This is a genomic window from Zobellia barbeyronii, from assembly GCF_018603515.1.
Classification (GTDB): domain Bacteria; phylum Bacteroidota; class Bacteroidia; order Flavobacteriales; family Flavobacteriaceae; genus Zobellia; species Zobellia barbeyronii.
Window position 1 is genome coordinate 1 of sequence record NZ_JACATN010000004.1, and the last position, 115,343, is coordinate 115,343.

Below are 115,343 nucleotides of genomic sequence, written 5' to 3' on the forward strand. Positions count from 1 at the left end.
ATAGTACTTCCGAGGTCGTCGTTTCCGAACAAGCAGCACCGAATGCGGGAACCGATGGAACATTGATTATCTGCACAGGTACAACAGTAACAGAAACTCAGCTTTTTAATGAACTCGGTGGAACACCTGATTCTAGTGGAACTTGGTTACCCGTAATGGCTGGTGCAGGAACATACACTTATACCGTAATCGCTACTTTACCTTGTACCGTTGATAGTACTTCCGAGGTAGTCGTTTCCGAACAAGCAACTCCGAATGCAGGAACCGATGGAGCATTGACCATTTGCGAAGGAACTACGGTAACAGAAATACAACTTTTTAATGAACTCGGTGGCACTCCCGATTCTGGAGGAACTTGGACTCCTACTCTTGCAGGTGCTGGGACCTATACCTATACCATAGCGGCAACTTCGCCTTGTACAACTGACTCGACATCGGAAATAGTCGTTTCCGAACAAGCAGCACCGAATGCGGGAACCGATGGAACATTGACCATATGTCAAGGCGCAACAGTAAACGAAAGTCAACTTTTTGCCGAACTAGGAGCCACACCCGATTCTGGTGGAACTTGGTCTCCGGTAATGGCAGGTGCAGGAACCTACACCTATACCGTAACGGCAACATCGCCATGTACAGGAAATGATACTTCGGAAATTATCGTAACAGAACTCATAAATCCGAATGCAGGTACCGATGGTTCTTTGACCGTTTGTGAAGGCACTATCGTAACGGAAAGTCAACTTTTTAATGAGCTTGGTGGAAGTCCGGACCCTGGCGGAAGTTGGACACCTGCCCTTGCGAGTTCTGGAACATATACCTATACGGTAACTTCCTCGTGTACTGGAGATGACACCTCCCAAGTTATTGTTACAGAGCAAGTATTACCTAATGCTGGTACCGATGGAACATTGACCATATGTGAAGGAACTACCGTAACCGAAACACAACTATTTGATGAACTTGGCGGCTCCCCAAATCCTGGTGGAAACTGGACGCCTACCCTTGCTGGTGCAGGAACATACACGTATACCGTTGTAGCTACTTCTGCATGTACTGTAGATGGTACCTCGGAAGTGGTCGTAACAGAAGAACCGACTGCAAATGCTGGTATTGATGGAACATTGACCATTTGTGAAGGAACTACTGTTACTGAAGCACAACTATTTAATGAACTAGGTGGAACACCCGATTCTGGTGGGACATGGTCACCAACAATGGCTGGAGCAGGAACATACACCTATACCGTAATGGCAACTTCGCCATGTACAGCAAATGATACTTCGGAAGTTGTGGTAACAGAACAAGTAAATCCGAATGCAGGTTCTGATGGTTCTTTGACCATTTGTGAAGGCACAACTGTTACTGAAAGTCAACTTTTCGCAGAACTTGGTAACATTCCCGACTCAGGGGGAACATGGTTACCAGCAATGGCCGGTGCAGGAACATATACCTATACTGTAACTGCAACTTCGCCTTGTACCGTAGATAGTACTTCAGAAGTAATCGTATCTGAACTACCAACTCCGAATGCAGGAACAGACGGTAGTTTGATCATTTGCACGGGCGAGACCGTAAACGAAGCTCAGCTCTTTGCTCAACTAGGCGGAACACCAGATTCAGGAGGGACTTGGTCTCCGGTTATAGCTGGCGCAGGAACGTACACTTATACAATAGCAGCAATTTCGCCATGTACCATTGATAATACTTCAAAAGTATTAGTCACTGAACAGCTATTGCCTAATGCAGGAACCGATGGAACATTAAACATATGCGCAGGCGAAACCGTAAACGAAACACAGCTCTTTGCTCAACTTGGAGGTGCTGATTCAGGTGGAACATGGACGCCTACGATGGCCGGTGCAGGAACGTACACTTATACAATAGCAGCAATTATGCCGTGTGCCATTGATGATACTTCAGAGGTGGTGGTCTCCGAACAAGCATTACCTAACGCAGGAACCGATGGAACATTGACCATATGCGCGGGTGAGACCTTAAATGAAACTCAGCTATTTACTCAACTCGGCGGAACACCAGATTCAGGAGGAACCTGGTCACCTGTTATGGCTGGAGCTGGAACATATACCTATACCGTAACTGCAACTTCACCTTGTGCCATTGATGATATTTCAGAAGTGATTGTTACAGAGCAGGTACTACCAAATGCAGGTACAGACGGAACATTACAACTATGCGAAAGCAATACACTTACAGAAGCGCTACTTTTTGCTGAACTTGGGGGCTCACCAGACCCTAATGGAAGCTGGACTCCTACCCTTGCGGGTGCAGGAACATATACTTATACCGTTTTAGCAACTTCGCCATGTACAGGAAATGATACTTCTGAGGTTGTTGTAACCGAAGAAGCTGCGCCTAATGCTGGCTCGGATGGAACATTGACCATTTGCGAAGGAATCACGGTAACGGAAACTCAACTTTTTGCTCAACTCGGTGGAGCACCAGATTCTGGTGGAAGCTGGACTCCGGCAATGGCAGGCGCAGGGACGTATACATATACCGTAATTGCAACTTCGCCTTGTACTGTAGATAGTACTTCAGAAGTAATCGTATCTGAACAACCAACCCCGAACGCAGGAACAGACGGAAGTTTGATTATTTGCACGGGCGAGACCGTAAACGAAACACAGCTATTTGCCGAACTAGGTGGTACACCAAATTTTGGTGGAGTATGGACACCTACAATGGCTGGAGCAGGAACATATACTTATACCGTATCGGCAATCGCCCCATGTACTTTAGATGATAGCTCCATAGTAATCGTATCTGAACAACCAATTCCAAATGCAGGAACGGACGGAACTTTGACAATTTGCAAAGGAACTATCGTAACAGAAACACAACTCTTTGATGAACTTAACGGAACTCCCGATACTGGCGGCGATTGGACACCTACTTTGGCTGGTGCAGGAACCTACACCTATACCGTAAAAGGTAATGTATGTTCAAACGCAATAGCGACCGTCACCGTTAATGAAGAAATTCAGCCGAATGCCGGAACTGATACAACGCTCACCATATGCCCAGGTTCCACTGTCACAGAAGCAGAACTTTTTTCCCTCTTAGGCACTGATAACACCAGCGGTACGTGGAGTCCAAATCCTGAAGGAGCCAGTGCAGGTATATTTACCTATAGTATTCCTGGAAACCTATGTGGAGGTGATTCAAATGCAACCGTTACGGTGACCGTTTCTAATCTAGATTCTGATGGTGACACCATATTAGACTGTTATGAATTAATAGATGGTACCAATCCTTTTGACGACTGCGATTCCATTGGTGGAAAACCATTACTCAGCAGTGATTGCGACAATGATAAACTCACAGAAGAAGAGGAAGCTTTATTGGGTACAGATCCAATGAATCCGGATTCTGATGGTGATGGCGTAATAGACGGACAAGAAGTAACTGATAGTACAGACCCATTGGACAATTGCGATTTCTTATTGGAAAGCCAAACCCTTGCTCCAAGTAGAATCTGGAATGATGCGGACTGTGATATGGACAACCTGACAAATGAACAAGAAATAGACAGGGGAACCGACCCTACCAATCCTGATACCGACGGTGATACTATTAATGATGGACAAGAAGTGATGGATAATACTGACCCACTTGACCCTTGTGATTCTATTGGTGGCAAAGCACCGAATAATATTTCCTGTGAATTATTTATTGAGTTAGACCTCGTTAAACAAGGAGATATTTTAAACGGAAGTTTTAGGATAATTAATATTGATAGATACCCTGACCATCAGGTAGAGATATTTAATAGATGGGGGGTTCTAGTTTGGGAGTCTTCTAAATATGATAACAACAATAATGCTTTTGAAGGATTATCAAAAGGGAGAATTACTATTATAGAAAACCAAAAATTACCATCTGGAGTTTATTTCTATAAAATAAAATATGTAGCTAAGGGTGAGGATAAAATGAAAGAAGGATACCTCTATCTACAAGATTAAACAGAGTAAATAAACATGAAAAGTACCATACTAAAAATCTTGTTTTTACTTCTGACGATGCAATTAAGCTTCGGGCAGCAGGATGCTCAATTTACCCAATACATGTATAACACATTAACGGTGAATCCTGCCTATGCCGGCTCTAGAGATGTTCTTGGTGTTTCACTACTACACCGGTCTCAATGGGTTGGGATGGACGGAGCTCCTAGTACGCAAACTTTTAACATACAAAGCCCTTACAACGACACAGTTGGATTAGGGTTTTCCATCGTACATGACGAAATTGGAAATAACACCAACCAAAATACCAATTTTGATGTTGCTTTTTCGTACAGTGTACCTACTTCCGAGAATTATGAACTCTCATTTGGTCTCTCTGCTGGTGGGCAATTATTGAATATCGATTTTAATAAATTGAGAAATTATAGCGCTAGTCTAGCTCCATCTGTAGAAAAAGAATTGTATAAAAAATTTACCCCCAATGTGGGAGCCGGAGTATACTTTCACTCCAATAAATTTTATGTTGGTCTTTCGGCACCTAATATTTTAGAAACCGAACATTTTCAAAACCCAGATGACAATGGTTCAGTAATAGCTTCTGAGCGAATGAATCTTTATCTGATTTCCGGATATGTTTTTGACCTAAATCCATCTTTAAAATTCAAGCCCGCATATCTTATAAAAGCTGTTACTGGCGCTCCCCTTCAGGTAGACCTTTCTGCTAACTTCTTAATCAAAGAAAAATTCACCTTGGGCGCTGCCTATAGGTGGGATGCCGCAATGAGTGCGCTATTTGGTTTCCAAATGGGCAAGCAATTCATGCTAGGACTTGCTTATGACCGTGAAATATCTTCATTAGGTGGTTCGCAATTTAATGATGGTTCTTTTGAAATATTCCTTAGGTACGAATTTATCAAGAATAACAAAATTGATTTAACCCCTAGATTCTTTTAGAAATGAGCATAAAGCCCACATATCTGCTAGTTCTGCTCTTTTTGAGCACTTGGGGTTCTAGCTGTTTTTCACAAGGAAAAAAGAAGAAAGCGGAAGCTGATAATTTTGACCATTATGCCTACATGCAGGATATTGAATCCTACCCTTCTCTACTTGAAAAAGGATATGATGAGACTACAATCCATAAAAAATTAGGCAATGCCAATTATCATAGTGCCAACTACGATGTTGCTACATTCTGGTACGAGAAACTTTTAGAAAATGATGAAGTAGCGGTATCTCCCGACTACCTTTACCGGTATGCCCTAGCTCTTAAATCTATAAAAAGATATGATGAGTCTAATCTATGGATGGAAAAGTTTCAGAAAATAAAGAATAACGATACACGCGCCAACCTTTTTACCAGTAACCCAGATTACTTAAAAGAGATACAGATTCCTAAGGAGCAATATATTATTGAGAATCTCAGCGATATCAATTCTCCAGAATCAGATTTTGCTCCTTCGTATTTTGCAGGAAACCTAGTATTCACAACTTCTAGAGATCTTGATTTACAGAAATACAGCAAACTGCCCTACCTCAACCTATATCAATCTGAAATATCAGAAGAAGGCAAAACGGGTAAGTTATCTTTGTTATCAGAGATTTTGAATAGCAAAGCCAATGAATCCTCTACCTCTTTTTCCAAAGATGGAGAAACCGTTTATTTTACAAGAAATAACTTCTCAAAAAAATCATTTAAAAGAGATAAAAATGGGATTAGTAGACTAAAAATTTATAGAGCTTTTAAGAACGGTGATTCTTGGGGGGAACCAGAAGACCTTCCTTTTAATGACACCAATTATTCGGTTGCTCATCCTTCTTTAAGTAGTGATGGCACCAAACTCTATTTTGCGTCAGACATGCCCGGAGGGAAAGGTGCATCTGATATTTATGTAGTTACCGTTTTATCCGACGGAACCTTTGGAGAGCCGGTAAACATGGGAGCTCTTGTTAATACAGAAGGAAAGGAAACCTTTCCTTTTATTGCTAATTCAGACATCTTATATTTTGCTTCTAACGGTCATCCTGGCCTTGGTGGTCTTGATATTTTTAAAGTAGACCTGAATAAAGAAAATAAGCCTACCAATTTGGGAAGTCCAATTAATAGTTCCGATGACGATTTTTCTTTGGTGACGGATGCATCAGAAGAAATTGGTTATTTTGCTTCAAACCGAAAAGGAGGAAAAGGTAGTGACGATATCTACGGATTAAAACGAAGTGATTCTGACTGCTTTACTTTTATTGAGGGTAATGCCTATGATAAGGATTCTGAGAAACCCTTAGCGGAAACCATAGTGGAAGCACTTGATTATGATGGTCAAAAATTAGCAGAAACCGTAACAGCCTCAGATGGTTCTTATACTATCCGAATACCTTGTCAAGAAAAACAATATCAACTGTCAGGCAAAAAAGAAGGTTACGAAGTAGGAACGCTCTATATGCTAACCACCAGCGACAAAAAACAAATTAAGGATACCCGTCTAGAGTTAGAGCAATCTACCAAGGTTGTTGACGTTGGTTCCGACTTGGTCAAAGTTTTAAAACTTACCCCTATCTACTTTGACCTGAATAGCTCTTACATTAATAAAAGTGCATATCCTGAACTAAATAAGGTGGTTGATTACATGAGTAAAAGACCGGATATTAAAATAGCCGTAGGCTCACATACCGATAGCCGAGAAGGAGACCAATACAATGTATGGCTATCCAGAAGACGTGCCATGAGAACGGTACAATACATCACATCCAAAGGTATAGACCCTTCACGAATTTCAGGAAAAGGTTATGGAGAAACTCAATTATTGAACCGATGCGCCAATGGCGTTCGTTGTTCGGAAAGCGAACACCAATTGAATAGACGTTCAGAATTCATCGTGATCGAAAAATAACCTATTTCCCCTCCAAGAAATACTGTATGAAGCACTAAAATTCTTCAAGGAGCCTTATTTTTGCATAAAGGAAATTCAGCTATGCAGAAAAATTTCAGAAAGGTTGCTAAAGTTGCTTTGGTACTCGTATATCTCGTTATTGTTGCCGGTGCCGTAGTGCGTGGCACAGGTAGCGGAATGGGCTGCCCAGATTGGCCTAAATGCTTTGGCCACTATATTCCTCCAACAGAAATTTCTGAACTACAATGGAAGCCTGATACCGATATTAAAAAAGGCCAAATAATCATTGTAGATGAAACCCTTCAAGTTGCTTCCGAAAGTTTTAAAACCAGTACCACCTTTGATAAAGATAAATGGGAAACCTATACCAAGCACGATTATGCGCAATTTAATGCGGCACACACTTGGATAGAATACATTAACCGTCTGTTTGGGGCCCTGGCTGGCTTAGCCACTCTAGTCCTAGCTATCATGTCTATTCGTCTGTTCAAAACAAATAAAAAAATAACCATTCTATCTTGGCTGGTAGTATTTGGCATGGGCTTTCAGGCTTGGTTAGGTGCAACCGTTGTCTATTCCCTTTTAGAGCCTGTAAAGATTACTGTGCATATGGTAATGGCATTGGTTATTGTGGCTTTCCTTCTTTACATCATACATATAACCAAAGCTACAACCGAAAAAGTGAAGACTTATAAGGACATTGTACCGCTTTTATCCTTTGTGCTTTTCATGACCCTAGTACAAGTTATTCTAGGTACTCAGGTTAGGCAATTTGTAGATGACCGAATGGATATTTTAGGCGATGCCGCTAAAAACCTATGGCTATCAGATGCGGATTGGGAATTTTACGTACATCGCTCATTTTCTATAGTCATTGTATTATTGAACATCTTTTTAGCACAGCGTATCTATAAGTATAAGCTCAATTTTCCAAAAATTAACTGGGTTTTGATTTTCTTGTTTATTGAAGCTATGTCCGGTGTTGCTATGTATTACTTTCATTTTCCATTTACTTCGCAGCCTATACATCTGGTATTGGCCAGCTTGCTTTTTGGAGTCCAGTTTTATTTGCTTTTAGAAGCTATAAGTGCCAAAAGAAGCTATAAATCTTTGTAACTTTGTCAACCCTTAAAAATTGCGGTTATGATTTACAAAATACGTATCATCTTAGATGCCAAGGAAGATATATTCAGAGATCTTGAGATAGAGTCAGGCACTTCTATGGAGGAGTTTCACAACGCTATTGCTCAATCTTTTGGATTTCTAGGTAACGAAATGGCTTCTTTTTATACCTGTGATGAAGAGTGGATTCAAGATGAGGAAATCGCACTTTTTGACATGAGTGACAATGGTTCTGATGTTAAGCTGATGAACGAAACTTTTCTAGAAGATGTTATGACCGAGGATAGCCCTAAGCTTATCTATGTCTATGATTTCTTAAGCATGTGGACGTTCTTCGTAGAACTTGCCGATAAGGTTGAACCTGAATCTGGCATAACCTATCCTAACGTATTATTCAGTTTTGGAGAGCTTCCGGAAACACCGCCGGAAAAGAATTTTGAGTCAAAACCAGCTTATGATTTTGACGACACCTTTGACAATTATGACGACCTTGATTTTGACGAAAACTGGAACTAATCCATTCTAGATTCCTGCATTTTTTTAGCAAATCGAACATCAAAATAAATCTATTTAGCATTCTGATTAACAGCAATCTACACGCATCAAGAATTAAAAAAGCTATTGAATTATGATTAACCTATACCCTACCCAAATCGAAACAATTTCCCTTCACCGCGTGGGGAATAAAAACAAAAGCGAAGGTCTTTTTCTTTCTGAAGAGCCCTTTTCTTTGAATGATGAGACCACTGGTCTTTTAAAAGAATATTTCTTTAAGCCTTTTCGTGAAAAGGAAGAGAACTATTTTAAGCTTGTAAATGATGTAGATGTTGAGTTTAATGAACTACACAAAATAGTTTCAGACATTTTTGCGGACCCAGAGAGTATGCATGCCAATTCTAAAAAAATTGCACAGCATCTTTTTGAGCAATCTAATCACCCGCATATTAAAAGCGGAGAGGTTTATGTTGCGCATTTATCTAACGTTATGTTAGATAATGTAAAGACCGATGCAATTGGTATTTTTAAGAGTGAGCTTAAACACGATTTTCTTCAGTTTGAAGAAAAAGGAAGCAACTTAGATATCGTAATTCAACAAGGTATAAACATAAATAAACTAGACAAAGGCTGTCTGATTTTTAATGTAGATAAAGAAGAGGGTTACAAAGTGCTTTCTGTAGATAGTAACCGTTATGACACCAAATACTGGCTTGAAAATTTCTTGGATGTAGATGCCCTTGCAGATGAAAACTTCTACACTAAAAACTATTTAAAGTTTTGTCAGAATTTTGCCAAAGATGTAGTGCTACCAGCTGAAGACAAGCAGCAAGAGGTTCTTTTTATGAACCGTGCGGTTAACCATTTTGCAAAGAACGATGCTTTTGAGGAAACCAGCTTTTTGAACGAAGTAATGGAGAACCCAGAATTAATACCTGAATTCAAACATTACAAAGAGGAAAAAGGTCCTAAATATAGTATTGAAGACGTGTCTAACTTTGATATTGCCAACAAAGCAGTATCCGATGCACGTAAGAAAATAAAGAATGTTATAAACCTTGACACCAACATACAAATTAAGTTGGACTTTATAAACCCAGAATCTGCGGAGAAATTTGTAGAAAAAGGATGGGATGAAGAACGCCAAATGTACTATTACCTAGTATACTTCAATAAAGAGGAGAAAAACTAGTACTTATATTAGTTGGTATTTAAAAGAGAAATCATCTTTTAAATACCAACTATCTTATTTAGTGATCTATTTTTATATTTTGTTCTAGTATTTGTTTCATACTTACATCTTCATAATTACGCCGTACAAAGTTCAAGGCCAAGTCTAATACTTCTCCCATAGTTTTAGCTTTTTTAAACTGCATATCAAGTGTCAGTTCATAAATTGCATCTCGTAACATCTCAATATTTTCCGGAGTAGAGATATGATCCTTTTTGGCAATAGCAATTAAGCGTTTTATTCGAGCTCCCGAACTTAGGATTCGCTTAGCAACAATAGACCTTTCTTCCAATTTATACTGATCTATAGAATCTCTTGTCAATTTTTTTCTAACAAGCTCTACCATTTGGTAGTTTTCCTTAAAAAATTGTGGCCTATATACTTTTAATTTTCCTTCAAAACATTGCTGATCAAAATCTATGGCACGAATACGATAGACCACATGATCAAAATCGTGTACCGGTACTATAACGTAGTTGTAAGACCTCATATCCCCTAACAAACGTATCATACAACGTTCGTTGAATTTAACGAACCCTTTGGCTAATTGCGATTTTTCAGATTCAGTACAGTTGGGTAACATATCTTTTATAAAAACATCACCGGGAATACCTGCAATATGCTCCTCGATCAATGTGTCTTTATACACCAAAAAGTGAAGGTTGTAAGGAGAAAGCATATGCTCTAGTTCCAAACCATAAATACGTGAGGCATCGGTTTTTTTTACGTAGAAATAAGTAAAGTTATCATTCAATATATTTCTAACCTTAATCCGAAAAGGCTTTGAGTTACCAAAAGTGCAAAAGTCTACGGAATCAACATTTAAATACTTATGAATATTCTCATTACCATCAGAGAGAAGTATGGAGTATACTTTTTTAAGACTATTGTCTATTTCTATTCTATCAAACTCAGAGTAATATACACGAACCCATAATGTATCTTGATCATCGGCATCATAAACTACCACTGAGCCTGCAAAGCGCAGCAAATCTTCATAAAAAATAGGAATTTCTGTTTTACGGCTATAATGCCCTAAATATTGATCCAATTTTTTACAAACCGGGTAAGCCGGCTTTTTCTTAGACATTAATCGTTCTTCTGACATACTACAAATTTACTTACAAATTACTCATTTCAATCTAATAACGTAATCGTTCCTAATAGATTTCATGCTTAAAACAACATATTTTGGGCTGTTGGCAACATTTATTTATTTAAGAGTGTAAACCTTAGTTATTTTGAAGCTAGACCCACTTGAAACCAACCCAATGATTAATCTGTTTAAGCCCTACTTTAAAGCGATTCTTTTTTTCCTAATCGCATTTAGCACATTTTCTGGATTTGCACAATTAAGTGACCTGCATTATCTACCCCCGATGAAGCAAGGTCAAAATAACCAAGGTATACAATACCAAGCTGTACATCTATCAACTCCAGAAACCACTGCTTTCACGATAAATGCATACAGAGGTACTAATACCACTCCCATACAGACATTCTCTATTGATAATTTAAACCCAGCTGCTTGGAACTTAGCAAATGGGGACAATAATATTACCCTAGTAGATAACAATAATACCGGAATAGTACTTACTAATAGTGGATTACGTTTTGAAGCTCCTGGTGGTGAAAAATTCTATGTAAACTACAGAGGTAAATCTGCTGCGCAGGCTGCTTCTTTGACTGCTAAGGGTCGGCAGGCTATGGGTACTAATTTTAAATGGGGTGGTGTTCCCAATAAGGGAAGTCAAGTTTCTAAATCCAACACTTTGGGTATCATGGCTACTGAAGATAACACTACGGTTACCCTATCTGGTTATGATCCTGGTTGTGAATTTAGAGTGGGCGCTAATAGAGCGGGTATAACTGCAAATTCATATACGGTAACATTAGATAAGAACGAATCATTTGTTTTTGAAACCTATATAGGTACAGCTCCTACCCAAGCTCATGAAGATGGTTGGATCGGTGCTTCTATTGTAGCTACTAATGATATTGTTATAAGTAATGGTTCTATCAATTTTGGTAGCCAAGATGGCGCTAGTCATAGAGATGCCGGTATTGATCAACCCGTACCCGTAAATAAGTTAGGTAAAGATTATGTCTTTATAAGAGGTAACGGTAATGTTAATGGACTTACTGAATTTCCTTTGGTAATTGCTACGGCAGACAATACACAGGTATTTGTTAATGGTGGCACCACATCTATAGCTACCATAAATAATGGTGAATATTTTAAAGTACCTAGCTCTTACTACTCTTCTAATACAGTAGGTGCAAATATGTTTGTACAAACATCAAAAGATGTTTACGCTTATCAATCCATGGCGGGATCAAGTGCATTGTATACACAAGGATTAAATTTTGTGGCTCCCGTAAACTGTCTTTTACCAGACAAGATGGATAATATTCCTGATATCCGAAACATTGCCGGAAGTATTGTCACTGGTGGGTTAACAATTACGGCATCAGTAAACACTCCTGATAGCAACGTTAAAGTATTTCAAAATGGGGTTGAAATTAGTAAACCTGCATCTGACCCAGTAGCCGGGTCCGCTGATTGGAAAACATTTTTTATACCTAATCTAAACGGAAATATTAGCGTAACATCTACCGGTCCTATGGCCATTGGTTTTTTTGGATATAGCGGAGCGCAAGGTGTTGCAGGCTATTTTTCCGGTTTTGATACCGTACCAGAAGTAAGACTAGAAATCAATGGAGGTACTGTTGGGGATTGCTTTGCAGGATCAAGTATTTTTGAAGCTTCAGATGATAATTTTGATGCGTATCAGTGGTTTTTTGATGGTGTATTAATCCCAGGGGCAAACTCTTTTGATTATGCTGCCACCGTTGCAGGAGACTACTTTGTTAGAGGAACTAAAGGTCCTTGTACGTATGACTCCCAGTCTATTACAGTTTTCTATTGCGAACCAGATGTTTTTATTGAAAAAACCGTAGACAAACCAGAAATAAATGAAGGAGAAACAGCCACTTTTACCATTAGGGCTGAAAATAAATATTTCCGTGACATTACGAATTTACAGATTACCGATAATATCCCTGCTGGGTTAACCTTAGTAAACGCCAATACAATTACAGGAAGTTGGAACGGAACAGTTTGGAACATTGGAACTTTAGAACCAGGAGATATTGTTTTTCTAGAGCTTGAAGTAAGAGCAGATGAAATAGACACCTTACCCTTATTAAGCTTAACGAATACTGCATATAACACACAAGACCAGGTAGATGCGAATACTACAGAAGATAGTTCGTCTTCTCATATTCTAGTTCACAACGATTTTGACAACGATGGGGTAAATGATATTGTTGATTTAGATGATGATAATGATGGTATTTATGATGAAGATGAATGCGATACTCTTTCCGTAAGTATTTCAAACGGAAACTCAGTTACTAGTGACCTATTGAGCGTAAATGACTATTTAATATTGGACTTATATGAGATAGATAATTCATTTACTATAGGTATTAATGGTAGTGATGTTGCTGGAGAAATACAATTAGAAAATGGAGTACCAGGAAATATAGCACGGTTTTTAGACGGAACTATGCCCGGTACAAATGGGAACCCTAGTATTTGGACAATTAGTGGTTCAGTGGGTGATCCTGTTATGCGTGTTATTATAAACCAAAATGGTGCCTTTGAATTATTTGCTAAAAGAACATCTGGTGGTAGTTTAGAACCAATGGTCTTGGACACTCCTGCAAATACAATTCCTTGGAATGCATCCGGAGCCAATACGGTTACAATAGGCCAAGAACTAAGAGGTCCGACCGTATTACGGGGTACACTTCTTACAGCTGGTTGTGATACAGATAATGATGGTTACCCAGATTCTTTAGATTTAGATAGTGATGATGACGGTTGTAGTGATGCAAACGAATTTTATAAAAGTGATACTGCCGATGGTGGCGATGGCGGAGAATACGGTACAGGAGTTCCTGTAGTTGACCCTACTGATGGAACCGTAAACGCAGCGTCTTACAATCAGGTATTTGCTCCGGTTATTGTACTGGGCAATACTACTGAAGAACTAGGTGGTACGGATATTAATGGTCAAGATGTAAGTTTAGGAGATACCTTTAATTATGTAATACGCTTTCAAAATACCGGTGATGATGATGCAACCAATTTCACTATAAGAGATGTTTTACCTAATAATGTTACCTTAGACAATATAAATATTGATGATGCTCCAGGAGTAACAAATACATATGACTTAAGTACACAAACTATTAGTTTTAGTATTCCTGATAATTTGGTACAAGTTGGTGATCCTGAATATAATATTAAGATTACAGTTTCAATTTCTGGGGACTGTTCTGAATTTGTTGCGGCCTGTGCTTCTCAGTTAGAAAATAACGCTTTTGCAACGTACCAAGGTATTATCAATACCAGTACATTTTCAGATGAGGATGGTAGCAACACTGCCGGTTCTTGTACCTCTACCTTAGAAGTAGCAGCAAACAATGTAGCTGATGCACTTACCAATTGTAATGTGGCACGTTCCGTACAACTTTGTGGGGCCGATGCTGAACTTACAGCTGGTTCAGGTTTTGAAACTTACAATTGGGCAATTGACACAAATAATAACGGAACAATTGATTCAGGAGATACTTTATTGAATGATGGAGATCCTGACAGTGACCCAAGTACTTTAACTATAACTACCGTAGGTAATTATATTGTTGAAAAAACAGTGAGTAATGGTTGCTCTAACCATACAGAATTAATTTCCGTAGAACGCTATGGAGCAACTCAGACTAATCCAATTATTGAATACTTTAATCAAGTTAATGGTGATAGTAACCCTGATAACAACATTCAAGGAGAAATCGTTACTTGTTCTATAGATGGAAACTCAATGCCCAATATTTTCCTTTGTGGTACTAGTGATAGCGCATTTATTCAATTAGGTATAACAGATGCACAAAGCATTACTTGGCAGAAATTAGATGAAAGCAGTTGTAATGAAGCAACTTGTGGTGAAGTTAGCGATGACTGTGCCAATACTGATAGTAATTGGACTTGGACTCAAGAGGCTGTTTCAAATAATTTTACCATTACTGAAAGTGGAAAATTCAGAGTGGTTATCGCCTATGAAGGTGGATGTTTTAGCAGATTCTATTTTAACGCATATCAAAACACCCTTAATATTCCTGAGCCAGATTCTTCTGATATTATTTGTGATACAGATGGTTCAATACGGGTTATTGATTTAGGCCCGGGATATGGTTATCAATTATTTGATGTAGCTAACAACACTATTGCTGTTCCTTTTACTGCGGGTCAAGGCCCAAACTTTAATATTACTACTAGCGGTACTTATAAGGTTCAAATTACGCAACTTGATCCATCTACTGGGGCTCCAATAGCCAATAGCTGTGTGTTTGAAACTGAAGATATCGGAATTCAAGAAAGAATTTTTGAAGTAACCCTTAGTAGTACCCCTGAAGATTGTGATGAACTTGGAACCGTAGGTATTCAGGCATTAAACGTTTCTCCAGAGTACAGCTATGAGCTTTTCTTTGATAACGGTAGCGGAAGTGCCGGTGCGTTTGTTAAAAACAATTTGGTTTCTACAGACAACACCCACACTTTTACAGGAGTTGCCGCAGGAGACTACGTAGTTGTAACTACTACAACAGATGGCTGTAGAGATGTTGATACGATTACCGTAGCCGAAATTCCTAAGTTGATATTAACTGCTGCAATCCAAGAAGATATTACCTGTACTCCAGGCGTTATCAACCTAACTCCATCAGGAGGAACAACGAACTATAAATATGCTATTTGGAGTAAAAATGGCGTCCTTAATTATACTGACGAAGCTAGTATTCCTGATACAGATTATACTCCTAACACAACATTTTTATTTGGTTATGAGGGCAGTCCTTCTACCTATGTTCCTAATGCTGACGGCGATTATGTTTTTGTTGTCAAGGATGATAACGGTTGTTTTGGATTCTCAAATAGTGTACATATAGACGATTTAGGTACGGTAAGTATCACTGCTTCTAATTCAGAAATTACTTGTGCAGATTCATCTACTTCTGTATTAACTATTAATGCTACAGGGGGTACCGCACCTTATCAATATAGTTTAGATGGTGGCACAACCTACCAAACTGAAAATTTCTTTAACAATATAGCTGCTGGTAATTACACGATTACCGTTATGGACTCTAGTGGTGTTACCGGAACTGGTTGTGAAGAATCTATACCATATGAGGTTGTTCAACCTTTTAGACTTACAGCATCTCCAGCAATTATTGAAGACGCTTCTTGTGATACTTCTGGTGCTACAATTCCAACCGCTCTAGTAAAGATATTGAATACCACTGGTGGTCAAGCTCCGTATGAGTACAGTTTTGATGGCGGAAGTACTTTTGATATAATTGAAGAAAAACGTTTGGCTTCAGGTACTCACCAATTGGTAGTAAAAGATGCCTTAGGATGTTCTACAGATTTAGAAATTACGGTTCCTAACATCATTGCAGACCCTAGTTTTGGTAATGATGTTACTTATACTTGTGATGGTAATGGCGTCATAACCATTACACCATCTAATACAACAGATTTCTCATACGAATACCAACTAAACGGCACTGATAATACGCCTATAGATAATAATATATTTAATGCTGTAACTCCGGGTACACAAACTGTAACTGTAGGGTATACAAGTACTATAGCAGCCAATCAAAGTACATTGTTTCTTGAAAACTTTGGAACTGGAGTTACTACTCAAATTGCAGAAGTAGGTCCTGGATATTGTTACGAGCCTCAAGATGGTACAGATACCGCTTGTAATTTAGGCCCTGCCGGAATTTTGGTTAATGCTGAGTATGCTGTAACCAATAGAGTAACCAATCCTAATATCACTTGGAGAAGCCCTAATGACCATACTGGTTTGACCGATGGTAGATTTATGGCAATAGGTGTGAGCGTCTCAGCAGGAAACAATAACATTCTGTGGTCTAGAACAGGTTTAGATGTATTGGCAAATCAAGATATTACAATTTCTTTTTACGCGTATAACTTACAAGTAGATGGTACTCCTGGTCGCGAACCTGAAGTACTTGTAGAACTAGTTGATGCCTCTGGAACTGTAATTAACAGTATGGCAACAACTGCTATTGACAAAAACAACAATGCAGATGACTGGCATTTAAGAGAGGTAACTTTTAACCCTGGTGCAAATACAGTTGCCGGTGTTTTATTACGTACCAATCTAGATAGTGATGACGGGAACTTCTTAGTTTTAGATGATATTCAGGCAATCCAAACTCCTGAAATATGTGAAAAAACACAAGATATTACGGTTGTTATAGAATCTGGAAAAACTTTTGAAGTAGCTATTTTAGGAAGTGCAAACCCAACTTGTAACGGTACTGATAATGGAGACATTCGTTTTGAAGTAACTAATTTTGATCCTACTTTTGGATATAGGTATTCTATTGACGGAGGTACTACTTGGACAACAGAAACTACTTCTCCAATAAATACCCCTTCTACCCTTGCCGATGGTACATACAGTGTAATGGTCGAAAAAATAGACGACAATACGTGTACTGCTACCTCAGCTACTACCGTTACCCTAACCTCACCAAACGTATTAACAGCAAGTTTACAACAGACAGCTGAGTTTACATGTTTTAATACTGGTGCTACATTAAAAGCAACGGCAACTGGAGGTACTCCTGGTTATGAATATCAGTTAGAATTAACAGATGGAACTGTAATTAGACCTTCTAATAGTTCATCACAATTCCTAAATGTACCACAAGGGGACTACTATGTAAGAATTAGTGATTTAAATAACTGTGAAACTTTATCTTCTATAGCTGTTACAATTGCCCAACCAAATACGGTAAGTTTTGATTTAACTGCTACGCAATGTTATGACGGACTTAGCAACGGAACAGTAACTGCAACCGTAACTGACGGAAATGGAAATTATTCATTCAGAATAAATAGTGGAGCATGGCAACCCCCTACTCCTATTACAGGTTTAGCATATACTTTCAGTAACTTATCAGAAGGAACTTTTGATATTGAAGTAACTGACCAGTATGGCTGTGTTTCTGCTATACAGTCTATTACCATTGCTCCAACAATTACACTTAGTGTGGTTCCAACAAATGCTAGTGTTTGTGCCGATGGTACTTTAACAGCAACGGCGTCTGGTGGTGACAGCAATTTTGTATACGCCTTTATTCCTTCAGGAAATACAGTTGCAGATAGTGATTTCTCTGCTTCTAACACTACCTCTATTGCTTTAGCTAATATTGGTAATTATGATATTTATGTAAGAGATAAAGCAAATGGTACCGATGCATGCCAAACTATGGTAACTGAGACCATTGCTGCTAATCCAGTTTTAGCAATGACCGCTGTACCAACAGACCCTGAATGTCATGATGGTACTGGTAGTATTGCAGTGAATATTAGTGACGGACTATCACCTTTCGATTATCGTTTGGTAGATATGACCAATGGAACACCTGATCAAGTTCAAACTAATGTTACGGGTAATACCAAAACATATTACAACTTGGCGCCAGGTACCTATGACGTGATTATTACAGATGACGCTGGTTGTTCAGAAAATGAAACTGTGGTTATTAATCAACCTGCCGAGTTAACTGCCGTTATAGTTTTAGCCTACGCTAGTGACTGTACTGGTGGAGCAGCTGATTTTGGTTTCGATTTTACCAGTGTTACAACCGGACTTGCAGGAACAATTGAATATAGTGCTGATGGTGGTACCACTTGGGTATCATCTCCGGTATTCAGAGGATATGCTTCTGGCGATGAGGTTTACCCTTCTCTTCGTACAGTAGATGGTAGCAGCAATTTAATCTGTCAGACGGACCTTCCTAGAGAGATTATACCTTATCCTTTAGATGATTTAGATATAACTACTTCTTCTGTAGTTGAAAACTGCGATGAACTAAAAGTTGAAGTACAAGGTGGTGAGGGAATACCTGGATATGAATATGCATATTCTAATGACCCTTCAAATTTTGATGCTACAACAGCTACATGGCATGTTGGTGGTAGCACTCATCTTGATGGTACTGCCGTAACAGCAGGTCATGGTAGTTATGAATTCACGAACTTGATTCCGGGTAGAACTTATGTGTTCTACGTTAGGGACAGTAATACGCCAAGTTGTACAAGACAAAGTACTGTAAATGTAAATGAGATTGCAGGTGGTTTACCTATGGTCATCACTGCAGATATTACCCCGTCTTGTAGCACTTCAAATAATGGAGCCATTACATATACAATTGTAGACGAAGATGGTATTACCGAACCAAATATGGAATGGTTCTTATATGATGTTAATGGCGTGCTTATTAGAGATAGTGCAGGTACGGTTGTATATAGCAATACCATAACAATCACCAATCTAGCACCAGACGAATATTATATAGAAGTAAGACAAATAGATGGTGGTGGTGCACAACAATGTATCAGCGCCAGTGAAAACGAAATCTTAGATGAGTTAGAAATCATTACAGGAGACACAAGTTCAATTCAAGATATATCTTGTGAGAACCCTGGCTTAATCAAAATAGATAATGTTCAAGGTGGTGGAGGTACTTATTTCTATACCATTACTGGTCCTAGTCCTTTTACTACTATTTCAACTACAAGTGATAATCCAATTGAGATAGCTGCGAATTCTCCTGCTGGCACATATACTGTTACTGTAGAAGATCAATATGGTTGTTCGTACAACCTAATTGATGTTCCAATGAATTTCATGGCCGCACCAAGTATTGATGATGTGGTGATAGCTAATTGTAACACCAATGCATCTGTTACCATTAATGCAACTGGTACAGGTACAATTCTATATTCTTTAGATGGTGGAAGTACATATCAAAACAATGGAGGTGTTTACAATACTGTTCCTGCGGGTAACTATGATGTATTTATAAAAGATGCTTCTGGTTGTACAGACACTTTAAATATAGACGTACACCCTACTCTACAAGCTTCGGCAAGTTTAGATAAACAATTAGGTTGTGATGCTGGTTTTGAAGCAGAAATAGCAATAGAAGGTCTTGCTGGTTCTGGAAATTATGAATTTGAAATCTTAGATAGCGCCTCAGCTGATGTAGTTTCACGTCAAACCCTAACAGGTGGTGCAATGAACGTAGCAGTAGGTGTTCCGGATAATACTACAGATACAGATTACACAGTTAATGTCTATGACATAGGAACCGCTTTACCAAATTGTAGCAGGACCTTTACTGTGAAAATTCCGGCAGCAATAAGACCAGATTTTACTGGCAACCCTACAGGTGTAAGTTGTTCTGGTGCAAATGATGGTAGTATAGAATTGGTTCAAACCAACAATGGTAACAATCCATTAACCTATACATTAACGCCAATGCCTGCAGGTGCATCTTGGGATGCTACCACCCAATCATACATAAACCTACCCGGTGGCACGTATGATGTGGAAGCTAGAGGACCTAACAACTGTCCAATAGTAAAATCTATAACAATAAATGAAAATGCGCTTATTACTTTTGCCTTACCTGTTGTAGACCAATTTGGTTGTACTAGTGATAACTACACTAACAACGCAACTATTACTATTGATTTGAGTAGTATTTCTAACGGAAGTGGTACTTATAATCGTTTTGAATTCATAGATGATGCTACTTCTAATGTACTCCAAAATAGCAGCAGCTTAGTCTATGAGTACACAGATGTTGCGGGTGGCAATGTTATTGTTCGCGTATATGATGATGAAGGTTGTTCTGTAGAACAGACGGTAACGGTAAATGCTTATGATGCTTTAGTTGATGCTACAGTTGTAGTAACACGCGAAATTGACTGTGTTAATAGTGGTGAAGATTTAAGAATAGACGTTACTAGCTCTATTACCAATTCTACTACTGACCTTAGCAATTATGAGTTTAGAATCTTGCCTTCCACTACTTACCAAGCATCTAATGAATTCTTGAATAGGTTAGAAGGTAATTATACTATAGGTATAAGAAATATTACTACGGGTTGTGAAATTACAAGAAGCCACTCCGTAGAAGACCCAAATACATTTAATGTAGTTGTAGATAAATTATCTGATGTTGTTTGTCACGGAACTGATGGAAGTATTCAAATTACTTTTACCGATGCTACTTACACTGGTAATTTTGATTGGGAAGTTTTAAATGCCGATGGCACAGCAACAAGCCGAACGGATGACGAAGGTATTTTTAGTGGTACAGGTACAACCACTTCTGTTCCAGTAGCTGCAGGTAATTATATTGTTAGAGTTGCACAAGTTGGTTTCCCAGAATGTAGCCAAGAACGTGCAATTACTATCACAACGCCAAGCGCACCAGTTACTTTGGCTACTATAGAAACTAAGGATGTTGGTTGTTCCAATGATATGGGTAGTGCCAATATTATACCTAACGGTGGTGAAGCACCTTATGATATTATATTAACCCACACCCCTTCTGGCAAAACTTACCCAGCTAATGCTGTGAACAGTTACTTGTTCAGAGGTTTAAGCGATGGACAGTATTCTGTTGAAGTGACGGATAACTTAGGTTGTACGGTACCTTTTAACAATGCATTTGTATTGTCTCCACCAGAGCCAATAGCTGCTAGTATTCAATCAATCGTAGAATTAGTTTGCGAAGGTGGTACCGATGCAGAAATAACCGCAGAATTTACACTAAGAACTATTAGCAACCCTACACCAAGTTATAGATATATTCTTAAAACTTATGATAGTGATGCTCCAGGTGCTAATCTGTTACAGACTTCAAACTCTCAAACTACAGCTACTTTTAGCAACTTAAGGTCTGGTTTCTATAGCGTTACTATTTTAGACGATTTAAATTGTTCTGACGAAACCAACATTGTAGAGATTGTTGAACCTACCGAAGTAGAAGGATCAATAGTAACCGCACAACGTTTGGGCTGTTTGTCTGATGCAGAGTTATTGTTAACAGCTTCTGGCGGTACAGGGCCATATGCTTGGAACACTACTGGTATTCCTCCGTTCAATAATATGAACGAAACTAGTGGACCTAACACCCATTTGTTTACGGGTATTACTGCGGGTACTTATCAATACTATTTACAAGATAGTGAAGGTTGTATCTCCGTTCTTACGAACAGTATTACTATCAATCCAATTATTCCTTTAACGGTAACATTGGATAATGATAATCCAACAATTAATTGTAATGGTGATAATTCTGGAGTTATTAATGCAGAAGCTGCAGGCGGATTAGGTAATTACCAATACGCGTTGTTCTCAGATTCAGGTTTAACTAACGAAGTAAGTCCGAATCAACCAACAGGTTTATTTACAGATTTATTGGCAGGCACCTATTTTGTTAGAGTACAAAGTGATGATTGTCAAGTAACATCTTCGGCAATAACAATTACACAGCCAGACCCACTTGTTATAGATACGGGTAACACCATTTTCAATAATGTAACCTGTAACGGAGCAGATGATGGTAGCATTACTGTAAATATGCTTGGTGGAACAGGTATTTATCAATATGCCATATCTCCTAACTTAGATAGATTTAGTGATGACAATACTTTTGACGAGCTTGCTCCAGGAGATTACACCATAATTGCTCAAGATTCTAACGGATGTTTTGAACTTTTTGAAGCTACCATAGAAGAACCTGAAGTATTAGAAGTATCCGCTATAGCCACACCAGAAATTTGTGTTGGCGAAGAAGATGGTACTATTGAGTTAACTATTACTGGTGGTACTGCCCCATATAGCACCCGTCTATTAGATGAAACCAATTTTGTTCTAGATAGAACTAGTTTTGCGAACATGGCCAGCGGGTTGTACATCATCTATATTGAAGATGCTCAAGGTTGTGAAGAAACTATTACGGTTACTGTTGATGCTGGGGTTAATCTTGGAGCTCAGGTAGAGCCTGTCTACGGTTGTAATGGAAATACTCCTAACAACTATGTGAATATTGTACTTGAAGATTTAAGTATTGAGAACGATGTACTCTTTGGGTTAGATACAACAGACCCTTCTGAAATGCAATTGAATCCATTCTTCCGTGACATAGCTCCCGGGACACATTACATTGCTATTTCGCATGAAAATGGATGTATGACAACCTACAATTTCGAAATAGCAGCTTTTGACCCATTAACCTTAACTGTGTCAGAAACTAATATTAATGAAATTACAGCAGTAGCAGGTGGCGGTAGAGAAAACTACACCTACTATTTTGGTGATACGAATAATGGTACTGACAATGTATTTTACATCACCAAAACGGATACCTATTTGGTTAGAGTTATTGATGAAAATGGTTGTGAATTCACGGAAAGTATTTTCATGGAATTCATTGATATAGAGATTCCAAATTTCTTTACACCAAATGGTGATGGAGCAAACGACATCTGGAAACCAAAGAATATAGAAATCTATCCAGACATCTTCATCAGCATTTATGACAGGTACGGTCGTACAGTTTATAAGTTCAGAGATAACGAAGACGGTTGGGGTGGATTCTATCAAAAATCAGAATTGCCTTCAGGTGATTACTGGTACGTAATTAAATTGAATGGTGAAGCAGACACAAGAGAGTTTGTTGGACATTTCACCTTATACAGATAAGCAAATTAATAGAGGTAGCTAATTCAGCTACCTCTACTTTACGGACAAAAACAACTTAATACTAGGGTTTTACAACTTATAGTTGTGCTTTTAAGAATGTTTAAGTTTCTTAAGCATCTAATGACCCTTTAAACTTATAATGAACCAAAAGTTAATTTTATTATTTTTAATCATGATGGTTTCCGCTGCTGGGTTTTCCCAGTTGAGCGACCTTCACTATTTGCCGCCATTAAAACAAGGTGGCAACAACCAAGCAGTTACCCAACAAAGTATTTATTTATCCAGTCCAGAAACCACAGCGTTTACTGTAAACATTTATCAAGGTACATCTACCACTCTTTATAGTACAACTACATTATCTAAAACTACACCTCAAGAAATAGCACTACCCAATGGCGACAATGATATTACAATGATGAGTAATGGTAATACTGGTGTTGTTTTAACTATTGGTGGTTTACGTTTAGAAGCTCCTGGTGGAGAAAAATTCTATGCGAATTATAGAGGTAGATCTGGCTCACAAGCAACTTCCTTAACGAGTAAAGGAAGGCAAGCAATGGGAAACCATTTTAAGTGGGGAGGAACTCCTAATAGAGGAACTCAAGCGAGTTTAACGAATTCACTAGGCATAATGGCTACTGAAGATGGCACTACAGTAACGGTTTCAGGATATGATCCAGATTGTGAGTTTAGATTAGGAAATGATAGAGATGGTATAATAGCCGATTCTTATACCATAAATTTAGATGCCAATGAATCTTTTGTATTCGAGGCATATGTTGCAGAAACTCCCGCTAATGCAGATGGTTGGCTGGGGGCGGATGTAATTTCCAATAACCCTATAGTTATAAGTAACGGTGGTCTTAATACTGGAGCCAGGGTTGGTTACAGTGGTAGAGATGCTGCTATTGACCAACCGGTACCTCAGAATAAACTGGGAAAAGAATATGTTTTTATTAGAGGAAATGGAACAAGTGAAACAGAAATACCAATAATAATCGGTACTCAAAACGGTACAAATATTTATGTAAACGGAAGTACCACAGCTATCGCTACTATAAACGATGGTGATTATTTTGAAATACCTGAAAACAATTACTCGGTTTCTTCTGCAGGAGGAAATATGTATGTAACCACTTCTAAAGATGCCTATGCCTATCAATTAATGGCGGGTGCAAGTGCTATTTATACCCAAGGACTAAATTTTATTGCTCCTGTAAATTGCTTATTACCAGATACAGTAGATAATATTACGCATATAGAAGATGCCGCTGGAGTAACTATGACCGGTGGGGTAACTCTAATTGCCTCTACCACTACCCCAGATGCCAACATTACAGTAACGGACGGTAGTGGACCAATAGCCCTACCAGCGCCTTCCGCTGTTGCTGGAACAAGCTTATGGAAAACTTATTATGTTGCAGGATTAACAGGAGATGTAACCATAGAATCAACCGGGCCAATAGCAGTTGGATTTATAGGTTTTAGTGGTGCAAGAGGTATTGCTGGATATTTCTCAGGTTTTGACACCGTACCGGCAGTAGACCTACAAGTTACAGGTGGTGGTTGCTTGCCAACCGCAGAAGTAGAGGTTACTGACCCCAATTTTGATGATTACCAATGGTTTGAAAACGGTGTCCTTATTGCAGGTGCAAATAATTCTACTTATACACCAACCAATGCCGGCGATTATTACGTACGGGTTACAAAAGGAGGTTGTACTTATGATTCACAACCTTTAACCGCTTACTATTGCGATCCAGACATTATTCTAAGCAAAGATGCAGACCAAAATACGGTTACCGAAGGAGATACGGTCACTTTTACAATTACCGTTGAAACTTTAGGAATAGACCCAGTCACCAACCTAGTTTTAACAGATGTTCTACCTCCAGGCCTAGAATTAATTTCCTCTTCCATATCCAAAGGAACATTCACTTATCCTAATTGGAATGTTGGGGGCATGACTTCCGGTGATTTAGAAACTTTGACTTTGGTCACTAGGGCCAGTTTAGACAACATTTATTCTACGACCGCCAACTATACAAATACGGTAACCAACAGCCAAGACCAAATTGACTCAAATATCACTACGGACGACCCTTCCGAAACGGTAACAGTAAACAAGAGTACCCCTACTACTGTAATAACGAATAGAAGAATTACCTATCGCGTAAATAGAAATTAATCTTTTAGTGTAACATTGTAACAAGTTTCTCGTCAAGTAGGTATAATCAATCAAAAAAAACACTTGACGTGAGCACCATTCTAACAGTTAATCATCTCACCAAAAAGTTTGGATATCTAACGGCTGTCAAAGACCTTTCTTTTACCATTGAAAAAGGAAACGTCTACGGCATTCTTGGACCAAACGGAAGCGGTAAATCTACTACTCTAGGTATTGTTTTAAATGTTGTAAATGCCACACAAGGAGATTTTGCTTGGTTTGATGGTACAACAACCACTCACCAAGCCTTAAAGAAAGTGGGCGCCATTATTGAAAGACCCAACTTCTATCCGTACATGACCGCGCTTCAAAACCTGAAATTGGTTTGTAAAATAAAGGAGGTTAGTGAAGAGAAAATTGAAGAAAAACTAGAGCTTGTTGGTTTATTAGACCGAAAAAATAGCAAGTTCAGAACCTATTCTTTGGGTATGAAGCAGCGGTTAGCCATCGCCTCCGCCCTATTGAACGACCCTGAAATTCTAATTTTGGATGAACCTACAAATGGTTTAGACCCACAGGGGATTCATCAAATACGGGAAATCATTAAAAAAATAGCTTCTCAAGGCACGACCATTTTATTGGCATCGCACCTTTTGGACGAAGTTGAAAAAGTCTGTAGCCATGTTATCATCCTAAGAAAAGGAGAAAAATTATACTCCGGCCGTGTAGACGGCTTGTTAGCAAGTCATGGTTTTTTTGAATTAAAAACTGATAACCTAGATAACTTAAAAAGCTATTTAGAAAAACATGCAAGCTTCGGAAAAATAAAGTTGGAAAATGGCTGCATCACTGCCATTTTAAAAGAAGAGATGAATGCCGGCGAACTTAACAAAACGCTGTTTGACCAAGGTATAACACTATCTCACCTAGTTAAAAGAAAAGAAAGCCTAGAAGAGCAATTCCTGACCTTGACCAAAAACCAATCCAACTAAAAGCCATGACACGACTCCTTCAAATAGAATTCATAAAATTGTGGAACAACAGGGCTAGTAAAGTTCTGATTCTGGCGTACTTTGTACTGCTTACCTCTATTGCTTTGGTGGCTGCGGTAAAGTTTGATATTGGTCCAATAAAATTTCACTTAGCCGAGCAGGGAATCTTCAACTTTCCCTACATATGGCACTTCAATGCTTTTATAACAGCATTTTTTAAATTGTTTCTAGCCATTGTTATCGTATCCATGATGGCTAACGAATACAGTAACAAGACTATTAAACAGAATTTAATTGACGGTCTTTCCAAAAAGGAATTTATCCTTTCTAAATTTCTGACCGTTGTTACTTTCGCTTTAATTTCAACAGTTTTTGTTTTTGCAGTTTCGCTCGTTTTAGGTCTTTTTTACTCCAATTTTACTGAAATCAATATCATTTTCTCAGGATTAGAGTTCCTTTTAGCCTTTTTCGTGAAGCTAGTCGGTTTTTTCTCTTTCTGTCTGTTCTTAGGTATTTTAGTAAAAAGGTCGGCTTTTGCATTGGGTTTTCTAATCTTATGGCAAGTATTTGAAACGTTTATTCGCGGAATCATCAGATGGCGATTCTTTGATGCCGAAACTACTGATATAGTTATGGGTTTCTTTCCCTTAAACGCCATGTGGAACCTCATTAAAGAACCTTTTACCAGATTAAGTGCCGTACAAACTGCCGTAAACCAAATGGGCGAAGAAGTTGTACTGAATTATCACGTGCATTGGTATGAAATATTAATTGTCCTAGCTTGGACGGCCATTTTTATTTATGGGTCTTACGCACTTTTGAAAAAACGAGATTTATAGAAGATTCTTTACATAGTTTTCTACTGGTAATCCAGTAGAAATAAGTCGCAGTTTTCTAGTATTTATTAGTTAGAATTATTAGTGCTATAACCTTTCGATTATATTCAGCTTTAGAACATAATTGAACACTATGAAATTCTTCTTTTCACTAACTTTTATTTTGACATGTTTCACGGTTATTTCTCAGCAAGCAAATGATTGTATTGATGCTATTGTTGTTTGTGGTAACAGCAATATTTCTAGTAATGCTTCAGGTTTTGGAACACAAGAATTAGATGCCGCTACAAACCCTTGTGTAAACCAAGAAGTTAATAGCATATGGCTAAGTGTTAGTGTCGCTGTTGGTGGTTCTCTTTCTTTTACAATTCAACCAAAGGACAACGACGCAGAAGTAGATTATGACTTTTTCATTTTTGGCCCTAACAGCAATTGTCAGAATTTAGGAAGCCCCATACGATGTTCAACCACAAACCCTCTTCAAGCCTCTTTAGATTATAATATTACAGGGTTAAGCGAAACCGAAATAGATCAAAACGAAGGTCCTGGACCAAATGGGAATAGTTTTGTTTCTTCCATTACCGTTGCTGCAGGAGAACAGTATTACATTCTGGTTGACAGACCTAATGGCGATGGTGGTTTTAATTTGGAATGGACAGGTACCGCTGGTTTCCTACCCTCTCCTGCTGTTACACAACCAGAAAATATTGAAATCTGCACATCATCTGACAATACTTTAATTGATTTGACAGAAGATGAAGCCTCAATAACCACTAGCACTACTGCAAACATTTTATATTTCACCACATATAGAAATGCTTTTGACGGTACAAACTACATTGCGGACCCTACTCAATTTACCTATACTGGTACTGAAAATGCTATTTTCGTTCGGGTAACGAATCCCAATGGTTGCTTTGAAATTGTTGATTTTGAAATACAATCTACATCATTTGATAACCCTCCAGATTTGAGCTACGCCATTTGTGATACCGATCGTGACGGAAAAGTAGATTTTTCGGTAAATGATATTATTTTAGACGCTGAAAATGCAATAGGCAATAGTTCAGCATATGAGTTGACTTTACATCCTGATGAAAATGCAGCAGTCGCAAACACAGGTCAGATTACTAATCCTATTTTTTCTTCGCCTAGTACAACAATTTATGCACGCGTTACCTCTAATTTATCTAGCGATTGCTATATAACATACCCTATTTCCCTAAACCTTAATTCTTCTGAATTTCCAGCAACCGTTAATCTAGTTCAATGCGATGTAGATCAGGACAATTCAACAGATGGTATTACTAAAATGGATTTAAACCAATCCTTTCCAAATGCAGATCCTACATCTATCTCGTATTATGAAACGGAAGCTGACCGGACAGCAGACAATTCCATTGCAAATCCAAACATCTACACCAATACCACTCCCTTTAACGCAACTATTTTTTATAAAATTGATGATAATAATTGTGATAGTTTAGGTAAAATAGCAATTGAAGTGAACCCAACAACCGTAAGCCTAAATAAAATTAGCCCAGTAGTAGCATGCGCAGAAAATCCTGCAGATGAGTTTCCTGAAAGTACCTTTGATTTAGAAACTATCCGCCTGAATACCTATTCCGGAATGGATGTAGCTTTCTATGAAAGTTTAGAAGATGCTTCTTTAGAACAAAATCCGCTTGACGGAAATTACAGAACAACCTCAACATTTTTATATACGCGTCTAGAGACTAATAATCAATGTAATACTGTGGAGGAAATAGAACTCGTAGTAAATACACCACCCGAACTAACTTTAGAAGAAAGTTATATGGTATGTACGGACGGAGAGCCTTTGGTAATTAATGCTCCGGAAGGTTTTGATGGCTATAGTTGGCTTAAGGTTGATGGAGGATTAGCCCAAGAAATTAGTAATGAGCAGCAAGTACGTATTAACGAAGCCGGAAGCTATAGATTAGAGGTTGAAATTCAATATAAAAATAGCAATCAAACCTCTAGCTGTTTTACCTATACAGATTTTCTAGTTAGCCCTTCAATTCCTGTTATCATTGACGACGTCATCATTCAAGAATCTTTCAACAACAATATTGTGGAGATAAAAGTAAGCGGAGACGGAGATTACGAGTATTCCCTTAACGGCGAAAATTACCAAAGTGAGCCCAGGTTTGATAATGTAGAAGCTGGCTTTTATACAGTTTTTGTACGTGACACAAACGGTTGTGGTGTTACAGAAAAAGAAATTTCAGTCATTGGATTCCCCAAGTTCTTTACCCCTAACGGAGATGGTGCTAACGATATGTGGCAGGTAATTGGGGTAAATGCCAATTTTGGAGACCAAGTAATTAACATCTATAATCGCTACGGAAAACTTGTAAAACAACTTTACTCTAACTCTATTGGCTGGGATGGATTAATGAACGGACAGCCACTCCCTTCATCTGACTATTGGTTTAGAATCAACTTAGAGAATGGCAAAGAGTTTAAAGGGCATTTCTCGCTAAAGCGATAGCTTCACCAAAAATTTCAATCCAGCCGCAATAGGTCGTAGTTCTTTTGTAATTTTAAAGTAGTCTCAAAGTTCAAATATTCAGCTAATCAGCTGGCAGCAATAAAGTAAAACCCAATTTATCCTTTTCATCTATTAAAAGATTGAAAACAACGCATTCTCAAGTAAAGTTTATATATTAATCATTCAGCTATAATAGGTGCATTCGTCCATTAATGCTCTTATTAATCCAAGTAAGAAAATTCTAGTAGAGATTAAATGCCACATATGAATATATTGCATGGTTTTTTCTAGATTAAAAAAATCACAAATAATACCGGAGTCTAACGTGAATAGATTTACAACATTTATCTTAAATTTCTAATGATCTTTTTATGATAAAGTAATTATAAGTCGATGACCAAATTATTAATTCTTTTATTTTTTTCCGGAATGTTCGGAATTATGTCAGCCCAAGTAACTCCTGTGGAAAAAGCGGCACTACTGGCATTTTATAATGCAACTGATGGACCAAATTGGGTAAGTGAAAATGATGCCGACCTTACCAACGACTGGGATTTTACTGGACTGGTTACGGATGACTGGTTTGGCATTACCATTAATGGTGTAAATGTAATCGGTATTGACCTGAATACCATCAACACATCAGCCGGGAACAACAATCTTACAGGTATATTACCTGACGAAATGAAAGATTTAAAAGAATTGGTTTGGTTAGACCTCATGGCTGGAGAACTTACCGGACCATTTCCTGATTTTCTTTTTTCCTTAGACAAACTTCAGGTATTGAATCTTGCTCAAAATAACTTTAATGGTTTTTTGCCCGATAATATTGGTAACCTTAAGGAGTTATCAACCTTACAATTAGAATTCAATCAATTTACTAGCGAAATTCCCCTGTCTTTAACAACCTTGAGTAACTTAAAAACACTAAATCTTAACGCCAACGCGCTTACGGGTGAAATTCCCGTAGAGATAACCCAAATGTCGGCAATTTCATACCTGAGTTTAGGAAGCAATTATTTTACAGGCTTTATTTATCCAGAATACGGAAACCTAACTGAGCTCAAAACACTTATTCTGGATGGAAACGAACTAACAGGCATAATACCTATAGAACTTGGTAACCTTAACGAACTAGAATACCTCCGTATAGGGCGACAAGATTTAATCGGAAATATTCCTACAGAACTTGGAAATCTTTCCAATCTATTTTTCTTATCTATCCGACAAACACAAATAAATGGTCCAATCCCTATTGAAATTAGTAATTTATCTAGTTTACGGTACCTCTATCTAAATGAAAACCAATTAGACGGACAAATTCAACAAGGTTTATCCAATCTTAATTTTTTAGAAATATTAACTTTAAATGGTAACCAATTAGAAAACACTATTCCCAATTTCACGACGAACACAAACCTTTATAGACTGGAATTTGGCGATAACCGTTTTCAATTTGGTGATTTTGAAAATCAATTCGACCAGTATAGTATCAATCTCCCAATATTTAGTGATAATCCTCAGTCAAAAGTTAACGAAATAGAGACTTTATCCCGTAACATAGGCGAGAATATCACCTTAATAACAACAGTTAGCGGCGCTCAAAACCACTATAAATGGTTCAAAGATGGTGTCGCTATTCCGGATGCGCCCGATAGTCCTTCACTAACACTAAACAATGTTCAGGCTACTGATACAGGTGTATATCATGCGGAAATAACAAGTGATATCGTTACAGACCTAACATTGGTGCGAAACGATATTACCTTAAATATTGGTTGTGTTACGCCAATTGTAGATGACCCACAAGATTTTATTGCTTGCGGGAGTTATACATTACCAATACTTTCAAATGACAATTACTATTATACCGATACAAATGCAGGAGGTACGCAATTAAATGAAGGAGATTTAATAACAGCATCCCAAATACTTTATGTGTATGCCGGAGTAAGTGGTTGTTCAAATGAAAACAGCTTCGATATCCAAATAGATAGTCCTACACTAGCGGATAACCCACAAGATGTTACTGCTTGCGAGAGCTATACATTACCAACACTTTCTAATTTCAATTACTACTATACCTATCCAAATGCAGGTGGCACACAATTAAGTGCCGGGGACATAATAACAGCATCACAAATTCTTTACGTGTATGCCGGAACAAGTGGTTGTTCAAACGAGAATGACTTTAATATTCAAATAGATAGTCCTACCCTAATCGATAGCATTTTAGATGTGGAGGTTTGCGAGAATTACGCTCTACCTATTCTCAACAATGGCAATTACTTTACCCAAACCAACGGTACAGGTACCGAGCTTTTTGCAGGTGATATCATAAACGTATCCCTGACCGTTTATATTTACAATGAATCTACATCTTGTTCTAATGAAAACAGTTTTACTATAACGATAGACCCCTTATTATGCGAAGAAACACCAGAACCTGAAATCTCATGTACAATTGATTTTCCTAATTTCTTTACACCAAATAATGATGGAGCGAATGACAATTATGTTCCCATTACAGATGTCTGTTCTCCAGGAGGTACATTAAGTATTTTTGACCGCTATGCAAAATTAGTGTTCCAAACGAACTCACTGGACAACACATGGGACGGGACTTACAATGGCAAACCTTTACCATCTTCAGATTATTGGTATAGATTTGAAAGTGTCGAGAACAAAGAAGTAATAACTGGCCACTTTACATTAAAGCGATAGTTACCCAGAATATTTCAATCCAGTCACTTTAAATCACTCTTCTTTCGTAATTTTAAAGGATGAAATTTAAAGTAGTCTCAGAATTCAAACCAACGGGCGATCAGCCACAAGCTATAAAGCAACTTGTAGAGGGAATGGAAGCCGGCGAAAAGTACCAAACCCTATTGGGCGTTACTGGTTCCGGTAAAACCTTTACCGTAGCCAATGTCATTGAAGAGGTACAACGCCCTACCCTAGTGCTTGCCCATAATAAAACACTTGCTGCGCAGTTGTATTCTGAATTCAAGCAGTTTTTTCCAGAAAATGCGGTTGAGTATTTTGTCTCTTACTATGATTATTACCAACCGGAAGCTTTTATACCCTCATCCGGAATTTATATAGAGAAAGATCTTTCTATAAATGAAGATATTGAAAAGTTACGTTTGAGTGCTACTTCATCTTTACTTTCCGGGCGTCGTGATGTTCTGGTGGTGGCTTCCGTTTCTTGTTTGTACGGTATTGGAAACCCTGTGGAATTTCAAAAGAACGTTATCACAATTAAAAAAGACCAAGTAATTGCACGTACCAAGTTTTTACATCAACTGGTGCAGAGTCTTTACTCGAGAACTACGGCTGATTTTAGAAATGGTAATTTTAGGGTAAAGGGAGACGTAGTTGATGTTTTTCCTAGTTATGCCGATCATGCTTTCCGTATTCACTTTTTTGGTGATGAAGTTGAAGAAATAGAAGCATTTGACCCTTTTAACAATAATGTAATTGAGGTTTACGAAACTTTGAACATCTACCCTGCCAACATGTTCGTTACTTCTCCTGACATTCTCCAAGGCGCTATTCATCAAATTCAAGATGATATGGTAAAGCAGGTAGACTATTTTAAGGAAATAGGGAAACCGCTTGAAGCAAAACGCCTTGAAGAGCGCACCAGTTTTGATTTAGAAATGATTCGTGAACTGGGCTATTGTTCTGGTATTGAAAACTATTCGCGTTATTTGGATGGTCGTCAACCAGGTACTAGACCTTTCTGTCTTTTAGATTATTTTCCAGATGATTATTTAATGGTTATTGATGAAAGTCACGTAACCATACCCCAAGTACACGCCATGTATGGTGGTGACCGTTCTAGAAAAGTGAATTTAGTAGATTACGGATTCCGACTTCCTGCGGCTATGGACAACCGCCCTTTAAAATTCGAAGAATTTGAAGCCCTTCAAAACCAGGCAATCTATGTGAGTGCTACTCCTGCAGATTATGAGTTGGAACTAAGTCAAGGGGTGTTTGTAGAACAGGTAATTAGACCAACAGGGTTATTAGATCCTATTATTGAGGTAAGACCAAGCCAAAACCAAATTGATGACCTTGTAGAAGAAATTCAATTACGGGTAGAGAAAGATGAACGAACCTTGGTTACCACTTTGACCAAAAGAATGGCCGAAGAACTTGCCAAATATCTAACACGAATAAATGTTCGTTGCCGTTATATTCATAGTGATGTTGATACGCTGGAAAGAGTAGAAATCATGCAAGACCTTAGAAAAGGTATTTTTGATGTGTTGATTGGAGTAAACCTACTTCGTGAAGGATTGGATTTACCCGAAGTTTCTTTGGTAGCAATTTTAGATGCGGACAAAGAAGGCTTTCTACGAAGCAATAGATCACTAACACAAACCGTTGGTAGAGCAGCAAGAAATTTAAATGGAAGAGCCATAATGTATGCCGATAAAATTACAGCGAGTATGCAGATGACTATTGACCAAACAAACTACCGTCGCGAAAAGCAAATTGCCTATAATACGAAACATGGTCTCGTGCCAAAAGCACTGAATAAAAGTTTGGATAGTGTACTCTCAAAAAACTCAGTTTCTACATATCATTTCCAAAAAGAAGAGATGAGAGCTGCCGAACCTGACCTCGATTATTTGACAAAAGATCAAGCTGAAAAATTGGTTCGAGAAAAAAGAAAGGCCATGGAAAAAGCCGCTAAAGAACTTGATTTTATGCAAGCCGCTAAACTAAGAGATGAGATAAAATTGCTTCAAGAAAAAGCTTGATTTTGGCCTTTTTTATTGAAAATGACAAATTTCTTACCAGGCTAAATATTAAGTTCACTTATAACGCCTTTAAAATCTGATTAACAATCATATAACACCTATTTTTAGACAAGACTAAAATCAATTTTATAGCGATATTTCATACTCAAAATCACGTTATAGCACTACCTTATCTTTCCTTCAAAATATAACTGTAAAACACATATTATCCACATACCAGCTTCGTGTATTTGATTTTAAAATGACTACCTAAAAAAAGTAAACAATTAGATTTATACACGCAATCCTACCGTTAAAATATTCTTCCTTTAACAGAAAAAAGAAGCCCCTTGAAAATGAATCCAAGGAGCTTCTCCAACTAACCAACCAAACTTAAATCCCCCGATTAAAATCGGGATTATGAAACGTTTTATCTTAACGATAAAACAACCAATCTAACAACTATTTTAACTCAATAAGGCGCTTTGGTTTTGGCAAAGCTTCTTCTTTTTTCGGTAATTCCACCTTTAAAACACCATCTACATAATCAGCTTTTATAGCATCTACATTAATTGATTCTGGAAGCGTAAAAGCCCTTTTAAAAGATGAAAACCTAAACTCGCGACGCGTATAATTTTCTTCTTTTACTTCTTCTTCATTCTTAAATTCAGACGAAATAGTTAAAAGTTCATTATCCACTTCAATATTAAAATCTTCTTTTTTTCTGCCCGGTACAATCAACTCAAGGTCAAAACTCTTTTCATTATCCTTAATGTTAACAGCAGGAGCGTTTCCATTTGTATTCTCCATACCTCCAAACCAATCAGGCTTGAAAATTTCATTCATTAATGCTGGGAACGCTAAATTATTTCTCTTTACTACACTCATGATTTTTATATTTTGAATTAAACTTTAATTTCAGATGGTTAAAGTCAAAATATATACCAATTCCAAAAACATGTCTTTTTGACATATTTAACAATTATTTACGTGACTAAATGTCACTTACAATTGTTTTTATGTGACATTTTAAATTTAATAAGTCATTTTATTGCGTTTAGCTAACACTTAACTAGTTATGATTCTTTTACAAGGTTATGGTTCTAAGTGTTATTTGTAATACCTTGCTAAAAAATTCAAGGCCATGACTAATAATGATGTACTCAAGAAGCTTAGAGTAGCCCTAATGTTCAGGGATGATGATATAATTGATGTTTTGAAACTTGTAGATTTCAAAATTAGCAAAAGTGAATTAGGAGCCTTTTTTAGAAAAGATGACCATCCTAATTATATGGAATGTGGAGACCAAGTATTACGTAACTTTTTAAATGGTTTAGTAATATACCTAAGAGGCACCAAAGAGAGTCCTAAAACTCCTGGAGAAGTTCTTTCTAAGAAAACAGTTAAGCCTGAAGCTAAAGTCAATCATACAAAAAGACCTGATTTCAAGACCCAACAAGAGAGAAGGATTAACAAAGATGTTTCGAACGTAAAATATAAGAACAAAAAAAAATCCTGAGTTCGATGATGAGTCGTAGTCAGGATTAAAGTTCTTGCAACAGGGTTTAGCCTGCTATGCGCACAGGCATGGTATAGGTTCTGCCAACTTTGTATTCCTGCACATTTACTTTCTGGTGATTAAGTTTCTCTTTCACAAAGATTTCCAAAACCTCATTATCTGCATTAACGGTAAGAATTACAATCTCACGCTCTTCATTCAACGTGAACCTTACAAAAGCGGTCATGTCTACATGTGTGGACGTTAAAGAATTGTCACTTAATAACTCTGAAATTTGTACCGCTAAGCTTTTTGAAGGATTTTCATTTTCTCCGTCGTTAGCAAAAGTATTACCAATTGAAAGTAGCATTGCAGCTACCAAGACTAAACTAATTTTTCTCATGATTTATCGTTTTAAATGATTTGATGAATTACCTTAAAGACGACAGGTTCATGAGATCGTTACGAAATGTATTTATTTTAACATATTCTTGTGATTTGAACTATGAACTACATAAGAATACGGGACCTAAGCTACATCAACTCTCAAAATTGATATGCCTACTCATATTTTCTTCTACGGATATAAAAGATTCTATACCTCTAATACCCTCTATAGTTAGTATTGCTTCTTGATATAAACTCCTATAATGCAAACTATCTTTAGCATGTACCTTAATGAATATATCGTACTTACCCGTGCTGTGATGAATTTTGACCACTTCTTGAATTTTTGTCAATTCTTCTATTACCACCTTATATAAAAAGCTCTCTCGTAGATAGATTCCCAAAAAGACAGTCATCTTATAGCCCATTTTACTATAGTCTAAGCTTAAGGTTGAACCTTTAATTACCCCCATATTCTTCATCTTTCGGGTGCGCATATGCACTGTTCCTGGAGATATACCGGCGTTCTTTGCTACTTCCGTATATGGCATCTGCGCATCGCCGGATAGCAGTGTCAATATCTTATGGTCTACTGAATCAAGTTTATCTCTCATTTGTAGTCTTTTTCTTGGTTATTTAGGGTTCCATTTTAATCCTCATCCATCAACAGCCAACCTTACTCAACTGATAATTACTCAATATATTTCATCGTTTGGATGATTTTAGTAAAAATAGTTTAATGATTTCGAAAAAACAGATATAATTCACTAATTAAATCCGTTTTTTTATGAATATAATTAAATTTAGAGCGCTTGTAATTTGTGATGTCATAAAAGTGCTTTTTTAGGTGTAATTCTTCAGATTGATAGGTTTTGGAACCATAAAAAAGAGAAAGCTACCATATTAATTATATAATAAAATAAATCTACCTATTCGATAGATAATCATCTTATAACTACCTAAAACACAGGGTTAACAAAGGTTTACATATTTTTTTTAATCAAAAAGACGCACTAATATTGCCATGTCGTTACGTCATAAATAAATGACTATCGGCAGTAAAGTATCCGGAACTTTTCTTTAGAACTGCATTTGACCACCGTCCCCCCACGAAATGGAGAAGGTGTGGTTGGGCAAATGAACAATGTTTAGTATCAACCAAAACCTTGTACTTATGAAGAACGCTCTAATACTATCACTCTTATTTTTAAACTGTATATACGTATCGTACGGTCAAGAGACAACCATTACCGGATCGGTAATAGATGAAGTCGGTGTCGTGTTGCCTGGCACAGATATTATAATTAAAGGCACAACTAAAGGAACACTAACAGATTTTGATGGTAATTACACTATAGATGCCCCAGCAGATGCTATTCTTGTAGTATCATCATTAGGCTATGCCACCAAAGAGGTCCCTGTAAACGGTCAGACTTCAATTAAGATAACATTGGTCATGGCCGCGGAACAACTACTTGAAACTATTGTAGTGGGCTCAAGGAGACAAGGGAGGACAAAATTAGACACTCCTGTTCCTGTTGATGTAATCAACATTGCTGAAGCAGCTATAAACATGCCACAACAAGACATATCTCAAATGCTAACCGCGGCAGCCCCTTCATTTACTGCATTTACCAGTGGTGGGGGTGATTTATCCTCTTTTGTTAGTCAACCAAGTCTTAGAGGGCTTGCATCTAGTCAAATGCTTGTTCTTGTAAATGGTAAGCGAAGACACTCTTCAGCTATTTTAGCTGGTAATCAAACGGGGACTCCTGGTCCCGGTGTGGATATGAGATTTATACCTTCCGTAGGAGTAGACCGAATTGAAATTCTTAGAGATGGTGCTTCTGCCCAATATGGCTCTGATGCTATAGCAGGGGTAATTAATATGGTTATGAAAAAGGGAACAGGTGAATTTAAAGGTAGTTTAACTGCCGGTGCATACACTAATAAGCCTGGTTACGACGATTCAGAATTGACAGCAGATGAAAGAGCTCTCAACAGATCTTTTGATGGTTGGGATGGTCAAAACTTTCAATTCGATGGTAATTACGGTATTGCATTTGAGAATGATGGCTACTTTAATGCATCCGTTATGTTAGCACAAGCGGAACGTACAGTGAGACCAAGTGTATTGTCTCTGGAGCGCGCTCCCTTATATGACCAATCTTATTTAACAAACAACAGAACGCAAACTAATGGGACACCAATTATTACAAACCCTGAACTTATAGCCGCACAAGCCAGCGGAGATGCTGGACTTATTAGCTCCCTACAAACAGTACAAGGACTTATGTCTGCAAGAGATATTGAACAAATTGATGTGGCTTCATATTCTGGCTTACCAGCTAAAACGAATATGAGTTTGGCTTTCAATATGGAAACTCCTTTAACAGAAACATCAGATTTTTATGCTTTTGGAGATATTGGCTATCAATATTCTGATGCATACAGCTGTTTTTACAGAAGATCCGCACAAGCAGACAGATCCAGTTATGATTTGTACCCAAACGGTTTTAGACCTCAAATTTACAATGACCAATACAACATCTCCCTTGCTACTGGAATTACAGGTATGATCGGAGATTATGATTTTGATTTAAGTAACACATTTGGCACGAACTGGGCCAAATACGGAATGTTCAATACTTGGAATGCAAGTATTGGCTCTGGCTCACCAACAGATATGAATCTTGGTACGCATAGCTTTTTACAAAACACTATAAACTTAGATGCCTCTCATTTTTATGAAGATATCCTATCTGGATTAAACGTTGCGTTTGGTGGAGAATTGAGATTTGAAAATTATATTATTCAAGCGGGTCAGGAAGAAAGCTATACAGCTGGTGATGCCGGTGTTGTTACTGCTACAGAAGACAACCAAGCAGTTGTTGGCCCAGATGGTTTTCCTTTGGAAGACCTTTACGGAAGTCCTTACATAGACGAATTTGGAAACCCTTTATCTCTTGAGTATGCAGGTGTAAGTCAAGAATTGGTAAAGAACTACGCACTAAACTGTCAATGTTTTAGAGGTTATGCTCCTGAAAATGAAGGTAACAACTGGAGATCAGTTATGGCTGCTTACGTAGATATGGAGCTTGATTTTACTGAAGATTTTCTGTTATCCGGTGCACTTAGAGTAGAAAATTACTCTGATTTTGGAAATGTATTGACAGGTAAAATAGCCGGGCGCTATAAAATTGGTGAAAACTTTTCTTTCAGAGGTTCGTTCAGTAGTGGCTTTAGAGCTCCTTCTTTACAAGAACTGAACTACTCGCATAGTTACACGTTCTTCGTAGACCTTGTTCCTTTTGATGGCACCCTTTATCCTAATAACAGTTCTGCCTCTCGCGCTTTGGGCATTAGCGCCTTAACCGAAGAAAGATCAAGAAACTACAGTTTAGGTTTCACGACCAAAATTGGAAAAGTTGACATAACAGTTGACGCCTATAAAATTGACATATTTGACAGAATTTTTGAAACAGGAGAATTTGATTCAACCGAAGCACCTTCACTAGAACCGATCATTGGAAGCGGGTTAGCTAGCTTTAGAATCAACGGTGGAGACATAAGTACACAAGGTGTTGAAGCAGTTGTTAACTACAACACTAACTTAGGCGCAGGTAAACTTGGCCTTGTGTTAGCAGGTACTTTCAGAAAAAACAAATTCGAAGGAGTAAATCTACCTGATTTAGATACCAACTTAACAGATCAACAATTAGAAGAAAACTATGTAAGCCGTTCGCTTATCGGTCAATTTGAAACAGGTACGCCAAGTTCAAAAATAATCGGAACACTTAACTATTCAGTTGGTAAATTTTCTGCTATGTTAAGAGGTACACGTTTTGGGTCGGTTCAGACTAGAGATAACAACTTACGAACATTGGTTCCTGAAGGAACCCTAGGTTATGCTGATCAGTTTTTTACACCTGAATTCACTACAGACATAGGTGTTACCTATAAATTTAGCGAAGCCTTAAGTCTTACTATTGGAGGAAATAACATCTTCAATGAATACCCAGAAATCTTAAGATACGAGTTACGTGATTTTAACCTATACTCACAATACCAGCAAGGATCTGCAGGGGCTTATTACTTTGGAAGATTAACTATCACCCTGTAATAATTTCAACTAACAATTAAGAAGAAGATTATGAAAACATATAAAACTATTATCTTAATTTTTACCGTAGCTCTGGGTCTTTTATCCTGTGAGCAAGAGAGACTAGAACCCGTACTTACTACAGCAGAAGGTGGCGGTACTTTAAGCACCTATCTAGCATACACGATTGAATCAACTGATCCGTCAGGCTCTAATGTTTATGGCAGGGTAGTTTTCTACAAAACAACTTTAAACCAAACTTTAGTTCAGGTTTCCCTGAATAATACAGTAGAGGATTTAATGCACCCTGCACTTATTCTAGATGGCGCTATTGGAACAGAAACCACTACTGTAACAACTTTAGATACTGTAGACGGATCTACTGGTGAATTTGCATCAAGTAAGTTTTTCGTGATTACCGATGAGACTTATTATGACGCTATCGAGACCATGGATACTCACATAAACATTTACCTAAGCGCTACCGACGACACTATTGTAGCATCTAGTGATTTAGGTTTGAACGCAGAACCAGTAGAATCAAATTAAACTTAAACTTTTTAACTTAAAACACATATTATTATGAAAACATTAGACAGAAGAGCATGGTTGAAACGAGGAGCACTTACAGCAGCTGGAGCAATAGCTGCACCGTATTTAAGTTATGGGGCATTTGGTAACGAGCCAGTGATCATAGATGCTCAAGGCAATCTTCCATATACTCCTTTTTTTAAAGAGTATTTGCCTTATGAAGTAGACAAACCTGTTGAACTTCTTGCAAAATTAAATGCTAATGAGAACCCTTATGGACCATCACCTATGGCTGTTGATGCTTTTCAAAAATATGCGCCAAAAGGTAATCGTTATGGATGGAAAGAAATGTTCGAATTGGTCGATAAAATTGCTGAACTAGAAGGTGTTAAAACTGAAACTATTATGATGGGGCCTGGTTCTTCTGACCTTTTAGAGAAAACTGCGATGGTATTTTTCCAAAATGGAGGAAATATTGTTTCTGCGGACCCTGCATACATGTCATTGATAAAAGTAGCCGAAGCTACAGGAGCAACATGGAAGCCTATCAAACTAAAAGAGGATTGGTCTCATGATTTACCTGCTATGGAAGCGGCAATCGATGCTGACACAAAACTGGTATACATCTGTAACCCGAACAACCCAACGGGAAGTATGACAGACCATGAAGAACTTGTTGATTTTTGCTCTAGGGTTTCTGAAAAAGTTCCAATTTTTGTAGATGAAGCCTATTTAGGATTTTTAGATGATGCTGCCAAAAAAAGTATGGTATCTCTAATAAACGAAGGTAAAAATGTAATGATTGCACGTACTTTCTCTAAAATTCAAGGTATGGCCGGTTTACGTGTAGGTTATATGGTTGCTCAACCAGAAACATTGGCTATCATTCAAAAGGTAACAAGAGGTGGCATGGGTATTTCATTACCATCGATTCATGCTGCAATGGCAAGTATGGATGATGTTGAATTTTCAAACAAAACAAGAAAATTGAATTCTGAATGTAGAGAGTATGTTTATTCTGTATTAGATGGCATGGGTTATAGCTATGTACCGTCGTCTACAAGCTTTATAATCTTTCCGATTGAAATGGACGGAAAAGCATTCTTAGAAAAAATGACCGCAGAAGGTGTTGGTGTTCGTGCTTTCAACATTATGGACAAAAACTGGTGTCGTGTTAGTATGGGTACTATGGAAGAAATGAAACTTTTTGGTGCTGCCTTACAAAAAGTACTGGCTTAAAATTATGCAATGCCCCCAGAGAGTCGGTTTTTCTAGTCAATTGCCTTGATATTTTAGACGCTGGCTCTCAACGGGTTATTCAACCCTTTTTACCTACTCATATCAATAACTCTTAAACTAATCTCCCTATGAATTTCGCCCTTCAAAATACGCTAGAACTATTACTCATTATTGGTCTAGGGTTACTATTACAGAAAAAAGTAGCGAAGCAAGACCTTAAAGGTGTAAAAGTTATTATTCTAAGTGTTGCCTTACCAGCCGTAATTTTCGTTGCGCTTTTAAAAATAAAATTAGATAGTTCTTTATTGATATTCCCCTTGCTTGCTCTAGCATTTAACCTAGTTATGCTACTAGCATCAAAATATCTTCTGAACACAACCTTATCTAAAGAAGAAAACTCAAAAAAACGAACTATAATGATGCTGATGCCTTCTTTGGCACCAGGTCTATCATGCTTCCCTTTCATTGCCATTTATTTAGGCGATGATTCTGTAGCACTAGCTGCTCTTGCTGATGTTGGAAATAAAATTTTTGTTCTTATACTGCTTTATATGGTTGCCATGCATTGGTATCAAAAAAGAGCTATAAAAGATTTACAAACCTCAACCTCTAACAAACTAAAGGGATTAGGTTTAGCGCTCATAAAAGAACCTATTAATTTGGTTATAATTGTTGGTCTCTTACTTCTATCCTTTGGGTTCAATTTAGAATCTTTACCATCGTTCGTACAAAATACTGCATTACATATTAAAGTAATAATGACCCCTCTTATCCTATTGTTCATAGGCATGGCGGTACGTATAAAATCTGGAGAATTTGGATTGATTCTCTCTCTTTTAACAAGAAGAGCAGGAATTACATTCTGTATATCCGCTGTTTTCATTTTATTATTTCCGGCCCTGTCGGCACCATTGGTACTTTTACTAATAGTATTCCCACAAAGCTCATGTAGTTTTTGGCCATTTGCCCATATGAGCGCCATTAGCTCTATGGAAGAAAATGACAAGCAGGACAAACCAACCTTTGACATCAACTTTGCTGTAAATATTTTAGCATTGTCTTTACCGTTTTCAACCATGTTAGCTATTGGTATATTCTCTTTTAGTGATTTCTTTATCAATCCTACAATTTTACTCTTAATAGGCTTTGGTATGGTTACCCTTTCCTTTATCCCATATATAATTGAGAAAGTAAAGAAAAATAAAGAAGCAGAATTGTCTGGTCAGTTCAACACTTACGTAGGAATTGATTCACAAACTTCAGAGGAAAGCTAGTTTAAAAAAATAACTTCCTTAAATTTATCAAAAAAAACAAAACATGACTATTGGTATCCCCAAAGAAGTTAAGAACAACGAAAATCGCGTAGGTATGACTCCTGCCGGTGTATTTGAACTAACCAAAAACGGCCATATCGTTTATGTGCAATCCGGTGCAGGAGATGGCAGTGGTTTTTTTGATCATGATTACAAAAAAGCGGGTGCTCTTATTTTAGACACCATAGGACAAGTTTACGGTATTAGCGAAATGATTGTGAAGGTCAAGGAGCCTATGGCTGAAGAGTATGACCTGGTACAGCCCGATCAAATTATTTTCACGTACTTTCATTTTGCATCTAGCGAACCGTTAACAAAGGCAATGATAGAGAGTAAATCTATATGTATTGCTTACGAAACCGTGGAAGATGAAGATGGTACGTTACCTCTTTTAACACCAATGTCCGAAGTTGCAGGAAGAATGGCAATTCAGCAAGGTGCGAAATATCTAGAAAAACCTGCAAAAGGTAGAGGCGTTCTATTAGGTGGTGTACCTGGTGTTGCTCCTGGCAAAGTTCTTATTTTAGGTGCTGGAGTAGTTGGTGTACAGGCGGCAAAAATGGCTGCTGGCCTTGGTGCTCAGGTTACTGTTTTAGATATTAATATGAAACGTCTGAGATATATAAACGATGTTATGCCTCCTCATGTAATAACCGAGTTTTCTAACGAATTCAATATCCGCAAGTACATAAAAACACATGACCTTATTATTGGTGGTGTTCTTTTAAAAGGAGCTAAAGCACCTAATCTTATTACTAGGGATATGCTTAAAGAAATGCGACCAGGAACTGTTATTGTAGATGTTGCCGTAGACCAAGGTGGTTGCGTAGAAACTACGAGACCTACCACTCATGAAGATCCTACTTATATTATTGATGATGTTGTACATTACTCTGTAGCAAATATGCCTGGAGCGGTGCCTTACACATCTACCGTAGCACTTACCAACGTTACGCTACCGTACGTATTAAAGTTAGCGAATTTAGGATGGGCAACTGCCACTGATAAAGACCCAGCACTTAAGAAGGGACTAAACATTATTAATGGAGAAGTGGTTTATGACGGAATAATGGAAGCTTTCTAAAAAAGTTATTTCCTGAATACAACATAATTTAAAAAAAAACGGTCTCCTATAAAGAGACCGTTTTTCAATTATAAAATGAGAAGCTTTTCTTATCGTTTCGCAACTTCGATTGGAATACGATATACAATACCTTTTTGGAAAGTACCCTTGGATAATTTTTCGTAATCAATAGCTCCTTTCAAATAGGTTCTTAGTGCTTCGTTATCTGTTTCTATAGAAAGAATTTTTAAATAATTTCCTTCATCAACAGCAACTCTAACTTCTGCTTTTGAGCCTCTAATTTCATTTGGAATTACGTTTTCACTTAACATCTCATAAATTTGAGAAGTAAGTAGTTGTACCGCCTTTGGCTGGTGTGATTCTGGAGTGCCGGCAAATGCATAGCCTATGTTCAACGCCATCATCACCATAAGTGCATAAACTGATTTTTTCATGATATCTTGTTTTGTTTTGCTAATTCAGATAACTAATTCATATTAAAGATAACACAATCTAAAGCCTGCATATTATTAATTTAATAAATTTTAACACTATAAAACAGTAATGTCATAAAATAGATATAAAAACTAACGAAACCTCAGCTTTTTACCTCACAGCCTTACTATGAAAGGAGGGACTGGATAAAAAAAACTCCTTATTTGGAACAAAAAAGAGGGATAAACCATGTGGTTCATCCCTCTTTAAAATTTATAAAAAGTATAAGAGTCTAGCTCAATACTTCTTTTACGATATCAGCAGCTTCTTGAAACTGAACTGCAGAATGTACTGCTAAACCAGAATTGTCAATGATTTCTTTTGCAATTTCTGCGTTAGTACCTTGCAATCTAACAATGATAGGAACTTTAATAGCGTCTCCCATATTCTTGTAAGCTTCTACAATACCATTTGCAACACGGTCACAACGTACGATTCCACCAAAAATATTAACCAAAATTGCTTTAACACCTTCATCCTTTAGAATGATACGGAAAGCTTCTTCTACTCTTTTAGCATCAGCTGTACCACCAACATCTAAAAAGTTAGCTGGCTCACCACCTGCCATTTTGATTAAATCCATTGTGGCCATTGCCAATCCGGCTCCGTTTACCATACAGCCAACATTTCCATCTAAATCAACATAATTTAGACCTAATGCCCCAGCTTCAACTTCAATTGCATTCTCTTCACGTAAATCACGCATTTCTGCATATTGCTTTCTACGGTAAAGTGCATTATCATCAATAGACACCTTAGCATCTACTGCCATAATCTTATCATCTGATGTTTTCAACACAGGGTTGATTTCAAACATACTAGAATCACTTTCTACATACGCTTTATACAAGGCTGTAACGAATTTTGTCATTTCCTTGAATGCAGTACCAGAAAGACCTAAATTAAAGGCTATTTTTCTAGCTTGAAATCCTAAAAGACCTGTAGATGGATCAATCTCTTCAGTGAAAATAAGTTCAGGAGTGCTTTCCGCAACCTCCTCAATATCCATTCCACCTTCTGTAGAATACATAATCATATTTCTACCTGTACCTCTGTTTAATACAACAGACATGTAAAACTCTTTAGTTTCACTATCGCCTGGGTAGTATACATCTTCGGCAACTAAAACTTGGTGTACTTTTTTACCCGCAGCAGATGTCTGTGGAGTAATTAAGTTCATCCCTATGATGTTTCCTGCAATTTCTTCTACTTCTTTAAGGTTTTTGGCCAATTTTACGCCTCCACCTTTACCTCGACCACCTGCATGCACCTGGGCCTTTATAACGTGCCAACCGGTTCCGGTCTCTGCCGTTAACTGTTTTGCAGCCTCAACCGCTTCCTTTGGATTATGGGCCACGATACCGCGCTGAATGCGCACACCGAAACTGGCTAAAATCTCTTTTCCTTGGTACTCGTGAAGATTCATATATTAAGGTATATTTAGATTCAGAAGCAAAAATAGCAAACGCAAAGGATTTAGACTAATGAAATATGGAGTTAGTTGCAAGCAGAGAAAATCTTATTTCAGAAATACTTGACTGTAACCAATGTAAAATAATCAAAAACACCATTATAATTAACCTAACACATAGGGTTCTAACCCATATGATAGAGCTCTAAAGATTAAAGTCTTCAAAATCTAACGGGTCAAAATTTTTGAAATTCCCGTTCATTTCTATCGTCTTTTTGGTGCGGTTTACTTCGCTTAACATAGAAATGGTGGAAATTAAATGAGATTTCATAAATAATAATCGATCTCGTTCACTAGGCATTTGCAGCAATTGGTATTCTTGATTAAACGAAAGTCCCATCTTATGCACCAATACATAACTATTGAACTTCTCTAATGGCAATGGGGTATAAGGCACACCCATTAGCTCATATAATTCATGTATTTTATCCAATACTTCTTGCTTTATCTCTTTTTCAGCATCATTTACACTGTCTAAAAACTGAATGGTACCACCGGCATAGAGTTTCCCTTTCATTTGTTTTTCAAAACTAAGAATACGGAAAACTTGGCGCGCTACACAGGTTACATCCATCTCACCATTATCATATGTGTTCACTATCTCTACCAATTGTACCTCTGTACCATAGATCATATTATCATTAATATAAACTGGAATACCAAAGGTAACCGCCTCTTTTCTACAGTCTACTATTAACTGCTTATAGCGATCTTCAAAAATATGCAGGGGTACTGTCTCACCTGGAAAAAAAATAGATTGTAAGGGTAATAATGCCAGCTTCATAATGTGAAATTTGGTCTAAAAATACAACTGAATTGACTAACCACAAACTTATTTTAAAACCTTGTTTGTTTTAAAAATAACAATTTGTTGTATTTTTTATATTTGTGGTTGATTTTTTGCCCATATGGGATTAACGGATTAAATTTGTATCAAATACCGAAGGATATGAATAATGCCGATTTGCTAAATATAGCAAAAACCTATGGAGATCCCGTTTACGTTTACGATTCGGAAAAAATAATTTCTCAGTTTCAGAGACTTACAAGTGCTTTTAGCAGCGTAAAGAAATTGAAACTTAACTATGCCGCAAAGGCATTGTCCAATATTGCCATACTTAAGCTAATGAATAGTTTAGGCAGTGGCTTGGATACGGTTTCTATACAAGAAGTTCAATTAGGATTACTTGCTGGTTTTAAACCTCAATCAATAATTTTCACTCCTAACGGTGTTTCTCTAGAAGAGATAGAGGAAGCTTCTAAATTGGGAGTTCGTATCAATATAGATAACCTCTCTATTTTAGAACAATTTGGTAGCAAGCATCCAGATGTACCTGTGTGCATTCGTATCAACCCGCATGTTATGGCAGGCGGAAACGCCAATATCTCAGTAGGCCATATTGACTCTAAATTTGGTATTAGTATACACCAGATTCCGCATTTGTTGCGTATTGTTAATGTTACTAACATGAACATAAACGGTATACATATGCATACCGGAAGTGATATTTTAGATATTGACGTTTTCCTATACGCTTCTGAAATACTTTTTGATACCGCTAAAAACTTCAAAAACCTAGATTTTATTGATTTTGGAAGCGGATTTAAAGTTCCTTATAAAGAAGGTGATATTGAAACCAATGTTGAGGAATTGGGTAAAAAATTAGGTACTCGTTTTAACGAGTTCTGTAAAGAATATGGCAAACAACTTACTTTGGCTTTTGAACCAGGGAAATTCTTAGTTAGTGAAGCAGGTAACTTTCTTGCAAAAGTAAATGTGGTTAAACAAACTACTTCTACCGTTTTTGCTAGTATAGATTCAGGTTTTAACCACTTGATCAGACCTATGCTTTATGGCGCTACTCATAGAATTTTGAACATTTCTAACCCTAGTGGCAGAGAGCGTTATTATTCTGTTGTAGGTTATATATGCGAGACCGATACTTTTGCCAGCAACAAGAGAATTAACGAAATAAGTGAAGGAGATATTCTTTGTTTCAAAAACGCAGGTGCTTATTGCTTTACTATGGCCAGTAATTACAACTCAAGATTTAGACCTGCAGAGGTTCTATGGCATGAGGGTAAAGCCATATTAATTAGGGAACGAGAGACTTTTGAGGATCTTACTAAACATCAAATAGATGTTAAAAATCTCTTTTCTCAGAAGAAGGAAAAAGCTTTAGCAAAATAAACTTGTCACATTTTCGTTAGTTTTGGTACATTAGTTGGACTAATACCGCAAAAATCAAGATGAAAATACCCACCACATACGCTTTAAAATTTGTCCTATTTTTATTTATAGGACTTACAGCCACAAACATTAGTGCCCAAGAGGTTAAATGGTTGAGTTGGGATGAAGCAGCTGAATTGGTAGCTACCGAAAAGAATCCGAAGAAGATTTTTATAGATGTCTATACAGATTGGTGTGGATGGTGTAAAAAAATGGACAAAGATACTTTTCAAGATTCTCAAGTAGCCGCTTACATGGCCGATAATTTTTACATGGTTAAGCTAGATGGGGAAGGCAAGGACCCTATTGATTTTAAAGGAAAAACCTATAAATTTATTCCATCAGGAAAAAAAGGGTATCATGAATTTGCTGCTGCACTTATGCAAGGCAGAATGAGTTATCCAACCACTATTTTTTTAGATGAAGAAATGAATATGCTTTCTCCGGTACCTGGCTACCAGAAACCAGAGCCTTTCTTAAATATCGCTAAATACTTTGGCGACAATATTTATAAAGACCAAGATTGGAAGACCTACACGGGCGAAGGAAAATAAGATGCTATAATAAGACATTACGAAGCCCGATATCATTTGAATGATATCGGGCTTTTTTTTATGATTCAAAAGCTAGATTACTCTATTCTTCTTGTATTCGTTTTTACTTTTGAGTACTTTCATTCTACCAAAGTAAATTTCCAGTTCAAAAGTTCATGAAAACATTCTTAATCACCTTAATTGCAAGTCTCGCCCTTCTTTCCTGCGCAGACAAAAATAATGCTCCTTTTAAATTGGAAAACGGAGTTTCTTTAGAACTGGCGAACTATAGAAAAAGCCAAATTTCCGATATAAACTATCAACTAGATTTTAATATCCCGAAAGACAGAAATTCGCCTATACCCGCCAAATTAGTTCTAAATGTAGAAATTTCTAATCTAGAGGCTCCGTTGTATCTAGACTTTAAAGAAAAAACTGCCAACTTAAAATCTATTGTGGCCAACAACAAAAAGATTACCGTTGTTCATGAAGAAGAACATATTATAATTGCCCCTAAGCACCTTAATATTGGCGAAAACACTATAGAAATTGAATTTATTGCCGGTGAATCATCTTTAAACAGAAACGATACTTATCTCTATACACTTCTAGTTCCGGACAGAGCCCGAACACTTTTCCCTTGTTTTGACCAACCCAATCTAAAAGCTACTTACTCCTTAGATATTACCGCACCAAAAGATTGGGCAGTACTTTGCGGTGCTCCAAAAGTTAATAAAGAAGAAATTGAAGGTTTTACCAAACATCATTTTGGCAAAAGTGATCAAATGAGCACGTACTTGTTCTCTTTTGTTGCTGGCGAATTTGAAACTACCCACCAAAATCCGGGTAAGTTTGATATGAAAATGCTTTACAGGGAAACCAATGAGGATAAGATTGCTTTTAGTACAGATACTATTTTTAATCTTCATCAACAATCAATATCCTTTTTAGAAGATTATACCGACCACAAATTCCCTTTTCAGAAACTAGATTTTGCAACTATTCCCGGGTACCAATATGGTGGCATGGAACAGGTGGGTGCCGTTCAATACAAAGAAAGTACTCTGTTCTTGGATGAAACATCTACTGAAAATCAAAAACTACAAAGGGTAAAACTTATAGCTCATGAAACAAGCCACATGTGGTTTGGAGATTTGGTAACTATGGATTGGTTCAATGATGTTTGGATGAAAGAAGTCTTCGCTAATTTTATGGCCGATAAAATAGCTAATCCGGTTTTCCTGGAAATTAATCACGACCTCGCTTTTATGACCACGCACTACCCTAGGGCATATGGTGAAGACAGGACCAGAGGGTCTAATCCTATTCGCCAAGAATTAGATAATCTAAAGAATGCCGGCTCCCTTTACGGAAGTATTATCTACAGCAAAGCACCTATAATGATGCGACAATTAGAAGCGGCTTTAGGCAAAGAGGCTTTTCAAAAAGGGGTTCAAAAATATATTAAGACCTACAGTAACAGTAATGCTACGTGGAACGACCTAATTGCCCTATTTGTAGAAAATACAGACGTGGATATTGAAAAATGGAGTGAGGTTTGGGTAAACGGTCCTGGGCGTCCTATATTTCATGAACAAATAGTGTACGATTCCAATGAGAGAATAATGTCTTTTACCATAAGCCAAACCGCAGAAGATGATAGCTACCGGGTGTGGCCCCAAACTTTTGACATTACTCTGGTCTACAAAGATAGTTTGCAGAACATTGCAGTTGATATGAAAGGGAGTAGCGTAGAACTTAGCGCAGCAGTAGGAAAATCAAAACCCTTATCTATTATCTATAATTCCAATGGCATGGGTTATGGCGTTTTCCCCATGTACGATATAGAAAGCGAAGAAACTCCTGAAATTAAAGATGATATTACGCGCGGCTACATATACATTAATAGTTATGAAAGTGCCTTAAACGGTTTAATTAAGCCCGAAACTATACTAGAATTCTACCGAGAGAGCTTAGCTACTGAGAAAAACGAGCTTTTGACCAATCTACTTTCCGGTTACATTAGCAACCTTTTTTGGAAATACCTTTCTCCTGAAGAAAGAATAAAATATCAACCTCTTCTTGGAGACATGCTTTGGTCTCAATTACAGATGGAGATACCTGCCAATATGAAGAAAACGCTGTTTTCTACTTTTCGTTCAATTGCTTTTTCTGAGAAATCAACTGCCCAATTGTATAGCGTTTGGCATAAAGACCATATCATACCCAATTTGAAGTTGAACCAAGATGATTATACCAAAATGGCTATGAGTTTGGCTCTGTTCAATCATACGGACTATGAGAACATTTTACAAGAAGCCAAGGAAGATATTAAAAACCCTGATGATTTGACGGAGTTTAATTTCCTGCTCCCTTCGTTATCAAATGATTTAGCTGTTAGACGGGAATTTTTTAAATCTCTTAAAGATAAGGACAACAGACAGAGAGAATCTTGGGTATTAAGCGCATTAAGCAATCTAAATCATCCATTAAGAGACGAAGAAAGCATTAAAAACTTAAGAACAAGTCTAGACATGTTAGAGGAAGTTCAAAAAACAGGTGATATTTTCTTTCCTAAAGGATGGCTCAATAATACCATCGGCAAACATACGTCTGCCGAAGCTTATACTATTTTAAATGATTTCCTAAGGGATAACCCCAATTTAGAGCCGACTCTATTGAGTAAATTATTGCAAGCGTCCGATGATTTATATAGGGTGCATACTTTTAGCGAAAAAGAAGGTTCAGTTCCTGCCAAGTAGCATTTGATTTTGCGAGGATATTAAGTAACAAAAAAGAGCACTCTAAGAGCGCTCTTTTTTTTGTTATTTGAAGATAATTAATATCTATCTACTGTAATTAGGTGATTCTTTAGTAATAGTTACATCATGAGGATGACTTTCGTTAATACCACTTGCTGTAATCTTAACAAAACGGCCATTCTCTTTTAATGCGTTGATGTCTTTAGCACCACAGTAACCCATACCTGCACGAAGACCACCAACAAACTGGTGAATACTCTCATATAATTCTCCTTTGTATGGTACACGACCTACAATACCTTCTGGAACTAGTTTCTTAATATCATCTTCTACATCTTGAAAATACCGGTCTTTACTACCTTCTTTCATAGCTTCAACAGAGCCCATACCACGGTATGACTTAAATTTTCGGCCTTCATAGATGATAGTTTCACCTGGAGATTCTTTGGTTCCCGCAAGAAGAGAACCTAACATAACGGTATCCGCACCAGCTGCAATAGCTTTTGGAATATCACCTGTATAGCGAATTCCTCCATCGGCAATTACCGGAACACCAGAACCTTTAATCGCTGCTGCTACTTCTAACACAGCGGAAAACTGTGGAAAACCAACCCCTGCAACAATACGAGTAGTACAAATAGAACCTGGACCAATACCAACTTTTACGGCATCTGCACCGGCTTCTACTAAATATTTAGCTGCCTCACCTGTTGCAATGTTACCTACAATAACTTCTAAATCTGGAAATTTCTTTTTAACTGCCTTCAAAACAGTAACCACACCTTTAGTATGACCATGTGCCGTATCAATAACAACAGCATCAACACCTGCATTTACTAGAGCCTCTGCCCTATCTACTGCATCTGGCGTAACACCAATGGCCGCAGCAACACGTAACCTACCGTAGGTATCCTTGTTAGCCATAGGCTTTTGGGTCAATTTTGTAATATCTCTAAAAGTGATAAGACCTACTAATTTATAGTTCTTATCGACTACCGGAAGTTTTTCAATTTTATTTTCTTGAAGAATATCTTCGGCTTGGGCCAATGAAGTACCCTCACTTACCGTAACCAAATTCTTAGTGGTCATTACTTCAGAAATTGGACGGTCATTATTTTTTTCAAAACGAAGGTCTCTGTTGGTAACAATACCAATTAATTTTCCTTCGCCATCTACTATCGGAATTCCACCAATGCTAAATTCTTTCATATTCGCTTTAGCATCACGAACAAAAGAATTTAATGGTAAAGTAACAGGATCTATGATCATACCACTTTCTGCACGTTTTACTTTACGCACCTTTACCGCTTGCTGAGCAATGCTCATATTTTTATGAAGAACACCAATACCTCCTTCTTGCGCAATGGCTATAGCCATTCGTGATTCAGTAACCGTATCCATAGCAGCTGATACAACTGGTACGTTTATAGTAATATTACGAGTAAATTTGGTTTGAATATTAACTTCTCTGGGGAGTACTTCAGAAAAGGCAGGGACTAGAAGTACGTCATCATAAGTGAGACCTTCTCCAACAATTTTATTCAGGTGAGCTTCCATAGCAATTAATGATTTAATTGCGTGCAAATGTAGTGAAATAAATTCGTTATCTCCTTATAATCAATACTCGTTTGCTTCAAAAGGCAATCGTAAAGAAACCACTCACATTCCTCTGCCTAATATCTTTATATCACATCAAAAAAAACATTAGTCTATTTTTCTATAAAGCGATTTAAAAGTGAGAAAAAAAATCCATCAGAATTTATGATTTCTATCTTGAAATGCTCTTATAATTTGAATTGAAGTGTCGTATAAAATGTTCTTGGTTCAGACGGAATAATACCTGGTCCCGGGTAGCCCGTAGCTCTTCGGGTAAAATATGAATTATCTAAAAGGTTATTAATTCCCGCTTCTAGCTTCCATTTTTTGTACGTGTAAGAGAGGGAAAAATCCAAAATATCATATGCAGGAATCACACCTTCTATTCCTCTTTGGTTATCATTTACGTCTTGTGGTGCATTGGTGGCATCTGTAAACTGATCAGCAAAATAAGTATACTGAAGACTTCCCAAAAGGTTATCATAACCAAAGTTTAACCCTGTCTTAAGATTGACTTTTGGAATGAACTCTACTTCATTACCTTCTACATTGTTTCGTTCAGAAGAAAGATATTCAGATTTAGTAATTGCTAAATTGGCAAAATAATTCAATTTCACTTTTTCCGATTGTGGAAAGAAGGTTTCCTTTAAGCTCCAATTTGCAAAACTTTCCAGACCGTATATAAAAGCGGTTCCGATATTCCCTCTTGCTCTTAATAATTTCCCAGTTGAAACTTCTTCACCAGCCGCATTAACCTGCGTTTCTTCTTTCAAGATTTCTCCTAGCCTATTATCATAATAGAGCCCATATACGCTTACATCATACGATAGAATATCTTTAAATCTTCCTCTAGCACCAAAATCTGCGGTAAAGCCATCTTCATCTGAAATATTTGGATCTACTTGAAAAGAAGGGTTTACTACGCGTATATCACTGAACGTTACAGAACGGTAGTTTTGAGAAAAATTACCATACAATTCTACACTAGGTGACAGCTTATATGTAGCACCCAACCCCAACAAAACAAAGGTTCTATCAAAAACCCTATTATCATCTATTTCTCTATTTAGTAATGGATTACCCGCCAAATCTAACGTGATTTCTTGGTAACTACCTATACTTTCTGTTTTAATATGTTCCAAACGAAAACCAGGCGTTACCGCTAATTTATCTGAAAGGTTGAAAATATTTTCCCCAAATAACGCCACATTAAAGTTTGGAAAATTAAACTGAGACTGCCTTTCATAATTCGGAAAACTAGTATCGGCAAAGTTAAAATCAGCATCCGCATCTGCAGAACCAGGTCCCTGTCGTTGATCGTTATTTGTCTTGTAAATTTTTGAACCCAATAAAAGTGCAGATTCAGTACCTGCCAAATTATACCTTGTTAATACTCTAGCTTCTGCTCCCCAGTTACTAAAATTATCAATCAATAATTCTCGTGGCTCAGATATTACATCTTCTTGAGAAACTCTGTTGGTTCTAAAACCCAGTGCTCTACGAGAGGCATTCAAACCGAAAACGTTCAGACTAAAATCTGTCTTTGGCGAGAATGCATGATCCAAACGAAACGAATATAAGCGCCAATCTACCTCAAACCAGTTTCTATCACGATTGCTAAAAGTTGGGTCTTCATAAAATTGGGCATCGGTTAAACCACCTGGTTGTTTCGCTAAATAGTGCAAGAAAGTAGTCTCTAAGCTTACTTTGGTTTTATCGGAAATCTCGTAACCTAAATGCGTAAAATAGTTCTTGCTGTTAAAATTTGAATTTGGCCGAAACCCATTTCCATCTTTATAACTCAGATAGGTGTAGTAACTAAATTTACCCACCGTACCACTCAAACTATTGAAGCTTGTGAACAGGTCATACGAACCGACGGTCTGGCGAGAAATGAGTTCTATTTCTTTGTTCGGATTTGGTTTTTTGAACTTGAAGTTGATCAAACCCCCAAATTGGCTTCCGTATTGCAAAGAAGCTGCACCGCGCACTACTTGAATCTCCTCAAGAGCTTCTGCAGGTGGGGTGTAATAGCTTTCTGGGTAACCTAACACATCTGCGCTAATATCATAACCGTTCTGGCGCGTATTAAAATTAGCCGTTCTATTAGGGTCCAATCCCCTACCACCAATATTTAACTGCAAACCAGCATCGCCATTATCATAAATATTAAGCCCCACAACCTGACTATAAATTTGTCTTGCGTTGTTAGCTGCAAGGTTGCCAGTAAGGCCTTCCATTAGAACTACCTCTGTTTTTTTACCGGCATAAATAGCAGTGCCTTCTACCTTTTTTAATTGTTTTAATGCGAATACTTTTTCACGTCTCTCGGTTAAAACCACTTCTGAAAGTTGTTGAGATTTTATACGCTGAAGTTGAACACTGAGATTAAAAGTGGTATCAAATGTTAATTCCTTTTCATATACATCATATTCAAAAGCGAAGACTACTACCGTATACTTACCTCCGGCAATATTGGAGAACTCAAAATTGCCATCGACATCCGTGGTTTTTAGAAGTTGTACCTCTTTTAAATACACTTCTGCATCTTGAACAGGTTTCCCCTTTTCATCGGTTACGTTGCCAGTAATCGTAATCTGACTAAAGCCAGAAAACGAGATTAAGAATACTATGAATATGATACTAAATTCCCTTAATTTCATCAGTAAAAGGTATTATCCAATTTTTATGTTCAAATGACTCCCGCTCTTCGCCAAGGTCTACTTTTGGGTCTATATACGTAGTACTTAACCGCCCATTCAGAGCAACTCGACTATCAACAAATATTTGCACGTTTTTATGTCCGTCTTTTTCAAAATGTCTTTTTAGATATTGAGCATATTCTAAAATAAAATCAGGTTGAAAAGACATTTGTTTTTCTTGAAAAGGTGTCAAAAAATCTGAGTTATCCACATAAAACCACTTTCCAGAATCTTTGCTAACTACTTTGAATTGGGCGTAGCCTGATTTTTCCATTAGCATAACCCGCCATGAAAACCGGTATCCTTCTTCTGTCCAAAATAATTCTCCGGGATAGACTAAATAACGCCATGGCATTAGTAATTGAATCACAAAAAATAATGAGATTAAAACCAGTTTGGAATTGGTTACCACATTCAGTGGCATAGCTAAGATTCGTTTGTTATCGAATCTATTTTTAGCAATACGAAAAAGACCACTAAAATAACCTAAGAGCTTATGATGAAAAGATGAATCAAAAAATATTAATGTAGAAATTATCATGACATACGGAAACATACCTATGGGGAATAACACGCGTGTCATCACATGAAAAACAACTACCATTAAAAAAGCAAAAGGCCGTGTTTTCTTATACAATAATAAGAATGGAATAGCTAAATCATAACCGGCCCCAAACCAGCTAAAAGCATACTGCACCCATTCTTCATGTAAAAACTGACCTAAAAGAGGTGTGTCAAATTTTGATGGCAGCCAAATTTTTAAAGGCATGGCTTTAAAAAGCCAATCGGAATTTAGTTTGGCCAGTCCGGCATAAAAATAAACAATGCCCAACATGAGTTTTACACTATTGATTGTCCACGCTGGGATTTTTTGAAACGCCTTTTTAGAATCTTGTTTGGCATCCAAAGAAAAATAGGCATTGGCCGGTAGAAAAATCATTAGAAAACTTAGCAGACTAATAAAGTAGTAATGGTTAAGGTAGGTGGTCTTATCCATCAGTTCTATATAAGTAAAGCTGATAAAAAAAGTGATAATCGCTATTTTGTATTTATAGCCTAATGCCACAAAAATAGCCGAGAGGCTACAGATAATAAATATGAGGTAGGTGTAGACACCCAAAGGTTTCACCCATTCAAAACCATAATATGAGAAGAAAAACTTAGGCTGAATGTATAATTTTTCAATCCATCCGTAGCTCCAAAATCTTACAATACTCAGCAACATCATCACACCAAATAAAATGCGAAAGACCGCCAAAGGGGCGGCCTCTATAGGGGCTGTAATATGTTTGCTAATGAAACGGTTCATTTTCTAGTCGCCATCCGCATCAACAAAATCAATACTTACGCTCATAGCAGAAACCATATCTACTTTTAACATAGGAACAATACGCTGCACTTCATCATATGCCAATAGCATATTAGTTGGCGGCACATTATTTTCAATTTCCTCACGGAAAGGTGCCAATGCTTCAACTTTAGTTTTAGCTAAATCAAATTGATCATTAATCAATTTTGTTAAATCATCACCATCTTTAATCGTATTCAATGCATCTAAATAAGATGCTAAGCTTTCACCTGAAGTACTCTTACCGTAATGTACTCCATTAAAGAAATCTTGTACAGCTTCAAAACCTTCTAAGAAAAGTTCATTAGAAACATCTGCTTTATAATAAGCTTCTACATTTTGAGGAAGTACGTTTTCAGAAAAAGCACCTACAGGGATTCCCATTTTACCAGCTCTCAAAAACTTCTCATAGTAAAAAACATAGTCGTTTATAAAACGATCCACAGATGCTGTTGAAGATGCTCCGTCATTTTCTACAAAAGTATCTCTATACCCTGAATTCCATTCAGCAAGCACTCCCGTTGTAAGACCTGCCATATCAGCAATAACATCACCTGTATAAGAAATTAGGCTTTCTTTTTCAGCTCCATTATATTTTGCAACAATGTCTTCGTCCGTATCTCCCAATCCATTAATTAAATAATCTAAAGCAGGGAAACCTTTTGCATCTCTATTAGAAGCAAGAGCAAGGTCATAAGTTCCAGAGCTTACAAAACCATCTATTTTAGGCCCATCAGTAGGATAAATGTTCATGTTTAAGCGTAAGCCAACCGTTTCGGCAGGACCTATTTCAAACATAGAAACCCGTTGCCACATTTTATAAGCGGATAACCAAGATGCTCTAAAAGCTACAAGGTTAACTTCACTAGCATCTCCTTTGAAGGTATCAAAAGCAGTTTGTAAACCAGTCATTTCAATAGAAAATGCTTCGTGAGAAGGTATGATTATATTATCTGCCCAATTGGTTAGCATTGAGCCACGCTCAAAACTCACTTCTTCCGGTTTTGGATCTACAATATCATCTGTAGTATCACTTCCACTACTATCGGAGCTACACGCCCATATCATTGTCGCCACAGTAAAAATGGCAAGAAACCTCTTCATAGCTTATTTTTATTTATTCTAATTAAGCAAAAGTATAAAAAGCAGCCTGTTATTTCCTAACAGATGCTGCTTTTTTTTCAACACTTAAAATTTAATTCTATACAAGTAAGATTACTCACCCGCTTGCGCAACAGTAAAACCGAATCTTTCTGCGATATCTTCGCAAATCTCATCTATAGTTTCTGCTTCAACATCCCATAGTCCGTTTACACCATCTTCCATTAATTCTTCTAAAAGCTCATTAGACTCTTCTTTTGAAAAATAAGGAGCGTCCGTACCTGGCTTGCGTGTAAATCGTAAGCTATAAATAAAACCATAAGCTTCAGACAACGCATGAAAAGCGCTTGCATAATTAGGTACTGCATCTGCTAGAGTTGCTTTTGCACGTTGCATGTAAAATACACCCCTAACGGCAGGTACTAAAGATATTTTCTCTCTAATAATCTCTGCTTGAGCATCACGAATATCATAATCTCCGGCTACGATAGCCGCACGACCTAACTTAAAGGCTTGGAAAATTTCATCTGCAATACCTGCAAAATCAGGATCTTCTTCTAGTTTCCCTATGTATTCATTTAAAAAGCTATCCGCCCCTAAATCTGCATTTGGATTAGAAGCATCAGCGTTAAGTCCATAAATGTAGCCATAAGCCTCATCCCATTTATGTTCCATATTTGTATAAGATGAACCTTCTAATACCGTTCCTGCATCATTGTCTTCTCGACTAGAGCCTTCGTCCAAAACTGCTGTACTCAAATAATTATTCAATGCCTGATCGGTCATTAAAGCACCTATCAACCCTTTTGCGAATAATTGGTTGTATTCAAGACCTTGTGCATTAATGTAACGTGTTTTTTCACCATCGGCCAATTGACCAGCTACACCTGCCTCGGCAGTAACATTCCAATTTGTAAAAACATCATTCACTTGACCATCTATCCATGATTCAAAATCAGCGCGAATTAATGCTTGATCAGTAGCATTTGTAGAAAAGTAATCTACAGAAGCCGCAGTTTTACTACGAAGACTTTTATCTGAAGCATTTAAATCTGCATCTTCAAAATCTGCAGCACCTTCTTCATGTGCGTAAATTGATTTTAATGTTTCCGCCGTATTGGTATTAGTAGTAAAAGCACCCAACAGCTCTTGAGCCATTAAAATACGAGTGGTCTGACCTCCAAAACTTACAGTAGTCTCTCCATTTCTTTCAAAAGAATAACTAGCAGGGTTATCTATTACGATAGCTTCATCCATTTCTGTTCCCGTTGCGTCATCATCTGAACTACATGATGTTAAAAAAACTACCGAACTAATGGCTAATGTAAAAAGGACTCTTTTCATTATATGATTATTGTTTATTTAGACTTGATTTAAATAAAGCGCAAAACTAATACATGAAGTTTAGCTACGCAAAATTATTCTTATTAAATCTAAATAATATTACTATCGATGAATTCTCAATAGGGATTACATCCTTTGTTTCATATTAATTTCAATCAAATAAATCACTATTTATAATTAATCTAAATAAAAATACTATTTTTGATTTATCATTTAAAGGCAAAGTTCTTTCTATAATCACAAAGAATTTGCCCAATGTTGTTTAACCCCAGATAAACTAAAGATTACACTATGGACGATATTAACCCAATTTACCACAACCCATTTGGCGTAGCGTTCCAATGGAAACGGAATACTTTGAAGGACGTTAGAAAAATACAGATAGTTTTTAGGGATACAGGTCTACTCTTGACTAGAAACGAGCTGGAAAAGTTTCAGAAAAATATTGAATGCACCATGAGCAGCAACACGCAATGTGTTGATTGTAACCAGCATGATACTTGCAGGTCTTTACTTTTAGATACACCTGCCCCACAAATAACTTTAGCTATGAACTTAACGGAACTGAACGCAGTTCAGGATTTGGTAGAAGGCACTTTGTTTCAATTGAATTTGGATACCTACTTGAACAAAATGTGTAATGGACAGGATGATTAATGGTACTTTGAAAAAAGCTCAGTAGCCTTGTTATAAGCGGCTTCAAAAACCATCCAATTAACACCGGAATCTGCTTTTTCTGCAGTAAAATACGAAAGCATTTTCTCGGTAGGCATATTACCGGTTAATTCGTCTTTTGCCATTGGGCAACCTCCAAATCCTTGAACGGCTCCATCAAACCTACGACAGCCGGCTTTGTAAGCAGCATCTACCTTTTCATGCCATTTGGTAGGTGTTGTATGCAAATGTGCACCAAATTCAATATCAGGGTATCTTGGGATTAATTGCGAAAAGAGGTATTCAATTACTTCTGGTGTTGATGACCCTACCGTATCTGAGAGCGAAAGAATTTTAGCTCCCATTCCGCTTAATTTTTCGGTCCACTCCCCTACTATATCTACATCCCATGGGTCACCATAAGGATTACCAAAACCCATAGATATATAGGTCACTACCTCTTTACCAGAAGCATCGGCAATATTGAGTATTTCCTGAAGGGTTTCTACAGATTGATCAATGGTCTTATGCGTATTCCGCATCTGAAAATTCTCGGAAATAGAAAAAGGGTATCCTAAATATTGAATCTCAGAATGCTCGGAAGCATCTTGTGCGCCCCTAACATTAGCCACAATACTTAGCAGTTTGCTATTTGTTTTTGACAGGTCCAACTTTGATAGTACCTCAGCGGTATCTACCATCTGCGGAATAGCCTTTGGAGAAACAAAACTCCCAAAATCTATTGTATCAAAACCACAGCCTAACAAAGCCTGAATGTATTTTACCTTTTCATTGGTAGGTATAAAAGGTTTAATGCCTTGCATGGCATCTCTAGGACATTCAATAACCTTAACCTTTTCCATCATGAAAATTAAATTCTAAGTAGGCAGTTTCAGCTACCCTTTTAACTACTCAAAATTAACATTAATTATCCGATACTAGAATATAGACTGCAATACCAACAAACACAATGATTTGCAGCCACTTTAAATAAATACCGGCTGCAGAATTTTCTTTAAAATACACGGAAATACTCCCTGATAGGAAAGCTATCATGCTAAAAATAATAAAAGATATAAACATAAACAGCAGTCCAAGAACATAAAACTGCACCATGGTACTTATCTCTTCGCTAAAAAGGAAACCAGGAAAGAATGCCAGAAAAAATATGGTCACTTTTGGGTTTAGCACGTTCATTATAAAACCTTGCTTGAACAATTGCCAAAGTCCTTTTTTAGGTGCCACACCTTCCGATAAATTTAAAGAACCACTGCTTCTAAAGACCTTGAATGCAAGATAAAAGAGGTAAATAGCACCCAAAACTTTGATGCCCATAAAGAGAGCCTCACTCTCTCTTATAATTAAAGATACCCCAAAAGCTAATAAACTGGTATGCACTAGACAACCAGAAATAAGACCGGCTGTAGTTGCTAGCCCATATTTCTTACCATTTACAAGGCTTTGCATTAATACATAAATATTGTCTGGACCGGGCGAAACGGACAAAGCCATAGTGGCCAACATAAAAGTGTAAAGTATTTCGTAATTAATTGTACCCAAATTCCGTTCTATTTTAAGTATAAATCATAGGTTCCAAAATTTTCTTCTGGAAACCTCAATGAGTGCACTAAAGTAAGTACTCTTTTTTATATCTTGTCACAAATTCAGGTTTCAATAAAATTCAATTTTTTATGTTCTGAGTTTTTAGCTGGTCGCAATTTCCCCTCCTGTTAGGCCATAAGAGTAATTGCATCACAAAAAAATTAATGACATGAAACAAAGTCACATTACATTCACTTTGAGTTTAGTTTTAGTAGCGCTACTTTTAGTAGCTTTTGAAATCAGAAGTGAAACCAAACCAATATCAGAAACCTTCATGCAGAAAGATAGCCTGTTACGTCATGTAGTGTTGTTTAAGTTCAAACCAGAAACATCAAAAGAAGATATAAAAAAAGTTGAGGAAGCATTTACTGCCCTTCCCTCAAAAATTCCGCAAATAGTTAATTATGAATGGGGATTGAACAACAGCCCTGAAGGTTTAAACGAAGGTTTTACCCATTGTTTTTTCCTGACTTTTGAAAGCGAAGAAGACCGTGCTATTTACTTACCTCATCCAGACCACAAAGCGTTTGGTGAAGTTTTGACTCCACATCTAGGTGGTGTACTTGTTGTGGACTACTGGGCTAAATAAAAAAATTCTATCCTATAAGCTTATCTAGTTTTCACTACCCTGCCTCTTAAGAAGAGCCTTATTTATTCTTTTAATTAAACCTGGTCCTTCGTAGATAAAACCAGTATACAATTGAACTAAATCTGCTCCTGCGTCTAGCTTCTCTAGAGCGTCTTCTTCAGAATGTATTCCACCCACACCTACTATAGGGAAAGCCTTGTTGCTCTTTTCTGCCAAGAACCGAATTACTTCTGTACTTCTTTTGGTCAATGGTTTTCCGCTTAATCCACCCATTTCTTTTGTAAGCGATACTTCTGATTTTAAGTTCTCTCTTTCAATAGTTGTATTGGTAGCTATAACACCGTCAATTTTTGTATCGGCAACAATAGTAATGATATCCAACAACTGGTCATCCGTAAGGTCTGGCGCAATTTTCAATAAAATAGGTTTTTCCTTCTGTTGTTTCTGCAAAGCCAAATTTGTATTTTCTTTTTTCAGATCCAACAAAAGAGCAGTCAAAGGTTCTTTGTCTTGAAGCTCCCGGAGTCCCGGAGTATTTGGAGAACTTACGTTGACCACAAAGTAATCTACATGATCAAAAAGTGCATTAAAACAGATTAGGTAATCCGAAACGGCATCTTCGTTAGGCGTAACTTTATTCTTGCCAATGTTACCTCCAATAAGCACTTTATGTTGTTTCTTTAAACGTTCTACTGCATCCTCTACGCCCATATTATTGAAGCCCATACGATTCACAATAGCCTGATCAGGTTTCAACCTAAATAATCGCTTCTTAGGGTTTCCTGCCTGTGGCTTAGGTGTAAGCGTCCCTATTTCTATAAAACCAAAACCAAAGTTGGATAATTCATTATAGAGTTTAGCGTCTTTATCAAAACCAGCTGCTAAGCCTACCGGGTTTTTGAATTTAATACCAAAAACTTCCTTTTCCAACCGCGTGTCTTCTATATTATAGATAGCCTTGAATATACCGGAAAAACCGATTTTACAAAGAAAACGAACTAATGAAAAGGTTACATGATGAGCTTTTTCCGCATCAAGAGAAAAAAGTAAGGGCTGAAGTATAGACTTATACATGAAGGTGGGTAGTGTTTGCGCAAAAATACAAACTTACCCCAAGTAAGGGCACAACTTATCACTATTTTTAAAAATGAAAGAATGGGGTCTTTTCAAAGAAATTAACGAGTACACCGCTAATAATTACTCTTCTATTCCAGGAATTCCGTAGATTTTAGGCTCTACTTTAATTGGTTGTCGTATAGCCTCATTACAAAGTTGAAGGTAGCGTTCATATTGCTTAGCATTAAAAACAGAAAGAAGCTCTTTATCACTCTCGTAGGCTAAATCTAACTGCTGCTTCTGTAAAACTTTATATTTATCAGCTAATTTAATAAGATCCTCTTCTGTACTTTGCGGATGTTCTGCCAATAATTTTTCAATTTGGTCTTCCGTACTTTTTGTTTTCACCTCAAGTTCCCCTTTCAAGGTTTCCATAATGGCTATTTGCTCCTCATTTAATTGAAAGATAGTTTTGATGGTTTCACTGTTTTTACCACCTATATCTAATGTACAGTTTTGGGCATTTACAACAGAAAAGAACATTAAAAATACTAGCAAACTATATAATTTTGGCAACATATATTTCTGTTTAAAATTTAATTCCATTTATATAAACAGCAATTTAAGTGAAAAATTATATTTCTTCTTTAAATGACATCTTTAAACAAAAATATAGTCTTAAAAAAAAGTGCATTTGCAGGTAATAAGTCCTATTTTGTACTTTTGATTTAAAATTAGAATAATGCAAAATATCATTGATCGCTTTTTAAAATATATTAAAATTGATACCCAAAGCGACCCAAATTCCGAAACTACCCCCAGTACTGAAAAACAGTGGCATTTAGCAGATTTGCTCGTTGAGGAATTATTAGAGATAGGAATGGAAGAAGTCTCCATTGATAATAAGGCATACATTACGGCTACCCTACCCAGTAATATTAAAACAGATGTTCCTACTATTGGTTTTATCTCTCACTTTGATACTTCACCAGATTTCTCGGGAACAAATGTTAACCCTCAGATAATTGAGAATTATGATGGTAAGGATATTATTCTTAATGCACAGGAGAACATAGTACTTTCCCCAGATTATTTTGAAGACTTATTACAATATAAAGGTCAAACTTTAATTACAACAGACGGCACAACATTACTTGGCGCTGATGATAAAGCAGGTATTACAGAAATTGTTACAGCAATGGAATACCTTATTAACCACCCAGAAATAAAACACGGCAAAATTAGGGTAGGTTTTACCCCCGATGAAGAAATAGGTCGCGGAGCACATCATTTTGATGTTGATAAATTTGGAGCAGACTGGGCCTACACTATGGATGGAAGCCAAATTGGCGAACTAGAATACGAGAACTTTAATGCTGCCAGTGCTAAAGTTGTTATTAAAGGGAGAAGCGTCCACCCTGGTTACGCCAAAAACAAAATGGTGAATGCCATAAGTATAGCCAGCGAATTTTTAGAAATCTTACCCCCAGAAGAAACGCCACAGAACACAACTGGTAGAGAAGGCTTTTTTCATGTGCATCATATAAAAGGTGAAATAGAACATGCCGAATTTGAGCTTATTGTTCGTGATCATGACAAAACCTTTTTTGAAAATCGAAAACAATTGCTTCGCGATATTACGGATAGGCTTAACGATATTCATGGCAATTGCATAAGCATAGAAATAAAAGACCAGTATTTTAATATGCGTGAAAAGGTGGAACCTGTCTTCCACATAGTAGAACTTGCAAAGGAAGCTATGGAGGCCATGCGTATTACTCCTATCATAAAACCCATACGCGGTGGAACCGATGGCTCACAACTAAGCTATATGGGATTACCTTGCCCTAATATCTTTGCTGGCGGACATAACTTTCACGGTAAATATGAGTACGTTCCTGTAGAAAGCATGATAAAAGCTACAGAGGTTATTATTAAAATTTGTGAGTTAGCAGCGAAAAAGGCGGTATAATAACAAATCCTTATCTTTAGGAAAGAGACCAAATAGAGGTCCTAATTTCTATGGATACATCTGAAAAAACAGAAGCTTATTACGCAGAAAAGCACCCTTTTAAAACGGGTATTGCTTTGCTGCGCGATTTAGTATTGAAAACAGATGTGGTAGAAACATACAAATGGAACTTCCCTACGTATACTGTTAATAAGAAGAACGTTCTAGCTATTTGTAAATTCAAAAATTATTTTGGCATCTGGTTCTTTAACGGTGTCTTTCTGAGCGACCCAGAAGATATACTAGAAAATGCGCAAAAAGGCAAAACCCAAGCTATGCGTCATTGGAAATTCTACTCAGAAAAGGATGTAGATATTTTAAAAGTATCCGCATATATTAATGAGGCCATTGAAAACCAGAAAAAGGGAATTCAGTTAATTAGAGCTCCAAAAGAGAAAACAACAAGCGTAGTTATTCCCATTGAATTAAAAAGCGCTTTTGACATTCATCCTAAAGCAAAAAGTGCTTTCAAAAAATTAACTCCTTATAAGCAAAAAGAATACGCGGAATACATTGCAAACGCGAAACGCGAGAAGACAAAAGCAAGCAGGTTGGAGAAGATTTTACCGATGATTATTGATGGTAAAGGTCTAAACGACATGTACCGATAGAAAAGCTTCCAAATTCTTATTTACAAAAACTTGGAAGCATCGTTTTATTATAACATAGGTAGCTTCCAATTGTTTTGATAATTGGCCGTAATCAACTTATTAGCATCTTCCTCTTTAAACTTACCAGATGCAGCATCCCAATAAATACGATTACCCGTTTTAAAAGCCACGTTACCCATGTGAGATACCAATGCAGCGTCATAACCCACTTTAATTGGCGCATTAAGCTTAGTGTTATCTCTACTCTTTACGGCTTCTATAAAGTTTACCGTATGCAAATCTAAACCACTAGCATCACCCTTGTCATACGAGACTACTTCCATTTTAGGGGTTCCTTTTTTACCCCATCCCGCAAATTCTTCTTCAGGTATAACTTCCCAGCCGTTACGATCTAAAACAAGGGTACCATTATTACCAATAAAAGCAATGCCATGGTTACGGCCATAATTACCGCCATCTATTCCCGTAGCATGCTCCCAAAGAATTGAAAACCCGTCATATTCATAAACGGTTTGTAAGGTATCAGGAGTTTCAGAAGCATCTTCAGGGTACGCGAACTTTCCTCCTAAGGCCATTACAGATTTAGGAGTACCAGCTTTCATTCCGTATAAAGCATAATCTAACAAATGCACACCCCAGTCGGTCATTAATCCTCCTGCATAATCCCAAAACCACCGAAAATTAAAATGAAACCGATTCGCATTAAAAGCACGTTCTGGAGCAGGACCTAACCACATTTTGTAATCTACGCCTTCTGGAGCTGCGGAATCTGAAACAATAGGTACAGGTTTCATCCAACCTTGATAGGCCCACGCTTTTGCCAAGCGTATGTTTCCTAATTTACCGGAATGGAGAAAATTAATAGCATCTACAAAATGAGGTTGACTACGCTGCCATTGACCAACTTGAACCATACGGTCGCTGGAGCTTACGTAATTCAACATTATATTAGATTCCTGAATAGAGTTTGCTATTGGCTTCTCACAATAGACATCTTTACCCGCCATAAGAGCATCAGTCAATTGTAGACAATGCCAGTGGTCTGGCGTTCCAATAATTACTACATCAATATCTTTATTCTCTAGTAACTTACGATAATCACGGTACCACAACGGCTTTTTAATTCCTGCTTTTTCAAGGTCTGCTGTTCTTGTTTTTAGTACAGCTTCGTCTACATCACAAAGAGCAATAACGTTCGTTTCGCTCATCTTTAACATTGAGGTCAAATCGCTAAAACCCATCCCCTTACAACCAATCAACCCAACATTGATCCTATCATTAGGACCAACACGTTTGCGCATAGTAGCTAAAAGCTCCATTGGAAATAAAAATGCAGCACTAGACCCTGCTAAGGCCAATGAACTTTTTTTGATAAAGTTTCGTCTATTTTGGTACATCGTTCAAGTTGTTTTGTTCAGAAGATGAATATACTAATTTACGTTAGCACGAGACCAAAAAAAAACACCGCTAATTGCTTAGCGGTGTTTTTAATTACTGATTGTGTACAGTTATTTCTTTTCGGGAGCGTTCAATTTTTTGCTCATTTCCATAGAAATGGAAGAACGGTCAAATTTTAATTTACCAGCCATAGTTTCTAGTATGCAAGAAAAATCACTATCATTAAGATCCATGATTTTACCGTGCAAACCACTTTTTGTAACTACCCTATCGCCTCTTTTTAATTCAGCTGCGAATTTCTTTTCATCTTTCTGGCGTTTCATTTGAGGTCGTATCATAAAGAAATACGCTACCACAAAAATCAAAATCATCGGAAGAAACTGTCCTATATCACCCATATTTTAAATATCTAATCTATTGTTATTTTGTTGGTCCTACCGGAGCAGCTCCTTTAGGGTTCACAAATGCCTTAATACGTAATTGCTCAGTACCTTTTTCAGTATTTGCATTTACAGTAATTGTTTTAGTTATTTGGTTCTGTCCCGATCCGTTAAACTTAACAACCAACTCTCCTGTAGCACCAGGTGCGATAGGGTCTTTTGGAGGATTAGGAACAGTACAACCACAAGAACTAGTTGCATTAGTAATTATTAATGGTGCATTACCAGTATTTGTAAACAGAAAAACAGTCTCCTGTGGAGTACCTTGTTCTATTGTACCAAAGTCATGCTCCGCTTTCTCAAACTCCATTACCGGAATTTGCTTACCAGCTTCATCACGTTGTGCAGCTTCGACTACATTATCTGTTTTAACTTTACTAGACGCGTTTTCTTTACATGAAACGAACGCCATAAGTGAACACATGCTCAAGGCAAAAAATGTTTTTCTCATATCTATAACTTTAATTTGGGGTAAAATTAATCAATTATTTTAAATCAGACCTCTACCTATTTTGTTAAGCTTACCTTCTTTTCTGTATTCTTTGACAAGATTATCCAAAATACCGTTGATAAAGATGCTACTTTTTGGAGTGGAATACTCTTTAGCTATCTCCAAAAATTCATTGATAGTTACTTTTTCTGGTATAGACGGAAAATTCAAAAGTTCGCAAATTGCCATTTTTAATAGAATAGCATCCATATCTGCAATACGGTCTTTATCCCAATTAGGAGTTTTACCTTCTATTTCTTTAGTAAGTTCCCCATCTTTCAACAACGTTTTTCTAAGTAGATTCTTGGCGAACTCCATATCTTCCTTATCCTTTATCAAACGAGGCAAAAAGAAAGAAGTAGACTGCTCGCTCTTAATCTTTTTAAACATTTTTAAGATATAGGTATTTACAATAGGAATATCATCTACCCATGTAAGGTTGCTATCTTCAAAATAGTCGTAAATTTTTTCATCGGGAGCAATAATCTCTTTGAACAAAGTAATAATAAACTCTTTGTCTTCTGCATAAGTGCTGCCTTTAACAGACATATATTTCTGATATGCTGCACTTGAAACCATGTTGTTGTAAATAATCTTTACATACTCCTCGTTCAAGTACCAGTTATCTAGCTTTCTTTTCTTAAGCTCAGCCAATAATGGTTCGTTATGTACCATTTGAAGCAATAATTTGTTATTTACAAATTTTGCCTGATCCGGTAAATTATCTGCCTCAGTAGCTAGATATTTTTTTGAAGAAATTCTTAATTGGTCCGACCCCCTTTTCTGAATCTCAATAATTAAGCTCAGCATTAGAAGGTAAAGCGTATACATATTGTCTATGCTAAACCGTAGAAATTTTTCTTGTTTCTCTAAAGAATCGTCTTTAGATTGGGTAATTGCATAAATACATTGCATTACTTTTACCCGTATATGTCTTCGTGTTAGCATTTTAAAGAACTTTTTTGGAATAGTATTGGTTTGACTTTCACGTGGCAAAAATAAGAATAAACCCCAAAAGACTACTATACAAAACGATGAAACAATCATAGCTTTTGATTATCTGAGAGAAACGCAACCACAAAACCCTGTTGTTAAGGTTATTGACAGCTAAAAAAAGATAAAGAATTACCATAAACTTAACTTTTAGCCTTCTTATATTTAATTTCCGTCAATTTGTAATCCATCAACATCTTATGGTATTTATAACATATGGTTTATACCCAAACCATTATCTTTGACCAATTAAATATAGCCTTAGTTTATACCCTTCATGAAGGAACTTGCACACCTAAATAAGTACTTTAAAAAATATTGGTCCAAATTACTGGTTGGGCTATTCATTACCATTATTGCCCGTGTGCTACAATTGGTTATGCCTAGATTGGTAAAAGAATCGATAGTGGTTATCGAAAATTTTATGGACGGACAGGTTGAGGAATCAGCTGCAAAAGGACTCCTGCTAGAGTATATTTTAATTATTGTGGGAGCTGCCCTTCTATCGGGTTTCTTCACTTTTTTAATGCGTCAGACGATAATCAATGTTTCTCGATATATAGAGTATGACCTTAAAAATGAAATCTTTGACCATTATCAGTTTTTGAGCCTAAACTTTTATAAGAAAAATAGGACTGGTGACCTCATGAACCGTATTAGTGAAGATGTTAACCAGGTACGTATGTATTCCGGGCCAGCATTAATGTACGGCATCAACACTATAACTTTATTTGCCTGTATTATACCTATTATGTTTATGACGGCACCTAAACTGGCCGCGTATACATTAATTCCGCTACCTATATTATCGGTTCTAATTTATTATATCAGTAAGATAATTCATGAACGTAGTACTATTGTTCAACAGTACCTATCCACACTGTCAACTTTTACACAAGAGGTATTTTCTGGAGTTTCCGTAATTAAGGCCTATGCTTTAGAACCGAGCATAAATAATGATTTAAGTACTTTGGCAGTTGAGGGCAAGGATAAAAGCATGGATTTAGCCAAGGTAAATGCGTGGTTTTTTCCATTAATGGTATTACTTATTGGTATCAGTAATATTTTTGTTATTTATATAGGTGGAAAACAATATATAAACGGAGAAATAGCCTCTTCAGGAGTCATTGCCGAATTTGTTCTCTATGTAAATATGCTTACTTGGCCAGTGGCCATTATTGGTTGGTTAACCTCTATTGTACAACGCGCAGAAGCCTCACAAAAACGTATAAACGAATTCTTGAATGAAACTCCAGATATTAAGAACACCGTATTTGAAGAAACACCGATTAAAGGAAAAATAGAGTTCAAAAATGTAACCTTTACCTATGAGGATACAGAAATTACCGCTCTGGATAATATTTCATTTACTATTAATGAAGGCGAAACAGTAGCTATTCTTGGTAAAACCGGCTCAGGAAAGTCCACTATATTAGATTTGATTGCACGATTATACGATGTAACCTCTGGAGAAATATTGATAGATGACACGCCTATAAAAGAGTTGAATATAAATAGTATACGGCAAGCAATAGGGGCTGTACCGCAAGATGCTTTCTTATTCTCAGATTCAATTAAGACCAATATTAAGTTTGGTAAAGAGAATGCCACTGATGAAGAAGTTATAGAAGCTGCTAAGAATGCCGTAGTCCATGAAAACATAATAGGCTTTTCAAAAGGATACGATACGGTTTTAGGCGAAAGGGGAATTACGCTGAGCGGCGGACAAAAACAACGGGTATCTATTGCTAGGGCATTATTGAAAAAACCAGAGATATATCTTTTTGACGATTGTTTATCTGCTGTGGATACAGAAACGGAAGAAGACATTTTAAATAACCTGAAAAAAGCCTCTAAAAATCGCACTACACTTATAGTTAGTCACCGGGTATCATCTGCTAAAAATGCTGACAAAGTATTAGTTCTTTCCAATGGTAAACTTCTTCAAGAAGGCAACCACACAGATTTAAACAGTGTTGAAGGGTATTACAAAGATTTATACTACACCCAACTGTCAGAAAAAGAAAACTAAAAAATTGTTGCCGTATTGGCTTTTTTTTTACATTTTTGGAAGATTAACAACTATTAACTACACTTTTAAACGCGATGAACGAAAAAGATTCAATGGACCAGGAGGAAATTCATTCCAAAGTTTTACGGGCAGGTAGACGCACGTACTTCTTTGATGTACGAAGTACCAAGGCAGGCGATTATTATTTAACCATCACAGAGAGTAAAAAATTCACTCATGATGATGGTTCTTTTCATTATAAGAAGCACAAGATTTATCTTTATAAAGAAGATTTTGAGGCCTTCAAAGAAAATGTAGAGGAAATGATGAATTTCATTATTGAAGAAAAAGGCTCTGAAGTTATCTCTGAACGTCACCAAAAAGATTTTAAGAAAGAAGAGGAAGTAAAGGTTACTGAAGAATTGAAACCTACAGAAACAGAAAGCTTTACCGATGTTAGTTTTGACGATATTTAAAAACTAGCACTAAATACTATACTAAAACGACCCTTTCGGGTCGTTTTCTATTTTATTAAGTTCTTACTGCACTCAAAAAATTAATTGGTTCTTACATATAACCAATTGTATAAAAACAAGAATACTATAACCCCTAAACCTACAATACCATTGCAGAACAAAGCTATTATGACAAACAATAGCGCATAATAGACAGGATAAGCCAACAAGGCAAAACCAAACCGCAAGGTTCCCATAAACTCTGGCTCCCAAACTTTGGGTCTTGCCCATTTCCGCCACAAAAGCAGTAATGGAAAATTTAACACCGTAAAAACGGCGGTGCCCACCACTCCAAAAAATCCTTTTTCCTTTTTGACAGGTTTGACAGACTTTCTAGGGTCTATAGTCTCAATAACTTTATTGGTCTCAAAAGGATTCAGAAAATCAACATCTAAAACATTTAATTGTCCTGAAATATTATCATATTGCTTCTCATCTGCAATGTGTGTAGTTAGCGTTTTAAGTCTGTCGGACACCATTCCCTTTACCCTATTCACCGAACCCTGAACATCGTTAGCGTCATACATTGTATTTACCACAATACTTTTATCATAGTAAATAGCCATCCTATCCGGAAACCCAGAATTGCTTTTATAATTGAGCCCTACGGGAATAATATGAATTTCTGTGTCTGGCAATTGTTCTACAGCATTGAACAGAATACGAGTAAACCCTTTGCTTAAAGGCCTTACACGACGCTTAATATTATGGTTAGCTTCCGGAAACATGAGAATGGCATGTCCGTTCCCAAAAATTTCTGCACATTGATCAAAGACGGCTTGGTTATTTTTTAAGGCTTCCCTTCCGTCTCTAATCCTATAAATGGGAATCATCCTCAGGTAGGCAAAAAACTTTTTTAGCGTGGGTTTGGTAAAAACATCAGACCGTGTTAAAAAGAAAGGTTTACGGTTGCAGTTTACACCTATTAAAAGCACGTCTAACAGCGCACTTTGGTGATTGGGCAAAAAGAGTACAGGTTTACCCTTAGGTACATTCTCTAGCCCTGAAACTTGAATTTTACCATAGTAAAAATACAATCCGGTTTTAATCCAGTTTTTTAATAATTGGTAGCCTATATTTTTCAAGTCAGTGTTTCTGTTTTAATTGGTTTATAACCCCAAAATGTAGCAAGCAAAAGGCCAGAGACCAAATGCCAAATTCCCCAAAACGCAGCCAATAGCGCCATTCCGCCAAGGCCATCAAAAAAGGAAAAAATCAAAATTAAGCCTAATCCAGAATTCTGAATGCCGGTTTCTATGGTTACAGAACGTATATTTCTTTTTGATAGCCCCATAAATTTAGCAAACGAGAACCCCGTTAGAAAAGCCAAGATGTTATGCGAAACCACAATCCAGAATACATACCATATGTAATCGTAAAATACTGCTCGGTTATTATACAGCGCCAAAAATACCAATAGTATAAAAAAGACCAATGAAACTACTTTAAGAACTTTGCCTAATTTTTTTGCAAAGTTGGGTCTGAGATGATTTACCCAAATACCTAAAGCCAACGGCAACCCTAATAACAGCGAAACCAGTTCAATCATTTGCCATGGCGATAATGCTACTTTTGTCAAAATCTGTTGCGTAGGTACATATAAATTACCCCAAAATTGAAGATTTAAAGGAGTCATTACAACTGCCAACAAAGTAGCCGCCGCAGTAAGACTAACGGACAAGGCTGTGTTACCACCTGCCAAATGGGATATAAAATTAGAAACATTACCTCCCGGGCAAGCTGCCACCATTATCATTCCCAAGGCAATACTAGGTATGGGGTTGATTATCAATACTAGAAGAAAAGTTAATAGCGGAAGTAAAATAAACTGACTAAAGAGACCTGTAAATATTGGTTTGGGGTTCTTAAGAAGTCCTTTAAAATCTGATATAGAAATTTCTAAAGCAATACCGAACATTACGAACGCTAGTGAAACATTCAATATCCACTGCGCCTGTGCGTCAAAATTAAGGGAGACGTTATCTAGTAAATTTTCAGTCAATCAATTACGATATTTTCAGTCCGTTTGCAACTGTAGCTTTCGGTTGTAAAAGCTCTACATCCTTGCCATTAACAGCGCCCAATATTAGACATTCACTCATGAAGTTTGCAATCTGCTTTTTAGGAAAATTCACTACAGCAACCACCTGAGTATCTAAAAGCTGCTCCTTAGTATATAGCATGGTAACCTGTGCAGATGTTTTCTTTACTCCTATTTCTTCTCCAAAATCTATATGAAGTTGATATGCAGGATTCCGAGCTTCAGGAAAATCGTCTACTTTAATAACCGTTCCGACGCGCATATCTATCTTTGCAAAGTCCTGCCAGTTTATCGTATCGTCCATGTTATTATTTAGTTTTTAAATTATTTACAGAAGATGAAGGTAAAAATAGATTATGGTTTTGCAAAGGCACTCAAAATACTTTTTATAACTTTAAGTTTTAAATACAACTAATAATGTCAAGAACTCCCAGTAATATGCTTCCGTTAGGAACGCTAGCCCCAGATTTTAATTTATTGAATACCCAAAGCGGGGAGCAAGCATCCCTTACTAAACTGAAAGGCAAAAAAGGAACTGTTATAGCCTTTATTTGTAACCATTGTCCTTTCGTTAAGCATGTTAACCCGGAATTAGCAAAATTAGCAAGAGATTATCAATCCAAAGAAATTGGTTTCATCGCCATTTCTAGTAACGATGTTGACAATTACCCGCAGGATGCTCCACACCTCATGAAACAAGTAGCTTTAGAGGAAGGGTATACGTTCCCTTATTTATATGACCAAACACAGCAAGTTGGGAAGGATTATGATGCTGCCTGCACACCTGATTTCTATTTATTTGATGCGAATTTGAAATTAGTGTACCGTGGTCAGTTGGATGATTCCCGACCAGAAAATGGCATTCCCGTAACCGGAAAAGATTTAAGAAATGCCCTTGACGCTTTAATTGAAAATAGACCGATAATTGAGTTACAAAAGCCTAGTATTGGTTGCAACATCAAATGGAAAAAATAACTTTTCTCGTTTCTTTTAAAAAATCGTCGGTAATACTACCAGCCTTTCCTCTCTATTAAATTAAAAATTTGAGCAAAGTGATGTCTTCCATGCCACGCGTAAGTTCCTATATTCTCATCTAATGATACTTCCGTATTATTGTGAGGATGAATAAAGGTCTTTTTAAGTTGAAGACTAGAAAGTCCTTTTAATAAATAGACTAATTTACCATGAACAGCCTTTAAATGATCTAATGAAAATTGAATAGGCGCGGTCTTGGTATCAAAAAGTTCCGCCCAGGCCTTTTCATCGTAAGCTTTTATAATAGGGTTATCCTCCGTAAGTGCCCATTTAAATCGTAGATAGCTGTTATGATGACTATCTGCTATATGATGGACCGTTTGTCTTACTGTCCACCCGCCAGGTCTATAAGGCGTTTCTAATTGTTCCTCTGTTAAATCCTTAACTAGGTTCTCCAGCTCTTCAGGAATCATTTCCAGAATATGAATCCATTCCTGAATTTGGTCATGAGTTATCTGTTCCGGTTTTTCAAATTTTCCTATCGGGTATTTTAACTGCTCTAAATCTATTTTTTCCATGCACTAAAAATAGGAAACTTTAATACATTTTTAACCATAAACCTAAGGTCGTCTTTCTATAATCTACTAATTTTATAGGATTAAGTTTCAAACCTAAAAACATATATAATGGCAACAATACGATTGGGCGATAAAGCCCCTAATTTTACAGCAGACAGTTCTATTGGAAAAATTAACCTTTATGATTATTTAGGAGATAGTTGGGGTATACTTTTTTCTCACCCAGCAGATTTTACACCAGTTTGTACAACAGAGTTAGGTACAGCTGCTCAATTTAAAGGTGAATTTGACAAACGCAATGTAAAAATGATAGCATTGAGTGTAGATGGTGCTGCATCTCACCTTGAGTGGATAAAAGATATTAACGAGGTTCAAAAAACCAATGTAGAGTTTCCTATTATAGCAGATGAAGACAGAAAAGTTTCTGACTTGTATGATATGATTCACCCAAAAGCAGACAGTACTTTAACTGTCCGTTCCGTATTTATTATAGCACCAGACAGAACGGTAAAGTTAATGTTGACTTACCCAGCTTCTACTGGTCGTAATTTTTATGAACTATTACGTGTCATAGATTCTTTACAACTTACCGCTAATCATAAAGTAGCAACACCCGCCAACTGGAAAAATGGTGAAGATGTTGTAGTAAGTCCAGCAATTTCAACAGAAGACGCTAAACAAATGTTTACTAAAGGTGTTAAGGAGGTTAAACCTTATTTACGCATGACACCAGACCCAACAATATAAAGGTTTTTATAATTAAAAATAAAGCCATCTATACTTTAAAAATATAGATGGCTTTATGATTTATATAATACTTACAAAAAAAAATAACAAGAGCAACTATTTACAAACTCATTGCTTTTTCCCTCATTCAATTGAGGGTCTATTTTAAAATTCGTAAAAATCTCAAACGAAAGCTGTTAGCCCACTTACAGGGTACAGGAAATATTTTACAAATAACCTTCAGTTAAAGTAAATATAACTTAGTTAAAATCATTGAATTAATTTTTTATAGTTATATTTGTGCCATAATTTAATTTAATTTTTTTGTATTATGAGTAAAGGAACAGTAAAATTCTTCAATGATTCCAAAGGTTACGGTTTTATCACTGAAGATGGTTCAAGCGAAGATCACTTTGTACACATTTCTGGTTTAATCGATGAAATTCGTGAAGGTGACGTTGTAGAATTTGAGCTACAACAAGGTAAAAAAGGATTGAACGCGGTAAATGTGAAAGTAGTTGACTAAGAAAGACGCATAAACTTTTTTTATACAAAAGCCCTGTTACCATTGGTAACAGGGCTTTTTTTATTTCCTATAAGTAAGTAGCGACAATCTTGTCGTATTTTTCATACATTTGTTCTAAAGTTTTTAACGCAACCCTTTTGCTATTTGTGCGTCTAGTTAAAGACTAGGTTTTCCCCAATTAACCAAACAATAGAATATGCTTGCTTTTTTTGGTATTATTTTCGTGTTGCTTGTTGTAAATATTATTTTACTAATCCTGAGCACAAACAGAGCTAAGAACTCCCGATAAACGACATTGGGTAGATTCATTGATTCTTTAGCTGAGTGGCCAAAACCACCCTGCCCTCCTCCACCATGTTTTTTTTTGAATTAAAAATCACCAACATTAGTCTATTAATGTTGCCTCTTAGCTCACGTATATTTTATTGAGACATCCGTCAAAGAAATCCTCTTAGACTATAAAGCTGTTAAAAAAAAAGAAAGCCCTGACATTTCTGTCAAGGCTTTTCATTATCTATTAAAAGAGCAACGTTGCTTCTTTATTTAACACCCATTAATTCAACATCAAACAATAATGTAGCATCTGGAGGAATAACACCGCCTGCACCTGCACTACCGTATCCTAAGCTAGAAGGTATAACCAATCTGGCTTTATCTCCTACTTTTAAAAGTTGAATACCTTCATCCCAACCTGGAATTACCTGACCAACTCCTAATTGAAAATCAATTGGTTCATTACGTTTGTAAGAAGAATCAAAAACTTGACCGTTCAATAAAGAACCTTCATAATGAACTGATACAGTTTGACCTTTTTCAGCCTGTGCACCATTTCCTTTTTGAATCATTTTATATCTTAACCCGCTTTCAGTCTCATCAAAGCCAGCAGCTATTTTATCTAATTCTGCAGATTGCTTAGCCTTTTCTTCAGCTAAACGTTCTTCTTTGGAACTCTTAAACTTAGCAAAGCTCGTAAGAGCATCCCATTTCTGAGCTTCATCACCTACACGAACGATTTCAACGCTATTTAATTTATCTCCTTGAGCGATAGCATCTACCACATCTTGACCGCTTTCTACCTTACCAAAAACAGTATGCTTATTATCTAACCATGGTGTTGGTACATGAGTAATAAAGAATTGGCTACCATTAGTACCAGGACCTGCATTTGCCATAGAAAGTACACCTGGCTCAGAATGGTTAAGGTCTGGATGAAATTCATCATCAAACTTATAACCGGCATCACCACTACCAGTACCTTGTGGACATCCACCTTGTACCATAAAATCAGGAATTACCCTGTGGAATTTTAATCCATCGTAATATGGTTCACCTGCAGCTTTTGCAGAGTTATCTTGTTTTCCTTCGGCAAGGGCAACAAAGTTACCTACCGTACCCGGAGTTTTATCATGAGTTAGTTTTACTAATATCTCACCTTTATCCGTATTGAATTTTGCGTAGATTCCGTCTTGCATTTTTCATTTTTTTAATGAGCGGCAAAGATAGGCAAATTTGTTCGAAAATCTTGGACGTAAACCTTGGCACTAACCAATTTTACCTCTTTCAATCCAAAGAAAAAATACCCTGTTATTTGAAGAATTAAAAGAATCCCTAACGGACTCCTTCTTCATTTTATAGAATCTATTTTACAATACCGTATTTATCGAACAAGTAAACCAAACTAGCCATTGTAGCTGCACCTAGCTCCAACTCACGTTCATTAACATGTTCAAACGTATCGTTTTCCGCATGATGGTGTACAAAGTAACGTTGCGAATCAGGTCTAAGACCTGCCAAAACCATATCATCACTTTTTAAAGGTCTGATGTCTGCACCACTATATCCTTTTTCAAAAAGATGAATATAATACGGTTCAAAAAGGCTTTTCCAGCTATGAACTTGTTTCAGATTTTCGTCCGAACAGTCAAAAGAAAATCCCCTTGGTGTAAAACCACCTGCATCACTTTCCAAAGCAAAAACGTGTTTTTCTTTTTTTCCACTGGCTACCTCTGCATACTTATTACCACCTCTTAGTCCATTTTCTTCATTCATAAACAACACGGCACGAATGGTTCTTTTTGGCTTATACCCTGTGACTTTCAAAAGACGGAGTACATCCATGCTTTGTACACAACCAGCACCATCATCATGAGACCCGTCCCCTAAATCCCAAGAATCTAAATGACCACCTACGACCATAATTTCGTTTGGAAACTCACTTCCCTTTATTTCACCAATAACATTAAAAGAATCAACATCATTAAACTGCTTGCAATTCTGTTTAAAATAAAACTGAGTATCAGTGCTTAACTTTAAAGTAGTACTCAACAATTCCGCACCTTTAGTACTTATTGCTGCAGCAGGAATTCTTTTTGACGCCGGTGTATCTCCATAGCCCATAGATCCCGTATGCGGATAATCATCTAGTCGCAAATTCATAGACCTGACAATTATTCCAACTGCTCCATATTTTGCTGCCTCTTCGGCTCCTGAGTAACGCTGATCTACACAACCTGAATAGGAAGCAAAGGTGCTTATCACGGTAGGGTCCATTGGTCTATTATAAAAAACGATGTTACCTTCTATCTTAGCTTTACCTAATTTTTGCAAATCTTCAATACCTTGCACCTCTACAACACCTGCCTTAATTCCTGCCAGAGGTGTTGCTATAGACCCACCAAGTGCACAAATAGGTACATTGGTTGAAAGACCAGGGCTTGTTTCAAAATAGGCGAATTCTGGTGTGCCGCGAACCCATTTAGGAACTTTTACCGGCTGAAGCCAAACACGGTCAAGACCCAAAGAATCTAATTGAGCTTTAGTATAATCTACCGCTTCTTGAGCTTGCAGACTACCAGACAACCTACCTCCTATTTGATTAGAAAGATAATTAAGCCAGTCATAAGCCTGACCATCAGTAAGTGCTTGATCATAGATTTTTTTTAACTGTTTCTCATCTTCGTTTTGGGTATACCCATTTGTACTAAGACCTATACATAGTAGGAGAAGGATTATTTTCTTCATTAAGCTTCTTTTTCTAATTGTTCTTTATATTGCGCCAAGTTGGCTTTAATTTTATCATCAAGCTCCGGCTCCTTAATATCCTTATATTTTTTAAGCTCTTCAAGTAAGACAGAAGCCACTATTACTCGTGCAGCCTTTTTATTATCTGCAGGAACAACATACCATGGGGCGTGGGGTTTTGAAGTCTCGTTAATGGCTTCTTCATAAAATTTCTGATACGTATCCCATAACTTTCGTTCTTCAAGGTCTCCCGGAGAAAATTTCCAATTCTTACGTTTCAACTCCAATCTTCTAAGCAACCTTAAGCGCTGCTCTTCTTTTGAAAGGTGAAGAAAAAACTTAAATACAATTGTACCACTTTCAGCAATATGCCGCTCAAAGTTATTTATCTGCTCAAAACGTTTGTCCCAAAATTTCTGGTCAATATCAGACACCTCATGAATACCGGGAATATGCTCACCCATTATGTATTCTGGATGTACACGGGTCACTAAAACATTCTCATAATGTGTTCTATTAAATACACCAAACTTTCCTTTTGCCGGTAAGGCTATATAGTGTCTCCATAGAAAATCATGACCCAACTCTAATTTGGTTGGCACCTTAAAACTGTGCACTACAACACCACGTGCATTAAAATCTTTGAATACTTCGCGAATTAAACTATCCTTTCCGGCGCTATCCATACCCTGTAAGCAGATTAATACGCTGTATTTTGAGTGAGCGTAGAGTGTATCTTGAAAATCACCCAGCTCCTCACGGATGGATTCCAAGTCCTTTTTCAGTTTTTTATCGCTGACACCAAAATCTTCTTTGGTAGCACATTTTGACAACTCGATACTCTTATCGACCCTAAATGAGGTTATTTTTTTTCCATACATAGGCTGAATATAAAACTATTTTACCGTTGAACGGTTGAGAATGTTAAAAAAAATGACCGTTTAGCAACAGAAACTTCCGGTTCATCCAAAATACCTCAGAGGGGGCGCCATCCATCGAAAAAACTACACGTTAACCACCTGACCGGGGTAACTTTACATTGTAATAATCCCAAATTTTACAGCACATAAAACCTAACATATGAAGTTATTTTACTTTATACTATTTCTATTCATATTTACATTTTCTTCCTCTTATGGGGCAAGTCAGGATTGTGATTATGCAACCTCTAATATAGGTTACGTAAAAAATCAAACTAAAAAAGCTCTTTCTATGAAAGACTTGCAAATGACTCGTTTTTATACATATAAGGCATTAACTGCCCTTGAGAAATCAAAAAAAAATATTGCAGATTGTGGTTGTGAAGAAGCTTCGGACAGTGTTCTAGAGAATATTGAATACTTAAAAAACGCCACTAAAGCCACTTCGCTTGCAGGTGCTAGAATATTATTGAACAAAGCACTTTTATTTAGCATAGAAAGCTTAGAAGCAATTGCAAACCATGATGAACATGGAAGTATATATGGTTCCGATAATTTGATTATGAACGTTGCAAGTTCTAACAAAGAAGAGACTATGGCTTTTCTTGACCAGAATAAAATACGTCAGAGAATAGACACCTCTTTATTGAAGTATAAAACTTCTTTAGATAATGTTATAAATACCGTAGATTGTGCCGAAGCTCGTGCTTTTGCTCAAAATATTTACGAAAATTGTGAGCAAGAACTTTTAAAGCCGCACTTGTCTGAAAGCAAGAAATACTACAATCTAAAGACCAAAGAAATTACCGAGAAGGCTCTTGACCGTTTGGGTAACTGCGAAAGGAAGTAGGACTATTTCATAATCCTACTCTACGTTTCCAGATATTACAGCTACGTGAATTTGTAGATTATTTACTAGCAAAAAGTTTCACATCTTCTTCTGCTACTTCTTTTCCTCCTAAAATAATTAAACGTTCAACAACGTTTCTTAGCTCTCTAATATTCCCTGTCCAATCGTAACTTTTAAGAAGTTTGATGGCTTTAGCCGAAAAAACTTTGGGTGCAATACCCTGTTCGGAAGCTATTTTTTTAGCAAAATGTTCTATAAGCAACGGTATATCATCCCGTCTATCATTCAAGGCTGGAACTTGGATTAAAATTACCGCCAATCTATGGTACAAATCCTCTCGGAAATTACCTTCCTCTATCTCCTTCTTAAGATTTTTGTTCGTTGCAGCAATAACGCGTACATCTACTTTAATATCCTTATCAGTACCTACACGAGAAATTTTACTTTCCTGAAGAGCTCTTAGCACCTTGGCTTGGGCAGATAAACTCATATCACCAATTTCATCAAGAAAAATAGTACCCTTATTAGCTGCTTCAAATTTACCGGCACGGTCCCTTACGGCAGATGTAAAAGCACCTTTTACGTGACCAAAAAGCTCGCTTTCTATTAATTCTGATGGAATAGCGGCACAATTCACCTCAATAAACGGCCCACCGCTACGGTAACTTTTTTCATGAACCCAGTGTGCTACTAGCTCTTTACCCGTACCGTTTGAACCTGTTATAAGCACACGGGCATCAGTAGGAGCCACTTTCTCAATCATATCTTTAATAACGGAAATCTCTTCGCTATTACCGATCATCTCATAATTCTTACTCACCTTTTTCTTCAATACCTTATTTTCAACAACCAACACTTTGCGATCTACCGCATTTCGTACAGTTGTCAAAAGGCGGTTAAGATCTGGTGGTTTTGAAATGTAGTCAAAAGCACCAAGCCTCATGGTGTTTACCGCAGTATCTAAATCTCCATGACCGGAAATCATTATAAAGGGAATTTCTGGCTTTATTTTACGAGCCGCTTCGAGCACTTCTACACCATCCATTTTTGGCATCTTAATATCGCAGAGCACAAGATCATAATCGTTGTTCTTGACAGCTTCTAGACCTTTTAGACCGTCTTCTGCTTCTTCCAGTTGATAACTGTCGCTTTCTTCGGAAAGAATCTTAACCAGTACACGTCTAATTGCAGCTTCGTCTTCGATTACCAATATTTTGGGCATAGTATCTTAATTTTAAAGTCCTATTCTAAATCCTGTTCTAAAGTAGAAACTAGGATTATCGTTTAATGTAAAAATGTCATTTCTGTCTTCGTCTCTTAATACTCCATCTTGAAATACCGTATGACCAGCATAAGCATAAAGAAATGTATTTGCAGCTAATTTATATTGATAGCCCACAGTAACTAATGCCGCCGATGATGATACCGAAGAAGCACTTGTTGTATTAGGTAGAACGATATTATTTTGCAAATTCACATAATAACCATCAAAAATAAATTCAGTCTGAAACTGATGCTTTTCTTTCATGTGATATTTCATTCCGGTTTTTGGGACTCCCACAACATAGCTCCAGTTTTTATGAAAGCGTTTTTCATAATAGAAAATAGGCAAAGGCACACGAAGCGCTACTGTAGAATTATAAGCAATACCTAAAACCATAATAGAAGGTTTATCTATATTCTTCTTCTCTTTAAGAAAACCTGCCGTAGCATTTACCGAAAAATCTCCGTTTTCCAAAGGGTTTGACAAGGTAGATGACAAACGAGGTGTAACCACGCCTATAAACCGCCAGTCTGGTGTAAATTTCCAAACATAGGCCATATTAAAGTCTACTACATGAAACTGCTTTAGACCGGCACTACTAAAAGGGAGCTCTCTTTGTAAATTATAAGCTAATCGGTTATATTCTACTCCAATTACCACTAGATTATTAGAATCTTTCACTTTTATAGGTACATTCACCAAAAGCTTCATCCTAGATAGCTCGGCATCCGAACCATTTCTTGGCATCATCATATACTCTGCCCTTACTATGTCTGGAGTTTGGCTTAGACCAACAAAAGACCACAAAAGAAAAAAGACAGCACAGGCACTAAATTTTCTGCAATTCACTCTATTTTGCTTCTATATTATTAGCGTTACTATGTTGAAACGGTTTCTGTTGAATAATATGTACATCTCTTTGCGGAAACGGTATAGAAATATTGTTCTTTCTAAATTCCGCGTCTAATTTATATCGCATTTCACTTTTAACTCTAGTGACATTAAAACTATCTATAGTATAAAAATTAAGAGTAAACAGTAAGGCTGAGTCTCCAAAATCTTCAAAAATTACAAATGGCTTTGGACTTTTTAATATGCCCTTTTGCCCTCCTGCAAGAGTTTCTAAGATTTTCGTTGCCAAATTAATATCGCTGCCATATGCAATACCAATTTTAATTTGCTCTCTGGTTGTTTTATGGTTTTGGGTATAGTTATAAATTATGTCGCTGATAAACTTATGATTGGGAATGATTATTACTTTATCATCTCTAGTTATAGCCCTGGTTGTTCTCAATTTTATTTCAAACACCTTGCCAACTTTACTATCTATTTCTATAATATCACCAACATGAAGAGATTTATCTATAATAATAAAAATACCTCCAATTACATCTTGAAAGAGCTCTTGTAACGCTAAGCCCAAACCAACAAAAAGTGCTGCAGAAGCCGTAAGAAGTAGTGTTATATCTATACCGGCCGCACTCATAGTCAAGAGGATAACCACTACATAGACTAAGTACCTTATGAATTTAAAAACACTAACAAACTTAAGTTTGTCTTCTGCTTCCATACGTTGCGTTAAAAGTATACGCAACCATTTTAGCACAAACCCGGTAATTAAGAAAACAACAGTTACCAGCAGCAAAAGTCCAATAGTAATATTAATGGAGTTTTCTCCCTCCCCATACCTGAGTCCAAGATTAAGAAAATCCTTAATCCCTTGCCAAAGGCCTACTTCTAGAATTTCTTCTACTTTACTTTGCGTTTCTTGAATCATGCTCAATATTTTAACCACTTGAACAATTCCTTATAGGTTGGTTTTTTACCGTACATAAGAATACCTACCCTATAAATTTTTGCAGCCAGCCATACTATACCTATAAATGTAACAATTAATAGGACAATAGAAGTGACCAGTTCCCAAACGGGTACACCTCCTTCTCCAATACCTCCAGGCAGACGCATGAGCATAACAATTGGAGAGGTTAACGGGAACAATGAAAAACCAACAGCAATAGGACCATGTGGATTACTAAAGACCGAAAAGAAGCCCACATAGATAGCTAGCATTAAGGGTAAAATAATAGGAAAAATAAATTGTTGTGTATCCGTCTCATTATCTACTGCAGCTCCTATAGCCGCATAAATTGAGCTATAAATTAAATAACCCAGTATAAAATATATCAAAAAGAAAGTAATAAGCATCGCCCACGGAATCTTAAAAAGTTCTTGGGCATATAACTGCATGGTCTGGTCTACCGTAGGTAAGCTAGGCCCCATATTTGGGGCAATGGATGCTCCAGCATTCATTGCAGATGGGTCTATATCAAAAACGGCAAATGATATTAATAGAAGAATACTCGCGGATACAATCCAAATGGCAAATTGAGTAAGCCCCGCTAGAGAAGTACCTATTATTTTACCCAGCATGAGCTGAAACGGTTTTACAGATGAAATAATAACCTCAATAATTCGGCTGGTTTTTTCTTCTATGACACTCCGCATGACAAAACCTCCGTAGATGATAATAAACATCATAATCAAGTAGCCAAAACCACCCCCAATAAAAGCCTTTATTTCATTTATACCCTTAAGGTTCGTCTCTCCGGAAAAGGTTTCTGTATTCATCTGAAAATGCGTATCCATCTTTGCGAAATCTGCCGCAGAGATACCCAATTGATGTAATCCTTCTTGACGTAATCGCTCTTGAAAAGTATTCTCAAGTCTTTCTACTACCTGAGTAGGAGGCGCATCTTTTGTATAAAAGAAAGAGCGTTTTGTTACGGCTCTTACAGTTGAATCTTTTGGTATATACAAAAGACCATCAAAACCTAAACTGGCAACAGAGTCTTTTGCCTCTTGTAACGTAACATCCCTAAAATCTACAAATGCTGTGGTTGCGCTAGGTACAAAATCATTTGAAAAAAAATTACTCTCGTTTAATATTCCTATAACCCGAGATTCGTTATCATTCACTTTGGCCAAATACGCAACAAGTACCACCATTGCGACCATAAGAATGGGACTTAAAAATGTCATTATAACGAAAGACTTATTCCGCACCTTGGCTAAATACTCCCTTTTTATAATTAGTGGTAATTTATTCATCTAGACCTTTTCCTTTACTTTGTACCGTTTGTATAAAAATTTCACTTGTAGACGGAATGGTCTCTACAAAATGATTGATGTTTGCTTTTGATGCCAAATAAGTCAATAATTCTCCTGAATCGTCCGTAGGCAATTGAAGGGTGAAATCTAACTGATTTTCCTTAGCATCAAATTTAGAAGCACTTATTGTGAATTTATCTGTTAATTCTCTTAAAAGTATATCCGCATTATTTGTCTGCAAGCCTACATTAAATATGTTGTTCTTATAGGCTTTTTTAATATCAGATAACTTACCGTCTAATATTTTTTCGGAGCGGTGTATTAATGCTATGTACTCGCAAAGTTCTTCAACAGATTCCATTCTATGGGTCGAAAATATAATTGATGTTCCATTATCTTTTAACCTGAGTATTTCTTCTTTTATAATATTGGCATTAATAGGGTCAAACCCACTAAAAGGTTCATCAAAAATTAAGAGTTTTGGCTCATGTAATACAGTTACAATGAACTGTATTTTTTGCGCCATACCTTTAGAAAGTTCTTGAATTTTCTTGTTCCACCAATCGCCTATCTCTAATCTTTCGAACCAAAATTTTAATCTCTTTTTTGCCTCGGGTTTTGATAGTCCTTTTAATTGTGCAAGATAAAGTGCTTGCTCACCAACCTTCATACTCTTGTATAGACCTCTTTCTTCCGGCAAGTACCCAATTTGGGCAATATGTTCTGCTTTTAATGGCTTTCCATTAAACAAAACCTCACCACTGTCTGGGTATGTAATTTGATTTATAATACGAATAAGGGTAGTCTTCCCTGCACCGTTAGGACCAAGAAGTCCGTAGATACTATTTTCAGGAATCTCTAAAGAAATTTTGTCTAGAGCGGTATATTCTCCAAATTGTTTGGTGACCTCTTTAGTGACCAAAATATTGTTCATACAAGAATTTTGTCAAAGATAGTTTTTTGTCTTCACAAGACATTGCCAATGTCTCTAAAAACAAAACCCACCCTTAAGTAAATAAGGATGGGAAAAAAATTGCTATGAAAAAGAAAATTAATATTGGAATCCAATATTAAACCAAATATACGTTTTTTATTTAAAACCCAATAAAATGGATTTATGAGAACATATCTTTCACTTTTTCAAAGAATGACTTATCAGATTTCTCAGGTTTTGGTACAAAATTTTCATTGTTCTGCATTCGCTCAAAGAAGTCTTTTTGCTCTTTGTTCAGCTCTCTTGGAGTCCAAACATTTACATGAACTAATAAATCGCCACTACCGTAACCATTAATGCTTGAGATACCTTTACCTCTTAAGCGTAGTATTTTACCAGACTGAATACCAGACTCTAGTTTTATGCGGACTTTACCAACAACAGCATCAATTTCTTTAGAAGTACCCAAAACGGCTTCAGAAAAACTAATGTATAAGTCATAATGCAGGTTATCTCCTTCACGTTTTAAAGTCTCGTGATCTATAGTCTCAATAGCCACTAACAGGTCTCCAGGTATTCCATTACTACCAGGTGCATCGTTACCTTTATTAGGTACCTTTAACTGCATACCATCTTCTACCCCTGCTGGAATATTAATAGACACAGTTTCCTCAGTAACTTTAAGTCCTTGAGCATCGGCATCACTAGGTTTTTTATCTAAAACCTGACCACTACCACCACAAGTACTACAGGTTGCTGCAGTTTGCATACGTCCAAGAATTGTATTGGTAATTTTGGTCACCTGACCAGCACCTCCACAAGTTCCACAAGTCCTGTATGTAACACCGCTTACCTGTTTTTTTCTTTTGACCTTTATCTTTTTCTCAACGCCATTGGCTACTTCTTCCAAGGTTAACTTTACACGTATACGTAGGTTACTTCCTTTAACCCTACGTTGGCCTCCACCAAAACCTCCGCCGCCGAAACCACCGCCACCGCCACCAAAGGCGCTACCGAAAATGTCTCCAAACTGACTGAAGATATCATCCATGTTCATTCCACCGCCGCCGCCGCCGAAACCGCCAGAACCGTCAAAAGCGCCATGTCCGAACTGGTCATAACGTGCTTTTTTGTCAGCATTACTCAAAACCTCATACGCTTCCGCAGACTTCTTGAACAATTCTTCAGCCTTGGGATCACCCTGATTTTTATCTGGATGATGCTCCAATGCCTTTTTTCTATAGGCTTTTTTTATCTCCGCTGCGCTGGCACTTTTACTAATGCCAAGTACTTCATAATAATCTTCCTTCATTCTTGATTTTTAGTTTCCTACAACCACTTTTGGATGACGAATAATTTTATCGCCAAGCTTAAATCCTCTTTCAACAACATCTACAATCTTGCCTTTAAGTTTCTTGCTTGGAGCTGGAATTTGTGTAATAGCCTCGTGTATATCAGCATCAAAAACATCACCTGCCTCTGCACTTACCTCTTCTAATCCTTTAGATTTTAAGGTTTCGCGAAACTTAACACGAATAAGCTCTACACCTTTAAACATTTCTTTGTCTTCTGATTTGGCCATCTCTTTTAGAGCACGCTCAAAATCATCCAAAACCGGTAACATAGAAACCATGATTTCTTGTCCGGCTGTTTTGAATAGCTCTACTCGCTCTTTTGAAGTTCTTCTTTTGAAGTTCTCAAACTCAGCGAACAATCGAAGGAATTTATCTTTTTCCTTCGCAAGGTCTTCCCTTAACTGTTCTTCTACACTTAGTTCTTCTTGCTCTATATTGCTCTCAGATGTTGCTTCAGTTTGGTTTTCATCCAAAACTTCTTCAAAATCTTCTGTATTTTGTTTATCGCTCATTGTGATACAATTTGAATTCTCGTTTTAGGTTGGCAAAAGTACTGCCATTTCTTCAAAATTGTCAAAATGTCATTAAAAAAGAACCTATAACATGCCTCTATGAACCTAACAGACAACAATGCGACAAAACATTGAATACAAGTCATAAAAAAACACCTGCAAACTGCAGGTGTTATATTCATTAAATCCCGTACAATTATCTATTCTAAGAACTATACTCCTTAGTTAAAGAACCCAATTCAGATGATTCAGTACATTCTGGACTACTGTATATTGCTTCTAAAGCTACACATACATTGGGGAAGGTAAAATTAAAACCTTCTTCCTCTATTTTTTTACAACTTACCCGTTGGCTCGCAAACAGCAAATAAGACATTTTGCCTAAAATTATCTTCATTACCAACTTAGGTATATTAGGTAACACAACTGGTCTATCTAGAACCTTGGCTATTTCTTTAACAAGCTTAGTGTTCGTTACTGGGTTGGGACCTACACCGTTATAAATACCTTCCAAACCATGCTCCACAACAAACATAAATATCCGTGCTAAATCTGAAACATGAACCCAAGACTGCCACTGTTCGCCACTACCAAATGCAGCTCCCACATAATTCTTGACAGGTTTAGCCATTTCTGGAAGTGCCCCACCTTTGCAAGACATAACCAAGCCTATTCTCACTTTGGCTACTTTAAAATCAAAACTATTGAATTTATCTATTTCATTTTCCCAGACCTCTACCACTTCTCCCAAAAAACTATCGTCTACGGCTGTTTCTTCTTCCGTATAAAATTTACTCAAAGAATCTGGGTATCTGCCAATTGCAGACGCTGAAACGAAAGAGAATATATCTGTGGTATCAACCTTTTCCAACGCAGTATGCAGCGTACGCAAAGAATTAACCCGACTGGACATAATTTCCTTTCTATAACTGGAGGTCCATCTTTTGGAGATGCTGGCACCTGCCAAATTTATAATAGCAGAAACTCCGATAAGGGAATCTAAATCGATTTCTCCTTTATCAGGGTTCCAATAATAACCTTGAAATTTGGGCTCTGAAGTAATTTTACTTTTACTGGTAGTAAGATAATTTACTGCAATATCTTTCTTGTGGCATTGCTCTACAATCGCACTGCCTACCAGACCTGTTGCCCCTGTAATCAGTATTCTCATAAACCAAAGATATAGGATTTCCAAATCACCTGACTATCATTTAATTCGGATTTAACACTAAACCGTGTCCATATGTTAAGAAAATGGGATGACCTGTGTTTTGTTAACTTTTCTTTAGAACTAAAAAACTACTTTCTAGCTCTTAACATCTCTCTTTTTCCCGGTGGCCCAGGCAAGCGTTCAACCTCAAAACCTACCGCAAGCATAGCTCTTCTTACACTACCCTTGGCTGCATAAGTAACTAAAACTCCACCTTCTTTCATGGCTTGATACATTTTTAAGAATATCTCTTCTGTCCACAACTCGGGCTGAACCCGCGCGCCAAATGCATCAAAATAAACGAGATCAAAAACATTTTCGTCTGCTATATCAGCAAAAAGCTTTTGCTCTTTTTTAAGAATAAAATTTTCAGAAATCAGAATATCGCTTTCCCAGGGCGACTGGTGCATTTTCTCAAAATCCTTTTGAAATTCTTCTGCCTTTAATTCTGAAATATAATTGAGCTGCTCTAATTCTTCTGGAGAAACAGGATAAGCTTCCACTCCTCTATAAGCAACTTCTGTATTATTTTTTTTCGATTCAATGTGGGTGATTAGGGCATTAAGTCCTGTTCCGAAACCTATTTCAAGAATATCTACCTTTTTTCCAAAGAAGAGTGAGAGGCCATGTTTTATAAAAACGTGATATGCTTCTTGTACAGCACCGTGTTTTGAGTGGTACTGCTCATCCCATTCAGAAATTTGAATAGTCTTAGACCCATCTCCTGTGGTAATAATCTTTCTTTCCAAACTATTGATTTTTAATCAAAACACCATCTGCTTCAAAACCGAAGGTTTTCTTAGGTTCCGTAATTTTTGCGATTTCCGATTCTGCTTCTCCTCCATCTTTGGCGTAGTGCTTTTGGTCTTCCACACTCATAGCTTCAACATAGGCATACCCGTTTACAACCACCTCTTTTCCTGTTATATCACTTGGCATAAAAAAACCGTAGTCCTTAAAACGCACCATAGCCTCTTGTCCATCATCCAACTTTAACTTCATCCAACAGCCTTTTACTTTACAAACATCCGTTACTGTAGCTTTAAATTTTGTCCGAAGCGTATCTTTAACCGTCATTTTATCAAACCTCATTGTCATTTCGGCATCTGTCAAGACATTACTAGCCTCTAGATTAGCACCAATAATTTGATAGTCAACACCGTCAAAAGTGACCTTTTCTGTTTCTTGGCCTCTACAGGCCAAAACCACCATAAAAACCGCAAGTAAATTGTTAAATAGACGCATTTCCGATAAAAATTAGATATGTACCGCAAAACTGGGCATTTTATAACGAAAAAAGAAGAACAGGTAAGGATAATTCGTTAATTTTAATTTTTTAATTCTAAAAATTATGAACTCGACCATGCAAAAAATCAGCATAGAAAAGGTAAAAGAATCCAAAATCGAACAAGTAGATTTTAACAATCTTGCCTTTGGCAGTGTATTCTCTGACCACATGCTCGTCTGCGATTATAGAAATGGTGCTTGGGAAACTCCAAAAATAACTCCCTACCAGCCTATTACTCTTGATCCATCTGCAAAAATATTTCATTACGGTCAATCTATTTTTGAAGGAATGAAAGCCTACAAAGATGATAAGAACAAAACCTGGCTTTTTAGACCGTTGGAAAACTACAAAAGGTTGAATGTCTCAGCAAACCGTATGGCTATTCCAGAATTGCCAGAAGAATTTTTCATGGAAGGGCTTAAAGCGTTATTGGAATTAGACAACAAATGGATTCCTCAGACCGAAGGAAGTTCTATGTACATAAGACCTTTTATATTTGCGTCCGGAAATGGCTTTCACGCGTCTCCTGCTGATGCTTATAAGTTTATAATCTGCCTTGCTCCATCTGGATCTTACTTCTCAGGAAAAGTAAAGGTTCTTATTGAAGAAAAGTATTCTCGTTCAGCAAATGGCGGAGTAGGTTACGCAAAGACAGGTGGTAATTATGCTGGCCAGTTCTACCCTACGCAATTGGCAGTAGCTAAAGGTTACAACCAAGTTATTTGGACGGATGATAGCACACATGAATATATAGAAGAGGCTGGTGCAATGAATATTTTTATTCGTATTGATGACACTTTAATTACAGGTCCAACTAGTGATCGTATACTAGATGGTATTACCCGAAAAAGTATTCTACAGCTAGCTGAGAAAAAAGGAATAAAAACAGAGGTAAGAAAAATTACTGTTACAGAAGTGGTTGAAGCTGCTAAAAACGGGAGATTGAAAGAAATGTTCGGAGCAGGTACTGCCGCTGTCATTTCTCCAATTTCTACATTTGGCTACAGAGACGTAGATTATGATTTACCTGAAATAGAAAATAGCTTTTCTTCTCAAATGAAGAAAGAGATTACGGATATACAATATAACCGTTCCGAAGACCCGTTTGGTTGGAGAGTTGGTCTTTAATAATTAGAGATTTTTATAAACCTTATATATTAAGGATACTAAAAACGGTCACTAAATTCTTAGTGACCGTTTTTTTTTATACTTCACGAAGAATATCATTATCCTTTTAAAATCTCGGAAATATTGGGCTTAAAATAATCTGGCCCTTTAAGCACTTTACCATCTTCGCGGTAAATAGGTTTACCGTCTGCACCCAACTTACTCATATTACTACGCTGTATCTCATTAAAGACTTCTTCTATTTTGTGTTGCATACCATGTTCCAATATGGTTCCACATAATATATAAAGCATATCGCCCAAAGCATCGGCAACCTCAACAAGATCATTGTTTTTTACAGCTTCCAAGTATTCGTTGTTCTCCTCATCCATTAAATTAAAACGTAGTAGGTTCTTGGCTTCACCCAAATCTGCTTTCATGGTTTCTGAAACGCCTTGCCCAAAAGAGGTATGAAAAAGCGCTACGGCACTAAGTTTGTTTTTCATCTATAGTTGTATTGATTTAAAAATAGTTTCTGCCAATAATAGCGTAATTTTGCCTAAAAATAAAGAATATGTTCACTACCGGACAAACCGCTTTTGCAGCGATTTTTGCTATCTGTTTTATCGTTATTATCTTTTTCTCTTACAGAAAAGACAAAAAATTACATGCAAAAAACTACAAAGGGGTGAAATGGGTAGGACTTTTATTCATAGCATTCGTAATAATTCTCCTCTTTATTAAGCATTTCTTGAAATATTAAGATAATTTTCACAGTTTCGTTAAAAGCACCACTTTTAACGACCAAAAGCCGTTTTTTGACGTATAACATAACAAATAGCGTAATTTTGCGTTATCTATTCCAAAGGGGCAATATTATGATGACTTTTTTCACAATACTTTTAGTACTTATCGGAGCAAATGCTCTGTTTATGGTATTCAGTTTAAGCGGAATAAATAACGGAGGTAAAAAATCTCAGGCAAATGAGTCTACATCTCCTAAAGTTTATCCTCTAAACAATCTTTCTTCAAAACTTAAGAAAGCGGTTTAACAAGTAAGTGCTAAAAGCACAGTTCATCTGATAAATTATTTATGTAATTTGCACCGATGAAACAATTGTTACTCGTATTCCTAGGAGGTGGCATAGGTAGCACACTTCGCTATCTAGTTTCTAAATCCCTCAACACTCACTTTCAATATTTCTTTTTAGGTACTTTTTTAGTCAATATTATAGGTTGCCTATTAATTGGTCTTATTTTAGGACTTTCTATTAAAACCAATTACTTAACCCCAAACCAAACGCTTTTACTAGCAACAGGTTTTTGCGGAGGCTTCACTACTTTCTCTACTTTTGCTTTTGAAAAACATTCGCTTTTAACTTCTGGCGAACTTGTACATTTCTCTATCTACCTTATAGCCAGTATAGTGGTTGGCATTGCTGCTGTATCCTTCGGTTTATGGCTATCCAAATTGTTATAGATTAAAAATTTTATAACAGCTCCACACCCCTTTTGTTAAAAATATAGAATTTTAAGTAGTAAAATTAAGATTATCTAATCTTATGGCAGTTTTTGCGCGATTTTTTCAATTTTTCGTTAGTTTTTGTAGATACCAATCAACGAAAATGCATTTTTGACTAAATTTAATTGTATACCCCAAAAAATATAGGGGGTAATATTCCTATAAACATAAAAATTACTTCTTAGACCCCAAAATTTTGAGGGTGTTAATTAATTTAACATACATTTGCTTCTCTAATTAATACAATACTTATGAAACAAATCGAGGCAATTATTAGAAAATCTAAGTTTGATGAAGTTAAAAAGGCACTACATCAGATAGAGGTTAACTTCTTCAGTTACTGGGATGTAACCGGAGTAGGAAATGAAAAACAAGGTCATGTATATAGAGGTATCTCTTATAGCACGAGCGACATTCAAAGAAGATACCTTTCTATAGTAGTATCTGATGAATTTGCACAACGTACTGTTGACACCATTCTCGAAGCAGCTTACACTGGTAATGTTGGAGATGGGAAAATCTTTGTTTCTGAAATTTTAGAAGCATACAGAATCCGTACAAAAGAAAACGGACAATCTGGAATCAACTAAAAAAACCAATAACTAAACTTTATAGAAATGGACGCAGGATTATTTACAGCAAATAACGTTTGGATGATGTTGGCTACCGCCTTGGTATTCTTCATGCACACCGGGTTTTCTTTTTTGGAAATCGGCCTTACAAGACAAAAAAATACAATAAACATATTATTTAAGAACATCTTTATTATTACAGGTGGACTTTTACTTTACTACGCATGGGGCTTTAACCTTATGTACCCAGGATTTGAAGAAGGTTCTTCTGGAATTATAAAATTCTCAATGGATAGCTTTGGAATATCAGCTCCTGAAAACGGAATGACTCCAGAATATGCAGATGGAGGTTACACATGGTGGACAGACTTCTTGTTTCAAGGTATGTTCGCAGCTACAGCAGCTACTATTGTATCTGGTGCCGTTGCAGAACGTATTAAAATTGGAGCCTTTATGATTTTCACAGTTATTTACGTAGGTCTTGTTTATCCTATTGTAGGCGCTTGGAAATGGGGTGGTGGTTTCTTAGACTCATGGGGTTTTTATGATTTCGCAGGTTCTACATTAGTTCACTCTGTAGGAGGTTGGGCAGCATTGGTTGCTATCTTCTTATTAGGTTCACGTATTGGTAAATTTGACGAAGATGGTAAGGCTAAAGCTATACCTGGTCACAGTATTCCAATGGCAACAGCAGGTGTACTTATCCTATGGTTAGGATGGTTTGGATTTAACGGTGGCTCTGTACTATCAGCTGATCCAGAATTAACTTCTCTAGTATTGGTAACTACAAGTTTAGCTGCTGCTGCAGGTGGTTTTGGAGCTATGATTCTATCTACCGTATTATACAAGAATTTAGATTTAACTATGTTCCTTAACGGTATTCTAGGTGGTCTAGTAGGTATAACGGCTGGCGCTGACCTTATGTCTCCCAACGAAGCGGTAGTAATTGGCTTTTTAGCAGGTATACTAATTGTTTTTGCAGTTGCTTTAGTTGACAAAATGAAATTAGACGATCCTGTTGGTGCCGTTGCAGTTCACTTGGTATGTGGTATCTGGGGAACATTAGCAGTAGGTATCTTCGGAGCCAAAGCAGGCGGTGAGCAGTTCATGACGCAGTTATACGGTGTATTGATCGTAGGTGTATTCTGCGTAGTGTGCACATTTATTATCCTTGGAACCTTAAAAGCGGTAATGGGACTTAGAGTGAGCAAAGAAGAAGAGATCGAAGGTCTTGACATTCATGAACATGGTATGGATGCTTACCCAGATTTCATAAACGATTAAATATATTAATTAGAAACGGAGCGTTTTGCAGAACGCTCCGTTATATAACCCTTTCAAAATCTTCACAGATTACAATTAAATCATTCCTAACAGGGATAACTAAATAAAATACAGATGAAAGCGATTACAAATACAAAATACGTAAAAAATCTATTTTTCCTAGCAATATTACTTTTCTCTGCGACCGCTGTTGTTGCACAGGAAGAAGAAGAGGAAGAAACTAAACCATCATTTACTTTTACTGGTTCTGTTGATGCATACTACCGTGCCAATCTAAACGGAGATAATTCTGCACCAGATGGTGCTCCAAACGCTGCGCCAGGTTCATCATTCGCCAACTTACCAGGTTTCTCTCTAGGTATGGCAAATTTTGTTGCAGGTTATGAAGGCGAAAAAGTTGGTTTCGTAGCAGATTTAGTATTTGGCCCAAGAGGAACGGATGCCATATTTGCTTCTCCAATTTATTCTGCAACAGGTAATATTGTAAATCAATTATACGCATACTGGAATGTAAGTGACGCTGTTACCTTAACCTTTGGTAACTTCAATACTTTCTTAGGTTACGAGGTTATATCTCCGGTTGCTAACTTTAACTACAGTACTTCTTATTTATTCTCTTACGGTCCGTTTTCACACACTGGTTTAAAGGCTGATATTGCCTTATCAGATGATTTTAGCTTAATGTTAGCAGTTATGAACCCAACTGATATGACCGAATTGAATGTTACCGGTAAATATACATACGGAGCTCAGATAGGATATAGCGGACAGTATTTAAACCTATTGATTGATAACGGTGCTTACGAAGTTGATTATACAGGTGGATTTGATTTATCTGATTCTTTCTTCCTAGGATTGAACGCAGCTTATTTTGATGGTGACGGCGCAGGAAGCTTTGCTGGTGCAGCAATTTACCCTCAGTTAACAACTTCAGAAAACTTTGCTATTGGTCTTAGAGCAGAATATTTTGCTGAAACCGATGCTTTCGGTGCAATCGGAACTGACACCAATGCAGATCCAGACGCGAGCGTTTTTGCTGTTACTCTTACAGGAAGCGCAACAATAGGAAATTTAATAATCAAACCTGAACTTCGTTTAGATACGGCTTCAGATGATTCTGGATATTTTCTTGATAGCGACTTAATGGCACAAAAGAGCTTATCTTCTTTTGTATTGGCCGCAGTCTACTCTTTCTAAAAACAGAGTTTAATGGTTAAGTGTTTATAGTTTACTTAAAGACCCTGACGTTTAACGTTGGGGTCTTTATTTTTTAGTAGGGTCAAAAGCTTTTACACCAGCTAATATCTCTGTATCCAAATTATTTACACTGGGTACGACAGGACAGGAAAATTTTTTATTGTAGGCGCAATATGGATTATAAGCCTTATTAAAGTCGATAACTATAGTATCCCCATCCGGTATTGAAAGATCAATATATCTCCCACCTGTATACGTCTCTACACCATTGGTATCATCGGTAAAAGGTAAAAACAGGTAATCCCTAAACTTTTCTTGTTGCATCAATTCTTTATTTTGATACACCTCTAATTGTCTATTTTTTCCATTTAAAGTGAAATGGGCTATACCATAAACCGTTTCCTCAGAAGAATCTCCGGTAGTACTGGGCATTAAAAAAGGTAAAGCCTCCGGCGTACGAACAAACTTGGCCGTTACTACATAATTAGTATCAGGCGCAAAGAAATCCAATACCTCAAAATTCTTGCGATAACGATCCGGCAATGGCGAAGTTTCCGGGTCTTTAAACTCCTTATTTAATTTTTCTTGATGGTCCAAGATAGCCTGTAAAGCATCGGTTTCAACAACCACTACCTTTTCTTCAGGTGCATCATGATATTTTTTATCGGTCTTACATCCCAAAACCGTAAGGAAAAAAACCAAAACAAGAATTCGCATACAATCAATTTTTGCAACAAAAATACAATATAAAGTGATTAACCTAATTGAACCAATTGTACATTGCAGCATAAAAGACTAAAAATGAACAAACTTTATTCAATATTTCTCATACTGTCTTTGTTCTGCTCCTGCAACACACCAAAAGAACAACCTAAGACTACAGGAGGTATAAAACGAATAGTACCCGAAATTTCTCCTGACCGTTACAACGTAGCCTTTCTAATTATGGATGGAACTTTCAACACGGAGCTAACGGCTCCGTTCGATATTTTTCAACATACCAAATACCGGGAAAATATAAAAGCCATGAATACCTTTACCGTGGCCAACACATTAGACCCTATAACAACTTTTGAAGGTATACGCTTATTGCCTGACTTTGACTATACCAAAGACCAGCTACCACAAATAGATATTCTGGTAATACCTAGTGCAGAACATCATTTAGACACAGATTTGAAGGATACCGTAATGCTTGATTTTGTTCGTAAAATAGATAGTTCTGCGTTATTTATGACAAGCCATTGCGATGGTGCCTTTGTTTTAGCAAAAGCCGATGTTCTTAAAGGAAAAACCTCTACCACCTTCCCTAGTGATATTGAAGCATACCGCAAGATGTTTCCCAGCTTAAAAGTAGCCGATAGCGTTCTATTTGTTCATGATGGAAAATATATTAGTTCCGCAGGAGGTGCTAAAAGTTTTGAAGCTGCCCTCTACTTATGCGAACATTTATACGGAAAAGAAGTTGCCGATGCTTTAGCAAAAGGCTTGGTCATTGACTGGAACTTAGCAGAAATCCCACATCTAATTGTGGAATAACAACAATTACTCTTCAATAATAGAGTAGCGAGCTCCTTTCAGATATTTCTCTACCAATTCATTAAATTCTGGTGTTATGCGAAGCAATGCTGTATTTTCTAGCGCGTATAACTCACTACGATTCTTATATCCTTTTTTAAGAAGTTCTTCTAAGTAAAAAAGAGCTGTACCATAATCATCAGTTTTGGCTGTGTAGGATATGATTTTCAGATAACTTTCAAAATTATCTGGCTCAATGACTGTCTTTAACATCCATAAAAAATTCAAGGCCTCTCCATCAATCGGGTCTTCTGCACTTAGCACATCCACGTTATCGGAGACTAATGCTTTGACATAACCCTCCAAACGTTTCCCCATTTTTTGCTGGAGTACTTCTGGATTTTTTTGAAATTTTTGAAGCTCTTCCATTTGGTACTTCCACCATCCTAAATTGTTGTAATTATAGGTAAGAATATCTTCCTCCAAATAATAATTATATTCCTCTTTTATTAAGCTCTCTTTTAAAGAAAGTGCATTCTGAGTTCTATTTTTATTTTTAAATAATCGGCTTCTTCGCACTGCCTTTCTACTCTCTTTTATAGAATCTAAAGATATAAAAGGCTGGTATACCTCAGACATCTCTTCTAACCAGTTATCGGCTAACAAAGGCTTGTTTGCAGTATACAACCTATTTACTTTTACTAAATCTGCTGTGTAGTTTGCATCTACATATGCTTCATCTTTTAACACAATTCCTTTTGCCATAGCCGCTAATGTCAAAAGTCTTAAAGCGGAACTCAAATCTTCTGTTTTAGGCCATTCGTGTCCACCATTAAAAACCAATAACTGGTTAGGAAATTTCATTCTGCTCAGAACTTTTTCTACAGTCAACATTTCCGAATAACTGAAATCCTCATCACCCACAACTCCAATAAAGTGAAATGGATTTCTACTGGTAAGCACCTCAAAATTAGCTACTGCCGCGCCACAAGCAATTACGCCCTCCACACCCTTTATAAAAGTAGGAATTAGAGTAGAAAACCGGCCACCTGCAGAAAAACCGCTCGTGTATATACCGTTCTTTCTAATAGGTAACATAGTAGTCACTGTATTCAACATTCTACTTGTAATTAGTATATTTTTAGAAATAGATAGTGTATCACTAATGTTATTGGAAGCTGCAAGTACATACCCTTGTTCTTCGGCAGCAGCACTGAACATGGCTAAAGATTGTTTGCCTCTACCGTTCATATCAAAAACAAATACAACCGGCCAAGTTTTAGAAACATCAAATTTCTTTGGCAGATACAAGGAAAATGTTTCGGGAACGGTATCGTTGACTACTAACGAATCTATTACCACACCTTTTTTTAATGTAATATTTTGTGCAGAACCAATAAACGTAGCACTAAATGCCAGTAACAGTAGTATTCTTTTCATAAAATTTAATCATCAAAAATCTAGCCAAACGGCCGGTACCTAAAGATCTTTATTAGAAGTATGTTCCATAAATTAATAGGGAGACAAGACTACTCTCCTATTTTACCTATCTCAACACCTTCTGAGTAAGCCACTTTAATATCATGTGCGCTAAAGGCCTTTTTTATGGCCTTATTGGCACTAAAGGTTACTTCCCAAAAATCATCTGGCAATACATAGGGCCGCACAATTAATTGTACATTATGGGAGTCAAAATCTACAATACCAATTTCCGGCACAGGCTCAGGAAGTATTTTTGAAACCTCTTTTAGAGCTTCCTCTAAAACCTGTCTTACTTTTGGAAAACTTTCTTCATAAGGCATGGTAACCTCCAACTCCAGCCTAATCATCCCTTTTTCTGAGTAGTTCGTTACTACAGATTCTGTTATCATTGAGTTGGGAATAATCAATATTTTATTACCAGGAGTAAGTACATCTGTACTAAAAATACCAATTTCAACCACCCTGCCAAACTTGTCCTCTACCTGTATCCAATCTGCTACTTTAAAAGGTTTGAGCGTTAGAATTAATATACCAGAAGCAAAATTACCCAAACTTCCCTGCAAAGCCATACCTACAGCAAAAGCAGCTGCGGCAAGTATTGCAAACAAACCTGTTAGATCTGCACCAAGCACGGTGGCTATAACAAATAGCACAGTACCTTTTAGAAGCACCCCTACTATAGATGACAAAAAAGGGCGTAAGGTTTCTGAAAACCCAGTCTTTTCTAAGGCTTTACCTACGAGTTCAACTATTTTTTTGACAATCTTAAAGCCGACCCATAAAATAAGTCCCGCTAAGAAAATTCGCGGTACGTAAAATATTACCTTATCCGTAGCAATCTGAGCGTACTCATTAATTTTTTCCAAGTCCATGAATTAAAATTAATGATTAGCGAGCATTCTCCTACAGAAAGTTTGTGTTTTTATACATTTTACATTGTAAAACTTAATAAATAACACTGAAAATAAAGTTTGATATTTCTAAACAAGGTTAAAGGCTATTACCTTTTTAAAGAAAAATGACTCTTGAATTCTTTTCGTTCTCCGTCTTTGGTGTATTCCACCCTAAACCAATAATCATTTGACGGAACTATTTTTCCGTTAAAAGTGCCGTCCCAACTATCGTTTCCGTTCAACTGAAATAACAACATTCCATATTGGTTATAGATACTTACATTAGGATTTTCCATACCTGCAAAACCAACTATAGACCATCTTTCATTATCTCCATCTCCATTAGGTGTAAAAAACCGTGGAAAATCTACTACTGTAAATTCTTTTGAGAGTGTACTACAGTTATGAATATCCGTTACAAAAGCGGTATGCTCTCCTGCTGTTAGATTTTCAAATCTATTTCCTGAAGAAAAATCTGAATCATCAACACTATAGAGATAACTGCCATCTCCCTCGGCCATAATATCTATGGTATTGTTATCCGTAAAAGGGTCGGAAACAAACACTACTTCAAAAACTTCTGCCTGTGGGGAAGTAACTACTTGGGTAGACAACGAAAATTGACAACCCAATTCTTTATTTAGAAGATTTACTACATAGGTACCTTCTTCATTTGCCGTATAAAAAGCATCTATTGCTCCCGTTATTAAGTTTTCCGGAGAAATACTGTCCTTATACCATGTAAAACCATATTCTGAAGTTAACAGTTCTGTATTCAAAACTGGTAGCGGGTCTATTGTATCTCCATTAGAATCCAAACAAAGGATATACTCTTCTTCTAATCCTGATTCAAAATCCACCCCTAATAACTCTACCTCAAAAGAAGAGGTTTCATAACAACTATTTCCAGATGATATTCTAGTAAAAAAAGTCTCGGATGCATTTGTTATCTCATACGCTTCGGGAGTTTCTATTGCATTTTGAAAAGCCTCGGCATCCTCTAACGACGAGTAATATGTAACCTGATAGATTTGTGAGTCCTGTGCACCAAGTATTAGTTTATCATTAACGGTAAGATCCACTATCTTACCATCACCACCATCTACATTACAAAAAATTAACGAATCTGGCTCGTCAATATTAACAGGAACAGGAATAAAATCTGCCTCTAAAGTTCCAGTAGCAACGCAAGATTCAGAAAAAACGAGTTCTACACGGTATTCGCCGCCTTCAGTAACATCTACAGTAGATAGTCCTGACCAAGCTGCAATTTCAACATCATCTTTAAACCATACATAATCATCAACACCTACAACAGTAGCATCCAAAGCTATGGTTTCATTAACACATGCAGGGTTTCCGCTAGCCACAGTTCTATCATCTCCTAAATCATACCCTAAAGAAAAACTTCCCGCTTCTAAAAAAACTGCCGAGTCTACTTGAGAATCACGATTATCCGCTATTACCAACTTAATAGTATATGAATCGCCTGGCACCACTAAAGATTCCGCTGTCATACTAACAGTCTGACCATGAAAAGATATTGCTGAATCATCTCCGTTAATCTTATCAAAATAGGAAAGATTTTTACTATTGCACTCCCCTGTCACTCCAGGCCTAATAGTCGTAACACTAACAGGCAATTTATTATTAGGAATTACAGCCAAGTTTGTGGAAACACCTTTTGAATCGGTTAATATAAATGCAAAAACATCCCCAAAAGTACATTGGTAATTTTCCTGATACTCTTCGGATGCAAATAAAAAATTGAAACTGATACTATTGGTTTGAGGAACAAAGTCAAATTGAATATAAGATGCGTTGAAAAGTAAATCTGACCCCGTAATAGACTTCAATTCGGCATCACCAAGCCATTCGTCACTTCCTGAATTGTGAATATCATCATTAGGTCCCTCAGCCAGTTTAGCCCTACCTGTACTTAGAACAATACCCTCTTCAAAAGGAAAGTCAGAACTATTAGCATCAAAATAACCAATACCGTTCACACCTTCTGCGCTACCGGTCTTTGAAGTATAATTGCCAGTTTCTGCGCAATTACTATTTATTAGAATATCCTTCACTAACTCTTCTACCGAATAAGTGGTGACATCAACGTTTATCTGAGCCCTGAGCCCAATAGACGACAGTAATAGTACTAAAAACCCTAATATTTTCATTTTCAATAGCGTGATTCCAGAAAGCCTGAAAGTTAAATATAAGAAACTCTTTACAGGTTTTTAGTACTTATTTAGAAATTTCGGGCAACGGGATTATTATACCGGTAGTTCCTCTCTAAAAGGGATTCTTTCCTATTGGCGCACTTGATACTACGTTGGACAGTATAATGTGGGTACGCGTCTCACCATACTGAATTAGTTTATCTATAAATCGTTCCAAATGAAACTGGTCTTTTAACACAACCTCCATAACAATATTCTCATTCCCAGTGATACGATAACAATTCACCACTTCTTTATAGGTCTTAACGGTTTCTAAAAAAGGTTTTAGTTTACCCATAAAAGCTCTTAAAGTTATAATAGCTTTAAGATGATGTCCTGTTTTAGCATGCGAAACTTTTGTATTATAACCTTCTATAATACCCAAGTCTTCCATCTTCTTTATACGTTCTGCAACAGCAGGTGCAGTAAGCCCTACCTGCCTACCAATATCCACATAGGTTTCGCGAGCATTTGCCTGAAGAAGTTTGAGTATTTTCCAGTTTAAATCGTCTATATTCATTTTCGAGCCTAAAATTCGTAAATAGCTTGTTATCCAAAGCTAATATATGAAATCACTTTCGATTCTAAAGGTAAAACTTGGAAACTGGCCGTAACTTTAATAATCCTAATTCTTAGTAATAGAAAAATGTCTTACGATAATCTTCGGGCCTTACCGGTCTACAAAAAAGCTTTAGAGCTCTGCCATATGAGTAGGGAGATTGCTTCGTACGTTTCTTTGAACAAAGACCTTATGAATCTCTATCAATCTAATAGCCATAGAGATACTATTGCAAATTCGTTATTAACGGACGCTATTCTTATTCCTAAAAAGATTGCTTCCGCAGAAATTAGTGGATGTCATTTAGAGCGGATGAAAAGTGCGAGCTTCATTAATATTATGATTCGTAATATTAATTCTTACTGTAACGGCTTAGAAAATGATGGGGTAAAAGAAAAAGAATACCTGAACCTTCTGAGAAAAGAAATAAAAATCTTTAGACGTTCTTTTAAGAAATGGCGAAATTCTTTCCCTGACTGAGGGCACCAGTAATTTAAATTAAACAGCCTCCTCTTCATTTTGTTTTAAATTTACGATATACTAAAATTGTTAGTTTAAAGTTCTAATTTTGGATTTTAAATTATCTATTTTGAAAACAACTATTCTTATTCATTGCCCCGATCAAGCGGGAATCATAAGTGTTACCACTAACTTTATACATCAACATAAAGGGAACATCATTTATCTTGACCAACATGTAGACAAAGAAACCAACGTATTTTTCATGCGTTTGGATAGTGATTTTGAAGATTCAAATTTTCCCACTGAGACATTCAAGCAAGAATTTCAGAGAGAACTTGCCGATAGATACAACATGCAATGGAGTATGCACGAGGCGGGCGTAAAACCCAAGATGGCACTTTTTGTATCTAAATACAACCATTGTTTATACGACCTTTTAAGTAGATTTAACTCTAGTGAGCTTGAAGTTGATATTCCTTTTATTATCAGTAACCACCCTGACCTTAAACCTATTGCAGACCAGTTTAACATTCCTTATTACCACATACCGGTAACAAAAGATACCAAAGCGGAAGCTGAAACGAAGCAATTGGAGCTTTTAAATGAATATGAAGTCGATTTTATTGTTTTAGCTCGCTACATGCAAATTGTAAGTCCAAAAATCATAAGCAACTTTCCCAATCGTATTATAAATATTCACCACTCATTTTTACCGGCATTTGCAGGCGCCAAACCTTATCACGCGGCTTTTAAACGTGGTGTAAAGATTATTGGAGCCACAAGTCACTATGTTACCGAAGAATTGGATGCAGGGCCTATTATAGAGCAAGATGTTACTACGGTAACGCATGCCAATAGTATAAAAGATTTTATTGCCAAAGGTCGTGATTTAGAGAAAATTGTGCTTTCAAGAGCAGTTAAGCTACATATTCTTAGAAAGACTATGGTCTACAACAATAAGACAGTAATTTTTTCGTAGTATATCCTAAGACATAGAAAGAAGTGTTCAAGGTCCTTAGTTACAGAGAATACCTGTACCTAATAAGCTGCTCTTTTTTCTCAATATTAAATTTTAAAAAAGTTATGAAAAAACTGGTTATATTATTTCTTGCATTGAGCTTAAATTCATGTCACGAACTTCAACAGGTCGTAAATCAATTACCTCAAGGAAGCGTTGCCCTAGGCAATGACCAAATTGCTGCGGGACTTAGAGAAGCGCTAGATAAAGGCATTCAAAGTCAAGTAAGCAAACTAACCAAAGAAGATGGTTTTCTAAAAAATGAAGCCGTAAAAATACTTCTCCCTGAAGAACTTCAGAAAGTAGATAAAACTCTTCGTGACATTGGACTTGGTAGTTTAGCCGATGAAGGCCTTAAGGTATTGAACAGAGCCGCTGAAGATGCTGTTGGTGAAGCTACTCCTATTTTTGTTGATGCAGTAAAGGGAATTACATTTAGTGATGCCAAGAATATTTTATTAGGAAGCGACAATGCTGCTACTCAATATTTGACTTCAGCTACACAAACGCAACTTTATGCTAAATTCAATCCGGTTATTAAGAATTCTTTTAGCAAAGTAGGTGCCGATAAAATTTGGAGCAACCTCATTACAAAATACAATAACATACCGCTTACGAAGAAGGTTAACCCAGACTTAACTGACTACGTTACGCAAGAAGCACTTAATGGTGTTTTCACGATGATTGCCGTAGAAGAAAAAGAAATTAGAAACGACGCAAGCTCTAGAACAACTGATCTTTTAAGACGTGTTTTTAGCTTACAGGATTAAAAATAAATATTTTGTATTAACCTTACAATAACTTGAAAATTAACCCGTTAAATTCATAAGTAGTCTTTAACGGCTACCAATCTCTAAGACCTTGTTGATCATTTTAAATTAGAGATTGTGATACTGAATTTTTTGAGTTAGTAATTTTTGAGTTAGTTAGTTTAAAACCGGTGGGAGCACCGGTTTTTTTATATTCTTTTTTTGAAATACTGATAAACTCTGATTTCGAAAGGAGAAGATTCCTCACGGTATTTACTTGAAGTTTATTATCCTCTATCTACGTCAGCCACAAAATCTATAACAAACCTATTGAATAGTTGGGGCTGTTCTACGTTAACTACATGACCACAATGCTCAATAGTCAACAAACTAGATTGTGATTGTTTCTGAACCATTTTCTTTACAGAAGGAAGAAAAAGATAATCTTCACCACCCATAACATATAGTGTAGGAATATTAATATCCCCAGCTCTAAAAAAGCGTAAGAGTCTATTTATTTGCGAGCCCATTTTATACCACCTTACAAATTCCTTTTGATACATTCGTTTTGCTTCACGAACAAAAAGTAATCTAGACTCTTTATGATTGCCATCTGGCATTATCGCAAAAGTAAAAAGCTTGTAAAGCCATATATAAGGAACAAGTGATTTGAAAAGACCGCCAAAGCCCATTAAAATCCTAAAGCGCATATCCAACCTAATAATAGCACCCCCCAATACCATGCTCTCCACACGGCCAGGATATTTTTCAGCTAAATTCCTGATAAGTACAGTACCTAAGGAAATACCTACAAAATGAGATTTTTGAATTTTAAGATAATCCAACACCTCTAAGATATCTTCTGTGATATAGTCAAAAGTATATTTATCATCAAAGGCATCTTTTAAGCCTGGTTGTGAATCACCATGACCCCTAAGATCTAGTAATAAAATATTAAAGTGTTTTTTAAACTCCCTTAATTGTTTAAACCAAATAGAAGAACTGCCTCCGGCTCCATGAACGAAGGTGACCCAAGAATCTGATTCTTGATTTAGATATGTAACGTAATTCAGCAAGTGTTCTATTATTTTCTCCCATTTGGGAACCTTGCAATGTATTAAATCTTTTGATCCATTATTGCATTGACCAAAAAATATAATCCACAAAGATGTTAGACAACGAAAAATTCAACAAAAATCAAAGAATACTAAGAATTCGACCCACAACTCCCTAAGCGCCCTGAAAGAGATTATTGATTTCTTATCATTTTAACGAAAAACGATTTGACAGAACTGCAAGAAAAAAAGAGTTATTAACAAGTCTTAAACGAGATTCGCAAGCTTTGTATTTAGTTACTGTTAATAAATCATCAATTCAACTTAATTTTTGCTATCTACAGCGAATATCGAGATCCAAAGTTGGATTCCGTCCGTATATTTGTAGTAAAGTATTTATAATTATGGAAAATCAGTATTGCAAAGTAGGAACAGTTACTCCGATCACATCAAACAGAAACGTGATTTCGCTTTTAGAGTATCAGTATCAGACCTTTTTGAACAAAGCCAGTGACATGAAGTACACTGATGCTAAATTGGTTGAATTTTTCGAGCAAAAAGCCGAGAAGATTCAAAGAGTTCTAGAAAATATGATGAAGTAGTTTCTTCGAAAATTATAAAAGTTCGGCCATTTGATGTTGTAGCTCCAAAGCTTTAAGCCTTGCTGCATCCGCAAAATCCGATTCTGCTGAGGCATATATTATTCCTCTTGAAGAATTTATAAGAAGACCTACATTTTCACTCATACCGTTTTCGCAAACCTCCTTTAGACTTCCTCCCTGTGCGCCAACACCTGGCACCAGTAAAAAGCTTTTAGGAATTATTTTCCGAATATCCTTCAAGTACTCTGCCTTGGTTGCACCTACTACGTACATTAGATTTTCAGAATTAGTATAGGTTTTTGAAGTCTCCAGTACCGTTTTGTACAATTCCTTACCGTCTATCAATTTCGTTTGAAAGTCAAAAGCACCAACATTAGATGTTAATGCCAATAATATGGTGTGCTTATCTTTAAAAGCCAAAAATGGTTCAACCGAATCTTTACCCATATATGGGGCTATAGTAACAGAATCAAACTCTAAATCCTCGAAAAATGCTTTTGCATAACGCGTGGAAGTATTACCAATATCACCTCGCTTAGCATCTGCTATTGTAAATATTTCCGGATAGTTAGCATTAATATATTTAATAGTCTTCTCTAAGGACTGCCATCCTTTAATACCATACGCTTCATAAAAAGCTATATTAGGCTTGTACGACACACAAATATCATGCGTAGCATCAATAATAGCTTTATTAAAAGCAAATATTGGATCTTCTTCACCAAGAAGGTGCGCCGGAATTTTTTCTAAATCGGTATCAAGACCAATACATAGAAATGATTTTTTCTTTCTAATCTGGGCAACAAGTTCTTCAGTAGTCATAGAGAAGCTACGGCTATAATTAAGTTTCTATAAAATAGGTTCGTTAAAAAATCTCGGAAGCTTCTTTTAGTTTTTCGGTATTCTCCACGAAACTAAGCTCATCGATAATCTTTTGAATATCACCATCAATAATATTTTGCAAATCGTAAAGAGTCAACCCAATACGGTGATCCGTTACACGACCTTGTGGATAATTGTACGTTCTAATCTTAGCTGAACGGTCACCACTGCTTACCTGAGAATTACGTTTTGCTGCATCTTCTTCTTGCTTTTTAGCAAGTTCTTGATCATACAGACGTGAGCGCAATACCCTAAAGGCTTTATCTTTATTTTTATGCTGTGACTTTTGATCTTGACATTGCGCAACTAATCCCGTAGGAATGTGTGTTAAACGTACTGCAGAATACGTGGTGTTCACAGACTGACCACCAGGGCCTGAAGAACAGAAAAAATCTATCCGCACATCTTTTGGATCTATCTGAACATCAAAATCTTCAGCCTCAGGAAGTACCATTACGGTTGCGGCACTGGTGTGCACTCTACCTTGGGTTTCTGTCTGAGGTACACGCTGCACACGATGTACACCTGCCTCAAACTTAAGGGTACCATAAACATCCTTACCACTTACTTCAAACTGAATTTCTTTATAACCACCACTGGTACCTTCGCTTAAATCTATAACGTTAGTTTTCCAGCCCCTGCCTTCGCAATACTTGGTATACATGCGAAATAAATCCCCAGCAAAAATACTAGCCTCATCTCCACCAGTTCCAGCCCTAATTTCAACTACCACATCTTTGGCATCTTCAGGATCTTTAGGTATGAGCATTAATTTAATTTCCTCTTCTATTTTAGGTATACCCCCTTTTGCTTCATCTAGCTGCATTTTGGCCATTTCTACCATCTCTGCATCACTACCGTCCGCTATAATTTCTTCCGCCTCTTCAATGTTGCTCATGAGCTCTAAGTACTGCTCACGTTTAGCTACAAGCTCTTTTAAATCGGAATATTCTTTGGTCAATCCTACATAACGTTTCTGGTCCGAAATAATATCCGGTTGAATAATAAGGTCAGAAACCTCATCAAAACGCTGCTTAACAATATTAAGTTTATCTATCATTATCTTACATCACTTGTGTTGCGAATTTACGACAAATTTGTACATTTATTGATATACCTTGGTTTTGATAAAAAGCATTTTCCGTCTACGATATCCCCTTTTCTTTCTTTTCTATCGATCTTTGTTAGCTTTTTCCTTTGCCATTACGCTAATTCAGTATTTCCTACTTAAATCTTCTGGCACAAATGGCCTTATTACAAAAGTTCTGATAGCAAAGTTCATTTCACTACTCTTATATTTTGCATTCACCTTTTCAGGACTCTCTTCTAAAAAACTGATTTTCTATAAAAATTTTGGTATTTCTACCACTCGTTTATTTTTGACCTCTTTTATTACGGACAGCTTTCTAACCCTAATAATCATTAAAATCTTAAATCTATTTTGAAACTTGAAATAGACAACATAGAACTAAGCTTTAACCATAAACGTATTCTATACGGTATTTACCTTAAGGCTGAAACAGGAAAAATAACCGGAATTCTTGGAAGAAACGGCTGTGGAAAAACTTCCTTACTGCGCATCTTGTTCGGAAGTCTTTCCTCCAAATATTCCAATGTGCGAATTGATGGAGTTTATCAAAAGAAGAAATTATATAAAACTGGAGAGGTCGCCTATTTACCGCAGCATCAATTACTGCCGACTGGACTAAAAATACATGCAGCGTTCGATTATTTCAATGTGGAATGGCATTTATTTATTACTATTTTTCCTTCCTTCGAAAAATATAAAAAAAACCGAATTAGCGAATTAAGCTCAGGCGAACTTCGTGTAATAGAGACATATTTGGTACTTAATTCAAATAAAAAAATAATTTTACTAGATGAACCTTTTTCGTTTATAGCTCCTATCTACGTGGAAAAAATAAAACAGATTATTCAAAGAAAAAAGGAACATTGCACGATAATTATTACAGACCATTTCTACCAAGAAATTATGGAAATAAGCGACACCATTTACTTATTAAAAGAAGGATATTGTAAACCGATAAGCTCCAAAAAAGATTTAAAGAATGAAGGGTATCTTTCTTAATGAAGCAATTATTCGAAAATTGAGGTTATTTAGGTTCTTCACTCAATAGAATACCACTACTCTTATACACCTTATTATCAGCATCAATCAAAATAACTTCGGTAACACCCAATTGATTTATCAGAGCCAACCCATCTTCTTTGCCCATTATATATACTGCTGTTGCTAAAGCGTCACAAAGTTCTGCGCTCTTTGCAAAAACAGAAACACTATTAATTCCTGTAGAAGGATAACCAGTTCTAGGATCTAAAATATGGGAGTATTTAACTCCATCAAAAGTGACGTATTTTTCAGAATTTCCAGAGGTTGCTACTGAAGATTCGACAACTGGTAACCAAGAAAAAATCTTTTCTTCACTTAATGGATTCGCTATACCAATTAACCATTTTTCTCCTGTTGCTTTTGTTCCCCAAGTAGTTAAATCTCCTGCAGCATTGATAATACCACCCAAAACCTGTTTAGAAACAAGAAACTCCTTAGCTTTATCTGCAGCATAGCCTTTACCAATTGCTCCAAAAGAAATCTTCATGCCCTTTTGACTCAAATACACTGTTCTCTCTATAGGGTTCAAAATAATTTTTTCGTAACCTACGTTTTTAATCGACTCACGAATATCTTCAGGACTAGGCATTTCCTTCATAGAACCATCAAATTTCCAGATATTATCCATGGAAGCGAAAGAAATATCGAATGCACCATCCGTAATTTCAGAAATCTGTTTGGCGCGTTCAATAAGCATATACAACTCCATACTTACTTTTACGGGCTTGATACCAGCATTTTTATTTATCAATGAAGTTTCGGAATCTGGGTTCCATGCAGAAATCATATTTTCTATACGAAGGATTTCCGCTGTAGCCTCTTCAATATTTATATACCCTAAATCTTCATTACCAGATACAACGGTAATATCAAACCGTGTACCCATAAGTTCCATAGCCTTATGTACAGTTACTAGTTTCTTTTCCTGGGCAAAGCCACTGGATAAGAAAAAAAAAGAAAGTATGTAAAATACTATTCTCACTAAAACATAGATTTTAAATGTGTTATATATTCATTAGGAGAGAGTTTGAGGTAACCCGTCTCCCCTAAGACCTCAGCCTCTTTATTCAACAGAACTACTAAAGGAAAATGACCCTGAGAGTTATATTTTTCGGCTAAGCCGTTATTTTGGGCGGTTAGCTCTTCACTAAGTTTATTTGCTTTTTTTCTTGGAAAATCAGCTCGATAAAGTATTAAATCGGCTTCAGCAAATTTCTTGAATTCTTCAGATTCCCAAATTGTCTTTTCTAGTTTTATACAAGGGGCACACCAATCCGACCCGGCAAAAACCAATAGTAAATTCTTATCGTTCTTCTTTGCCAAAGCCTGAGCTTCTGCATAATTTTCCTGCCAATCTTGGGCAGAAAGAGAGGTGACAACACTCATGCAAAATAAAAATATAATCTTCTTCATATCTAGACTAAAACAAATTCGGTGCCATTTATTCAAAAATGCGCAACATATTATCAGTTAATTCAGTTTTAAAAATCTTCAATGTTTTTGCTGTTGCCCCATCTACTTTATTGATTGGCGTGCCATTTTGCTCAAAACGAGATCCGTGCACATCGCAATAAAATATACCACCATCCAAATCCACAAAACGTACTTCCTCATAACCTTGATGGCTACAAACTTGGCTAGCAGCAACAAATTCTCCTTCCAAGTTTTTAGCTACCACCACTAAATTTTTCAATACAAATCCGCCATTATTAGCAAGTTTTGCATTTTCGGGATCACTTAAGTCTAGAGTAAAATCTATTCCGGTAGGCACGGGGGTATTTCCTTCCGCTCCCTCATCTTCTTTGCTATCATTAGAACAACCATGCAAACATGGAAAAGCGAGTGCAAAAGCCGCGCTGGCCCCTAAAGTTTTTAAGAACTGTTTTCTTTCCATAGTACTGAGGTTTACTATAGAAAACGAAGTATTGAATCGATTCGTATGCTTTTAATAAACAAACTTGCCATAAGTGCTCTCAATTGTTAGCTTTTTAGAAGCACTAGCTTCTACTCTACCCACAATTTGAGCATCCACGCCAAAACTTTCTGAAATAGCAATAAGTTCTTTGGCTACAGTTTCATTTGTATAAATTTCAAGACGATGGCCACAGTTAAAAACCTGATACATTTCTTTCCAGTCTGTACCGGACTGTTCTTGAATTAATTTAAAAAGCGGTGGAACAGGAAAAAGATTATCCTTTATAATGTGAAGCTCATCTACAAAATGTAGAATTTTGGTTTGCGCACCACCACTACAGTGCACCATACCATGAATATCTTCAGAAGAATATTTATTAAGTATTTTCTTTACAATAGGCGCATAAGTACGTGTTGGCGACAATACCAACTTACCAGCGTCCAAAGGAACATCATCAATCTTATCAGTTAATTTTGTATTACCTGAATACACCAAATCATCTGGCACGGAAGCATCAAAGCTCTCTGGATATTTCTCCGAAAGATATTTAGAGAACACATCATGTCTGGCAGAGGTAAGTCCGTTACTACCCATACCTCCATTGTATTCTTTTTCGTAAGTAGCTTGACCAAATGAGGCCAAACCAACAATAACATCTCCTGCTTTTATATTGGCGTTATCTATAACATCTTCCTTCTTTAAACGAGCGGTAACTGTAGAATCTACAATAATAGTACGTACCAAATCACCCACATCTGCCGTTTCGCCGCCTGTAGAACGGATTGTTAAACCGTGCGCCGCCAAATCTTTGATTAGCTCTTCTGTTCCATTAATTATTTCGGATATTACTTCACCGGGAATCAAGTTCTTATTACGCCCTATAGTAGAAGAAAGCATAATATTATCCGTAGCCCCAACACAGATAAGATCATCTATGTTCATGATAAGTGCATCTTGAGCAATACCTTTCCAAACGGATAAATCTCCCGTTTCTTTCCAGTACATATAAGCCAATGACGATTTTGTTCCGGCACCATCTGCATGCATCACCAAGCAATAATCCTCATCATTCGTTAAATAATCTGGCACAATCTTACAGAACGCTTTTGGAAAGAGTCCCTTATCAATATTCTTTATGGCGTTGTGCACATCTTCTTTTGAGGCTGAAACACCTCTTTGGCTATATCTTTCACTAGTAGACGAACTCATTATTGTGGCTTTTGGGCAAAAATAAGGTATTCACCGAATAATCATAGCTTGACGAAAAAAACTTTCTAAAAGTTCTCAAGTAGATTAAAATTTGTGATAAATACCTCCACCAACAACAGCCCTTTTAGGCACATTGGTTCCAGAAATTGCTGAAGTGTAGTTAGCTAGCACTCCAAACTTTTCTGTAATCTCAACTATACCCTTTATACCATAAGCAACATACTCCTGATCGTTAAGATACAATCCAGTAGCCAAATTAGCTTCGGGAAGTATAACATCTCCATTTTCAAAAGAGGTTGAAAAGTCAAGAAAACCAATTAACCAAAGTCGTTTTATAGGTTTTACCCCTGCTTCAGCACTAGCTCTAAAATTTGAACTATAGTCGTTAAAACGAATATCAACTCCTGTAGATGCTTGAATAAAGAAATTATCATAACCTCTACCAATATTCAGTTTTGGAGATAATGTAAATGTATCATACCCACTTCTAAGTCCTGATGCCTCAAAATAGTTTCCGGTGTTGGCCTCAACATTAAATTGACCGGAAATCACCCATTTATTATTATAAAGTTGATGTTTTACCCCAACAACCAAATTACCTAAAGCAGTTTCAGAACCATCTGAAGTAATAGGTATGCCAGCATCAGATAATACTACATCGCCAGCTTTTATCATTTTAATAGGTAGACTTAATAGAACAGTAGTCTTATCAGTAATACCGTATTCACCAAAAAGTTGAAGAGTGTTATCTGTTATTTTACGCTCGGTTCTATAATCCGGATTTCCATAGATACCTGAATAACCGGCTATATTATAATAAGATAATTGAACGTAAGCTTCGTTTTTTGCTTTCGTCCACGCTCCTTGAGAGAAAAGAGAAATAGAAAATAAAAAAAGCAGGGTGAAAAGGTATTTTTTTAAGGT

The 115,343-nt window shown here is 36.8% G+C and carries 94 protein-coding genes (1 of these 94 running past the window's edge); 43 read left to right on the plus strand and 51 right to left on the minus strand.

Features of this window, described 5'->3' with window-relative positions:
• From HW347_RS12455 to HW347_RS12480, 6 genes are all read left to right on the plus strand, one after another.
• Positions 1 to 3,983, plus strand: a 3,983-nt coding sequence (locus HW347_RS12455; RefSeq protein WP_214612168.1) for a gliding motility-associated C-terminal domain-containing protein, incomplete at its 5' end; no start/stop codon positions are given.
• Positions 3,984 to 3,998: 15 nt separating this feature from the next.
• Positions 3,999 to 4,937 (plus strand): PorP/SprF family type IX secretion system membrane protein, encoded by a 939-nt coding sequence (locus HW347_RS12460; protein ID WP_214612169.1) that lies wholly within the window; start codon positions 3,999 to 4,001, stop codon positions 4,935 to 4,937.
• Positions 4,938 to 4,939: 2 nt separating this feature from the next.
• A complete protein-coding gene (locus tag HW347_RS12465) occupies positions 4,940 to 6,868 on the plus strand; it encodes an OmpA family protein (protein ID WP_214612170.1) in 1,929 nt (642 codons plus the stop codon).
• Between the two features lie 81 nt (positions 6,869 to 6,949).
• The gene (locus tag HW347_RS12470; RefSeq protein ID WP_214612171.1) at positions 6,950 to 7,984 is read left to right on the plus strand and encodes a COX15/CtaA family protein; all 1,035 of its coding nucleotides are present in this window, start codon (positions 6,950 to 6,952) and stop codon (positions 7,982 to 7,984) included.
• 27 nt (positions 7,985 to 8,011) lie between these two features.
• The gene (locus HW347_RS12475) at positions 8,012 to 8,506 is read left to right on the plus strand and encodes a plasmid pRiA4b ORF-3 family protein (protein ID WP_214612172.1); all 495 of its coding nucleotides are present in this window, start codon (positions 8,012 to 8,014) and stop codon (positions 8,504 to 8,506) included.
• A 112-nt stretch (positions 8,507 to 8,618) separates the two neighbouring features.
• Positions 8,619 to 9,677 carry a nucleoid-associated protein gene (locus HW347_RS12480; protein WP_214612173.1) on the plus strand — a complete coding sequence of 353 codons (1,059 nt, stop codon included), beginning with the start codon at positions 8,619 to 8,621 and terminating at the stop codon, positions 9,675 to 9,677.
• Positions 9,678 to 9,735: 58 nt separating this feature from the next.
• Here HW347_RS12480 and HW347_RS12485 read toward each other — a convergent pair whose 3' ends face one another.
• A complete protein-coding gene (locus HW347_RS12485) occupies positions 9,736 to 10,824 on the minus strand; it encodes a hypothetical protein (RefSeq protein ID WP_214612174.1) in 1,089 nt (362 codons plus the stop codon).
• 271 nt (positions 10,825 to 11,095) lie between these two features.
• On the opposite strand from HW347_RS12485, the gene HW347_RS12495 reads away from it, so the two are divergent.
• The 7 genes from HW347_RS12495 (at position 11,096) to uvrB (ending at position 34,671) form a co-directional block, all read left to right on the plus strand.
• Positions 11,096 to 23,389: a T9SS type B sorting domain-containing protein gene (locus tag HW347_RS12495; RefSeq protein WP_225901925.1), complete on the plus strand. Its 12,294-nt coding sequence runs from the start codon at positions 11,096 to 11,098 to the stop codon at positions 23,387 to 23,389.
• A gap of 139 nt (positions 23,390 to 23,528) precedes the next feature.
• Positions 23,529 to 25,577 (plus strand): DUF11 domain-containing protein, encoded by a 2,049-nt coding sequence (locus tag HW347_RS12500; RefSeq protein ID WP_214612175.1) that lies wholly within the window; start codon positions 23,529 to 23,531, stop codon positions 25,575 to 25,577.
• 68 nt (positions 25,578 to 25,645) lie between these two features.
• Complete coding sequence (locus HW347_RS12505; RefSeq protein WP_214612176.1) at positions 25,646 to 26,548, plus strand: ABC transporter ATP-binding protein; 903 nt, start codon at positions 25,646 to 25,648, stop codon at positions 26,546 to 26,548.
• 5 nt (positions 26,549 to 26,553) lie between these two features.
• Complete coding sequence (locus HW347_RS12510; protein ID WP_214612177.1) at positions 26,554 to 27,387, plus strand: ABC transporter permease; 834 nt, start codon at positions 26,554 to 26,556, stop codon at positions 27,385 to 27,387.
• A 130-nt stretch (positions 27,388 to 27,517) separates the two neighbouring features.
• The gene (locus HW347_RS12515) at positions 27,518 to 29,899 is read left to right on the plus strand and encodes a T9SS type B sorting domain-containing protein (protein WP_214612178.1); all 2,382 of its coding nucleotides are present in this window, start codon (positions 27,518 to 27,520) and stop codon (positions 29,897 to 29,899) included.
• A 441-nt stretch (positions 29,900 to 30,340) separates the two neighbouring features.
• Positions 30,341 to 32,623 (plus strand): T9SS type B sorting domain-containing protein, encoded by a 2,283-nt coding sequence (locus HW347_RS12520; RefSeq protein WP_214612179.1) that lies wholly within the window; start codon positions 30,341 to 30,343, stop codon positions 32,621 to 32,623.
• Between the two features lie 59 nt (positions 32,624 to 32,682).
• A complete protein-coding gene (uvrB, locus tag HW347_RS12525; RefSeq protein WP_214612180.1) occupies positions 32,683 to 34,671 on the plus strand; it encodes an excinuclease ABC subunit UvrB in 1,989 nt (662 codons plus the stop codon).
• 441 nt (positions 34,672 to 35,112) lie between these two features.
• Here the strand turns inward: uvrB and HW347_RS12530 are convergent, their stop codons facing one another.
• The gene (locus HW347_RS12530) at positions 35,113 to 35,538 is read right to left on the minus strand and encodes an Hsp20/alpha crystallin family protein (RefSeq protein ID WP_214612181.1); all 426 of its coding nucleotides are present in this window, start codon (positions 35,536 to 35,538) and stop codon (positions 35,113 to 35,115) included.
• Between the two features lie 256 nt (positions 35,539 to 35,794).
• Between HW347_RS12530 and HW347_RS12535 the strand changes: the two genes are divergently transcribed.
• Entirely contained in the window at positions 35,795 to 36,169 is a 375-nt protein-coding gene (locus tag HW347_RS12535; RefSeq protein WP_214612182.1) for a DUF1456 family protein, read from the plus strand.
• Positions 36,170 to 36,215: 46 nt separating this feature from the next.
• On the opposite strand, the gene HW347_RS12540 is transcribed toward HW347_RS12535, so the two are convergent.
• Positions 36,216 to 36,551 (minus strand): hypothetical protein, encoded by a 336-nt coding sequence (locus HW347_RS12540; protein ID WP_214612183.1) that lies wholly within the window; start codon positions 36,549 to 36,551, stop codon positions 36,216 to 36,218.
• 136 nt (positions 36,552 to 36,687) lie between these two features.
• Positions 36,688 to 37,149 carry an Lrp/AsnC family transcriptional regulator gene (locus tag HW347_RS12545; RefSeq protein WP_214612184.1) on the minus strand — a complete coding sequence of 154 codons (462 nt, stop codon included), beginning with the start codon at positions 37,147 to 37,149 and terminating at the stop codon, positions 36,688 to 36,690.
• Between the two features lie 560 nt (positions 37,150 to 37,709).
• On the opposite strand from HW347_RS12545, the gene HW347_RS12550 reads away from it, so the two are divergent.
• The 5 genes from HW347_RS12550 to ald all read left to right on the plus strand — a co-directional run bounded on the left by HW347_RS12550 (position 37,710) and on the right by ald (position 44,804).
• The gene (locus HW347_RS12550) at positions 37,710 to 40,658 is read left to right on the plus strand and encodes a TonB-dependent receptor (protein ID WP_214612185.1); all 2,949 of its coding nucleotides are present in this window, start codon (positions 37,710 to 37,712) and stop codon (positions 40,656 to 40,658) included.
• Positions 40,659 to 40,688: 30 nt separating this feature from the next.
• The gene (locus tag HW347_RS12555; protein WP_214612186.1) at positions 40,689 to 41,186 is read left to right on the plus strand and encodes a hypothetical protein; all 498 of its coding nucleotides are present in this window, start codon (positions 40,689 to 40,691) and stop codon (positions 41,184 to 41,186) included.
• Between the two features lie 33 nt (positions 41,187 to 41,219).
• Complete coding sequence (locus HW347_RS12560; RefSeq protein WP_214612187.1) at positions 41,220 to 42,407, plus strand: pyridoxal phosphate-dependent aminotransferase; 1,188 nt, start codon at positions 41,220 to 41,222, stop codon at positions 42,405 to 42,407.
• Positions 42,408 to 42,535: 128 nt separating this feature from the next.
• The gene (locus tag HW347_RS12565) at positions 42,536 to 43,681 is read left to right on the plus strand and encodes an AEC family transporter (RefSeq protein WP_214612188.1); all 1,146 of its coding nucleotides are present in this window, start codon (positions 42,536 to 42,538) and stop codon (positions 43,679 to 43,681) included.
• A 43-nt stretch (positions 43,682 to 43,724) separates the two neighbouring features.
• Positions 43,725 to 44,804: an alanine dehydrogenase gene (gene ald, locus HW347_RS12570; RefSeq protein WP_214612189.1), complete on the plus strand. Its 1,080-nt coding sequence runs from the start codon at positions 43,725 to 43,727 to the stop codon at positions 44,802 to 44,804.
• A gap of 89 nt (positions 44,805 to 44,893) precedes the next feature.
• Here ald and HW347_RS12575 read toward each other — a convergent pair whose 3' ends face one another.
• From HW347_RS12575 to HW347_RS12585, 3 genes are all read right to left on the minus strand, one after another.
• Complete coding sequence (locus HW347_RS12575; RefSeq protein WP_214612190.1) at positions 44,894 to 45,238, minus strand: hypothetical protein; 345 nt, start codon at positions 45,236 to 45,238, stop codon at positions 44,894 to 44,896.
• Positions 45,239 to 45,510: 272 nt separating this feature from the next.
• Positions 45,511 to 46,704 (minus strand): ADP-forming succinate--CoA ligase subunit beta, encoded by a 1,194-nt coding sequence (gene sucC, locus HW347_RS12580; RefSeq protein WP_194532226.1) that lies wholly within the window; start codon positions 46,702 to 46,704, stop codon positions 45,511 to 45,513.
• Between the two features lie 190 nt (positions 46,705 to 46,894).
• Positions 46,895 to 47,533, minus strand: a complete 639-nt coding sequence (locus tag HW347_RS12585) for an LON peptidase substrate-binding domain-containing protein (protein ID WP_155594403.1) — start codon at positions 47,531 to 47,533, stop codon at positions 46,895 to 46,897.
• 165 nt (positions 47,534 to 47,698) lie between these two features.
• Between HW347_RS12585 and lysA the strand changes: the two genes are divergently transcribed.
• The 3 genes from lysA (at position 47,699) to HW347_RS12600 (ending at position 52,274) form a co-directional block, all read left to right on the plus strand.
• Positions 47,699 to 48,940 carry a diaminopimelate decarboxylase gene (gene lysA / locus HW347_RS12590; protein WP_214612191.1) on the plus strand — a complete coding sequence of 414 codons (1,242 nt, stop codon included), beginning with the start codon at positions 47,699 to 47,701 and terminating at the stop codon, positions 48,938 to 48,940.
• Positions 48,941 to 48,999: 59 nt separating this feature from the next.
• On the plus strand, positions 49,000 to 49,533 hold the full coding sequence (locus tag HW347_RS12595) for a thioredoxin family protein (RefSeq protein ID WP_214612192.1): 534 nt from the start codon (positions 49,000 to 49,002) through the stop codon (positions 49,531 to 49,533).
• Positions 49,534 to 49,688: 155 nt separating this feature from the next.
• A complete protein-coding gene (locus tag HW347_RS12600; RefSeq protein ID WP_214612193.1) occupies positions 49,689 to 52,274 on the plus strand; it encodes a M1 family metallopeptidase in 2,586 nt (861 codons plus the stop codon).
• 84 nt (positions 52,275 to 52,358) lie between these two features.
• On the opposite strand, the gene guaB is transcribed toward HW347_RS12600, so the two are convergent.
• From guaB to HW347_RS12625, 5 genes are all read right to left on the minus strand, one after another.
• Positions 52,359 to 53,831, minus strand: coding sequence for an IMP dehydrogenase (guaB, locus tag HW347_RS12605; RefSeq protein ID WP_155595514.1), 1,473 nt, complete (start codon positions 53,829 to 53,831; stop codon positions 52,359 to 52,361).
• Positions 53,832 to 54,058: 227 nt separating this feature from the next.
• On the minus strand, positions 54,059 to 56,533 hold the full coding sequence (locus tag HW347_RS12610) for a TonB-dependent receptor (RefSeq protein WP_214612194.1): 2,475 nt from the start codon (positions 56,531 to 56,533) through the stop codon (positions 54,059 to 54,061).
• A complete protein-coding gene (locus HW347_RS12615; RefSeq protein ID WP_214612195.1) occupies positions 56,514 to 57,881 on the minus strand; it encodes an HTTM domain-containing protein in 1,368 nt (455 codons plus the stop codon). Before HW347_RS12615 ends, HW347_RS12610 begins: the two co-directional genes overlap by 20 nt.
• A 3-nt stretch (positions 57,882 to 57,884) precedes the next feature.
• On the minus strand, positions 57,885 to 59,024 hold the full coding sequence (locus tag HW347_RS12620; RefSeq protein ID WP_214612196.1) for an imelysin family protein: 1,140 nt from the start codon (positions 59,022 to 59,024) through the stop codon (positions 57,885 to 57,887).
• Between the two features lie 111 nt (positions 59,025 to 59,135).
• Positions 59,136 to 60,365 (minus strand): DUF4856 domain-containing protein, encoded by a 1,230-nt coding sequence (locus tag HW347_RS12625; RefSeq protein WP_214612197.1) that lies wholly within the window; start codon positions 60,363 to 60,365, stop codon positions 59,136 to 59,138.
• Positions 60,366 to 60,656: 291 nt separating this feature from the next.
• On the opposite strand from HW347_RS12625, the gene HW347_RS12630 reads away from it, so the two are divergent.
• On the plus strand, positions 60,657 to 61,022 hold the full coding sequence (locus HW347_RS12630) for a hypothetical protein (protein WP_214612198.1): 366 nt from the start codon (positions 60,657 to 60,659) through the stop codon (positions 61,020 to 61,022).
• Here HW347_RS12630 and HW347_RS12635 read toward each other — a convergent pair.
• Positions 61,019 to 61,885, minus strand: coding sequence for a hydroxymethylglutaryl-CoA lyase (locus tag HW347_RS12635; protein ID WP_214612199.1), 867 nt, complete (start codon positions 61,883 to 61,885; stop codon positions 61,019 to 61,021). The genes HW347_RS12630 and HW347_RS12635 overlap by 4 nt on opposite strands.
• 58 nt (positions 61,886 to 61,943) lie before the next feature.
• The gene (locus HW347_RS12640; protein ID WP_317195324.1) at positions 61,944 to 62,570 is read right to left on the minus strand and encodes a LysE family translocator; all 627 of its coding nucleotides are present in this window, start codon (positions 62,568 to 62,570) and stop codon (positions 61,944 to 61,946) included.
• 220 nt (positions 62,571 to 62,790) lie between these two features.
• Between HW347_RS12640 and HW347_RS12645 the strand changes: the two genes are divergently transcribed.
• On the plus strand, positions 62,791 to 63,210 hold the full coding sequence (locus HW347_RS12645; RefSeq protein ID WP_214612200.1) for a Dabb family protein: 420 nt from the start codon (positions 62,791 to 62,793) through the stop codon (positions 63,208 to 63,210).
• Positions 63,211 to 63,234: 24 nt separating this feature from the next.
• Here the strand turns inward: HW347_RS12645 and HW347_RS12650 are convergent, their stop codons facing one another.
• The gene (locus HW347_RS12650; RefSeq protein WP_214612201.1) at positions 63,235 to 64,284 is read right to left on the minus strand and encodes a quinone-dependent dihydroorotate dehydrogenase; all 1,050 of its coding nucleotides are present in this window, start codon (positions 64,282 to 64,284) and stop codon (positions 63,235 to 63,237) included.
• 123 nt (positions 64,285 to 64,407) lie between these two features.
• Entirely contained in the window at positions 64,408 to 64,824 is a 417-nt protein-coding gene (locus HW347_RS12655) for a hypothetical protein (protein WP_194532239.1), read from the minus strand.
• Between the two features lie 184 nt (positions 64,825 to 65,008).
• Between HW347_RS12655 and pepT the strand changes: the two genes are divergently transcribed.
• A complete protein-coding gene (gene pepT, locus HW347_RS12660) occupies positions 65,009 to 66,238 on the plus strand; it encodes a peptidase T (protein ID WP_214612202.1) in 1,230 nt (409 codons plus the stop codon).
• 50 nt (positions 66,239 to 66,288) lie between these two features.
• Positions 66,289 to 66,888 (plus strand): YdeI/OmpD-associated family protein, encoded by a 600-nt coding sequence (locus HW347_RS12665; protein WP_214612203.1) that lies wholly within the window; start codon positions 66,289 to 66,291, stop codon positions 66,886 to 66,888.
• Positions 66,889 to 66,935: 47 nt separating this feature from the next.
• On the opposite strand, the gene HW347_RS12670 is transcribed toward HW347_RS12665, so the two are convergent.
• From HW347_RS12670 to nusB, 4 genes are all read right to left on the minus strand, one after another.
• On the minus strand, positions 66,936 to 68,285 hold the full coding sequence (locus tag HW347_RS12670; protein WP_214612204.1) for a Gfo/Idh/MocA family protein: 1,350 nt from the start codon (positions 68,283 to 68,285) through the stop codon (positions 66,936 to 66,938).
• A 111-nt stretch (positions 68,286 to 68,396) separates the two neighbouring features.
• Positions 68,397 to 68,684, minus strand: coding sequence for a preprotein translocase subunit YajC (gene yajC / locus HW347_RS12675; protein ID WP_155594419.1), 288 nt, complete (start codon positions 68,682 to 68,684; stop codon positions 68,397 to 68,399).
• Positions 68,685 to 68,706: 22 nt separating this feature from the next.
• The gene (locus HW347_RS12680; RefSeq protein WP_214612205.1) at positions 68,707 to 69,177 is read right to left on the minus strand and encodes a DUF1573 domain-containing protein; all 471 of its coding nucleotides are present in this window, start codon (positions 69,175 to 69,177) and stop codon (positions 68,707 to 68,709) included.
• 39 nt (positions 69,178 to 69,216) lie between these two features.
• Complete coding sequence (nusB, locus tag HW347_RS12685) at positions 69,217 to 70,164, minus strand: transcription antitermination factor NusB (protein ID WP_214612206.1); 948 nt, start codon at positions 70,162 to 70,164, stop codon at positions 69,217 to 69,219.
• Between the two features lie 322 nt (positions 70,165 to 70,486).
• Between nusB and HW347_RS12690 the strand changes: the two genes are divergently transcribed.
• Positions 70,487 to 72,241, plus strand: a complete 1,755-nt coding sequence (locus HW347_RS12690; protein ID WP_214612207.1) for an ABC transporter ATP-binding protein — start codon at positions 70,487 to 70,489, stop codon at positions 72,239 to 72,241.
• Between the two features lie 74 nt (positions 72,242 to 72,315).
• Positions 72,316 to 72,696 carry a PUR family DNA/RNA-binding protein gene (locus HW347_RS12695; protein WP_155594423.1) on the plus strand — a complete coding sequence of 127 codons (381 nt, stop codon included), beginning with the start codon at positions 72,316 to 72,318 and terminating at the stop codon, positions 72,694 to 72,696.
• 80 nt (positions 72,697 to 72,776) lie between these two features.
• Here the strand turns inward: HW347_RS12695 and HW347_RS12700 are convergent, their stop codons facing one another.
• From HW347_RS12700 to HW347_RS12710, 3 genes are read right to left on the minus strand one after another with little or no spacing between them, the layout of a single operon-like run.
• Complete coding sequence (locus HW347_RS12700; RefSeq protein WP_214612208.1) at positions 72,777 to 73,820, minus strand: 1-acyl-sn-glycerol-3-phosphate acyltransferase; 1,044 nt, start codon at positions 73,818 to 73,820, stop codon at positions 72,777 to 72,779.
• Entirely contained in the window at positions 73,817 to 74,737 is a 921-nt protein-coding gene (locus tag HW347_RS12705) for a bile acid:sodium symporter family protein (RefSeq protein WP_214612209.1), read from the minus strand. Before HW347_RS12705 ends, HW347_RS12700 begins: the two co-directional genes overlap by 4 nt.
• A 4-nt stretch (positions 74,738 to 74,741) precedes the next feature.
• On the minus strand, positions 74,742 to 75,080 hold the full coding sequence (locus HW347_RS12710; protein ID WP_214612210.1) for a tRNA-binding protein: 339 nt from the start codon (positions 75,078 to 75,080) through the stop codon (positions 74,742 to 74,744).
• A gap of 113 nt (positions 75,081 to 75,193) precedes the next feature.
• On the opposite strand from HW347_RS12710, the gene HW347_RS12715 reads away from it, so the two are divergent.
• Complete coding sequence (locus tag HW347_RS12715; RefSeq protein ID WP_214612211.1) at positions 75,194 to 75,751, plus strand: thioredoxin family protein; 558 nt, start codon at positions 75,194 to 75,196, stop codon at positions 75,749 to 75,751.
• Positions 75,752 to 75,786: 35 nt separating this feature from the next.
• On the opposite strand, the gene HW347_RS12720 is transcribed toward HW347_RS12715, so the two are convergent.
• On the minus strand, positions 75,787 to 76,329 hold the full coding sequence (locus HW347_RS12720) for a YfiT family bacillithiol transferase (protein ID WP_214612212.1): 543 nt from the start codon (positions 76,327 to 76,329) through the stop codon (positions 75,787 to 75,789).
• 108 nt (positions 76,330 to 76,437) lie between these two features.
• On the opposite strand from HW347_RS12720, the gene HW347_RS12725 reads away from it, so the two are divergent.
• Both HW347_RS12725 and HW347_RS12730 read left to right on the plus strand, forming a co-directional pair.
• Positions 76,438 to 77,076, plus strand: coding sequence for a peroxiredoxin (locus HW347_RS12725; RefSeq protein ID WP_214612213.1), 639 nt, complete (start codon positions 76,438 to 76,440; stop codon positions 77,074 to 77,076).
• 310 nt (positions 77,077 to 77,386) lie between these two features.
• Entirely contained in the window at positions 77,387 to 77,581 is a 195-nt protein-coding gene (locus HW347_RS12730) for a cold-shock protein (protein ID WP_013994176.1), read from the plus strand.
• A 539-nt stretch (positions 77,582 to 78,120) separates the two neighbouring features.
• Here the strand turns inward: HW347_RS12730 and HW347_RS12735 are convergent.
• The 3 genes from HW347_RS12735 to HW347_RS12745 form a co-directional block, all read right to left on the minus strand.
• Entirely contained in the window at positions 78,121 to 79,053 is a 933-nt protein-coding gene (locus tag HW347_RS12735; protein ID WP_214612214.1) for a peptidylprolyl isomerase, read from the minus strand.
• Between the two features lie 166 nt (positions 79,054 to 79,219).
• Complete coding sequence (locus HW347_RS12740) at positions 79,220 to 80,602, minus strand: M28 family peptidase (RefSeq protein ID WP_214612215.1); 1,383 nt, start codon at positions 80,600 to 80,602, stop codon at positions 79,220 to 79,222.
• Positions 80,602 to 81,483, minus strand: a complete 882-nt coding sequence (locus tag HW347_RS12745; protein WP_214612216.1) for a PPK2 family polyphosphate kinase — start codon at positions 81,481 to 81,483, stop codon at positions 80,602 to 80,604. The genes HW347_RS12740 and HW347_RS12745 overlap by 1 nt, the downstream gene beginning before the upstream one ends.
• A 199-nt stretch (positions 81,484 to 81,682) precedes the next feature.
• Between HW347_RS12745 and HW347_RS12750 the strand changes: the two genes are divergently transcribed.
• Entirely contained in the window at positions 81,683 to 82,372 is a 690-nt protein-coding gene (locus tag HW347_RS12750; protein WP_214612217.1) for a hypothetical protein, read from the plus strand.
• A 58-nt stretch (positions 82,373 to 82,430) separates the two neighbouring features.
• Here HW347_RS12750 and HW347_RS12755 read toward each other — a convergent pair whose 3' ends face one another.
• The 10 genes from HW347_RS12755 to HW347_RS12800 form a co-directional block, all read right to left on the minus strand.
• Positions 82,431 to 83,594 (minus strand): sigma-54-dependent transcriptional regulator, encoded by a 1,164-nt coding sequence (locus tag HW347_RS12755; RefSeq protein WP_214612218.1) that lies wholly within the window; start codon positions 83,592 to 83,594, stop codon positions 82,431 to 82,433.
• 12 nt (positions 83,595 to 83,606) lie between these two features.
• Positions 83,607 to 84,485: a DUF6268 family outer membrane beta-barrel protein gene (locus tag HW347_RS12760; RefSeq protein WP_214612219.1), complete on the minus strand. Its 879-nt coding sequence runs from the start codon at positions 84,483 to 84,485 to the stop codon at positions 83,607 to 83,609.
• 1 nt (position 84,486) lies between these two features.
• The gene (locus HW347_RS12765; protein ID WP_214612220.1) at positions 84,487 to 85,413 is read right to left on the minus strand and encodes a mechanosensitive ion channel family protein; all 927 of its coding nucleotides are present in this window, start codon (positions 85,411 to 85,413) and stop codon (positions 84,487 to 84,489) included.
• A 2-nt stretch (positions 85,414 to 85,415) separates the two neighbouring features.
• Positions 85,416 to 86,744 carry an ABC transporter permease gene (locus HW347_RS12770; RefSeq protein ID WP_214612221.1) on the minus strand — a complete coding sequence of 443 codons (1,329 nt, stop codon included), beginning with the start codon at positions 86,742 to 86,744 and terminating at the stop codon, positions 85,416 to 85,418.
• Positions 86,737 to 87,678 (minus strand): ABC transporter ATP-binding protein, encoded by a 942-nt coding sequence (locus HW347_RS12775; protein ID WP_214612222.1) that lies wholly within the window; start codon positions 87,676 to 87,678, stop codon positions 86,737 to 86,739. Before HW347_RS12775 ends, HW347_RS12770 begins: the two co-directional genes overlap by 8 nt.
• A 181-nt stretch (positions 87,679 to 87,859) precedes the next feature.
• Complete coding sequence (gene dnaJ / locus HW347_RS12780) at positions 87,860 to 88,990, minus strand: molecular chaperone DnaJ (protein WP_214612223.1); 1,131 nt, start codon at positions 88,988 to 88,990, stop codon at positions 87,860 to 87,862.
• A gap of 9 nt (positions 88,991 to 88,999) precedes the next feature.
• Positions 89,000 to 89,545: a nucleotide exchange factor GrpE gene (locus tag HW347_RS12785; RefSeq protein ID WP_214612224.1), complete on the minus strand. Its 546-nt coding sequence runs from the start codon at positions 89,543 to 89,545 to the stop codon at positions 89,000 to 89,002.
• A gap of 205 nt (positions 89,546 to 89,750) precedes the next feature.
• A complete protein-coding gene (locus tag HW347_RS12790) occupies positions 89,751 to 90,716 on the minus strand; it encodes a TIGR01777 family oxidoreductase (protein WP_214612225.1) in 966 nt (321 codons plus the stop codon).
• A 128-nt stretch (positions 90,717 to 90,844) separates the two neighbouring features.
• Positions 90,845 to 91,504: a tRNA (5-methylaminomethyl-2-thiouridine)(34)-methyltransferase MnmD gene (gene mnmD / locus HW347_RS12795; protein ID WP_214612226.1), complete on the minus strand. Its 660-nt coding sequence runs from the start codon at positions 91,502 to 91,504 to the stop codon at positions 90,845 to 90,847.
• A gap of 1 nt (position 91,505) precedes the next feature.
• On the minus strand, positions 91,506 to 92,000 hold the full coding sequence (locus tag HW347_RS12800) for a DUF4920 domain-containing protein (protein ID WP_214612227.1): 495 nt from the start codon (positions 91,998 to 92,000) through the stop codon (positions 91,506 to 91,508).
• Positions 92,001 to 92,118: 118 nt separating this feature from the next.
• Between HW347_RS12800 and HW347_RS12805 the strand changes: the two genes are divergently transcribed.
• Complete coding sequence (locus HW347_RS12805; RefSeq protein ID WP_394370283.1) at positions 92,119 to 93,171, plus strand: branched-chain amino acid aminotransferase; 1,053 nt, start codon at positions 92,119 to 92,121, stop codon at positions 93,169 to 93,171.
• Between the two features lie 98 nt (positions 93,172 to 93,269).
• Here the strand turns inward: HW347_RS12805 and HW347_RS12810 are convergent, their stop codons facing one another.
• Positions 93,270 to 93,656: a pyrophosphohydrolase domain-containing protein gene (locus HW347_RS12810; RefSeq protein ID WP_214612229.1), complete on the minus strand. Its 387-nt coding sequence runs from the start codon at positions 93,654 to 93,656 to the stop codon at positions 93,270 to 93,272.
• Between the two features lie 372 nt (positions 93,657 to 94,028).
• On the opposite strand from HW347_RS12810, the gene HW347_RS12815 reads away from it, so the two are divergent.
• From HW347_RS12815 to HW347_RS12835, 5 genes are all read left to right on the plus strand, one after another.
• Positions 94,029 to 94,202 (plus strand): hypothetical protein, encoded by a 174-nt coding sequence (locus HW347_RS12815; protein WP_214612230.1) that lies wholly within the window; start codon positions 94,029 to 94,031, stop codon positions 94,200 to 94,202.
• A gap of 56 nt (positions 94,203 to 94,258) precedes the next feature.
• Positions 94,259 to 94,630, plus strand: a complete 372-nt coding sequence (gene crcB / locus HW347_RS12820; protein WP_214612231.1) for a fluoride efflux transporter CrcB — start codon at positions 94,259 to 94,261, stop codon at positions 94,628 to 94,630.
• A 293-nt stretch (positions 94,631 to 94,923) separates the two neighbouring features.
• A complete protein-coding gene (locus HW347_RS12825) occupies positions 94,924 to 95,262 on the plus strand; it encodes a P-II family nitrogen regulator (RefSeq protein ID WP_214612232.1) in 339 nt (112 codons plus the stop codon).
• A 27-nt stretch (positions 95,263 to 95,289) separates the two neighbouring features.
• Entirely contained in the window at positions 95,290 to 96,528 is a 1,239-nt protein-coding gene (locus HW347_RS12830) for an ammonium transporter (RefSeq protein ID WP_214612233.1), read from the plus strand.
• A gap of 114 nt (positions 96,529 to 96,642) precedes the next feature.
• Positions 96,643 to 97,725 (plus strand): outer membrane beta-barrel protein, encoded by a 1,083-nt coding sequence (locus HW347_RS12835; RefSeq protein ID WP_214612234.1) that lies wholly within the window; start codon positions 96,643 to 96,645, stop codon positions 97,723 to 97,725.
• Positions 97,726 to 97,791: 66 nt separating this feature from the next.
• On the opposite strand, the gene HW347_RS12840 is transcribed toward HW347_RS12835, so the two are convergent.
• On the minus strand, positions 97,792 to 98,442 hold the full coding sequence (locus HW347_RS12840) for a DUF1684 domain-containing protein (protein ID WP_214612235.1): 651 nt from the start codon (positions 98,440 to 98,442) through the stop codon (positions 97,792 to 97,794).
• An 84-nt stretch (positions 98,443 to 98,526) separates the two neighbouring features.
• Between HW347_RS12840 and HW347_RS12845 the strand changes: the two genes are divergently transcribed.
• Positions 98,527 to 99,264 carry a DJ-1/PfpI family protein gene (locus tag HW347_RS12845; protein WP_214612236.1) on the plus strand — a complete coding sequence of 246 codons (738 nt, stop codon included), beginning with the start codon at positions 98,527 to 98,529 and terminating at the stop codon, positions 99,262 to 99,264.
• A gap of 6 nt (positions 99,265 to 99,270) precedes the next feature.
• Here HW347_RS12845 and HW347_RS12850 read toward each other — a convergent pair whose 3' ends face one another.
• From HW347_RS12850 to HW347_RS12865, 4 genes are all read right to left on the minus strand, one after another.
• Positions 99,271 to 100,683, minus strand: a complete 1,413-nt coding sequence (locus HW347_RS12850) for an alpha/beta hydrolase (protein ID WP_214612237.1) — start codon at positions 100,681 to 100,683, stop codon at positions 99,271 to 99,273.
• 89 nt (positions 100,684 to 100,772) lie between these two features.
• Positions 100,773 to 101,597 (minus strand): mechanosensitive ion channel family protein, encoded by an 825-nt coding sequence (locus tag HW347_RS12855; RefSeq protein ID WP_214612238.1) that lies wholly within the window; start codon positions 101,595 to 101,597, stop codon positions 100,773 to 100,775.
• Between the two features lie 128 nt (positions 101,598 to 101,725).
• Positions 101,726 to 103,795, minus strand: coding sequence for a T9SS type B sorting domain-containing protein (locus tag HW347_RS12860; protein WP_214612239.1), 2,070 nt, complete (start codon positions 103,793 to 103,795; stop codon positions 101,726 to 101,728).
• Between the two features lie 115 nt (positions 103,796 to 103,910).
• On the minus strand, positions 103,911 to 104,357 hold the full coding sequence (locus HW347_RS12865) for an Lrp/AsnC family transcriptional regulator (protein WP_155594453.1): 447 nt from the start codon (positions 104,355 to 104,357) through the stop codon (positions 103,911 to 103,913).
• 126 nt (positions 104,358 to 104,483) lie between these two features.
• On the opposite strand from HW347_RS12865, the gene HW347_RS12870 reads away from it, so the two are divergent.
• From HW347_RS12870 to HW347_RS12880, 3 genes are all read left to right on the plus strand, one after another.
• Positions 104,484 to 104,876, plus strand: coding sequence for a hypothetical protein (locus tag HW347_RS12870; protein WP_214612240.1), 393 nt, complete (start codon positions 104,484 to 104,486; stop codon positions 104,874 to 104,876).
• A gap of 109 nt (positions 104,877 to 104,985) precedes the next feature.
• Positions 104,986 to 105,837 (plus strand): formyltetrahydrofolate deformylase, encoded by an 852-nt coding sequence (gene purU / locus HW347_RS12875; RefSeq protein ID WP_214612241.1) that lies wholly within the window; start codon positions 104,986 to 104,988, stop codon positions 105,835 to 105,837.
• Positions 105,838 to 105,941: 104 nt separating this feature from the next.
• Positions 105,942 to 106,646, plus strand: coding sequence for a DUF4197 domain-containing protein (locus tag HW347_RS12880; RefSeq protein WP_155594456.1), 705 nt, complete (start codon positions 105,942 to 105,944; stop codon positions 106,644 to 106,646).
• A gap of 266 nt (positions 106,647 to 106,912) precedes the next feature.
• Here the strand turns inward: HW347_RS12880 and HW347_RS12885 are convergent, their stop codons facing one another.
• The 3 genes from HW347_RS12885 to prfA all read right to left on the minus strand — a co-directional run bounded on the left by HW347_RS12885 (position 106,913) and on the right by prfA (position 110,224).
• The gene (locus tag HW347_RS12885; RefSeq protein ID WP_214612242.1) at positions 106,913 to 107,701 is read right to left on the minus strand and encodes an alpha/beta fold hydrolase; all 789 of its coding nucleotides are present in this window, start codon (positions 107,699 to 107,701) and stop codon (positions 106,913 to 106,915) included.
• Between the two features lie 593 nt (positions 107,702 to 108,294).
• On the minus strand, positions 108,295 to 109,104 hold the full coding sequence (gene pyrF, locus HW347_RS12890) for an orotidine-5'-phosphate decarboxylase (RefSeq protein ID WP_214612243.1): 810 nt from the start codon (positions 109,102 to 109,104) through the stop codon (positions 108,295 to 108,297).
• A gap of 43 nt (positions 109,105 to 109,147) precedes the next feature.
• A complete protein-coding gene (gene prfA / locus HW347_RS12895) occupies positions 109,148 to 110,224 on the minus strand; it encodes a peptide chain release factor 1 (RefSeq protein ID WP_214612244.1) in 1,077 nt (358 codons plus the stop codon).
• Positions 110,225 to 110,605: 381 nt separating this feature from the next.
• Between prfA and HW347_RS12900 the strand changes: the two genes are divergently transcribed.
• The gene (locus tag HW347_RS12900; protein ID WP_214612245.1) at positions 110,606 to 111,253 is read left to right on the plus strand and encodes an ATP-binding cassette domain-containing protein; all 648 of its coding nucleotides are present in this window, start codon (positions 110,606 to 110,608) and stop codon (positions 111,251 to 111,253) included.
• A gap of 25 nt (positions 111,254 to 111,278) precedes the next feature.
• On the opposite strand, the gene HW347_RS12905 is transcribed toward HW347_RS12900, so the two are convergent.
• The 5 genes from HW347_RS12905 to HW347_RS12925 form a co-directional block, all read right to left on the minus strand.
• On the minus strand, positions 111,279 to 112,277 hold the full coding sequence (locus tag HW347_RS12905; protein ID WP_317195320.1) for an FAD:protein FMN transferase: 999 nt from the start codon (positions 112,275 to 112,277) through the stop codon (positions 111,279 to 111,281).
• On the minus strand, positions 112,277 to 112,681 hold the full coding sequence (locus HW347_RS12910; RefSeq protein WP_225901927.1) for a thioredoxin family protein: 405 nt from the start codon (positions 112,679 to 112,681) through the stop codon (positions 112,277 to 112,279). The genes HW347_RS12905 and HW347_RS12910 overlap by 1 nt, the downstream gene beginning before the upstream one ends.
• Positions 112,682 to 112,736: 55 nt before the next feature.
• Positions 112,737 to 113,189: a QcrA and Rieske domain-containing protein gene (locus HW347_RS12915; RefSeq protein ID WP_214612247.1), complete on the minus strand. Its 453-nt coding sequence runs from the start codon at positions 113,187 to 113,189 to the stop codon at positions 112,737 to 112,739.
• A gap of 51 nt (positions 113,190 to 113,240) precedes the next feature.
• The gene (locus HW347_RS12920; RefSeq protein WP_214612248.1) at positions 113,241 to 114,419 is read right to left on the minus strand and encodes an AIR synthase related protein; all 1,179 of its coding nucleotides are present in this window, start codon (positions 114,417 to 114,419) and stop codon (positions 113,241 to 113,243) included.
• Positions 114,420 to 114,503: 84 nt separating this feature from the next.
• Positions 114,504 to 115,343, minus strand: partial view of a transporter gene (locus HW347_RS12925; RefSeq protein WP_214612249.1) — the 3' portion only. It continues 9 nt past the right edge of the window; only the last 840 of its 849 coding nucleotides appear in the window; its start codon lies beyond the right edge, outside the window; it ends in the stop codon at positions 114,504 to 114,506.

What these genes read in the sequence shown, in the direction of transcription:
- HW347_RS12460 (WP_214612169.1), top strand. Translation starts at nt 3,999, where the DNA reads ATGAAAAGTACCATACTAAAAATCTTGTTTTTACTTCTGACGATGCAA.
- HW347_RS12465 (WP_214612170.1), top strand. Translation starts at nt 4,940, where the DNA reads ATGAGCATAAAGCCCACATATCTGCTAGTTCTGCTCTTTTTGAGCACT.
- HW347_RS12470 (WP_214612171.1), top strand. Translation starts at nt 6,950, where the DNA reads ATGCAGAAAAATTTCAGAAAGGTTGCTAAAGTTGCTTTGGTACTCGTA.
- HW347_RS12475 (WP_214612172.1), top strand. Translation starts at nt 8,012, where the DNA reads ATGATTTACAAAATACGTATCATCTTAGATGCCAAGGAAGATATATTC.
- HW347_RS12480 (WP_214612173.1), top strand. Translation starts at nt 8,619, where the DNA reads ATGATTAACCTATACCCTACCCAAATCGAAACAATTTCCCTTCACCGC.
- HW347_RS12485 (WP_214612174.1), bottom strand. Translation starts at nt 10,824, where the DNA reads ATGTCAGAAGAACGATTAATGTCTAAGAAAAAGCCGGCTTACCCGGTT.
- HW347_RS12495 (WP_225901925.1), top strand. Translation starts at nt 11,096, where the DNA reads ATGAAGCAAGGTCAAAATAACCAAGGTATACAATACCAAGCTGTACAT.
- HW347_RS12500 (WP_214612175.1), top strand. Translation starts at nt 23,529, where the DNA reads ATGAACCAAAAGTTAATTTTATTATTTTTAATCATGATGGTTTCCGCT.
- HW347_RS12510 (WP_214612177.1), top strand. Translation starts at nt 26,554, where the DNA reads ATGACACGACTCCTTCAAATAGAATTCATAAAATTGTGGAACAACAGG.
- HW347_RS12515 (WP_214612178.1), top strand. Translation starts at nt 27,518, where the DNA reads ATGAAATTCTTCTTTTCACTAACTTTTATTTTGACATGTTTCACGGTT.
- HW347_RS12520 (WP_214612179.1), top strand. Translation starts at nt 30,341, where the DNA reads ATGTCAGCCCAAGTAACTCCTGTGGAAAAAGCGGCACTACTGGCATTT.
- uvrB (WP_214612180.1), top strand. Translation starts at nt 32,683, where the DNA reads ATGAAATTTAAAGTAGTCTCAGAATTCAAACCAACGGGCGATCAGCCA.
- HW347_RS12530 (WP_214612181.1), bottom strand. Translation starts at nt 35,538, where the DNA reads ATGAGTGTAGTAAAGAGAAATAATTTAGCGTTCCCAGCATTAATGAAT.
- HW347_RS12535 (WP_214612182.1), top strand. Translation starts at nt 35,795, where the DNA reads ATGACTAATAATGATGTACTCAAGAAGCTTAGAGTAGCCCTAATGTTC.
- HW347_RS12540 (WP_214612183.1), bottom strand. Translation starts at nt 36,551, where the DNA reads ATGAGAAAAATTAGTTTAGTCTTGGTAGCTGCAATGCTACTTTCAATT.
- HW347_RS12545 (WP_214612184.1), bottom strand. Translation starts at nt 37,149, where the DNA reads ATGAGAGATAAACTTGATTCAGTAGACCATAAGATATTGACACTGCTA.
- HW347_RS12550 (WP_214612185.1), top strand. Translation starts at nt 37,710, where the DNA reads ATGAAGAACGCTCTAATACTATCACTCTTATTTTTAAACTGTATATAC.
- HW347_RS12555 (WP_214612186.1), top strand. Translation starts at nt 40,689, where the DNA reads ATGAAAACATATAAAACTATTATCTTAATTTTTACCGTAGCTCTGGGT.
- HW347_RS12560 (WP_214612187.1), top strand. Translation starts at nt 41,220, where the DNA reads ATGAAAACATTAGACAGAAGAGCATGGTTGAAACGAGGAGCACTTACA.
- HW347_RS12565 (WP_214612188.1), top strand. Translation starts at nt 42,536, where the DNA reads ATGAATTTCGCCCTTCAAAATACGCTAGAACTATTACTCATTATTGGT.
- ald (WP_214612189.1), top strand. Translation starts at nt 43,725, where the DNA reads ATGACTATTGGTATCCCCAAAGAAGTTAAGAACAACGAAAATCGCGTA.
- HW347_RS12575 (WP_214612190.1), bottom strand. Translation starts at nt 45,238, where the DNA reads ATGAAAAAATCAGTTTATGCACTTATGGTGATGATGGCGTTGAACATA.
- sucC (WP_194532226.1), bottom strand. Translation starts at nt 46,704, where the DNA reads ATGAATCTTCACGAGTACCAAGGAAAAGAGATTTTAGCCAGTTTCGGT.
- HW347_RS12585 (WP_155594403.1), bottom strand. Translation starts at nt 47,533, where the DNA reads ATGAAGCTGGCATTATTACCCTTACAATCTATTTTTTTTCCAGGTGAG.
- lysA (WP_214612191.1), top strand. Translation starts at nt 47,699, where the DNA reads ATGAATAATGCCGATTTGCTAAATATAGCAAAAACCTATGGAGATCCC.
- HW347_RS12595 (WP_214612192.1), top strand. Translation starts at nt 49,000, where the DNA reads ATGAAAATACCCACCACATACGCTTTAAAATTTGTCCTATTTTTATTT.
- HW347_RS12600 (WP_214612193.1), top strand. Translation starts at nt 49,689, where the DNA reads ATGAAAACATTCTTAATCACCTTAATTGCAAGTCTCGCCCTTCTTTCC.
- guaB (WP_155595514.1), bottom strand. Translation starts at nt 53,831, where the DNA reads ATGGAAGCTCACCTGAATAAAATTGTTGGAGAAGGTCTCACTTATGAT.
- HW347_RS12610 (WP_214612194.1), bottom strand. Translation starts at nt 56,533, where the DNA reads ATGAAATTAAGGGAATTTAGTATCATATTCATAGTATTCTTAATCTCG.
- HW347_RS12615 (WP_214612195.1), bottom strand. Translation starts at nt 57,881, where the DNA reads ATGAACCGTTTCATTAGCAAACATATTACAGCCCCTATAGAGGCCGCC.
- HW347_RS12620 (WP_214612196.1), bottom strand. Translation starts at nt 59,024, where the DNA reads ATGAAGAGGTTTCTTGCCATTTTTACTGTGGCGACAATGATATGGGCG.
- HW347_RS12625 (WP_214612197.1), bottom strand. Translation starts at nt 60,365, where the DNA reads ATGAAAAGAGTCCTTTTTACATTAGCCATTAGTTCGGTAGTTTTTTTA.
- HW347_RS12630 (WP_214612198.1), top strand. Translation starts at nt 60,657, where the DNA reads ATGGACGATATTAACCCAATTTACCACAACCCATTTGGCGTAGCGTTC.
- HW347_RS12635 (WP_214612199.1), bottom strand. Translation starts at nt 61,885, where the DNA reads ATGATGGAAAAGGTTAAGGTTATTGAATGTCCTAGAGATGCCATGCAA.
- HW347_RS12645 (WP_214612200.1), top strand. Translation starts at nt 62,791, where the DNA reads ATGAAACAAAGTCACATTACATTCACTTTGAGTTTAGTTTTAGTAGCG.
- HW347_RS12650 (WP_214612201.1), bottom strand. Translation starts at nt 64,284, where the DNA reads ATGTATAAGTCTATACTTCAGCCCTTACTTTTTTCTCTTGATGCGGAA.
- pepT (WP_214612202.1), top strand. Translation starts at nt 65,009, where the DNA reads ATGCAAAATATCATTGATCGCTTTTTAAAATATATTAAAATTGATACC.
- HW347_RS12665 (WP_214612203.1), top strand. Translation starts at nt 66,289, where the DNA reads ATGGATACATCTGAAAAAACAGAAGCTTATTACGCAGAAAAGCACCCT.
- HW347_RS12670 (WP_214612204.1), bottom strand. Translation starts at nt 68,285, where the DNA reads ATGTACCAAAATAGACGAAACTTTATCAAAAAAAGTTCATTGGCCTTA.
- yajC (WP_155594419.1), bottom strand. Translation starts at nt 68,684, where the DNA reads ATGGGTGATATAGGACAGTTTCTTCCGATGATTTTGATTTTTGTGGTA.
- HW347_RS12680 (WP_214612205.1), bottom strand. Translation starts at nt 69,177, where the DNA reads ATGAGAAAAACATTTTTTGCCTTGAGCATGTGTTCACTTATGGCGTTC.
- nusB (WP_214612206.1), bottom strand. Translation starts at nt 70,164, where the DNA reads ATGCTAACACGAAGACATATACGGGTAAAAGTAATGCAATGTATTTAT.
- HW347_RS12690 (WP_214612207.1), top strand. Translation starts at nt 70,487, where the DNA reads ATGAAGGAACTTGCACACCTAAATAAGTACTTTAAAAAATATTGGTCC.
- HW347_RS12695 (WP_155594423.1), top strand. Translation starts at nt 72,316, where the DNA reads ATGAACGAAAAAGATTCAATGGACCAGGAGGAAATTCATTCCAAAGTT.
- HW347_RS12710 (WP_214612210.1), bottom strand. Translation starts at nt 75,080, where the DNA reads ATGGACGATACGATAAACTGGCAGGACTTTGCAAAGATAGATATGCGC.
- HW347_RS12715 (WP_214612211.1), top strand. Translation starts at nt 75,194, where the DNA reads ATGTCAAGAACTCCCAGTAATATGCTTCCGTTAGGAACGCTAGCCCCA.
- HW347_RS12720 (WP_214612212.1), bottom strand. Translation starts at nt 76,329, where the DNA reads ATGGAAAAAATAGATTTAGAGCAGTTAAAATACCCGATAGGAAAATTT.
- HW347_RS12725 (WP_214612213.1), top strand. Translation starts at nt 76,438, where the DNA reads ATGGCAACAATACGATTGGGCGATAAAGCCCCTAATTTTACAGCAGAC.
- HW347_RS12730 (WP_013994176.1), top strand. Translation starts at nt 77,387, where the DNA reads ATGAGTAAAGGAACAGTAAAATTCTTCAATGATTCCAAAGGTTACGGT.
- HW347_RS12735 (WP_214612214.1), bottom strand. Translation starts at nt 79,053, where the DNA reads ATGCAAGACGGAATCTACGCAAAATTCAATACGGATAAAGGTGAGATA.
- HW347_RS12740 (WP_214612215.1), bottom strand. Translation starts at nt 80,602, where the DNA reads ATGAAGAAAATAATCCTTCTCCTACTATGTATAGGTCTTAGTACAAAT.
- HW347_RS12745 (WP_214612216.1), bottom strand. Translation starts at nt 81,483, where the DNA reads ATGTATGGAAAAAAAATAACCTCATTTAGGGTCGATAAGAGTATCGAG.
- HW347_RS12750 (WP_214612217.1), top strand. Translation starts at nt 81,683, where the DNA reads ATGAAGTTATTTTACTTTATACTATTTCTATTCATATTTACATTTTCT.
- HW347_RS12755 (WP_214612218.1), bottom strand. Translation starts at nt 83,594, where the DNA reads ATGCCCAAAATATTGGTAATCGAAGACGAAGCTGCAATTAGACGTGTA.
- HW347_RS12765 (WP_214612220.1), bottom strand. Translation starts at nt 85,413, where the DNA reads ATGATTCAAGAAACGCAAAGTAAAGTAGAAGAAATTCTAGAAGTAGGC.
- HW347_RS12770 (WP_214612221.1), bottom strand. Translation starts at nt 86,744, where the DNA reads ATGAATAAATTACCACTAATTATAAAAAGGGAGTATTTAGCCAAGGTG.
- HW347_RS12775 (WP_214612222.1), bottom strand. Translation starts at nt 87,678, where the DNA reads ATGAACAATATTTTGGTCACTAAAGAGGTCACCAAACAATTTGGAGAA.
- dnaJ (WP_214612223.1), bottom strand. Translation starts at nt 88,990, where the DNA reads ATGAAGGAAGATTATTATGAAGTACTTGGCATTAGTAAAAGTGCCAGC.
- HW347_RS12785 (WP_214612224.1), bottom strand. Translation starts at nt 89,545, where the DNA reads ATGAGCGATAAACAAAATACAGAAGATTTTGAAGAAGTTTTGGATGAA.
- HW347_RS12790 (WP_214612225.1), bottom strand. Translation starts at nt 90,716, where the DNA reads ATGAGAATACTGATTACAGGGGCAACAGGTCTGGTAGGCAGTGCGATT.
- HW347_RS12800 (WP_214612227.1), bottom strand. Translation starts at nt 92,000, where the DNA reads ATGCGTCTATTTAACAATTTACTTGCGGTTTTTATGGTGGTTTTGGCC.
- HW347_RS12805 (WP_394370283.1), top strand. Translation starts at nt 92,119, where the DNA reads ATGCAAAAAATCAGCATAGAAAAGGTAAAAGAATCCAAAATCGAACAA.
- HW347_RS12810 (WP_214612229.1), bottom strand. Translation starts at nt 93,656, where the DNA reads ATGAAAAACAAACTTAGTGCCGTAGCGCTTTTTCATACCTCTTTTGGG.
- HW347_RS12815 (WP_214612230.1), top strand. Translation starts at nt 94,029, where the DNA reads ATGATGACTTTTTTCACAATACTTTTAGTACTTATCGGAGCAAATGCT.
- crcB (WP_214612231.1), top strand. Translation starts at nt 94,259, where the DNA reads ATGAAACAATTGTTACTCGTATTCCTAGGAGGTGGCATAGGTAGCACA.
- HW347_RS12825 (WP_214612232.1), top strand. Translation starts at nt 94,924, where the DNA reads ATGAAACAAATCGAGGCAATTATTAGAAAATCTAAGTTTGATGAAGTT.
- HW347_RS12830 (WP_214612233.1), top strand. Translation starts at nt 95,290, where the DNA reads ATGGACGCAGGATTATTTACAGCAAATAACGTTTGGATGATGTTGGCT.
- HW347_RS12835 (WP_214612234.1), top strand. Translation starts at nt 96,643, where the DNA reads ATGAAAGCGATTACAAATACAAAATACGTAAAAAATCTATTTTTCCTA.
- HW347_RS12840 (WP_214612235.1), bottom strand. Translation starts at nt 98,442, where the DNA reads ATGCGAATTCTTGTTTTGGTTTTTTTCCTTACGGTTTTGGGATGTAAG.
- HW347_RS12845 (WP_214612236.1), top strand. Translation starts at nt 98,527, where the DNA reads ATGAACAAACTTTATTCAATATTTCTCATACTGTCTTTGTTCTGCTCC.
- HW347_RS12850 (WP_214612237.1), bottom strand. Translation starts at nt 100,683, where the DNA reads ATGAAAAGAATACTACTGTTACTGGCATTTAGTGCTACGTTTATTGGT.
- HW347_RS12855 (WP_214612238.1), bottom strand. Translation starts at nt 101,597, where the DNA reads ATGGACTTGGAAAAAATTAATGAGTACGCTCAGATTGCTACGGATAAG.
- HW347_RS12860 (WP_214612239.1), bottom strand. Translation starts at nt 103,795, where the DNA reads ATGAAAATATTAGGGTTTTTAGTACTATTACTGTCGTCTATTGGGCTC.
- HW347_RS12865 (WP_155594453.1), bottom strand. Translation starts at nt 104,357, where the DNA reads ATGAATATAGACGATTTAAACTGGAAAATACTCAAACTTCTTCAGGCA.
- HW347_RS12870 (WP_214612240.1), top strand. Translation starts at nt 104,484, where the DNA reads ATGTCTTACGATAATCTTCGGGCCTTACCGGTCTACAAAAAAGCTTTA.
- HW347_RS12880 (WP_155594456.1), top strand. Translation starts at nt 105,942, where the DNA reads ATGAAAAAACTGGTTATATTATTTCTTGCATTGAGCTTAAATTCATGT.
- pyrF (WP_214612243.1), bottom strand. Translation starts at nt 109,104, where the DNA reads ATGACTACTGAAGAACTTGTTGCCCAGATTAGAAAGAAAAAATCATTT.
- prfA (WP_214612244.1), bottom strand. Translation starts at nt 110,224, where the DNA reads ATGATAGATAAACTTAATATTGTTAAGCAGCGTTTTGATGAGGTTTCT.
- HW347_RS12910 (WP_225901927.1), bottom strand. Translation starts at nt 112,681, where the DNA reads ATGAGTGTTGTCACCTCTCTTTCTGCCCAAGATTGGCAGGAAAATTAT.
- HW347_RS12915 (WP_214612247.1), bottom strand. Translation starts at nt 113,189, where the DNA reads ATGGAAAGAAAACAGTTCTTAAAAACTTTAGGGGCCAGCGCGGCTTTT.
- HW347_RS12920 (WP_214612248.1), bottom strand. Translation starts at nt 114,419, where the DNA reads ATGAGTTCGTCTACTAGTGAAAGATATAGCCAAAGAGGTGTTTCAGCC.